This is a genomic window from Lentzea sp. NPDC058450, from assembly GCF_042721395.1.
Lineage (GTDB): Bacteria > Actinomycetota > Actinomycetes > Mycobacteriales > Pseudonocardiaceae > Lentzea.
Window position 1 is genome coordinate 227,572 of the sequence record NZ_JBHXLO010000002.1, and the last position, 115,343, is coordinate 342,914.

Sequence of the window (115,343 nt, forward strand, 5' to 3'; positions counted from 1 at the left end):
CACCCAGGTCCGGCAGTCGAAGTGGGTGGACTGGAACCGCTACACCGGTGAGCTGCCCTACGCGCAGGCGTTCCGGCAGCGGGCCGTGCAGGCGGGCTTCGACGCGAACGTCGGCATGCTGATCGACACCAGCCGCAACGGCTGGGGCGGCTCCGCGCGTCCGACGGGCCCCGGCCCGCGCACGTCGGTGGACGCCTACGTCGACGGCGGCAGGCTCGACCGGCGAATCCACCTCGGCAACTGGTGCAACCAGGCAGGTGCCGGCATCGGCGAACGCCCGAAGGCCGCACCCGCTGCGGGCATCGACGCCTACGTGTGGATCAAGCCGCCGGGCGAGTCCGACGGTGCCAGCGAGGACATCCCGAACAACGAGGGCAAGGGCTTCGACCGGATGTGCGACCCCACGTACACCGGCAACGCCCGGAACAACAACAACATGTCCGGTTCGCTGGGCAACGCGCCGTTGTCAGGACACTGGTTCTCGGCGCAGTTCCAGGAGCTCATGCGGAACGCCTACCCGGCGCTCTGAGCTGCGGGATGTGAGCGTGCCCATCCGACCGGCCTCGTGGCGGGTGGGCACGCTCTTCCGGCTTGCCCGCAGTCTTTTGTCGGGCAAGTTCCCAGACGGTGCGCAATTCGTCTGGACCACCCGAATTGCGCAATGTTAACGCACACATAACTCTTGATGTCATCAGAAGGTGCTCCCTATGGTGTCGGCACGCTCACTGAGCGCAAGCGCGAGAGGAGGCTGTGTGGTCACCATCGCGGACGTCGCAAGACACGCCGGGGTCGCCCCGAGCACGGTCTCCTACGTCCTCACGGGCAAGCGGTCGATCTCCGCGGACACGAAGTCGAGAGTCCGCGACAGCATCCGGGCGCTGGGCTACCAGCCCCACGCCTCCGACCGCACGACGTCGGCCGGCCGGACCGGCGTGCTCGGCCTGGTCCTCCCGTTGCGCGCGGGCACCCACCTGCCCGCCGTGATGCGCTTCGTCACGGCGGCGGTGACGACAGCGCGGCGCTTCGAGATGGACCTGCTGCTCATGACCGCGGACGACGGCGCTGCCGGTCTGCGCCGGGCGGCGACCAGCGCGCAGGTCGACGGCTTCCTCGTGATGGACGTGGAGATGGACGACGAGCGCGTCCCCCTGCTCAGACAACTGTCCAAACCGTCCGTCCTCATCGGACATCCGGCCGCCGCGCGCGGGCTCACCTGCGTGGACCTCGACTTCGAGGCGGCGGGCGCGAAGTGCGTGGACCACCTGGCGGACCTGGGCCACCGCTTCATCGGCTTCCTCGGCGCCCCCAGTGCCGTGTACCGGCGCAGCGGAGGGTTCGCCCACCGCACCATGAACGGCTTCAGCGCGGCGGCGATGCGCAGGGGAGTGGCCGCGACGGCGTTGTCCGTCGAAGGCGACCACGACTCGGTGCTCAGAGCGACCAAGGCGCTGGTCAGGGCGCACCCGTCGATGACGGCGCTGGTCGTGCACAACGAGGCCGCGCTCGGTTGGGTCACCCCGTGCCTGCGCGCGGCCGGCCGCCAGGTGCCAGGAGACGTCGCCGTGGTCGCGATCTGTCCCGACGAGCTGGCCGAGCAGACGTCACCCCTGCTCACCTCGGTGCGCCTGCCCGCGGAGGAGCTCGGCCGGCACGCCGTGGACCTGCTGGTGGCGAAGCTGGAGGGCAAGCAGCCACCGCCGTTGGTGCTGCTGCCGCCGAGGTTGTCGCGCCGGGCGAGCACACCGGACCCGGTGCCCCACCGCGGGACGGCCTGACGGGCGTCGTCCTGGGCGACCCAGCGGCGGCGCAGGACGACGAACCCGCAGAGACCGTCCGGGAGGAGTGCGCGGCCACAACGGCGGAGCGACCGTCGCGCACTCCTCCACCTCTACGCGCACGTAGGCTGGCCGGGTGGAACTGGCGGAAGCGGTGGCCCGCGGTGTGGTCGTGCTCGACGGCGGCATGTCAACGGCGCTGGAGATCGCCGGGCACGACCTGTCCGACGAGCTGTGGTCGGCGCGGTTGCTGCTGACCGACCCGGACGCGGTGCGCGCCGCCCACCTCGCCTACTACCAGGCGGGCGCCCAGGTCGCCATCACCGCGAGCTACCAGGCGAGCTTCTCCGGGTTCGCGCGCCGGGGCATCGGTGAGGACGAGACCGCCCGCCTGCTGCGGTCCAGCGTGGCGCTCGCCCGCTCGGCCGCGTCCGATGTGGACGGACAGCGCTGGGTGGCCGCGTCGGTCGGGCCGTACGGGGCGGTGCTCGCGGACGGCTCGGAGTACCGCGGCCGGTACGGGCTCTCCCGGCGGGAACTGGTGGCGTTCCACCGGCCGCGGGTGGAGACGCTCTGGTCTGCTGCACCGGACGTGCTCGCCGTCGAGACGATCCCGGACGCGGACGAGGCCGAGGCGGTGCTGGACGTCGTGCGCGGCAGCGGTGTGCCGATGTGGCTCTCCTACAGCGTTCGCGGTGACCGGACGTGCGCCGGGCAACCGCTGGAGGACGTGTTCGCGGTGGTGTCCGATGTGGACGAGGTGATTGCCGTGGGCGTGAACTGCTGTGCTCCTGAGGACGTGGCCGAGGCGGTCGCCGTGGCGCGCCGGGTGACCGGGCTGCCGGTCGTCGCGTACCCGAACAGCGGGGAGACCTGGGACGCCCGGGGCCGGTCGTGGACCGGCGACGGGACCGGGTTCGCGGCGTCGGCCGGACGGTGGGCCGAAGGTGCCGGGCTGGTGGGCGGGTGCTGCCGCACCGGCCCCGGGATGATCGCGGAACTGGTGCGGGAGCTCGAGTCCTGAGAGGCCGGGGCGAGGAGGCCGCGCTGCGCTCCTCGCCCCGGCGGGTCAGGCGGTCGTGCAGGTGTTCCCGTTGAGGCTGAACGAAGACGGCGCCCCCGCGTTGCCGGTGTGGGTCGCCTGGAACCCGATGGTGATCGAGGCTCCGGGCGCGATGTCGGCGTTGTAGGAGACGTTCCTCGCCGTCACCTGGCCCGACGCGGGGGAGTAGGTGGCGCTCCACCCGGACGTGATCGTCTGGCCGGCGGGCAGCGTGAAGCCCAGCGTCCACCCGCGCACCTGGGCCGCGCTGGTGATGGTGAGGTTCGTCGTCAGCCCGGTGTTCCACGCGTTGACCGAGGCCTTGACCGAGCAGCCCGAGGACGGCGGCGGGGTCGTGGTGGTCGTCGTGGTGGTGGGACCGGTGGTGCTGTCCAGGCCGAGGAACGTGATGGCGCGGCTCACCATGCCGGCGGTCGGCACGTCGTGGCCGGTGCCCTGGGCGCTGATGCCCTCGACGACACCGCTTGCGCCGTAACGCGTCCGGGTCCAGTTGGACTGCGGTTGGTCGGTGGACACCGGTGTCCTGCTCACGCCGTGCACGTTCGTCCACTGGTCGAGCGCCTCACCGAAGTTCGGGTAGGCCAGGGTGGTGTCGTTCGTGCCGTGCCACAGCTGGATGCGCGGGTAGGCGCCGGTGTAGCCGGGGAACATCGCCCTGGCCTGGTCACCCCACTGCTGCGGGGTCTTGTTCAGGGTGCCGCCCGAGCACTGGCTGTTCCACAACGAGCCGTCGGTCGTCGCGAAGCAGCCCGCAGGGACGCCGGCGAACGCCGACGCGGCGCTGAACACGTCCGGGTACTCGGCGGCCAGCACGTTGGTCATCATCGCTCCGGACGAGATGCCGGAGACGACGATGCGCGCCGGGTCCACGTTGTAGCGCTGGCGGGCGTGGGCCACCATCGACATGATGCCGGTGGAGTCGCTGCCTCCGTTGCGCCGCAACGCGTTCTGGGTGGAGACGTCGAAGCAACGCCCGTCCCTGGTCGCCTCCGGGTAGACGATGACGAAGCCGTACCGGTCGGCCGCGGTGACGTAGTCGCGGCCGCCGCCGTTGTGCACCGCGCTCGCCGTCCCGGTGCAGTAGTGGATCATCAGCAGCAGGGCCGGCCGGGTGGCGAGCCGGTCCGGTGCGTAGACGTACATGTTGAGGTTGGTCGGGTTGGTGCCGAAGCCGGTCACCTGGGTCAGGGACGCGGCGTGTGCTTGTTGTGGCATGGCGGAGAACCCGATGGCGGCGATGAGGGACAGTGCGGCGGCGAGGAACGCGCCGAGTCGTGCGCGAGTGGTCATGGCCGGCCTCAACGCGCCGTGCAGGACGGGTTCAGGCCCGCACCGCTGCCGCTGCCCTGGAAGCCGAACTCGGTGGAGCCGCCGGCGGGCACGTTGGCGTTGTAGTCCACGTTGGTCCAGTTCACGGTTCCGCTGTTACCGCTGCGGGTCGCGCTCCACGCGCTGGTGACCGTGCCGTTCGACAGCGTGGTCCCGACGGTCCAGCCACGCAACGCGCTGGAGCCCGCGGTGACCTTGATCGTCGCGACGAAGCCCTCGCCCCACTGGTTCAGCGAGACCGTGGCGGTGCAGCCGCCGGTGCCGGGGTTGCCGCTCGTCGTCGTGGTGGTTGTGGTCGTCGTCGGGCCGGGGCCACCGCCCGCGTTCAGCGCGTCCAGCGTCGAGTTGTAGGCGGCCTTCTTGTTACCGCTGCCGTCGAAGAGCAACGGGGTGCCGGAGGCGCGCCACGAGTCGGTGTCGCGGATGCCCCACACGGTGATGCCGGTGCAGCGGGAGACGGCGAGGCAGGCCTGGGTGACCCGCTGGAAGTTCTGGGCCTGGGTGCTGCCGGAGCCCTCGATGTCGAGCTCGGTGATCTGCACGTCCACGCCGAGGTTCGCGAAGTTCTGCAGGGTGGTCTGGTAGTTGGACGGCACCGGGCTCGCGCTGTTGAAGTGCGACTGGAGGCCGACGCAGTCGATGGGGACGCCGCGCGACTTGAAGTCCTGCACCATCCGGTACACGGCCTGGGTCTTCGCGTGCGACCAGTCGTCGGTGTTGTAGTCGTTGTAGCAGAGCTTCGCGCCGGAGTCGGCCGCCCGTGCCGCGCGGAAGGCGGCTTCGATCCAGTCGTTGCCGGTGCGCTGGAGGTTGGAGTCGCGCCGCGCGCCGCTGCTGCCGTCGGCGAAGGCCTCGTTGACGACGTCCCAGGCGTAGATCTTGCCGCGGTAGTAGGTCGCGACCTGCGTGACGTGGTTGAGCATGGCGTTGCGCAGTGCCGTGCCGGACATGTTCTGCATCCAGCCGGGCTGCTGCGAGTGCCACGCCAGGGCGTGCCCGCGCACCCGCTTCCCTAGACCACGGGCCTGGTTCACGATCCGGTCGCCGTTGGTGTAGCTGAACTGGTTCTGGTTCGGCTCGGTCGCGTCCATCTTCATCTCGTTCTCGGCCGTGACCATGTCGAACTCGCGGTTCAGGATGCCGACGTACGTGGAGTCGCTCAGCTTGTTGGCGGCGACGGCGGTGCCGAAGTACCGGCCGCTCTGCTGCGCGGCCGCCGCGAGGGTGGTCGCCGCGTTCGCGACGGGTGGGGCGATCAGGGTGGCGCCGATCGCGGCGGTCGCGACCGTGGCGATGATCGGGATCAGGGCCACTGACTTCGATGTCAGTTTCATCTTCCACACTTCCCGGGGTCGACCCGAATTCGGGTGACGGACAGGACGGAAGGCCGGATCCGGTGCGCCATTGCCGGAACCAGCCGGTGCCGTTCCGGAGTGTCGCAGCCGCCGGTGCACGCCAACAAGAAGTGGCCGTCGAATTCGACAGCAGGTTGCCCCGATCGGCCCAATATCTTGCGGGAGCGCTCCCAACTACCACGTCACAGCGTTGTCCGCACTCCGTGAAAGCGTTTCGAAAACACTTTCAAAACCCCGCTTCCGCCGTTGACGATTCAGTGCACCGTGGTTACGTTGACCCGAACTCGCATTCGCTTCTCGACGTCACGAGAGCGCTCTCGCCTCACTCCTCAAAAGGCAGGCGACGTCGCGCGAATCCCTGCAACAGAGCAAACCTGGAGATCCGATGACACAGTGGAAGCGGGGCGCGTGCGCACTCGCGGGCGCGGTTCTGGCGGGAGCCACCGCCCTGGTCGTCAGCAGCGCCACGACCGTCAACGCCGCCGAGTCGGCCTTCTACGTGGACCCGTCGACCTCCGCCGCCCGCTGGGTGGCGGCCAACCCCGGTGACTCGCGCGCCGCGGTGATCCGCGACCGGATCGCCGCCGTGCCGCAGGCCCGTTGGTACACCACGACGAACACCTCGGCGGTCCGGTCGGAGGTCAGCTCCTTCGTGGGAGCGGCCGCCGCGGCGGGCAAGATCCCGATCCTCGTCGTCTACAACATCCCCAACCGGGACTGCGGCGGCGCGAGCGGCGGCGGAGCCCCGTCCCACCAGGCCTACCGCGCCTGGGTGGACGAGGTCGCGGCGGGCCTCGGTGGCCGTCCGGCGACGATCGTGCTGGAACCGGACGTCCTCCCGCTGATGACCAACTGCCAGACCGCCGACCAGCAAGCCCAGACCAGGGCCTCGATGGCCTACGCGGGCAAGAAGCTCAAGTCCGGCTCCTCCCAGGCCAAGGTCTACTTCGACATCGGCCACTCCGCCTGGCTCACCCCGGCCGAGGCGGCGAACCGCCTGCGCGGCGCGGAGATCTCCTCCAGCGCGGACGGCATCGCCACCAACGTGTCCAACTACCGCTCCACCTCGGACGAGGTGAACTTCGCCAAGAACGTCCTGTCCTCCCTGGGAGACAGCCGGCTCAAGGCCGTGGTGGACACCAGCCGCAACGGCAACGGACCGGCGGGCAGCGAGTGGTGCGACCCGGCGGGCCGGGCGATCGGCATCCCCAGCACGACCGGCACCAACGACTCGGCCATCGCCGCCTACCTCTGGGTGAAGCTCCCGGGCGAGTCCGACGGCTGCATCGCCCCGGCGGGCCAGTTCGTCCCCCAACGCGCCTACGACCTGGCCGTCGCGGCAGGCCCGGTTCCCACGACAACGACGACCACCACCACGACCACCACGACGAGCAGCAACCCCGGTACGGGTGGCTGCACCGCGACCCACCGCGTGACGAGCCAGTGGCAGGGCGGTTACTCGGCGGAGGTCGTGATCGTGAACCGGGGCCAGGCCGTCACCGGCTGGACGTTCACCTTTTCGGCTCCTGGTGTGGCGGTGACCCAGGGCTGGAACGGCACCTGGACCGACCAGGGCGACCAGGTCCGGGTGACGAACGCGGCGTGGAACGGTTCGCTGGGAGCCGGCGCCCAGGTGAGCATCGGCTACAACGCGAACTACAACGGCACACCGCCGTTCTCGTCACCGGCGCTGAACGGCGTCGCCTGCTCCTGAGCCGAACCCCGGGGTCATCGAGCTACGGCTCGATGACCCCGTTCCGCTGCAACGCGTTCCGCAACGCGTGCAGCCCGCGGCTCAGCCGCACCTTCACGACCTCCTGCGGAACGCCCAGCTCGTCGGCGACCTCGGCGACGGACCGCCCGCGACAACAGGCCCGCACGACCACCACCCGGTGCTCGGGCTCCAACGCCGCCAAGGCGTCGACGAGGTCGTTCACCGCGACGCCGCGGCACGGCGCCCGTCCAGCCGGGCGAGCAGCGCGTGCCGGTCGACCCGGCCGCGCTCCGTCGTCGGCAGCGAGTCGACCGGCACGATCAACGTGGGCACGCAGTAGTGCGGCAGCCGCTGCGACACCGCCCGCTTCGCCACCTCCGGCACCGCGGTACCGGGGCTGATGAACCCGACCAGCCGCCCGTCGTGCACCAGCGTTGCGGCGCGCTCGCAGTCGTCCGCGTGCTCCAGCGCCACGGTCACCGACTCCAGCTCGAACCGGTACCCGAGCACCTCGACCTGGTCACCCGCCCGGCCGCGGCGCTCCAGTTCGCCCTCGTCCGTCCACCGCGCGAGGTCGCCGGTCCGGAACATCAGCCCACCCGCGAACGGGTCGGGCAGGTACCGCCGCGCGGTCAGGTCGAGGTCGCCCGCGTACCCGGCCGTCACCCCGGCGCCACCGATCCACAACTCGCCGACCTCGCCGATCGGCCGCGGCTCCAGGTCGGCCCCGAGCACGTACGCGGTCGCGTTGGGCACGGGACGCCCGAGGGTGTCGCCGTTCCCCGTGGTGGCGGCGACCGTCACCTCGACGGGCCCGTACGCGTGCACCAGGTCCGCGTGCCCGGTCCAGGCCTCGGCGAGCGCCGCCGGGCACCGCTCACCGGCCACCACGACCGTGCGCACGCGCTGACACGCCTCAGGATCCAGCGAGGCGAGCACCGCGGGGGTGGCGATGACGACGTCCACGTGCCGCGCCTCGCCGAGCACGAGGGTGCCGCCGTTCGCCAGCGTGCCGAGCACCTCCCACAACGCGAGGTCGCAGGCGATGTTCAGCAGCTGCGCCACCCTGGTCCCCGGCCTGATCCCCACCGACCCGGGCGAGGTGAGCAGGACGTTGCACAGGTTGGCGTGCGTGATCCGCACCCCGGACGCACCGGAGAACACGACGGCGGCGACGTCCGGTTCGGCGATCGTGGTGCGCCGGAAGGCCCGCACCTCGGGCACCGTGTCGATCTCGACCACGTCGGCCAGATGGGCGGGCAACGCGCACGAGCTGGTCGTGAGCACGACGTCGATGCGCGCGGCACGCACGACGTGCCGCAACTGGGCCTCCGACGCGGTGCCGACGTCCTGCGGCACGCAGGCCGCCCCGGCCTTGAGCACCGCGAGCATCCCCACCACCAGGGAGATCGACCTAGTGAGGAACACCCCCACGTGATCGCCGGGCCGCACACCCCGCCGAATCAGGACCTCGGCCAGAAACCCCGCCCTGGCGTCCAGCTCCCCGTACGTGAGCGACGTCCCAAGGTGCTCCACAGCCCGTGCGAGCGGCCGGCGCGCCGCATGCGTCTCGAACGCGCGGTGCACCTGGTCGAACGGCGGAGTGCGCATCACCCCGGCGCCATAGGTGCGGAAGAGCACCTGATCGGCGGGAGACAGCGCCCGCAGGGCGGACTCGTCGAACTCGACTGACATGGCGGACCCCTTCCCACGCGCGGCGTCCCTCCATCTTGAACGACACAGAGCGCGAGGGTCGGCGAGCTGTCGATTCACCGTTCGAATCGACAGGTTCGTTGCGCCGCAGCGGTGAGAGCGGTAAGCGAGGACCAGTCGGCCGAGCGAAACGAGACGCTTCAGTCCTCAGTGGACAGTTGGAACACCGTCTCCTGCCGATAGACGTCACCGGGCCGCAACACCGCGGTAGGAAAGTCAGGGCGGTTGGGCGAGTCGGGGAAACGCTGCGCCTCCAACGCGAAGCCCGCGCCACGTCCGTACGGCCGGCCGCTCGGCCCTGCCAGGTCCTCGCTCAGGAAGTTCCCGGAGTAGAACTGCACCGCGGGCTCCGTGGTCCACATGGTCAGCACCCGCCCGGAGTCCGGATCGACCGCCTGGGCCGCGATCTCCTCGGCCGAGTCCAGCGCCCAGCTGTGGTCGTACCCGCCCGCGATCTCCAGCTGCGGATGCGTCCCGCCGATCCGGGCCCCGATCGCGGTGGGCGTCAGGAAGTCGAACGGACCACCCTCGACCGGCACCGGATCGCCCACGGGGATCAGGTCGGCATCAACCGGGCAGTACCGGCGGGCGTTGAGCATCAGCGACTGCGAGTGCACGTCGCCGCTTCCCTCGCCGGCCAGGTTCCAGTAGCTGTGGTTGGTCAGACTGACCACAGTGGGCGCGTCGGTGGTGGCGCGGTAGGTGATGCGCAGCCGGTTCTGGCCGTCCAGCCGGTAGGTCACCTCGGCCGACACCGCACCGGGGAAGCCCTCGTCGCCGTCCGGGCTCTCCAGCGTCAGCCGCACCCCCACGCTGTCCGGTTCGCGTAGTTCGGTGGCGGCCCACACCCGTGTGTCGAACCCCTCGGGCCCACCGTGCAGGGTGTTCGGGCCGTTGTTCAACGGCAGCCGGTGCGTGACGCCGTCGAGCGAGAACGTGCCGCCGGCGATGCGGTTGGCGTACCGGCCGACCAGCGCGCCGAAGAACACCCGGTTCTCGCCGGGCTGGTTGTTCTTGACGTACTCGTCGAGCGTGCCGAACCCGAGCACCACGTTGGCGGGGACGCCGTCGCGGTCCGGCGCCTCCAGCGACTGGATGACGCCGCCGAGGTCCAGCACCCGCACGGTGAGCCCGCCTGGCCAGGACAGCACGTACCGGTGGACGTCGGCGTCACCGGCCCGGCCGAACAGTTCCCGCTGGATCTCGGGCTCGTGCTGCGCCATCGAACTCCTCTTGTCCGGTCGACCGGAGAGACACGTGATCCCTGGGTCTCAGGAGATCATGTCATCGTTGACCATCCCGGCGCAGGGCCTCACCGCAGCGCCGCCACCTCGGCGGCCGTCAGCACCCTGTTGTACAGCCGCACGTTCTTCATCCTGCCCAGAAACGGCCTGTCGGACGCGTAGACCGAACGACCCAGGTAGTTGGCGGTGGTGATCCCGCCGCCGAGATCGCCGGGCCGGACGGTGACGCCGCTGGTCCGCGCCACCTCGGCGCCGTTCAGGTAGAGCGCTCCCACACCGCCGCCCACGGTCAGCGCGATCTTCTGCCACACGCCGCGCGCCAGTGGCCGTCCGGAGTTCACGCCCTGCTCGGTCGACCAGTTCCCGGCGCCGATCGCGCCGCGGTAGTTGTCTCCGGTGCTGAACAGGTAGCCGTCCCCGGCGCCGGAAGACGCGGTGTTGCCGAAGCCGTAGAGGAAGTACGGCGTCTGCTGCCCCGGATCGACCAGCACCTCGGCGGAGATCGTGACGGCCTGCACCCCGGTCAGCAGGTTGTCGGGCAGTTGGACGTGCCCGCCCGTCAGCGACAACGAGCCACCGGAGAAGGCCGCGCTGCCCGCGAGGACGCCGTGGTGGCCGTGGCCGGTGGCGTCCGCACCGGACGAGGTCAGCGGCCAGTGCGCGACGAGGCCGCCGGCAGTCGCCTGCACCGGCGGCGGGGGAGCGTTGAGGCGGTCCAGTTCGGCCTGGGTCACCGGCAGCACCGTGCCGTGCCGGGGAGACGCGGGCAGTTTCGCGCCGGTGGACATCGTCCACTTCCCGGACGCCAGGTCGGTCGTCTCGAACGGCACGTAGCCGCGGCCGCCGTACTCGTCGATGAACAGGTACCACTTGTTCTCGGTGTTGGACTTGAACCCGGTCGGGCCCTCGCCGGCGGAGAGCCCGGGGCTGGTCGGGGTGGCCTTGCCGATGCACTCGGCGACGAAGTCGTAGGCCGGGTCCAGCAGGTCCGCGGACTTCTCGGCGGTGATGTACTTGCTGCACGGCGAGGACGACGAGTTGTTCCGCTCGTCCTTCGTGTAGCGGTAGTAGGTGCCGTCGTGCTCGATGACGGTCGAGTCGATCACCGAGTAGCCGGGGTCGATCCACACCTGCGCCGGGCTGAACGTCACGAAGTCGCGCGTGGTCGCGTACATCATCCGGTTGTAGCTGCTGCCGGTGTGCCCCGGATCGTTCGCCGCGTACAGCTTCGACGCCCAGTAGACGACGTAGCTGCCGCGTTTCGCGTCCCAGAACGCTTCCGGCGCCCACGTGTTGCCCGCGGTGGGCGGCGAGACCTGGACGCTGCGCTGCCGCGACCACGTCCGCAGGTCGGCCGACTCCCACACCATGATCGACCGGCTGCCGGTGCGCTGCGCCGCGTCCCAGCCGCGGCCTCCGTTGATCTTCAGGTCCGTGGCCAGCAGGTAGAACTTCCTGCCGTCGGGGGAGCGCAGGATGAACGGGTCCCGCACGCCCAGTTCGCCGAGGCTCGACTCCAGGATCGGCCTGCCGCCGTTGGCCTCGGAGAAGTCCAGCGGGTTGTTGCCGTTGCTGGTGGCGACGTAGATCTGCTCGCCGACGGGACTGCTCTCGCCGGTGAAGTAGAAGAAGGCGTAGCCCGCGAAGGGTTCCTGGGCGGAGCCGGGGGTGTGGGCGGCCGTGACCAGGGCAGCGGTCACGGCCACGACGGTGACGATGGTGCGCAGGGAGGACAGCATCGTTTCGCCTTCCGGGGGTCAGGCGCGTCGCTTGGTCCAGACGTCGTAGGCGACGGCCGCGAGCAGGACGAGGCCCTTCACGAGCATCACGCGTTCGCTGGGCGCGCCGATCAGCGACATGCCGTTGTTGATCACGCCCATGATCAGGCCGCCGGTGATGGCGCCGACGACCTTGCCGACGCCGCCCTGCACCGCCGCGCCGCCGATGAACGCGGCCGCGATGGCGTCGAGCTCGAAGGCCGTGCCGGCGGTGGGACCGGCCTGGTTGAGCCGGCCCGCGAAGATCACACCGGCGAGCGCGGCCAGCGCGCCCATGTTGACGAACACCCAGAACGTGACGGCCTTGACCTTCACACCGGACAGCGTGGCGGCCTGCAGGTTGCCGCCGATCGAGTAGATGTGCCGCCCGAACACGGAGTTGTTGGCCATCAACGAGTAACCGAGCGCGAGTGCCGCCAGCAGCACCAGCACCCACGGCAGGTTGCGGAACCGGGCGAGCTGCACGACGACCGCCATCACGACGACGGCGACGCCCGCGATCTTGAGCACGAACACCGGCATCGGGTCGACGGTCTGGCCGTAGCCGAGCCGGGCCGCGCGCTTGCGCCACTGCGACAGCGCGAACCCGGCCACGAACAGGAGCCCGGCCAGCAGGCTCACGAGGTCGGCGCCGCCGAGCGGGCCGAGGCCGACGTTGCCGAGATAGCCGCCGGTGAACCCGTTCGCGAGCGACCGGATCTCGTCCGGGAACGGCCCGATGCCCTGGTTGCCCAGCGTGGTCAGGGTGAGCGCGCGGAACACCAGCATGCCCGCCAGCGTGACGATGAACGCCGGGATGCCGAAGTACGCGATCCAATAGCCTTGTGCCGCACCGATGAGCGCGCCCGACAGCAACGTCAGCAACACCGCCACCGGCCACGGGAGTCCCCATTGGACGGTCAGCACCGCGCAGATCGCACCCGTCAGCGCCACCGTCGAGCCGACCGACAGGTCGATGTGCCCGCCGATGATCACCAGGATCATGCCGATCGCGAGGATCAGCACGTACGAGTTCTGCACGATGATGTTCGAGATGTTCTGCGGCTGCACCAGAGCGCCGTCGGTCAGCACGGTGAACAGCACGACGATCAACGCGAACGCGACGTAGATGCCGGACTGCCGCAGGTTGATCGAGAACCGGCGGGACGGCGCGGGCGGCGCGGTGGCGGGAGCGGGCGCGGTCTTGGTGGTCATGAGCTCTGTCCTCGTGTCATGTACTGCATCAGCCGTTCCTGCGTGGCCTCATCCCTGCCGACCTCGCCGGTGACGCGGCCTTCGGAGAGCGCGTACACGCGGTCGCACAGGCCGAGGAGCTCCGGCAGCTCCGAGGAGATCACCAGCACCGCGCGGCCCTGGGCGGCGAGGTCGTTGATGATCGAGTAGATCTCGTACTTCGCGCCGACGTCGATGCCGCGCGTCGGTTCGTCGAGGATCAGCACGTCCGGGTCGGTGAACATCCACTTGGCCAGCACGACCTTCTGCTGGTTGCCACCGGAGAGCGTGCCGGTCGGCGTCGACACCGCGGGCGTGCGGATGCCCATCGAGCGCCGGAACCGTTCCGCGACCGTGTACTCCTCGTTCTCGTCGACCCAGCCGCGGGTGGCGAGCTTCTGGAGCGCGGCGGCGGAGACGTTGCGCTGCACGCCCTCGATGAGGTTGAGCCCGTAGCGCTTGCGGTCCTCGCTCACGTACGCGAGACCGTGCCGGATCGCGGCCTGGACCGTGCGGGTGTCGATCTCCTGGCCGTCCTTGACCACGCGCCCGGAGATGTTCACGCCGTAGGAGCGGCCGAACACGCTCATCGCGAGCTCCGTGCGGCCCGCGCCCATCAGGCCGGCGAGACCGACGATCTCCCCGCGCCTGAGCGACAGCGTGGCGTTGTCGACGACGACGCGGTCCGGCTGCGCGGGGCTGTGCACGGTCCAGTCCTCGATGCGCAGCACCTCCTCGCCGATGTCCGGGGTGCGCGGCGGGAACCGGTGTTCCAGGTCGCGGCCGACCATCCCGGCGATGATGCGTTCCTCGCTGAGGCCTTTCGCGGGCAACGTCTCGATGGTCCTGCCGTCGCGCAGCACCGTGACGGTGTCGGCGATCCTGGTGACCTCGCCGAGCTTGTGGGAGATGATCACCGACGTGATGCCCTGCTCCCGCAGGCCTTCCAGCAGGTCGAGCAGGTGCTGCGAGTCGTCGTCGTTGAGCGCGGCGGTCGGCTCGTCCAGGATGAGGAGCCTGACCTCCTTCGAGAGCGCCTTGGCGATCTCGACGAGCTGCTGCTTGCCGACGCCGAGGTCGTCGACCTGGGTGGTCGGGTTCTCGTGGAGGCCGACGCGGTCGAGCAACGCCTGGGCCTCGTGGTTCGTGCGGTTCCAGTCGATGAACCCGCGCCGCGCCCTTTCGTTGCCCAGGAACAGGTTCTCCGCGACCGAGAGCCGGCCGCACAGGGCCAGCTCCTGGTGGATGATCACGATGCCGCGGCGCTCGCTGTCCCGCACGCCGTGGAACGCGCACGGCTCGCCCTCGAAGAGGATGTCCCCTTCGTACGTGCCGTGCGGGTGCACCCCGGACAGCACCTTCATCAGCGTGGACTTGCCCGCGCCGTTCTCGCCGCAGATCGCGTGGATCTCACCGCGCCGCACGGTCAGCGAGACCTCGTGCAGCGCGGTGACCCCCGCGAACCTCTTGGTGATGCCGCGCATGGTGAGGATGTCTTCGGGCACGGCGTGTTACCTGAGCTGGTCGGCGGTGTAGTAGCCGGAGTCGATCAGTTCCTTCTGGTAGTTGGCCTTGTCCACCGGCACCGGCTGGAGGAGGAACGACGGCACGACCTTGACGCCGTTGTCGTAGTCCTTGGTGTTGTTGACCTCCGGCTTGCCGCCCTTGAGCACCGCGTCGGCCATCTTCACCGTGACGTCGGCGAGCTGACGGGTGTCCTTGTGGATCGTGGAGTACTGCTCGCCCGCGATGATCGACTTCACCGACGCGACCTCGGCGTCCTGCCCGGTGACGATCGGGTAGGCCTGACCGGCCGTGCCGTAGCCGCCGCTCTTGAGGGCGGAGAGGATGCCGATCGAGATGCCGTCGTACGGCGACAGCACGCCGTCGACCTTGGCGCCACCGTAGGTCGAGGTGAGCAGGTCCTCCATGCGCTTCTGCGCGGTCGCGGGGTCCCAGCGCAGGATCGCGACGGTCTTGAAGTCCTTCTGCCCGGACTTGACGGTCAGCTTGCCCTGGTCGATGAGCGGCTGGAGCACGGACATGGCCCCGTTGAAGAAGAACGTGGCGTTGTTGTCGTCGGGCGAGCCGGCGAAGAGCTCGATGTTGAACGGGCCGTCGCCTTTGGTCTTGAGCCCGGCGAGCAGCGAGTTCGCCTGCTCGACGCCGACCTTGGCGTTGTCGAACGTGGCGTAGTAGTCGACGTTCGGGCTCTTGCGGATGAGCCGGTCGTAGGCGATCACGGGGATCTTCGCGTCCGCGGCCTGCTGCAGCTGCGACGTGATGGCCGTGCCGTCGATCGAGGCGACGATCAACAGCTTGGCACCCTTGGTGATCTGGTTCTCGATCTGGTTGGCCTGGGTGGGGATGTCGTTCTCCGCGTACTGGAGGTCGACCTTGTACCCCTTGGCCTCCAGGGCCTTCTTGATGTTGTCGCCGTCGTGGATCCAGCGCTCGGACGACCGAGTCGGCATGGTGACGCCCACCAGCGCGCCCTCGGCGGAGCCGCTCTGCTGGTCGATGGTCTTCTCCGCCGAACCGCAGGCGGCGAGCGTGACGGCGAGTGCGGTGGTGGCCGCGATTCGGGCAAGCCTCATTGCTTCTCCTCGATGGCACCGACAGGCAACAGTGCTGTAGCCGGGGAGTGTTATCGCTAACAACTGGCCCGTCAAGTTCCATCTGGATAACGCCAGGTCGTTCCTGTTAGCGCTCACAGGGAGCGTTCCCGCATCGGGGCTCGGGTTCTGTCACCAGTGCGGTGGTTGGGTTTGGGTGCAGAGACCTTTGACGAGCGTGGTCGAGCCATCGCCGCTGGCGCGTCGATAGAGATTGGGGCTTGACTTCGGGGCCCTTGCGAGGCGCTCATCGGCCGGAAAAGGCCGGGCTGAAAAGCGCCCGGCCGAGCTCGAGAAGCTAGCACCTCGCACCCAAAGTCAAGCCCCAATCTCGTTTGTGCGTGGCTGAGTTGGGTGGGTACGTCACCGGTACCGCTTGACCGGAGCCAAGAGGGAGGGACGCCTCGCCTTCGGCATTGCGTTGGGTCTTGCCTTGAGCTGCCTCGCCTTGTCCCTCGCGAGTCCCGCAAACACCGCGCGCCCGCCGTCGAGGAGGTGACGGCGGGCGCGCATCCCTGGTGCGGTCAGACGGTTCTGCAGGTCTTCCCGTTGATCGTGAAGGCGGTCGGATCGGCCCCGGATCCCGACCCGTTGAATCCGATGTGGACGGACTTGCCGGGCTCCACCCGGCCGTTCCACGACATGCTGGTCGCCGTCACGTCCCGCCCGGTCTGGCTCCACGTGGCAGACCACCCCGAGGTGACCTTCTGCGTGCCGGGCAACGCGAACCCGAGCTTCCAGGACGTCCACGCGGCGGCGCCGGTGTTGGTGATCTTCACCTGCGCGGACAGGCCGTCGGGCCAGCGGCCCGCGCTGAAGCTCACCTCGCAGCCGCCAGAGGGGGTGGGCGTGCCGGACTTCTCCGCCGCCCAGCCGGAGACCCAGGCGAGGGCGGAGTTCCAGTTGATCGCCACCTCGTTGACCGAGTAGGCGCCGATGTCGTCGACCCAGCACTTCTGCTGCGGGCAGCCTGCGAGCAGGCGTTGGGCCACCGGGTCCTGCAGGGCGCTGTTCGGGCCGCCGGACAGGGAGCCGGGCGGGGCGATCGGCAGGGTCGGGTCGTTCTGGTGTGCCCAGAAGCGGTGGTGGGCGTTGGTCATGGCCTGGTCGCCGTAGCCCGCCACGTACGACGTGCTGAGCGGGTTGCGGCCGAGGACGTAGTGCAGGGCCTCGAAGACGCCCTCGCGGTACTTCGCGGTGCCGGTGAAGTCGTGGGCGAGCGCCAGCACCTGGGCGTTGTTCAGGACCGTGGAGTTCGAGCCCCAGACGTAGCCGGCGGTGCTGTTGTCGTACGGCGCCGCGTAGCCCATGCCCGCCATCGCGGCGAGGTGTTCGTCTGCCACGGCCGTGAACTTCGACTTGATCGCGGCGACGTCGGCGGCGGGGAGCGCGGACGGAACCAGGGCCAGGGTGATGTCGCCCAGCGGGGCCGTGCCGCCCCAGTGGAAGCCGCCGCGGTTCAGGCTTGCCGCCTTGTAGTGCGGGGAGCCGGTGACGTCGGTGCGGTAGGCGGCCTCGCCCGTGGTCGCGTACAGCTCGGACGCGGCCCAGTAGAACTCGTCGCTGACCGTGTCGTCGCTGTAGGCGCCGCCGCCGGTGCCGTCGTTCGGGTCGGCGAGCTTGGCCGGGTTCGCCTTGGCAGCGGTGTAGGCCTTGCGGGCCGCCGCGAGCAACGTCGCCGAGTAGGCCGGGTCGGCACCGCGCCACAGGCGGGACGCCTGGGCGGCTACGGCGGCCAGGTTCAGGGTGGCGGCGGTGCTGGTCGCGGAGAGGCGGCGCGGCTGGTCGTCCAGTTCGGGACGGGTGGGCAGCGCGGTCCAGTTCGCGTCGTGGATCTTGTGGTGCGCCATGCCGTCGGGCGCCTGCATCTTCAGCAGGAAGTCCACCTCCCAGCGCGCCTCGTCGAGCAGGTCCGGCACGCCGTTGGCCTTCTCCGGGATGTTCATCGAGCCGTCGCGGTACGCGGAGGCGTCGCCGAGCCGTGACGCGCGTTCGTAGGCGTTCAGCAGTTGCCAGGTCGCGATGCCGCCGTTGACCACGTACTTGCCGTGGTCGCCCGCGTCGTACCAGCCGCCGCGCACGTCGAGCGTGTAGCCGCAGGCGAGGTCGGCGCGGCACGGCACGTTGTTGTCACCCTGGTTCGGCGCGACGTTCAGGTGCCCGGCCGGGCGCGCGTACTCGTCGCCGACGTGCTGCGCCTCGATCGGCGTTCCGCTGCGCTGGTGGTAGAAGAACGCGAGCGAGTCGTAGCGCAGCCGCTTGACCGGGTCGGCGGAGATGTCGAACGGGAAGCTGGTGTCCTCGCCGACGGACAGCGTGTAGCCGGTGCCGGCCGTGTCGAACGACGAGAAGTCGATGAGGTGCACCGAGTCGCCGGAGGTCGCGTCCGCGCCCTTGGGAGTGCTCTGACCCGACGCCACGGCAGTACCTGCGGAGTTCTTCAAGGTCCACGTCTGCGGTGTGGTCGCGGACGACACGAGCGTCGCGCGCTTGGGCAGGCCCGGCACGTACGCCACGAGGTCGACCTGGACCTTGCGGGCGGGGTTGGGGTTCACGCCGCCGGGCGGCTTGACGCCCCCGACCAGCGAGACGTTGTCGACGCAGATCGTGTTGTCCGCGGGCTGGCCGCCGAGCTGGAACGCGACCTGGCCGTTCCCGGCATCCGGGAAGTCCAGAGTGGACGTGAACGTGAAGGAGAACCGCTGCGAGACCGTGGAAAGCGCGAACTGCTGACTCGCGATCCCACGATACGGGCTGACGCTCTCACCCGCCGCGGCCGTGATCGGCTGTGCGACGGCCGCGTGGGCGTCGAACGAGAAGGTGTAGGACTGCCCGGTCTCGAACGGCACGCCGTTCTGGCCGATCAGCGCGTCCCAGGGGTTCGTGGTGCCACCGGTGACGGCCGCGCACAGCTCACCGCCGGTGACCCGGTTCGTCACGCCCGCGCCCGCCCACCAGGGATCGGCGCCGGTGTCGAACGTTCCGTTGAGCACGCGCTCGTAGTCCGCCGCCGCGGCCGAGGAGTGGAGCGAGGCCGCCGCGAGCGTCGCGAGCAGGGTCGCGGCGAGCAGGCGAGAGGGTTGCGATCTCATGGTGGTGAAGGTCTCCGTCCACGTCGACAGGGCTTCTGGGAGCGCTCCCAGGGCGACCGTAGGACGATTGGGCCGAAGGCGGCAAGGCCTGTGCGTCGTTCGACGGAGGATTCGACGCGGGAGTCAGTCGAGGAGGCGGTCCACGAGGTCGTGCCACCCCGCCTCGATCCGCTCCAGCGTCATGCCGTGCGTGCGGACGAGGTGGTCGGCCAGCACGACCTGGACCGACGACAGCAGCGTGTGGGCGAGCAGGTCGGCGTCCGCGCCAGGCGCGACCTCGTGCAGCAGCATGGCGACGTGCCGGTGCCGCAACTGGTCGGCGGGGACCGCGTACCGGCGCTCGGGCGGTGGCTCGGCCGCCAGGTAGAGGTCGAGGTGCGCGTGCTCGTGGCGCAGCAGGGCCGGGCCGAACGCCCTGAGCCTCGACGCCGCGTCCGCGCCGGGGCCGAGCGGAGGCGGCCCGCTCAGGAACGTCTGCTGGAACTGGATCTCGGCGTGGTCGAGCAACGCCCGGAGCAGCCCGTTGCGGTCGCCGAAGCGCCGCGACACCGTGCCCTTGCCGACGCCGGCCTCGGCCGCCACGGACTCCATCGTGATCGCCGCCGCGCCGCGGTCCGCCGCGATCCTGGCGGCCGCGTCCAGCAGCAACGCGCGGTTGCGCACCGCGTCGGCGCGCAGGCGTCCCTCGGGGCCGGCGAGGGGGAGCGGTGTGCTGTCGATCACCTCCGCAGCCTAGCCGGAAGATAAACGGGCCGCGTCCCGTTTAGGGTGTAGTCGTTCCACCACCGTCTGCACCTGGGAGTCACGTCATGGCCGTCCGCATCCTCACCCTCGTCGGCAGCCTCCGGTCGGGTTCGCACAACCGCAGGCTCGCCGAGGCCGCCGTCCAGATCTCCCCTGACCACGTCGAGATCGGGTTGTTCGAGGACCTGGGCGTCATCCCGTTCTACAACGAGGACATCGACGCCGAGGGCACCGTCCCGGCCGCCGCCACGAAGCTGCGCGAGGCCGCCGCCGACGCCGACGCGCTGCTGCTCGTGTCGCCCGAGTACAACGGCACCATCCCCGCGGTGCTGAAGAACGCCATCGACTGGCTGTCGCGCCCCCACGGCGCGGGCGCCCTGTCCGGCAAGCCGGTCGCCGTCGTCGGCACCGCCTACGGCCAGTACGGCGGCGTGTGGGCGCAGGACGAGGCCCGCAAGGCAGTCCGGATCGCCGGTGGCGTGCCCGCCGAGGACCTGACCCTGTCGATCCCCGGGTCGGTCGTGCGCTTCGCCGAGCTGCACCCGGTCGACGACCCCGAGGTCACCGAGAAGCTGTCGGGCGTCATCGAGGGGCTCGCCGCCCGCGCGACCGCCGCGGTCTGACCGAACGGCCAGGAATTGTTGCCCTAGGCGCTCGCCCGGCGCACCAGAGAGGTCGGCAGCAGCACGGACTGCGGCAGCTTCTCCTCGCCGGCGAGCTCCGCGAGCAGGCGCCAGGTGAGCGTCCGGCCGAAGCCCTCCACGTCCTGCCGCACGGTGGTGAGCGGCGGCACGGCCGTGGAGGCGAGCACGGAGTCGTCGAACCCCACCACGGCTACGTCGGCAGGCACCCGGTAGCCGCGCTCCTGGAGCACCCGCAACGCCCCGAGCGCCATGATGTCCGCCGCCACGAACACCGCGTCGAGGTCGGGGGCGCGGCGCAGCAGCTGGAGCATCGCCAGCGCGCCGCTCTCGGGCGTGAAGTCGCCGCTGTGCGCCACGAGGTCGACGGGCATGCCGTGCTCGGCGAGCCCGCAGCGCCAGCCGCTCAGCCGGTCCATGCCGACCGCCATGTCGTGCGGCCCGGCGATGGTGGCGATCTTCTGGCGTCCCAACGAGATCAGGTACCGGACGGCCTCCAGCGCGCCGGTGAAGTTGTCCGCGTCGACGAACGGGACAGAGCCGCCCGCGAGCGGACGGCCGCCCACCACGATGGGCAGCCCCGTCTCGTGCAACGTCCTCGGCAGCGGGTCCTCGCCGTGCAGGCTCACGACGAGGGCGCCGTCGACGTGCCCGCCGGTGAGGTAGGCGATCTGGTCCTCACCGTCGAGCGGCTGGTTCATCATCACCAGGAGCTGCGTGTGGTGCCCCGCCAGTTCGGCGTGCACCCCGCGCAGCACCCCGGCGAAGAACGGGTCGGCGAGCACCCTGCTGCCCAGCTCCGAGATCACCAGCGCGATCGCGTTCGCCTTGCTGCCCGCGAGGGTCCGGGCAGCGTGGTTGGGGGAGTACCCGAGCAGGGCGATCGCGCGGTGCACCGCCTGGCGCGACCGCTCGCTCACGTACTTCTCCCCGTTGATCACCCGGGAGACGGTGGACTTCGACACCCCGGCCACGCGCGCGACCTCCTCGATGCGCGGGCCGGGGCGCCGACTCCTGCCCTCCGTCATGAGACGGCGACCAGCGCGTTGTCCCTGGCCACCCTGCTGTACCACCTCGCACTCATCTTCGGCGTGCGGATCTGGGTGTCGTAGTCGACGTGGACGATGCCGAACCGCTTCGCGTACCCCTCTGCCCACTCGAAGTTGTCCAGCAGCGACCAGCAGAAGTAGCCGCGCAGGTCGACGCCCGCCTCGATCGCCGCGTGGGCGGCACGGAGGTGGGAGGCGATGTAGCCGGTGCGGTCGACGTCGTCGATGGCGCCGGTGCCGGAGAAGTCGTCGCGGAACGCGGCGCCGTTCTCCGTGATGTAGAGCGGGAGCTTCGGGTAGTCGTTGTGCACCCGCAGCAACACGGTGGTGAGCCCGTCCGGCCTGACCTCCCAGCCCATGTCGGTGATGGGGGCGTCGCGGGGCGGGAACGAGGCGTGCTGGACGCCGACCCACGGCGACGGACCGGCGTCCGCGTCGGGGGTCGAGCTGACGTAGTGCTCGGTGTAGTAGTTCACGCCGAGCATGTCCAGCGGCGCCGAGATGACGTCGAGGTCACCGCTGAGGACGTTGGCGCTGAACCCGTACGGCTCCAGGTCCTCCACGATGTCGGCCGGGTACTCCCCGCGCAGCAACGGGTCCAGGAAGATCCGCTGCTGGAGCCCGTCGAGCCGGCGCGCGACATCGATGTCGCCGGGGTTCGAGGGGTCCACCGGGATGATCGGGTACATGTTCAGCGTGATGCCGACCTTGGCTTCCGGCTGGGCGGCGCGGATCGTGTCGGCCGCGAGCCCGTGCGCGAGCAGCAGGTGGTGCACGGCGGCGACGGCGGCCTCCGGCTCGGTGCGGCCCGGCGCGTGGATTCCCCCGGCGTAGCCGAGGAAGGCCGAGCACCACGGTTCGTTCATCGTCGTCCAGGTGGACACCCGGTCACCGAGCGCCTCGACGGTGGCGGCCGCGTAGTCGGCGAAGCGGAACGCGGTGTCGCGGTTCGCCCAGCCGCCGGCCTCCTCCAGCTTCTGCGGCAGGTCCCAGTGGTAGAGCGTCGGCCACGGCGCGATGTCGTGCGCCAGCAACGAGTCGATGAGCCTCTGGTAGAAGTCGAGGCCCGCGTCGTTGACCTTGCCGCCGTCCGGCCGCACACGCGGCCAGGCGATCGAGAAGCGGTAGGCCTTCAGACCCAGGTCCGCCATCATGGCGACGTCCTGCTCGAAGCGCCGGTAGTGGTCGGCGGCCGGTTCTCCGGAGTCGCCGCCCACCACCTTGCCGGGCTGCCGGCAGAACTCGTCCCAGATGGAGTCGGTGCGACCGTCCACGCCGGTCGCCCCTTCCACCTGGAACGCGGCGGTCGCGGCTCCCCACAGAAAACCCTGCGGGAAAACAATGTTCTCCATTTTCACCCCTTGACGGCGCCCTGCATGACACCGGCGACGATCTGCCGCCCGAGAACCAGGAACACGATGAGCACCGGAACCGTCGCGAGCGTGGTTCCGGCGAGGACGAGCGAGTAGTCGACGTAGTAACCGCTCTGGAGCTTCTCCAGCGCGACCTGCAGCGTCGGGTTGTCGGCGTTGAGCACCACCAACGGCCACAGGAAGTCGTTCCAGGACTGCATGAACGTGAACACGCCCAGCATCGCGGCGGCCGGCCGGGCGGCGGGCAGGGCCACGTGCCAGAACGCGCGCCACAGGCTGCAGCCGTCCATCCGCGCCGCCTCGACCAGTTCGTCGGGGATGGCGTCGAGGAGGTACTGCCGCATCCAGAACACGCCGAACGCGGTGACGAGGTTCGGCACGATCACGGCTTCGAGCTCGCCGGCCCAGCCGAACTCGGCCATCGCCATGTACAGCGGGATGATGCCGAGCTGCGTCGGTACCGCCAGCGTCGCCACCACGAACAGGAACAGCACGCCCCGGCCGCGGAACTTCAGCTTGGCGAACGCGAACCCGGCGAGCGTCGAGAGCAGCACCACCGAGAACGTCACCGTGCCGGACACGATGAAGCTGTTGCCCAGCGCCTTCCAGAACGGGACCGTGTCGAACACCCTGGTCGCGTTGGTCCAGAAGTTGCCGCCGGGGACCAGCGTGAAGTCGCCCGTCAGCACCGAGTTGTCGCGGCTCGCCACCAGGAACGACCAGTAGAACGGGAACGCGGAGCCCAGCACGAACGCGGCGAGGAAGCCGTAGATCGCGAAGGACGGTCGTCGCATCACTTGACGGCCCTCCTGGTGAGGAAGAAGTTGAGGCCTGCCACGGCGATGACGACCAGGAACAGCACCCAGGCGATCGCGGAGGCGTAGCCGAGGTCGTAGCCCTGGAAGGCGGACTGGTACAGGTAGAGCACGACGGTCTGGTACTGGTGTTCCGCGCCGCCGCCGCTGCCGCCACTCGGTTCGAAGAGCTTCGGCTCGGTGAAGATCTGGAGCCCGCCGATCGTCGACGTGACGATCACGAAGATCAGCGTCGGCTTCAGCATCGGGAGCGTGATGCTGAAGAACCTCCTGAGCGCGCTCGCGCCGTCCACCAGCGCGGCCTCGTAGACGTCGCGCGGGATGGCCTGCATCGCGGCGAGGATGATCAGCGCGTTGTAGCCGGTCCAGCGCCAGTTGACCATCGACGCGATGGCGACGTGGCTGCCGAACGTGCTGGCCTGCCAGTCGATCGGGTCGATGCCCAGGACCCCGAGCACGTCGTTCACCAGACCGTACTGCGGGCCGAACAGGTTGCCGAAGATGATCGTCAGCGCCACGAGGCTCGCCACGTAGGGGAGCAGCACGCCCATCCGCCAGCCGGTGCGGGCGCGCAGGTTGGCGTTCAGCAGCGCCGCGATCACCACCGCGACGACGATCTGCGGGGCGCTCGACAGCAGGAAGATGCTGAAGGTGTTGAAGAGCGCGTTCCAGAACTGGTCGTCCTGGAACAGCGTTTTGTAGTTCTCCAGCCCGACGAACGCCGGGTTGTCGTCGCCGATCTCCCAGTCGAACAGGGAGACGTACGCCGTGTACAGCAACGGGAACAGGCCGATGGTCCCGAACAGCACGAAGAACGGTGCGACGAACAGGTAGGGCGAGTACTTGGCGTCGGCGTTGGAGAGCCGGTAGCGCCGCGGAGGCCGCGGGTGAGCCTCGTCGGCTCGCCCGCGGTCAACCTTGGAGAGAGTGGCCGTCACTACTTGGCCGCCTTCTGAGCACCTTCGACGGCGGCCTTCCACGCCTCGTCGGCGCTCTTGCCCTGCTCGACCGACAGCAGCGCCGGGCTGAAGACCGTCTCCTGGATCTGGCCGTCGGCCGGGCCCTTGTACTGCGCGGCCTTGATCTTCTTGGCCTGCGTGGCGAACAGCGCGCCGGCCTTGACGTCACCGAAGTAGGCGTTGGTCTGGTCGAGCAGCTCGGGCGCGTCGAGGGCCTTGACCTGGCTCGGGAACGTGCCCTTCGCCTTGAACGCCTTGATCTGCTGCTCCGGCGCGGTCAGCCACGCGGCGAGCTCGGCGGCCTTCTGCGCGTTCTTGCTCTGCTTCGGCACGGTCAGGTACGAACCGCCCCAGTTGCCGCCGCCGTTCGGGAACGCGTCGGTGACCGCCCACAGCCCCTTGTTCTCGGGCCCCGCCTGCGACTCCACCACGCCGAGCATCCACGACGGGCAGGTCTTGGTGGCGAACTTGCCGAGCTTGAAGCCGGTGTTCCACTCGTTGCTGAACGCGCCGAGCCGCGCCGACTGTCCCTTCGCGACAGCCGCGGTCACGGTGGTCCAGTTGGCCTTGATCGCGGTGTTGGTGTCGACCACCAGCTTGTCCGACTTGTCGTAGTAGCCGGTCTCGAGCTGGTTGTGCATGGCGTTGTAGACCTGCGCGGCGCTGTCGAACCACGCGACGCCGGGCACCTTGGCGATGAACTGGTCACCGGCGGCGAAGTAGCTGTCCCAGCTGGCGAAGAGCGCCTTGACGCCCTCGGGGTCGGACGGCAGGCCGGCCTTGTCGAACAGGTCCTTGCGGTAGCACATGGCCAGCGGACCGATGTCGGTCCCGTAGCCCATGAGCTTGCCGTCCTTGGTCGTGACCGCCTGGGTCTTCCACTGCAGCCAGCGGTCGTCCTCGACCTTCGGGCCGATCTCCTTGAGATCGTTGAACTGCCCGGCCTTCGACATGAACTGGCTGAGGTAGCCCTCCTCGACGCCCTCGATGTCCGCGAGACCGGAGCCCGCGCCGAGCTTGGTGAAGAGGTTCTGGTGGTGAGGCTGGCCCTGGCCGGTCTTGCGCTGCGTGATCTTGATGTCGGGGTGAGCGGCCTCGTACTCCTTGAACAGCTCCTCGTACCCGAACTCGTTGAACGTCGCGATCGTCAGCTCGGTCTTTCCGTCCGCGGTCTGGTTGGCCGCCCCGCCTGAACCGCACGCTGTGGTGACGGCGGCTGTGGTGGCGGCACAGATCAGCACGCTGATCCAACGGTGTCGCACGGGAGAACTCCTCTGGTCTCGGCGGCGGGTTCTGGGAGCGCTCCCAGACGTTGGGGAGTTTCGTCCCGGCTTCTTGTGTGTGTCAAGCCACACTTCGTGGCTTAGCGTGGGGTTTTGGGGTGGTGGAGGGTGGTGCGGGGTTTGTGACCTCGGGGTTCATGGGCTAGGTCACAGTTTTGAAACCTGGGAGCGTTCCCGGAAAGGTTGCTTGTGCGTTAACAGTGTGTGCTGGGGTGGGTACTGAGCGTCTGTGGGTGGGGTGTGGGTGCGGGTGGGCTTGCGGTGACTGGTTCCGGTTCCAGCGGGGTGGCCAGGCTGCGTGCGTTCGTCGCCTTGGGTGGGTGGTCGCTCAGGCAGTGACGAGCGTGGTCGAGTCATCGCCGCTGCGCGACGATAGAGATCGGGGCTTGACTTCGGGGCCCTTGCGAGGCGCTCATCGGCCGGAAAAGGCCGGGCTGAAAAGCGCCCGGCCGAGCTCGAGAAGCTAGCACCTCGCACCCAAAGTCAAGCCCCAATCTCCTTGCAGCGTGGGCACGTTGGGCGGGCACGTCACCACACCGCTTGGACCGAGCCAAGAGGGAAGGACGCCTCGCCTTCGGCATTGCGTTGGGTCTTGGCCGGACGCTCGGCTACGCCATCGCGATGCTTACGCTCAGACGGGCTCGCCTCCGGCATCGCGAGCCCTAAAGCCATCCTTGGCCCGTCTTGCCTCACCGCGAACCCACGCGCTCCGCCGGACTGTCAGACCCTCTGAGTACGTTGGGTCGCGGGGGAGCCAACTGCCAGGGGGACCCTTGCGTCAGCCTGCCTTGCCGCGGTCGCTGTGTTCGGCCAGCGGTGGGTTGTCAGGCGCTTGCCCGGCGCACCAGTGACGTTGGCAGCAGGAGCGAAGGTGGCAGGCCGGAGTCGCCTGCCAGTTCGCCCAGCAGGCGCCACGTCATGGTGCGGCCCAGCTGTTCCACGTCCTGGCGGACCGTGGTGAGGGGTGGGGTGGCGGTGGAGGCGAGCAGGGAGTCGTCGAAGCCCACCACGGCCACGTCTTCTGGGACTCGGCGGCCTCGTGCTTGGAGCACTTGGAGGGCTCCCAGGGCGATGATGTCGGCTGCGGCGAAGACCGCGTCGATGTCCGGGGTGCGGTCGAGGAGGGTGGACATCGCCTGGGCGCCGCTTTCGGGGGTGAAGTCGGCTTCTGCTACCAGGTTGGCTGGGAGTCTGGCTTCGCTCAGGCCTCTGCGCCAGCCGCTCAGGCGGTCTTGGCCCGCTGCCATGTCCCGGGGGCCCGCGACTGTTGCGATTTTGGTGCGGCCCAGGGAGACGAGGTGGCGGACTGCGTCCAGGCCGCCGGTGAAGTTGTCCGAGTCCACGTAGGGGATCGGTGCTGTGCTCAGGGGGCGGCCGCCTGCTACCACCGGCAGGCCTATTTGTTGCAGGCGGTTGGGGAGGGGGTCTTCGCCGTGGAGGCTCACCAGAAGGGCGCCGTCCACGTGGCCGCCCGCCAGGTAGGCGAGCAGGTCGTCGTGGTCTTCTGGGCGGCTGAGCATCAGGAGGAGTTGGATGTGGCGGCCGCTCAGTTCGGCGTGGACGCCTCGGAGGATGCCGGAGAAGAACGGGTCGCTCAGGACTCGGCTGCCTTGTTCGGAGACGATCAGGGCTACCGCGTTCGCCTTGCTGCCGGCGAGGGAGCGGGCTGCCTGGTTCGGGCTGTAGCGGAGGTGGGTGATGGCCGCGGCCACGGCTGCTCGGGCTTTGGCGCTCACGTACTGTTCGCCGTTCACCACTCTGGAGACCGTCGACTTGGACACGCCGGCTAGCCGCGCCACCTCCTCGATGCGCGGGCCGGGGCGTCGATGCGTCTCCGTCATGAGTTCCATCGTAGGGCCGTGAGAGCGCGTTCATGGTGTGGGAACGGGGCGGGACGCCTGTGCCGCGCAGAACGTCCCGCCCCGAGGTCTACGGTTCGGTGCCCCACGCGAGGGTGGTGCCTGTGTGGGCGGTCACCCGGTCGAAGTCGTTGAGGGTGTTGCTGGTTCGGTAGCTGTGGTCGTTGGACTGGTCGAAAGTGGACCAATCGGACTTCGCGACGCGCAGCTGGATCTCGCCCGTGCTCGATCCGGCGGCGACGGTGCCTGAGGTGAAAGAGATCTCCAGGTACGCGTCGGCCCCAGGGCGAGAAGCGACTGCGACCACGCGTGTGCGGATGTTCGCGCAACCCAGCTGGGCCCAGTCGCACCACACCTGGTAGCCGGAGGCGTTGTCGCCGGTGAACCAGTAGCGGAGGGACGTGGTGGTCAGGGGCACGGGAGTGGTGCCTCGGTTGGTCAGCTGGAGGGTGGCGGTGATTTGGTTCGACGTGGCCGCGCCGGAACCCCTGTGCTGCACGGACAAAGCAGAGGTGACGCCCGGAAGTGTGCGAATCTGGACAGACGTGCTGGAAGCGGACACGTTGCCCGCGGCGTCGCGGGCGCGGACCGCGAGGGAGTACGGGGTGTCCGGGGTCAGGCCGGTGAGCTGCAGGCCCGTGGTCGTCGACGAACCCAGGACGGTGGTGCCGCTCAGCACGTCGTAGCCGGTGACGCCCACGTTGTCGGTCGACGCCGTCCAGGTCAGCGACGTGCTGGTCGAGCCGGTGCCGGAGGCGGTCAGTCCACTGGGGACGGACGGGGGCTGGGAGTCCTCGGGGACGGCGACGGGCTCGGTGCCCCAGACGACGCCGTTCTGGCGCAGGACCAGGCGGTCGGTGCGCAGGACGGTGTTGCCGGTGCCCAGGCCGGTGTAGGACCAGTCGTTCGCCGGGTCCCAGGTGCCGGTGCTGGTGATGCGGAACTGGACCTCCTTGCGGTACGCGGACTGGCCCGCCGGCGCCACGCCGGGGCACGGGATCTCGACGTAGTAGATCGAGCCGCGGAGTTGCTGAGGGGCACTGGCCGCGCCGCACTGGTTGTAGTTCGTGGTCACGGCGATCTGCTGCGGGGTCGTGGCGCCGTCGAGGGTGAAGTAGTAGCGCAGGGTGCCGTTGAACGTCCGGGCGGGCCACGCGCTCCTGTTCAGGACGAAGGCCTTGACCTCGGTGAACTGGGCGGCGCTCTGGTTCACCGACGCCTCGACGGTGAGCTCCGGGCCGTCCGGGGTCTCGGGGATCGGGAACGACGTGAGCGGGGTGCCGCCGTACTCGCCGTAGAGGCGGGCCAGGGCGCCGGTGAAGCCCGCGTTGTAGTCGAGGGCCACCTCGTTCATCACGTAGTCGGAGCGGCTGTCGGTGTAGGCGTCGTTGTTGGTGCTGGGGCCACCGACCAGGGCGCCGTAGAGCGCGTGACGGCTCACCGTCGGTTCCTGGATGCTGTCGGCCCACGAGCCGTGCGCGCCTCGGTGGTGGGGGTTGCGCGGTGGGTTCGTGCCGAAGCCGACCACGTAGCTCGCGCCGCGCGGGTTGTCGCCGAGGGCGTAGTTGATCTGGCGGACGCCGAAGTCGTGGTAGGTGCGGGCGCGGGCACTGTCGCGTGTGGACAGCCAGTCGGAGTAGGTCAGTGCGGCGAACGCGGTGTTGGCGGCGTAACGGAGTGAGCCCCAGCTGTCGAGCACCGCCTGGCCGCCGGGGGAGTAGCGGACGCGGTTGCCGTTGTAGCCGGTGGTCCAGAAGTCCAGCCAGCGGTTCGCGTCGGTGACGTAGGTCTGCTCGCCGGTCAGCTTCGCCATCAGGACGTAGGCGCCGTAGGACTTGTCGTCCCACGCGATGGTCCACTTGTAGGAACGTTCCGAGCTCTGCGGTTCCGTGCCGAGCTTCGTGTACTCGGTCTTCGCCTTCGTCAGGTACGCCGCGTCACCGGTCGCGCGGTGCAGCCAGATCGCACCCCACACCAGTTCGTCCTGGTAGCCGCTCCACGAGTTGTAGAAGTTCGCGGCATCGGTGATGCACGAGCTGTACTTGCCGCGGTAGGTGTCCGCGAACGTGTAGAGCTGCTTGGCGTGCGTCAGCAAGGTCGCCGCGTACGTGGGATCGGTGTCCTTGAAGACCATCGAGGCCGACGCCATCGCCGCCGCGTACTCGCCCGCGAGGTCGGAGCCGGGGCAGGAACTGTCCACTTTGTACGACGGGCGCGCCATCGGCATCACCTCCGCCGAGCCCCACCAGGCGTGGTCGGGGTTGCCGGCGCCGACCTGTCCGTAGACGACGTTCGGCGACGGGTGTGCCTTGATGATCCAGTCGGTGCCGTGCCGCAGGTTCGCCAGCAGGTGCGGGAACTGGCCCGAGCTCACGTAAGCGGCCCGGTTCTCCACGGCGCCCCAGGCGAGCATCGACACGCTGAACGCGAACGGCAGCCCGAACTTCACGTGGTCCCCGGCGTCGTAGAACCCGCCGGACAGGTCGAGCCCGACGTCGGACCCGTCGCGCACCGCCGAGTCGCCGCGCCAGCCGACGCGGTTGTTCGCGGGCAACACCCCCGAGCGCTGGGCGTCGTAGAACCAGACCGACTTCTGCAGCGCCTCCCCGTAGTTGAACGCGGGCGCGGCGGTGGCGGGTGGCGCCAGTGGGACGGCGCTGGTGAGCACCGCGAGGAGGACGGCTGTCAGGACTCTGACCATGCGGCGGACTGTAACGGTCATGAAAGCGTTGCGGCGGAACGAGTTCGCGTTCGACGTCGAATCGACGGCGCGGCTTCCCCGGTCCGGGAGAGCTGGCTACAGTGCGGCCATCTGGGAGCGTTCCCAGGTCAGGGGAGGTGTGCTGTGCCCGGAGGACGTTTCGCCGTGCTCGCAACGGCTTTCGCCGTCGCGATGGCAGGTCTGGTGAGCGGAGCGCCGGCCGCGGCGGCACCCGGTTGCAAGGTCGACTACGCGGTGCCCAGTCAGTGGCAGGGCGGGTTCACCGCGAACGTCACGGTCACGAACCTCGGCGACCGCGTCGACGGCTGGCGGCTCACCTGGTCCTGGCCGTCGGGCCAGCGGGTGACCCACGCCTGGAACGCCACCGTCACCTCATCAGGAGCCGACGCCACCGCCGTGAACGCCGGGTACAACGCCGTGATCGAACCGAACGCGTCCGCGTCCTTCGGCTTCAACGGCAGCTGGTCGGACGCGAACACGGCGCCCCAGTCGTTCTCCCTCAACGGGGTCGCGTGCACCGGCAACCCCGGCACCCCGCCGCCGAGCGACGCGATGGCCCAGGTCGCGGCCATGCAACCGGGCTGGAACCTCGGCAACACCCTCGACTCGACCGGAAGCGACGAGACCTCGTGGGGCAACCCGCGCGTCACGGAGGCGTTGCTGGACAACGTGAAGGCGCAGGGCTTCAAGAGCATCCGCATCCCCGTCACCTGGGGACAGCACCAGCAGGGAACCACCATCGAGGCCGCCTACCTCGCCCGCGTCAAGGAGGTCGTCGGCTGGGCCCTCGCGGACGGCTTCCAGGTGATGATCAACATCCACCACGACTCGTGGCAGTGGATCTCGGCCATGCCGTCCGACCGGACCGGCGTCCTCACCCGCTACAACGCGATCTGGACCCAGCTCGCCACGGCGTTCAGGGACTCCCCGAAGCAGCTGGTGTTCGAGAGCGTCAACGAACCGCAGTTCACCGGCAGCTCCGGCGACGCCCATAACGCCCAGCTGCTGCACGAGCTGAACGCGTCGTTCCGCGACATCGTGCGCAGGTCCGGCGGCACCAACGCGACCCGCCTGCTGGTCCTGCCGACCCTGCACACCTCGTCGGACCAGGCGAGGCTCGACGAGCTCGCGACGTCGATCAGCGGGTTCGGCGACCCGAACGTGGCCGCGACCGTGCACTACTACGGCTACTGGCCGTTCAGCGTGAACGTCGCCGGCGGCACCCGCTACGACGCCACCGCCCAGAAGGACCTGACCGACTCGTTCGACCGCGTGCACACCACCTTCGTCGCGCGCGGCGTGCCGGTGATCCTCGGCGAGTACGGCCTGCTCGGGTTCGACCGGCACACCGGCACGATCGAGCAGGGCGAGAAGCTGAAGTTCTTCGAGCACCTCGGCTTCTACGCCAGGACCAAGAAGATCACGACGATGCTCTGGGACAACGGCCAGCACCTCGGCCGCACGTCCTTCCAGTGGAGCGACCCCGAGCTCGCCGCCCAGTTCAAGTCCAGCTGGACCACCCGCTCCGGCACCGCGTCGACCGACCAGGTGTTCAGCGCGAGGTCGAGCGCTGTCACGGCCAAGACGATCACGTTGAACCCCAACGGGACCACGTTCAGCGGCCTGCGCCAGGGCACGACGGAACTCACCCGCGGCACCGACTACACCGTCTCGGGCGACCAGCTCACCCTGACGACGTCAGCGATGACCAGGCTGAGCGGAGCGCGCAACTACGGCACGAACGCCGTGCTGAGCGCCCACTTCTCCGCCGGCGTGCCGTGGCGGATCAACCTGGTCACCTACGACACGCCGATCCTGGCGAACGCCACCGGCACCACGGCGGCGTTCTCGATCCCGACGACCTTCCGCGGCGACCTGCTCGCCACGATGGAGGCGAGGTACGCCGACGGGTCGAACGCCGGGCCGCACAACTGGACGTCCTTCAAGGAGTTCGACCGGGCGTTCGCACCGAACTACGCGACCGGCGCCACGACCCTGACCCCGGAGTTCTTCGCCGAGGTCAACGACAACGCGCGGGTGACGCTGACGTTCCACTACTGGAGCGGCGCCACCGTCACCTACAGCGTCATCAGGTCGGGCAGTGCGGTCACGGGGACTCCGTGACCTTCAGGCCGCGCCGCAACGCCTCGACCTCGTCGTCGAACATCCGCACCGAGATCGCCGCGCTCGCCACCAGAGACGAGCCGTGGAAAGTGCCGGGGTAGAGGCGCAGCTCGGTCGGCACACCGGCGTGCGACAGCCGGCGGGCGTACTCGACGCCCTCGTCGCGCAGCGGGTCGAACTGGCACGTCGACACGAACGTCGGCGGCAGGCCGCTCAGGTCGGTCGCGCGGGCCGGGGCGGCGTACGGCGAGACGTCGTCCCCGCCCGGCTCGGCGCCGAGGTAGGCGGTCCAGCTGTAGATCGCGTTGGGGCGGTTCCAGATCGGCGTGTCGACGTAGTCCGTCATCGACTCGGTGGCGAGCCGGTCGTCGAGCTCGGGGATGCCGAGGAACTGGAAGCACAGCTCGGGGCCGCCGCGGTCGCGCGCCATCAGCACGGTGCCCGCGGTGAGCCCGCCGCCCGCGCTCTCGCCGCCGATGCCGAGCCGCGCCGGGTCGATGCTCAGCTCGTCGGCCTTCTCTGCGGTCCACTTCAGCGCCGCGTAGCAGTCCTCGACGGGCGCGGGGAACGGGTGCTCGGGCGCGAGCCGGTAGTCCACCGACACGACGACGATGCCCAGCTCGTCGGCGATGCGCAGGACGTGCGCGTGGAACGTGTCGAGGTCGCCGAGGATGAAGCCACCGCCGTGGATGTAGACGAGCCCGGGCACGAGTCCCTGGCGGTTCGCCGGGCTGTAGATCCGCACCGGCACGTCGGGGGAGTCCGACGGGCCGGGCACCGTGACGTCCCGGACGTCGACGGGGTTCGCCGGCTCGTAAGCGGGCATCATGTCGGCGAGCTGGGACTGCTCGGTGCGCGCGGCCTGCAGCGCCTCGTAGTCGGGCAGGGCCACCTTCGGCAGCATGTCGAGCCAAGGCAGCAGTTCGGGATCGACGTTGTAGCTCATGCACTGATCCTCGCGTCGGAACGGTGGTGCGGGCAGCCGACACGTGGCGGGCGTTCGAGCCCTCCGCCCAGCCACCTGTCGGGGCTATGGTGACGGGATGAGAGGCCTGCTGCTGAGGTTGTCCGGGCTGGACGCCGACGCCGAGAGCGCGGTGCGGGTGATCGGGTTCTTCGACCGCCTGATCACCGAGCGGGCGAGCCTGGACGCGTTGGTGCGCAGCACGTCCGAGCTCGCCGGGTGCGGCGCGGGCCTGCACGCGCCCGGCCAGGGTCTCTCGCTGCGCGCCGAGCGCGGCGGGCCCGTCACGGCGGGGCCGGTGCCCGTGGGTGCGGGCGTGCGCGCACTCGAAGGGGGAGTGCGGGTCTGGGTCTGCCGGCCCGGCCCTCCCGCGCCGCTGGACGACATGCTGCTCGAACGGTTCGCGATCGCCGCCGCCGTGCTGCTGGAGCACTCCAGCGTCCCGTTGCCCGAGCTGGGCGATCCGGCGCTGATCGAGCTGGTGCTGTCGGAAAGCGTTGGCACGGCGGAACGTTCGCGCGCGTTGCACCTGCTGGGCATCGACGCCACGGCGCCCTTGCGGGTGCTGGCGGCTCAAGGCGACGTGCCCGGACGGTCGGCGCTCGTCGGCGAGGTGCGCGCGGTGCTGAGCGTCGAGGTGCCCGAGGTCGTAGGACGGCTGGGCGTCGGGCCGTTGTTGCCGGCGATCGACGCGGCGAAGTCCTGGCAGGCCGCGCGGACCGCGCTGAGGTACGCGTCGGACGGCGAACCGGTGGTGTGGTGGGAGAAGCTCGGCAGCCTCGGGCCGCTCGCCGACAAGCTCTCGACCGAGGACGTCGAGGCGCTGCCCGACGTGCGGGCACTGGACCGGCTCGCCACCGAACCGGGGATGATCACCATGCTGGACGCGTTGTGCGCCACGGGTTCGGTGCGCAAGGCGGCGGCGGTGCTGCACCGGCACCACAGCACGATGACCGCACGGCTGGCGCGCGCCGAGGCCGCGCTCGGGTTCGGGCTCGACGAAGCCTCCGGACGCTTTCGGCTACACCTCGCGCTGATGCTGCGGCGGTTGCGCGACAACGCCTAGGCTTCAAGCTCATGATCAACCTGACGGCGGAGTCCGTCGAACAGCTGACGGCCGGCTGGCGCGCGATGGTGCTGGACCGCGACCCCGACGGCGACGTGCGGGACCTGCCCGGCGTCGCGGTGCGCTGGGCCGACTGCCTCTTCCCGTTCTGGAACTGCGTCACGCTCACCGAGACCGACGCGGACCTGCTTCCGCACCGCTTCGCCGAGGCCGCGGACGTCATGCGCGCCAAGCAGAACACCGGGTTCCTGTGGGTGTTCGAGGACCTGGTTCCCGGCCTCGACCTGGACGCGCTGGCGGACCGCGCGGGCCTCGCCTACGCGTTCCCCGGCGTCGGCATGGCGGGCGACCTGCTGCCGATCCCGGAGCCGTCGCACGACGAGCTGACGTTCGAGCGCGTGACGACCGACGAGCAGCTGCTGGCGTACGCGGACATCAACTCCCGCGCGTACGGGTTCCCGCTGGAGGCCGGCCGGGACGGCATCGGCGGGTCGGCGTTGTGGAAGAAGGGCGTGCACGCCTACCTGGGCCTGAAGGACGGCGTGCCGGTGACGTGCGCGGGCGCGGTCGAGACGGCCGGGCGGCTGTTCGTCGTGCTGGTCGCGACCGAACCCGGCCAGGAACGCCGGGGCTACGGCGAGGCGGTGACGCGCAAGGCCTTGTTCGAGGCGGGACGCGCCACCGGCATCACCCGGGCCACGCTGCACGCCACGGCGGCGGGTGCGCCGGTCTACCCGAGGATCGGGTTCGAGCCGAACTCGCCGCTGCGGTTCTACGCGCTCAAGGGCTGACCGGGGCACGCCACATGCCGAGAAGCGCGTCCACCAGCCCGGTCGCGGCGTCACCCCAGGTCGCGCGCGGGGTCGGCGTTCCGTCGGCGAGGGCGCGCTCCCGTTCGGCGATCATGTGCACCAGCAGCTGACGGGCCATGTCGTGCCGTTCGGCGCGCACCTCGTCGGGCAGGTGGGTGAGGCAGGCGTTCAGGCCCACGATGATCCGCACCTGCGACGGGGACGAGCGGGTCTCCTCGACGATGATCGAGCGCAGGGTCGGGTCGGTCATCACCTGCGCGCCGAAGCGGGCGAACCAGGTGGGGCTGCCGACCGTGTCGAGGTGCACGGTGACCGGCCTGACCAGGCAGTCGAGCCAGTCGCGCAGGTCGGGGGACGGCCCGAGGTCCGACACCATCCGCTGCCGGATCTCCTCGACGTGCGCGAGGTGCTTGCGCGCGATGGCCCGCACGAGGTCGGCCTTCGTGCCGAAGTGGTAGCCGACGGCGGTGTTGTTGCCCTGCCCCGCCGCCTCGCTGACCTGGCGGTTCGACACCGCCACCACGCCGTGCTCGGCGAAGAGCCGTTCGGCCGCGGTGAGGATCAGCTCACGGGTGGCGTGCGCGCGCTCCGCCCTGGACTGGCAGTCCACCTTGTTCATCGTCACTCCCGCATCGGACATCCGGGACATCCTTGCACCGCTCGATATTAAGTCAAGTGACTGACTTACGATGGGTCACGTGCTCCTCGAAGAAACGCGTCCGGTGACGCGCCCGAACGTCGTCGTGGCCGTCCTGGCGCTCGGCGGCATCACGGTGTCGCTGATGCAGACCCTGGTCATCCCACTCCTGCCGAGGTTCCCCGCACTGCTCAACTCGTCACCCGGCGACACGGCCTGGGTGATCACGTCGACCCTGCTCGCGAGCGCCGTCGCCACGCCGGTGATCGGCCGGCTCGGCGACATGTTCGGCAAGCGCCGCATGCTGATCCTCAGCCTGCTCATGGTGGTCGTGGGCTCGGTGATCGCCGCGCTGAGCTACTCGCTGGTGCCGTTGATCGTCGGCCGCGTGGTGCAGGGCATGGCCGTCGGCGTCATCCCGCTCGGCATCAGCATCATGCGCGACGAGCTGCCGGTCGAACGGCTGGCCGGCGCGACGGCGCTGATGAGCGCCTCGCTCGGCGTCGGCGGTGCGCTGGGCCTGCCCGCCGCCGCGATCCTGGTCGAGCAGAGCGACTGGCACATGCTGTTCTGGACGTCGGCGGGCGTCGGTGTCCTGGTGCTGGCCGCGGTGCTCGTCTACGTGCCGGAGTCGCCCGTGCGCGGCGGCGGCCGGTTCGACCTGCTCGGCGCGATCGGGCTCTCGGTCGCGTTGATCTGCCTGCTGCTCGGGGTGTCGAAGGCGTCGCAGTGGAGCGGCGGGTCGGTGACCGGCCTGTTCGTCGCGGCGGCGGTCGTGCTCGGGGTGTGGGGCTGGTGGGAGCTGCGGACGCGCGAGCCGCTGGTCGACCTGCGCACCACGGTCCGCCGTCAGGTGCTGCTGACCAACATCTCGTCGCTGGTGTTCGCGTTCGCCATGTTCGCGCAGTCGCTGGTGCTGCCGCAGGTGCTCCAGCTGCCCGTCGCGACCGGCCACGGGCTCGGGCAGTCGTTGCTGGTCACCGGCCTGGTGCTGGTGCCGTCCGGCCTGGTGATGATGGCGACGGCACCGGTGGCCGCGCGGATCTCGAACGCCCGCGGCCCGCGCGCGACGCTGATCCTCGGCGCCCTGGTCGTCGCCTTCGGGTACGGCATCGGGATCTTCATGCTGACCGCGGTGTGGCAGCTGGTCGTGATCTCGGCCGTGATCGGCGCCGGCATCGGCCTCGGCTACGGCGCGATGCCCGCGCTGATCATGGGTGCCGTGCCGGCGTCGGAGACGGCGGCGGCCAACAGCCTCAACTCGCTGATGCGCGCGATCGGCACGTCGGTGTCGAGCGCGGTGGCGGGCGTGGTGCTCACGCAGGTGGGCGTGCCGTTCAGCTTCCAGCTGATCATGGGCCTGGGCGCCGCGACCGCGCTGCTGGCAGTCGTGGTCGCGGCGTTCATCCCCTCGGCACAACCCGTGCGCACGGTCAGCTGAAGAACCGCATGATCTCGCCGGTGACGAAGTCCGGCTGCTCCTCGCAGAGCCAGTGGCCGGACCCGTCGACCCGGACGACCTCGAACTGGTTCGCGAGGTTCGGCAGCGCGCCCAGGAACAGGTCGTAGGACGAGATCGACGCGAGCCCCAGCACCGGCGGGGTCAGCTTCGCGTACGTCTTGCCGTCCGCGATGTCCTGGTGGAACGCCTGGTACCAGCCGTTGCTCGCGCGGATGGCCTCGGCGGAGTTGTAGTGCTGCGCGTAGATCCGCCGCGAGCGCTCGTCGATGGCGGACGGCGTGAACGCGGTGTTGGCGAACAGCCAGTCGACCATGTACCGGAACCGCCCGGCGAGCAGCTGTTCGGGCAGGCCCATGACCTGGTTGAACGCGAACCACCACACGCTGAAGCCGCCGGGCGGGGGCAGCAGCGGGATCTGGTAGAAGCTCTCGTCGGGGTGCAGGACGTCCATGAACGCGACCTTCTTGGTGGCGTTCGGGAAGTTCGCGGCGAACGAGAACGCGACCATGCTGCCCAGGTCGTGGCCGACGACGTTGACCTTGTCGTAGCCGAGCTTCTTGACGAGCTCGTGCAGGTCCGTCGCCATGGTCTTCTTGTCGAACCCGCCGGCGGGCTTGTCCGACGAGCCCTGGCCGCGCATGTCGACCGCGATCACCCGGAACTTCGTGGCGAGCGCGGGCAGGATCTTGTTGTACAGCCACCAGGTCTGCGGCCAGCCCGGCAGCAGCAGGAGCGGCTCGCCCCGGCCGCCCGTGACGTAGTGCAGGCGCACCCCGTTGACGGTGGCGTAGTTGTGCTTGAAGCCGGGGAGGTTCGGCTCGGGCGCCGTCCTCTCCGCGTCGGCAGCGGCGGTTCCGGTGCTCGCGGCGAGCGCGGCGCCCGCCCCCAGCGCGAACACCTTGCGCCTGTTCAGCTCCATCGTCGGCTTCCCCCTCCGTTTGCTCGGCGCGGACATCCGAACAAGCGGGGCTTGAGCACGGCTGGAGGGGTCAGGCGAGCTCGGCCGAGTCGCTGAGGTTCAGCTTGCGCCGGGCCCGCTGGTAGAAGGTCGTCATCCCGAGCCGCACCACGCGCGCGGCGGCCGCCCTGCCCCGCAACGACACCCGCTGGCCCGGTTCGACGTACCCCGCGACCATGCCGTCGACCTCGACGGCGAGACGGCCGCTGGACGGCAGCAGGTCGAGCTCCACCTCGTCGTGGACCGACAGCACGACGCCCCGGCTGTACGCGGAGTGCGGCGCGGCGGGCGTGACGAGGATGGCCTCGACGGACGGGCTGGTGATCGGGCCGCCCGCCGAGAAGCTGTAGGCGGTCGACCCGGTCGGGGTGGCGACGATGACCGCGTCCGAGGCGTAGCTGACGAACGGCTGACCCGCCACGTGCACGGCCACCCGCGCGCTGCCCTCGCCGGGGATGCGGACGACCGCCACGTCGTTGAACGCGGTGACCTTCCGGTCGTTGAACGTCGCGTCCACGGCCAGGCGGGGTTCGACGGAGAAGTCGTGGGCGTCGATCGCGGAGAGGGCCGCGGGCAGGTCCGGGACGTCGACCTCGGCCAGGAAGCCGAGTTTGCCCAGGTTGACGCCCAGCACGGGGGCCTTCTCGCCGTCGGCGAGGCGCATGGCGCGCAGCATCGTGCCGTCGCCGCCGAGGCTCACCACCAGGTCGGCCCGGCGGCCCAGGTCCTCGGCGGTGACGGGGGTGGCCTCGCAGCGCAGGCGCTGGATCTCGTCCTTGATGCCGAGGATCTCGACACCGCGGTTGGTCGCCCAGCCGAGGATCGCCTCGACGGCGGGGGCGGAGTCGCGTTGCGGGTGCAGCACAATGCCGGCGGCGTGCACGTCAGATCGTCCTCAGTCGGGTCACGACTACAGTCTGCCGAATTTTCCGGCGCCGTGGGACCTCGTCCGAACGGCTGATGGGCGCGTGTGCGAACCGGCCGTTCGGCGGGCGGGGGTGGCCTCCAGGAGGAGTCCGCAGTGGACGCGCGTTCCTAGGTTGGCGGCATGACCATCCTGCTAGCCGATCCGATCGTGCGTGCCGTCCGGGTCCTCGACAACGGGGACCCGTTGGTACCACTGGACTTCGCGCCTGGCGTGCTGGTGCGGGAAGGGCTCGCGCGACGGCTCGACGTCGCCCGCGCGCTGCTTCCGTCCGGTGTGGACCTGCGGGTGATCGAGGGGCACCGCACCACCGCCGACCAGAACGCGATCATCGAGCGGTACACGGACGAGCTGCGCGCTCTGCACCCGGCGGCCGACGAGGTCGAGATCAGCCGGTTGTCCAGCCGGTTCGTGGCGCCGCTGGACGTCGCGCCGCACGTCGCGGGCGCCGCGGTCGACCTCACGCTGGTCACGTCGTCCGGCGCCGAGCTGTGGATGGGCACGGCCGTCGACGCGACCCCCGAGGAGAGCGACGGCCGGTGCTTCTTCGCCGCCGAGGTCGACGACGAGGCCCAGTACAACCGCGCGGTGCTGGCCACCGTGCTCGGTGACGCGGGCCTGGTCAACTACCCGACCGAGTGGTGGCACTGGTCCTACGGCGACCGCTACTGGGCTCTGCTGTCCGGCGCCGACCACGCGCTCTACGGACCGGTGGAGGTGCCCGAATGGGCGCGCGTGTGACCACTCTGCGGCAGGCGGCCGTCGCGCCGACGCTGCACGTCGACCTCGCCGCGGTGGCCGAGAACGCGAGGCGGTTCGTCTCGTGGGCCCGCGGTGACGTCATGGCGGTCGTGAAGGCGGACGGGTTCGGGCACGGGCTCGGCGACGTCGCCAGGACGGCCGTGGCGGCGGGGGCGCGCTGGATCGGGGTCACGTCGCTCGCCGAGGCGGTGGCGGTGCGGGAGTCCGGTGTGGACGTTCCGGTGCTGAGCTGGCTCAACCCGGTCGATGTGAACGCGAACATCGCGGTGCGGCACGGGATCGACCTCAGCGTGCCGAGCCTCGCGCACCTGGCGGCACTGGACGGCGGGGTGCGCGTGCACCTCCAGCTCGACACCGGGATGGCGCGGGACGGGGCCGCGTCGGAGACCTGGCTCGCGCTGATGTCCGCGGCCCGGCGGGCGGAACTGGCCGGACGGGTCAGGGTCGTCGGGGTGATGGGGCACCTGCCGTGCGCGGACGTGCCGGGAGCGAACGAGCCGGGCCGCCGGGCGTTGCTGCGCGGGGTCGAGATGGCGCGCCAGGCCGGGTTGCGGCCGTCAGTGCGGCACCTCGCGGCGACCAGCGCGGCGCTCACGGACCCGAGCGCGCACCTCGACGTCGTCCGGATCGGGGCCGGGCTCGTCGGGATCGACCCGTCCGGGACCACCCGCCTGCGCTGCGCGCTGCGGCTGACGGCGCCGGTGGTCCAGGTGCGGCGGGTCGCGGCGGGCACCGGGGTCGGCTACGGGCACTCGTGGCTGGCGGACCGGGCGACGACGCTCGCGTTGCTGCCGGTCGGCTACGCGGACGGCTTGCCGCGCATCGCGTCCGGACGGGCGGAGGTGCTGGTGAACGGACGGCGGCGGCCGGTCGCCGGCGTGATCTCGATGGACCAGGTCGTGGTCGACGTGGGGGATGACGCGGTGGAACCGGGGGAGGAAGCGGTGGTCTTCGGACCGGGGGACGGCGGTGAGCCGACGGTCGCGGACTGGGCTCACTGGGCGGGCACGATCCCGCACGAGATCGTGACGGGCATCGGGGCGAGGGTGCGGAGGAACGTGCGATGAGGGGCATCCGCGTCGCCGTGATCGGCGGCGGGCAGAACTGCGAACACGACGTCTCGGTCGCGTCGGCGGCGTCCGTGCGGGCGGCGCTCGACCCGGCGAAGTACGAGGTGGTGGCGCTCACCATCGGCCGCGACGGCCGGTGGCACGGGCCGGACGGCCAGGTGCTGGACACGCTCACCTCGGGCAGCCTGGCCGCCGCGCTCGACGTGCTGGCGACGTGCGACGTGGTGGTGCCGCTGGTCCACGGGCCGCTGGGGGAGGACGGCACGCTGGCGGGCCTTTGCGAACTCGCGGGCGTGCCGTACGTGGGCTCGCCGCTGCGGGCCGGCGCGCTCGCGATGGACAAGTGGGCCACCAAGCTGGTCGCCGAGGCCGTCGGAGTGCGCACGGCCAAGGGCGTTCTCGTCACCGACGCGTCCACTGTGGACTTCCGCGGCCCGGTCGTGGTGAAGCCGGTGGCGGCGGGGTCGAGCTTCGGGGTGGCCCTGGTCGAGCGCGAGGAGGACCTCGAACCCGCGGTGCGCAGGGCGTTGGAACTCGACGACCGGGTGCTGGTCGAGGAGGTCCTGACCGGGCGGGAGATCGACGTCGCCGTGCTGGACGACCCGGACGAGGGCCGCCGGACCGGGCCACCGCTGGAGATCCACGTGCCCGGGTTCTTCGACACGACCGTGAAGTACGACGGCAGCGCGCGGTTCGTGATTCCGGCGCCGCTGGAGGACGCGGAGCTCAAGGCGCTGGAGGACGCGGCACTGCGGGTCTACGAGGCGCTGGGCTGCCGCGGCCTGGCCCGCGTCGACTTCTTCCTGACCGCGGACGGGTTCGTGCTCAACGAGGTCAACACGATGCCGGGCATGACGGCGGAGTCGCAGGTGCCCAAGATGTTCGCGGCCGCCGGACTGTCCTATCCGGACCTGCTGGACAAGCTGATCAGGGGAGCGATGTGAGGCGCGTCGCCGGACTGGACGTGCTGCGCGGCATCGCGATCCTGCTGGTGATGCTGCGGCACGCGTTCCCCGACGTGTTCCCCGGTGCCGGGGTGGTCGGCGTGGTCGTGTTCTTCACGCTCAGCGGCTACCTGATCACCGGCGTCCTGCAGCGCGAGCTGGAGACGCGGGGGCGCGTCGACTTCAAGCGGTTCTACCTGCGCCGGGCACGCAGGCTGTTGCCCGCGTTGATAGCGCTCACACTCGTGTTCGCGCTGGTCACGCTGGTGTTCGATCCGCTGGGGGAGCGGGACAGGTTGCTCAGGACCGTGCTCGTGCTGGTCACGTTCACCGGCAACCTGCCGATCGGCGGGGTGAGCCCGGCGGCGTTCCACGGCTGGACGCTCGCCACCGAGGAGCAGTTCTACCTGCTGTGGCCGGCGTTGCTCGCGTTCGCCTGGGTGCGCGGCCGGACCGGCGCGGTGCTGGCCGTCGTCGCTGTCGCGTCCCTGGCGGCCTGCACGGCCACGTTGGTCTGGCTCTGGCCGAACGCCGACAACGCCTACGCGCTGCCCACGTCGTGGTTCGTGTGCTTCGTGATCGGCGCGGCGACCCGGCTCAAGCTGACCAGCGCCCCGGTGTGGGGTGTGCCGGTCGCGCTGACCGGGCTGGCGGTGCTGTCGGTCGTGCCGTTGCGCGGCCACGCGCTGACCTACCTCGGCGCGGGTCCGGCGATCGCGGCCTGCACGGCGGTGCTGCTGCTCGTGTGGTCGCAGTGGGAGCAGGTGGCGACGCCGATCAAGCCGCTGGTCGCGCTCGGCACCCTGTCCTACGGCGCCTACCTCTGGAACTACCCGCTGACGCTGTGGCTGCGCCCGGACCTCGGCGCGGCCGCCGGACCGGTCGCCGCCGTGCTCACGGTCGTGGCGGCGGCGCTGTCCTGGAAGTACGTCGAGGAACCCGTCATGCGCTGGGCAGGTCGTGCGAAGGAACCCGCCGCACCGGCCTGACCTGGTTGTTCATCGTTGATTCTTCAGTGCGCGGGCCTCGACCGTGAAGAACCCCTTCTCGCTAGGAAGTGAGGAACGAGAAGGGGGATCTTCCGATGAGTGAGGAAGTGGGTCTGCCGCGATCGTCGGCCTGACGATCACGGACAGGGCGGGGCGGGGTCGACGTCCGGGAAGTGGCGGTTCCAGTCGGGGGCGGACAGGAGCGGCGACACCGCGGCGCAGACGCGTTCGGCGGCGTGCTCGACGTCGGCCTCCCACGCTCGCACGGTCCGGTCGCCACCCGCGCTGAGCAGCGTGTGGCCGTCGGGGAAGAACGTCAGCGCGTACACCCGTTCGGTGTGGCCGGACAGGGTGGCGAACGGCGTGCGGCCGGCCACGTGCCACAGCCGGACGTCGTGGTCGGCGCTCGCGCTGGCCAGCGTGGTGCCGTCGGGGGAGAACGCGACGGCGTGCACGGTGTCGGTGTGTCCGGTGAGCTCGGCGACCGGGGTGCCGGTGCCCGCGTCCCACAGGCGGACGGCGAAGTCGGTGCCGCCGGTGGCGAGGAGCCTGCCGTCCGGGCTGAACGCGACGGACTTCACGGCGTGCGACCCGCCGGTGAGGTGAACGCTCACCCGGCGCGTGGCGACGTCCCAGATCCGGGCGCTGAAGTCGGACGAACCGCTGGCCAGACGGCGGCCGTCGGGGCTGAACGCGAGCGCCTCGACCGACTCGGAGTGGCCGAGGAGCGTGCCGATCGACGTGCCGGTGCGCGCGTCCCACAGCACGATGGTGCGGTCGGTGCCACCGGTGGCGATCGTGCTGCCGTCCTGGCTGAGCGCGAGGGCGTTGACGGCGTCGGAGTGCCCGGCGAGGTCGGGGAGCTTCGCCGGCGTGCCGCTGATGTTCCACCGGTGCACGCGGTGGTCGGCGCTCGCGGCGTACAGGGTCTTGCCGTCGGGCGAGAACCTCACCGCGTTCACCGGGCCGTCCGGTCCGGTCAGGGTGTGCAGCAGGCGGCCGTCCTGCCACAGCTTCACGATGCGGTCGTAGCCGCCGGTCGCGATCATCGTGCCGTGGGTGGCGACGGAGTAGACGGAGTCGCTGTGCGCCTGGAGGAGCTCGCCGGGCAGGTCCCACAGCCGGACGGTGTGGTCGTCGCTCGCCGTGGCCAGCACCGATCCGGCGAACGCGGCCCCGACGACGCCCGCGGTGTGGCCGGTGAGCACGAGCGGGTCGGCCTGGGTGAGGTCCCAGACGCGGGCCGAGCGGTCGACGGACGTGCTGGCGAGCCGGCCGTCAGGGCTGAACGCCAGGCCGCGCACCACGTCGGTGTGCCCGGTCAGCGTGCGCGGCTCCCCGGTCCTCGGCCAGAGCTTGACGTCCCGGTCGTGGCTGGTGGCGATCGTGGTGCCGTCGGGGCTGACGGCGACGGCGTGCACCGGGCCCTTGCCGGGCAGCACCCGGCTGGTGGGCGTGCCGGTCAGGTCCCAGACGAGCGTGCTGCCGTCCCACGTGCCCGCGACGAGCTCGTCGGTGCCGAACGCGAGCGAGATGACCGAGTCGGGGTGCGGCAGCACGGCGGTCTGGCGGGCGGCGCGGAGATCGGTGAGGTCCCACAGCCGCACGGTCTTGTCGGTGCTCGCCGTCGCGAGGACGTTGCCGTGGAACGCCACCGCGTTGACCTGGTCGTCGTGCGGGATGGTGGTGAGCAACGCGCCGGTGCTCGAATCCCACAAACGGGCCGTGCGGTCCCATCCGGCCGTGGCGATGATCGTGCCGTCGGCGTTGAACGCGACCTTCACGACGTTGTCGGTGTGGCCGCTGAGCGTCGCCATCTCACGCGGGTGGTGCGGGTCGGCGACGTCGGTGACGCGCACCGTGTGGTCCCGTCCGGCGCTGGCGAGCAGCTTGCGTTGCGGCGTGTACGCGACGGAGTTGACGTTGTCGGTGTGGCTGGTCAGGCGGGTCGAGTAGAACGGCGTGAACGAGCTGAGCACCGCGCTGCGGGCGTCGGGCGTGGGGGAGAGCCGGTAGGCGGCGAGCGCGAGCTGGGCGGCCAGTGCCGGATCGGTGCCGCGCAGCCGTTTCGCGTCCTGCGCGACCTTCTGGGAGAGCGCGGTGTTGCGCTGGCGGGTCGCTTCGGAGGTGGCCTGCATCGCCGTCACGCTGATGCCGGTCACGATGATCAGCAACAGGGTCAGCAGGCCGACGAGGACCTGGAGGCGGCGTCGTGCCCGCCGGGTGCCGGCCAGCTCCGCGGACTCGGCGGTGACGCTGGTGGTGAGGAACTCGCGTTCGCGCGCGGTCAGCGGGTGCGGTGGGGCGAGCAGCCACGGCCGGAACGCGCCGAGCCGCGCGCCCCGGACCAGCGCGCCGGGGTCGCGGTGCAACGACTCCCACACGGCCGCCGACTCGGCGAGGTCGCGGTGGGCGCGCAGTCCGTCGCGGTCGGCCGTGAGCCACTCGCGCAGCCGTGGCCAGCAGCGCAGCAACGCCTCGTGGGTGATCTCGACGCGGTCGCGGTCGACGGTGATCAGCCGGTGGGTGGTCAGCGCCTCCAGGGTCGTCGCGGTGTCCGGGTCGTCGTCCAGCTCGCGGCGGCTGATCCGGCGTTTGGTGTCCTCGGTGCCGTCGCCGATCGCGGTGAGCCTGAGGAACAACGACCGCGCGAGCTCCTGCTGCCGTTCGGTGAGGCCCGCGAACACCGACTCGGCCGTGCGGGTCAGCGCGCCCTCGAACCCACCGGCGGCGCGGAAACCCTGCAACGTCAGGGTGTTGCCCTTGCGGCGGTGCCAGGTCTCCAGCAGTGCGTGCGAGAGCAACGGCAGCGCGCCCGCCTGGTCGGCGCAGTGCGCGACGAGCTCGGCGACCAGCGCGGTCTCGACGGTGTGGCCGGTCCGGCGCGCCGGCTGGACGATCGCGGCGCGCAGCTCGTCGGTGCTCATCGGGCCGACCGCGACCTGGCCGCTGCCCATCGCCTCGACCAGCACCGGGAAGTCCGTGCAGTGACCGAAGAAGTCGGCGCGCACGCCCAGCACGACGCGGTGGGTGGTCACCGCGTCGACGAACCTGCGGCGGGTGTCGCGGTCCTCGCAGAGGGTGAAGATCTCCTCGAACTGGTCGACGACGAGCACGGTGTCCGCGGTCCTGGCCGCCTTGGCGTACTCGTCGAGCGGGTGCTGGCCCGGCGTGAACAGGACGGCTTCGGGGAGCCTGGGCATGAGGCCGGCTCGCAGCAGCGACGACTTGCCCGCGCCCGACGCGCCGACGACCACCACGACCCGCTGGGACCCGACCCGGTCGGCGAGCTGGTCGATCAGCCGGTCGCGGCCGAAGAACCGTTCCGCGTCGTCCTGCCCGAACGGCGCCAGGCCCGCGTAGGGCGAGCTGACGTCGTGCTCCGGCCGCGGCTCGTCGGCCGCCGTCGCGTGCCAGCGGCGTTCCCACTCCTCCTCCGACCCGCCGCACGCCCGGACGTAGGCCAGCGTGACCTGCAACGTCGGCAGCTTGCGCCCGGCGGCGGCCTGCGACAGCGCCGCCTCCGAGTAGTGCGTCAGCGAGCTGAGCCGGCGGTAGGTCGGGCTCCCCGCCCGTTCCCGCAACGACCTGAGCTCCCGCGCGAACGTGAGCACAGCTGAATCGCCCGCGTCGAGCGGTCTTTCCTTGCGTGGCATCCCCGGTTCCCCCTGTCCCCGGGGCAAGAACCTAGTCGCAGAAGGCCTTGATCGTGCTGGTGAGCACCTCGGTCAGCCGGTCGAGCGAGGCCAGGTCGACGTACTCGGTCGCCGCGTGGGCGCCCGCGCCGTCGACGCCGAACAGCAGGCAGGGGATGCCCGCCTGGTCGAGCAGCGCGCAGTCGGTCCAGAACGGCTCGGCGCGGATGATCGGGGGTGCGCCGAGGTGGGCGACGAGGGTGCGGACGATCTCGGCTTCCGGGTCGGCCTCGAACGGGTCCCTGGCGAGGCCTCGGGTGAGGGTGGCCGTGAAGTCGGGGACGGTCTTCGCGAGATGGTCGAGGATGGTCTGCAGCTCCTGGTGGGTCTGCTGCGGTGACTCGCCGGGGACCGTGCGGCGTTCGAGGGTGATCCTGCAGGTCGCCGGGTAGGTGGACGCCTCCTCGCCGCCGCTGATCAGGGAGGCGTGGACGGTGCCGGTGCCGAGCAGGTGGTGTCGTGGACCGTTCGCGAGGTCTTCTTGGAGCTGCTCCAAGGCGACCAGGAAGTGGCCTGCCTTGGCGATCGCGTCGATGCCGAGCTCCGGGCGCGACCCGTGGGCAGCCCGGCCCGCGATCTCGACGTCGAACCACACGAAACCCTTGTGCGCCAGGGTGACTTCGAGGTGGCTGGGTTCGGTGACGATGGCGGCGTCGGCCGTGAACGACTCCAGCACCTCCGCTGTGCCCGTGCTGCCGTGTTCCTCGTCGGCAACGCACGCGACGATGACGTCACCTTTGAGCGGGCGTTCGGTGGCTCGGGCGGCGGCGACCATCATGGCCGCGATGCCGCCCTTCATGTCGAACGTGCCCCGCCCGTACATCCGGCCGTCCTCGGTCCTGGGGGCGAGCGGGTCGCCGTCGTAGCCCGCCAGCCCGACGGTGTCGAGGTGGCCGTTGAGCATCAACGACTTCCCGCCGCCGCTGCCCTTCCTGACGGCGACGATCGACGGCCTGCCCGGTCGACGTTCGAGGCGGTGGACCTCGAAACCGTTGGTGCGGAACCAGGTGGCGCAGAAGTCGGCGATCTCGCCTTCGCCGCGGCCGCCGGGGACGAGGTCGGGGTTGACCGAGTCGATCGCGATCAGGTCCGCGAGGAGGTCACGAGGGTTCACGGGCGTCCTTCCGTGCTGATGAGAACGACGGTGTCGAGATCGCCGAGGTCCGCGCGGACGGCGCGGAGCCCGGCGAGGGAGGCGGCGCCGCAGGGTCCTGAGTGGACGCCGAGCGCGTGGAGGTCCTCCACGGCTTTGGTGCAGTCGTCGTCGGAGATCGCGACGGCGCCGTCGAGACCGTTGCTCAGGTACGGCCACGAGGTGGCGGACGGCGTGCCGCAGTTGAGCCCGGCCATGATCGTGTCGCCGGTCGGCACGGTCGTGAGCTCTCCTGCTTGGAGGCTCTGCAAGACGCAGGCGGCGGTGTCGGGTTCGACCGCGAGCAGCCGGGTGCCGCTGTAGCTGCGGTAGTGCGTGATCACGGCCTGGGCGAACGAGCCGACGCCGACCGGGATGACGACGAGGTCGGGTTCTGACGGCAGTTGCTCGTCGATCTCGTGGCAGAGCGTGCCGTAGCCCTCGACGATCCACGCCGGCACCTGCTCGTAGCCCGGCCACCCCATGTCCTGCACGAGGACACCGCCGGCCCGCGCGGCCTGTGCCACCGCGTCGTCGTACGTGCCGTCGACCACCGTGACCTGGGCGTTCTCCCGGCGGATGGCGTCAATAGCCAGTGCGGGAACCGTGTCGGGGACGAAGACGTGGGCCCGGTGGCCGTTCAGGCGGGCCAGCCTGGCGACCGCGCGGCCGTGGTTGCCGTCCGTCGCGGTGGTGAACGTGACCTGGCCGTTCGCGTCCTTGAGAAGCCGGTGGATCGCCCACGAAGCGCCGAGAGCCTTGAAAGCGGGCAGGCCGAGCCGGGAAGATTCGTCCTTGACGAACAGTCGGCCGATTCCGAGCTCAGCGGCGAGACTCGGGAGCTCGGTCAGCGGAGTGGGCGCGTAGTCGGGCAGCCCCGCGTGGAAGTCCCGCACCTCGGCGGGAGCGGGCGGGCATCTCCAGCTGCGGGCTGCTGGCCGCGAGAACTTCATGCTCGACAGCGTGCGGGTGGCGTGGATCATCGGTCCAGCGCATGTTTTCGACGTGTATCGGTGGGAGAAACTGAAGGGTTGGGGTGCCGTGAGTGACGAGGAGCTGATCGTCGAGTTCGCGCTGACCCGCCTCGACAACCCTCGGCTCGAGCTGGAGGAGGTCGCCGCGCTGGTGGTGCGGCGGGTCGGGCCGGAGCGCATGGTCGAGTTCGCCGGGCAGACCCTGGTGCACCGCGACGAGTTGCGCGGCGCCGTGTTCCCGGCCGCGGTCGAGCACGTGCTGCGGGTGGTGCTGACGTTGCGCGGGCCGCGCGACTAGAGGGTTTTCGCGGTCTGCCTGGTCAGCTCGACGACCTTGGCGGCGAGCGGGGACAGGGTGCGGTTCGCCTGCCAGGCGAGGTAGATCTCGCGCGGCGCGAGCGCAGGGGCCAGGTCGTGGGTGGCGAGGCCTCTGGTGTCGTCGAGCGCGAGTTTCGGCATGACGGCGATGCCCATGCCGGCGCGGACCATCGAGAGCACGCCGCGGTTGTCGGCGGTGCGGAACACGATCAGGGGTGCGACGCCGTGCTCCGCGTAGACGCGTTCGACCCTGGCCTGGTCGCAGATCGGGGGCTGGGCGACCATGGCCGCGCCGTGCAGGACTTCCAGCGGGACCGGGCCCGCTGCGAACTGGCCCGGGCGGGTGACCAGCACGTACGGGTCGTCGAGGATCTTGGTCTGCTCGACGTCGCCGGTGAGTCTGCCGTCGAAGAAGACCAGGTCGAGGCCGTCGGCGGTGGGCTGGTCGGTCTCCTCCTCGAACAGCCGGATGTCGGCGTTCGGGTGGTCGTCGAGGAGCCTGCGCACCACTGCGGGGAGCAGGACGTTGGTGATGCTCTGGAACGTGCCGATGTCGACGCGGCCCTCGCCCGCCTTGAAGCGTTCGACGGCGTCCTCGGTGGCCTGGGCGCGGGCCAGCAGGTCGCGTCCGTGGCGCAGGACCACCTCGCCGAGCGGCGTGAGGCGGACCGGTTTCGGGCCTCCCGGGCGGTCGAACACCGTGCCGCCCACGGCCTTTTCGAGGGCCGCCACCTGCTGGCTCACGGCCGACTGGGTGTAGCCGAGGCGGTCGGCGGCGCGGCCGAAGGTGCCCTCGGTGGCGACTGCGTCGAGGGTGGCGAGGTGGCGGAGGTCGAGCATTCGATAAGCGTAGCTTGTTGCCTTGAACAGAATCTATCGCTTTTGTTTATGGTCGTGCGTTCCTAGCGTTGGTCGCATGAACCCACGATGTGCGCTTTGGTTGCCGTTGTTCGACGTCCTCGCTGATCCGGGGCTGGTGGCTCGCCTCGCGGGGGAGGCGGAGGAGGCCGGCTGGGACGGGCTGTTCGTGTGGGACCACGTGCGGTGGCGCGAGCCCGTGACGCACGTGGCCGATCCGTGGATCACGCTGACCGCGATCGCCTGCGCGACCTCCACGTTGCGGTTCGGGCCGATGGTCTCGGCCATCACCCGCCGCCGCCCGGTCAAGCTGGCCCGCGAGACCGCCTCGTTGGACGTGCTCAGCGGCGGCCGGCTCGTGCTCGGGGTCGGGCTCGGCAGCGACCGGTTCGCCGGGGAGTTCTCCCGGACCGGCGAGGAGTGCGACGACCGGGTGCGCGGGCGGATGCTGGACGAGTCGCTGGCCGTGCTGCGCGCCGCGTGGAGCGGTGAGGTCGTGCGGCACCGCGGCGAGCACTACACAGTGGACGGTGTGTCGTTCCTTCCGCGTCCGGTGCAACGGCCTGGCGTGCCGGTGTGGGCGGCGGGTTTTCCGGGGAACGCGCGGCCGATGCGGCGGGCGGCCGGGCTGGACGGCTTCTTCCCGGTGAACCTGTCGTCGGCCGCGGAGTTCGCGGACGCCGTCGGTCAGGTGGAGGCGTTGCGGACCTCTTCGGGGCCGTTCGACTACGTCTGCGAGGTCGAGCCTGGGGCTGATGTCTCGGCTTATGCGGCGGCTGGCGCTACCTGGTGCCTCACGGCGTTCGACCCCGCCTCTCTCTCGTTGGATCACGTTCGGGGCGTTCTGCGCGATGGACCGGCGGTGCGGTGATGCTCGTCAACGGCGTGGAGTTGTGTGTGGAGACGTTCGGGTCTTCTGCTGATCCGGCGGTGTTGCTGATTCATGGTGCGTGCGCGTCCATGTTGTGGTGGGAGACGGAGTTGTGCGCCTCTCTCGCGGCGCGCGGTCGGTACGTGATCCGCTACGACAACCGCGACACCGGGTTGTCCGTGAGCTATCCGCCTGGGTCGCCCGGGTACGCGCTGTCCGATCTCGTGCTGGACGCCGTGGGGATCTTGGACGCACTCGGGGTCGAGCGTGCGCACGTGGTCGGGCGGTCGATGAGCGGGGCGATCGCGCTGGCGTTGGGCGTCGAGCACGCTGCGCGGGTGGCGTCGCTGACGTTCGTGGCGACCACGACCGGCGATCCTGGGCTGCCGGAGATGACCCCGGAGTTCTTGGAGGCGTCGTCTGCTGAGGCGTCGTCTGACGTGGAGAACATCGTGTCGGCGCTACGGGCCTATGCGGGCGCGTCGCCGTACTTCGACGAGGCCGCCGTGCGCGCGTTGGCCGTGGAAGACGTCGCACGGACCGTGAACATCCAGTCGGCCATGACCAACCACTTCTGCATGGAATTCGACGCTCCGCGTGGTGGTGGGTTCGGAGACGTGGTCGCACCGACGTTGGTGGTGCACGGTGCGATAGATCCCGTCTATCCGTTGGCGCACGGGGAGGCGTTGCGCGATGCGGTGCCTGGTGCGTCGTTGCTGGTGCTGGACTCGGTGGGGCATGACCTGCCACGAGCCGTGTGGCCGTTGTTCGTGGACGCGCTTGTAGTGCACACGAGTACATGACTTCGTCGCGGCTGGTCCGTTCGGCCGATCGCCGGTTGCCGTTCAACGGTCCCAAACGACCTGTCGTCGTGCGCGGGCGGCGCGCGGAGCGGATCGCTGGTCGACTCGGAGGGGTGGGGAACCTTCGCGAGCTCGACCGGCCGATCATCGACCTGGGGGAGGTGCCGGAGGGGCTGGAGATCCCGCTGGTCGCCCAGGCGCACGTCGATCCGGCGTTCTACGAGCGGATCGTGGCGCATCTGAGGTCACCGGTGGCCGCGCTCCGCCCGCTGGCTCTCGTGGGTGGGCGGGGTTCGGGCAAGTCGGTGCTGGTCGAAGTGCTGGCGGCGAGGTTGCCCGCGAGCGGGTTCACCGTCGTCAGGGACCCCGCGGCCGTGCCGGACGGGGCCGCCGTCGTGCTGGCCGACGGGATCAGGCCCGAGCTGCTGGAGCTCCAGCGCGCTCGGGGCGTCGCCGTCGTGGTGACGAGCAGGGAGGGACTCGACGGGGCCGAGGTGCTGCACGTGCCGCCGCTCTCCGACGACGACATCGCGGAGTGGCTGGAGGTGTGGGGCTCCGCGAACGTCTGCTACTTCGCCGAGCGCGGGCTGTCGCCGTTGCCGTTGTCCGTCGCTCTCGCTCATCGGCCGTTCGCGGAACAGCCGTTGCTGTTGTTGATGCTGGCGCTCTACGACGCCGTCGACAACGCGTTGCAGCGGGGGTCGGCGCTCGGGCCGCTGTCGGGCAGGTACGAGTTCCTCCAGGCCGCGTTCGGCGAGCACCTGCTGGCCAGGCGGATCTGGACCGCGCTGGGCGCGCGGGGCCGGATGTGGGACCTGCTGTCGCCGAAGCCGCTGACGTCGCGGGTGGTCTCGTTGCTGGCCGAGCTGGCGGACGCGGCCGCCGACCGCGCCGAGCTGGCGGGGGTGGTGCGGCGGTTGTTCGCGTTCTCGCAACGGAACGCGGTCTACTCGCTCAACCTCGTGCTGCTGCACGTGGCGCTCGCCCCGTTGTGCTCCGCGCGCGAGATCGGCGTGGACGACTGGCCCCGGCTGGCGGCGTTCTGGCGGTCGCAACTGTCCGATGCGGACTGGCGGGAACTCGTGGGGCTGCTGTACGTGAGCTGGGACGAGCCGTCGTCGCCGGTGCTCGGCATCGGGACCACTGTGGACGCCGACGGGTTGCGCGAGGCGGTCCTGGAGGCGCGTTTCGTCGGTGACGCCGCCGGCAAGGCGTTGAGCTACATGGCCGAAGCCCTCCCCGCGGCGCGTTATGACGTGCACTACGCACGGGCCGTCTTGGAGCTCGCGGCGTCGCCCGTGGAGCCGTGGGAACGGGCCGCGCACTACCTGTGGTGGGCCGACCGGTTCCCCGATCTGGTGCTGGAGTGCCTGCGGCGGGACGTCACCGTGGGCGCGGAGACGTTGCGGGAGCTGGCGAAGACGTCACTGGCGGAGAGCAGCGCGTTCGTCGTGCAACTGTGCGACCGGATCGGCCGGGGAGGGGCTGACGAGGAGCTGCTCGACGTCTTCGACGGGCTCGGGGCGCCGCGGATCGACCAGTGGTGCGAGATCGCGATGCTCGACGCGTGGCTGCGGCTGCACGAGCAGGGGTACCGGCACGCGCCGGACCGGCGGACCGATCTGGTGCGGGTGCTGCGGTCGGCCGACTTCGAGATGATCAGCCAGGTGCGACCCGATCTGGTGTACCGGTGCGGGATCGTGGCGCACGAGATCGGCCTGTTCGGGTGAGTTCGAGCGGGACTTGAGCGGGCCTCCAGGCTCGACCGGCCGTTTTTGTCGGTGGTGCCGGGTAACGTCCCGCCCATGAGTGCTGCTGGGGATCGGATTCAGGAGCTCGCCGCCCGGATCGTCGAGCTGCGGGACGCGTACTACCAGGGTGAGCCGCTGGTGGCCGACGCGGAGTACGACGTGATCGAGGACGAGTTCCGTTCTCTGGTCGCCGAGCACCCTGAGCTGGCGCCGGAGGACAACCCGCTCGACCACGTGGGCGCGCCTTCGGTGCTGCACGCGCCCGTGCGGCACTCGCGGCCGATGCTGTCGCTGGAGAAGGCGAACAAGCCGGAGCAGGTCGAGTCGTTCTTCGCGCGGTTCCCCGGCCAGCCGGTCGTCGTGATGCCGAAGCTCGACGGGCTGTCTCTCGCGCTCGTGTACGAGAACGGGCGTCTCGCGCGGGCGGTGACGCGGGGCGACGGCACGACGGGGGACGACGTCACGTTCCTCACGCGCGCTCTGTGCGACGGCGTGCCGGACAAGGTGGAGGCGCCGGGCCGCGTGGAGGTGCGCGGTGAGTGCGTGATGCTGCGGTCCACGTTCGACACGTACAACGCGGCGCACCCGGACAAGCCGTTGATCAACCCGCGCAACGCGGCCGCGGGCACGTTGCGCGCGAAGGACCCCAAGGCCGTCGAGGGGCGGCGGATGCAGTTCTTCGCGTTCGACCTGACGACCGAGCCGGAGAGCGCCGACTCCGACCTCGACGCGGGCCTGCGCAAGCTGGGCTTCAGCGTGGCGGAGATGAAGCACTGCTCGTCCGCCGCCGAGGCGCAGGAGCTGATCGGCGGCATCGAGCAGGCCCGCAACAAGCTCGACTACGACCTCGACGGCGCCGTGCTGCGCCTGGCGAACCGTGACGCGTTCGCCGCCGCAGGCACCCGTTCGTCGTCGCCGCGCGGTGCGATCGCGTACAAGTTCGCGGCGGAGGAGAAGACGACGGTGCTGGTCGACGTCGTCTGGGACGTGGGCAAGACGGGCAAGATCGCGCCGGTCGCGTGGCTGGAGCCGGTGTTCGTCGGCGGCACCACGGTCACCCGCGCCACCCTGGCCAACCAGGAGGTCATCCGGTCGCGCGGCATCAAGATCGGCGACACGGTCCTGGTGCGCCGCGCGGGCGACGTGATCCCGTTCGTCGCGGGCGTCCTCGACGAGTCGAAGCGCACCGGCACCGAACGCGAGATCGTGCCGCCGTCCGACTGCCCGTCGTGCGCGCAACCGCTGACCGAACAGGGCAACAGCCGGGAGCTGTTCTGCACCAACGCGGTCTGCCCCGCCCAGACCGTCCGCCGCCTGATCCACTGGTCCTCCCGCGCGGCGGCCGACATCGACGCCATCGGCCAGGTGTGGATCGAACGCCTCGCCGAGACCGGCGACCTGGTGAACCCGTCCGACTTCTACACCCTGACCAAGGAACGCCTGCTGGAGTTCGACCGCGTGGGCGAGATCTCCGCGACGCGCATGATCGAGTCGATCGACCGCAGCCGCTCCGTCGGCCTGCGCCGGGCCCTGATCGGCCTCTCGATCCCGATGGCCTCCGAAGGCACCGCGGCCCGCCTGTGCCGAGCGGGCTTCGGCTCCCTGGAAGAGGTGGCCGACGCGGGCGTGGAGAAGCTGGTGTCCGTGGAGGACATCGGCCAGAAGGTGGCCGAGTCCCTGACCCAGCACCTGGCCCGCCTGCGCCCGGAGATCGAACGCCTGCGCGACCGAGGCGTCTCCCTCGAAGTCCGCGAGGAGGACCTCCCCCCGGTGGTGGTCGCCGGCGCACCGCTGGAGGGCAAGTCGGTCGTCATCACCGGCTCGATCAGCGACCCGCGCTCCGGCGAGAAGGTGACCCGCCCGACGTTCCAGAAGATGTGCGAACGCGCGGGCGCCACCGCCGCCTCCTCCGTCTCGGCCACCACCGACCTGCTCATCACGGGCGAGGGCGTGGGCGCCGGCAAGCTGACGAAGGCGGAGAAGCTCGGCGTCGAGGTGGTCGACCAGGGCGAGATCTGGGAGAAGCTGATCGCCGCCGGCGTCGCCTGACGGCCTGCCGCGAACCCGGCCGCACCGCCAGGGCCGCGACCGCTCGGCCGCCGACCTGGCGGTCGATCGGTTGCGGTGCAACGGTAGTGGCACGCGATCCGCCGCCGGGGTTGCATGGCGGGCAGCGATTCACCGTCGCGGCCAAACGGTGGTGGCACCTGCACCGGGCCGGGCGTTCGCCTCGGCTGGCGCACACCGTGTCACCACCTGATCTGCGGCCCAGAGCCGCACCTGGACTGCGGGACGGGCGTTCGCCCGACTGGCGCACCGCATCGGTACGTCTCGCGGCGGGACGCGTCTCCGTCCGCACCTCCACCCGCGGACGGTCCTCGCGCCACCTCCTGCCCGTCTTCCCCCAACACCTGAGCGTTCGCCCCGGCCGGCGCACACCGCGCCGGTGCTTCCTGCGGCGGAATGCGTTTCCGCCCGCCCCGTCTCCAGCGGGCAGTTCTCGCGCCACCTCCTGCCCGAGCCCTCGACCGTTCGCGGGCATGAGAAAGCCCCCATGCTGCCTGGGGGAGGCCGGCAGCCTGGGGGCGGCAGGCCACCGAGCCGTTGGGGGGTGGGCGGCTCGGCGGCGAAGCGTGAGGTGGTCGGTGCGGCGGTCGCCTCTCGGCGAGTGGCTCGACGCGGCTCCGGACGTACCGGTCTTCCGCGAAGGCTGTTGTGTGTGGGGCCCGGGGACTCGTTCCGCGCCGACCGTCTCGTACAACGGCTTGGGGTTCCGTTGTGTTTCCCGGTGATCTGTGTGCTCGCTCACCAGGAGTCTTGGTGGTGCAGGGAAATGCGGGTGGGAAGGCCCTCAAGCCGCCTGGGGGTGTACGGCTCGAGGGCGAAGCTTGCTGGTCGGCGCGGCGGTCGCCTCGCGGCGGTGGGCACAACGCGGTTCCAGCCGAACGGTATTCCGCGAAGGCGTTTCTAGTTGGGGCCCGGGGACTCGTTCCGCACTGACCAACCTGCACAACGGCGCGGGGTTCTGTTGTGTTCCAACGTGAACTGTGTGGCCGGTCACCCCGCCGAAGGCGAAAGACCTTCTCGTGCAAGAAGAAGTGGCCGGCGCGGCAGGAGAGCTCCGCGCCGGCCACGATCGCCCTCAAGCCGCCTGTCGGGGAGGCTGACGGCTTGCGGGCGAGCTGGTGAGGCCGGTGCGATCGGTCGCCTCTCGGCGAAAAGCACTGCGCGGCACCACTTTCGTGGTCTTCCGCGGAGGCGTTGAGGTGAGGCCCGGGGGACACGGACCGCACCGACCAACCTGTACAACGGTTCTGGTGCCCCGAGTGTTTCCTCGGCGGCCTGTGTGGTCGCTCACCGTGAGTAGAACTACCGAAGTGCCATAGGGGTGCTGGCAGACGCGTCAAGCCGGCTCGGATGACGTCTTGCACTCGCCCAAGTGGTTTGGCTGGAGCTCGCACAGGGTGGGTGGCCCGTCATGCCACCAAGACCTGGACTCTACGTGCACGATTCCCAAGACGCCGCCGAGGAACTCAGTGTCGTCGAACTCGGCGGTGCTCATCTTCGTTCTCCTATGGGGACCGTCGCCGTGGTAGTGGATGCCGAAGGTGACGGCCCCGGAGAACCTCGCAGAGGTGAAGTTGCAGTTGCCCAAGGCCGTGAAGCCACTGAACCACGAGAACTCGGTGAACTGAGCCTTGACGAACGATGCGTCCGCCACCTCGCAGTAGCCTAGGTTGAAGCTGATCAGTTCGGCGCCATTGAGGTTGATGGACATGCCACGCCAGAACGTTTCCGGCATGGTCCTGCGCAGGTGCGTCTGGAGCAGCTGCTGGGCGGTCGACCGGACTTCGAGTTCCTGGACGCGCTCGTTGGCCTCGTAGGTGTTGGGCATCCGCAGGTAGGCGCAGAACACGTTCACGATGGTCTGGCGTTGTGGCTCGTTGTTCTGTGCGACCCGTTCCAACGCGTACAGGCCACCCAGTCGCACGGCGGCCTTGTCGGACCCGAGCTGTTCGACCGCCTTCGTGTACAGCTCGGTGATCCGCTTCTCGGACGCGTCGAGGTTGGTGTCCACGGCGGTGATCTCCTGGTGCCACTGCCGCCGCACCGCCAGCAACAGCGCGAGGACACCACCCGCCCCGGCCGCCGTGCCCAGGCCTGTCTTGATCGCCTCGACCCGCGCCTGCGGCCGTGCGGCGGCGGGAGCCTGGTTCGCTTCCGACAACAGCCAACTCGTCGCGCCCCAGCCGATGAGCGCGACCGCGACAGCCGCTCCGGCGATCAAGGCTGGGTTGAGCACGAGCGACGCCGGCCGCCGGGGTCGGCGGCGGAGCGCGAGGCCGAGGAGTGCGAAGCCGCCGCCGAACAGCGCGATCTGCAGCGCGTGCCGCTGGAGGAAGCCCGCTGCGGCCGTCCAGTCGATCGGCCCGATCGAAATGATCGCGCCGAACAGGAGCAGCGCGGTACCTCCGGCGATCGCGAGCCGGAACCGGAAGCGGGGTGCGTGCCACACCGGGCGGGCCTCCGATCAGACGAGCGAGAACGTCACTCACCTGGATCGGAGGCCCGCTGGCGTCGTTACGGGGACTCAGTAGAAGCAACCCGTGCGGGGCAGTGAGGACGGGGCCGGCGGGGTGCGGCCGTCGTAGATGGCGAGCAGGAAGTTCTGCGGGCAGTAGGAGGTTCCGCTGATCTTGATGGCCACGTGCAGGTGCGGGCCCGTCGAGTTGCCCGTGTTGCCGGTGGTGCCGACGCGGTCGCCTGCCTTGACCGACGCGCCGTTGGCCACGGACCACGACGAGAAGTGGCAGTAGATGTAGTCGACGCCGCTCTTGACGATGCGGAGGCCGTTGCCGCAGCCGCTCGGCTCGTTGATGCGGTAGGCGGTGCCGGTGACCATGGCGTACGCGGGGACGCTGTTCACCGGGAGGTCGATGGCCGGGTAGTCGTGGTGCGGGTCGTCGTACTCGCTGCGCGGCAGGGCGCTCTTCGCGAGCGGCAGGCTGTAGGTGCCGCCTCCGCCGCCGGAACCGGAGCCGCCGACGAGGGTCTGCCAGGTGTTGGGGCCGACGATGCCGTCGGCGGTGAGGCTCTTGGAACGCTGGAACGCCACGGCGGCGTTGTGGGTGCCGCCGCCGAAGTCGCCGTCCTCGGCGAGGTTGTAGCCGTAGCGGTTGAGCTGGACCTGGGCCGCCCGCACCGCGTTGCTGTTGTTGCCCTGTTGAACGCTCACAATCAGCTTCGGCCAGGTGTTCGGGCCGATCTGACCGTCGGCGGACAGGCCGTTGGCGCTCTGGAACTGCTTCACCGCGGCCTCGGTGGCCGGGCCGAACTCGCCGTCGGCGCCGATGTTGTAGCCGCGGTGGCGCAGCAGGTGTTGCGCGGTCAGGACGTTCGCGCCGGTCTGGCCGGTCTTCACGTTCGGCCACGCGGGGAGCGCGGCCTGCGCCGGGGTGACGACCCCCAGCAGGACCCCTAACGAGATCAGGGCGGCAACGAGGATTCTCATGGGCTGCACGCTAGGAACGCACGGCCAGCGGACGCCCTAGTCGCGAGACCAGTTGTGTGCGGTCCCGGCAGCCGAACTTCCTCAGCAGGTTGGAGACGTGGTACTTCACCGCGCTCACGGTGATGAACATGGCCTCGGCGATCTCCGCGTTCTCGCGGCCCTCGGCGACCAGCCGCAACGTCTCGCGTTCACGCGAGGTCAGCGACGCCGGCGGGGGACCGGGCAGCAACGCGGGCACCAGCCTCGGCGACACCCAGCCACCGAAGCGGGCGACGTCGTGGATCGCCCGCACGACGTCCTCCAGCGGGTCGTCGGCGAGCACGAGCCCGGTGACCCCGAGCCGCACCAGCCCTTCCACCGCGTCGGACGACGGCAGCACCGCGACGGTCCCCGGACCGGACGCGCACGAGGCGTCGAGAACGTTCACATCGGCGGGCGTGCCCAGCACGGCCCACGGCACGGCGTCGAGCAGGGACGCGATCTTGTCGGCCAGCAGGACGTTGCGCAGCGACAGCGAGACATGGATGGTTCGCACGTTCCGGAACGCTCGGCACAGGACCGTATTTCCGCGTATCGGCTGCGTATAACGCCAGGTCGTTGTTAACGTTCGCGCCGATCATCGGGGGAGGGTGCGTGCGGTTCCGGGTGCTCGGTCCGATCGCCGTGGCGGTGGGCGAGGAGGACGTCGCGCTGCGGTCGGCGAAGCAACGCACCCTGCTCTCGGTGCTGCTGCGGCACGCGAACACGCCCGTCTCGTCGCGGCAGCTGATCGAGACGCTCTGGGAGGTCCCGCCCGCCTCGGCGCGGGAGAACGTCCGCCTCTACGTCCACCAGCTCAAGCGCACCCTCGACCTCGGCGACCGGATCACCCGCGAACCGTCCGGCTACCGGCTCCGGATCGAACCCGGCGAGCTCGACGCCGACCGCTTCGAGCAGCTGACCGAGGACGCCGGCCGGACGGCGGATCCGCGGCAGGCGGCCGACCTGCTCACCGAGGCGCTCGCGCTGTGGCGGGGACCGGCGTACCCGGACCTGCCCGACCAGTTCGCCGCCCGCCTGCACGAGGCACGGCTGCGCGCCGCCGAGGCCCGCGCCACCGCCGAGCTCGCGCTGGGCAGGCACGCCGAGGTGATCGGCGGCCTGACCGAGCTGGTGGAGGCGAACCCGTACCGGGAACCGTTGCACGCCAGGCTGATGACCGCCCTCTACGGCGCGTCCCGGCAGGCGGAGGCGCTGGAGGTGTTCCGCAGGGCCCGCGAACGACTGGTCGAGGACCTGGGCATCGAACCCGGCCCCGAACTGCGCGCCCTGCACGAGACGATGCTGCACGGCACGCCGATCGCCGAGCCCGCACCGGCCAGGACCACCCGCGCCGACTGCCCCTACCGCGGCCTGATGGCGTACCAGCCCGAGCACCACCCGTGGTTCTTCGGCCGCGGCCACCTCGTGGAGCTCGTCCACCGCCGCATCGACCGCCATCCCGTGGTCGGGGTGTTCGGCGCGTCCGGCAGCGGCAAGTCGTCGTTGCTGCGGGCGGGCGTCGTGGGCGGGCTGGACGACCGGTGGCGGCCCGTCGTGATCACCCCGACCGCACACCCGATGGCAGCGCTCACATCGGCACTGGCCGCGCTGACCGGCAAACGGCCCGACCTCGCCGCGGACCCGGCGGCGTTCGACGTCGAGGTCCGCACCGCGCTCGCAGGCGGTCCGGACGACGTGCGCGTGCTGCTCGTGGTCGATCAGCTGGAAGAGCTGTTCACGTTGTGCGCCAGTGAAAGTGAACGCTCACAGTTCCTCGCCGTGCTCCTCGACGCCGCCCAGGGACCCCACCGGCGCACACGGGTCGTGCTCGGCGTCCGCGCCGACTTCCTCGCCCACGTCACGCAGCACCCCGGGCTGGTCCAGGCGCTGGCGGACGAGGCCACCGTGCTGGTCGGGCCGCCGTCCACCGCCGACCTGCGGGACATCGTGCTGCGCCCGGCCGCCATGAGCGGGCTGTCCGTCTCCGCCGACCTGCTCGCGACCGTCCTCGCCGACGTCGACGCGGAGCCGGGCGCGCTGCCGTTGCTGTCGCATGCGCTCGTGGAGACGTGGCAGCGGTCGGGCACCGAACTCACCCTCGCCGCGTACCGGGCGGGCGGCGGGGTCCGGGGCGCGATCGCCCAGACCGCCGAACGCGCCTACGACGAGCTGGACGACGCACACCAGCAGGCCATGCGCCGGATGCTGGTGCGGCTCACCGCGTTCGGCGACGGCACCGAGGACACCCGCAGGCCGATCCGCCGCGCCGAGCTCGACGGCGTCGCCGGGCCCGAGGTGATCGACGCCGTGCTCGCCCGGCTGGTCGCCGAACGGCTGGTGGTGCTCGACGAGGACACCGCCGAGATCGCGCACGAGGCCCTGATCCGCGCCTGGCCCCGGTTGCAGCGTTGGTTGTCCGACGACCGGTCGACGTTGCTGGTCCACCGCAGGCTCACCGCCGCCACCCACACCTGGACCGAGCTCGCGCACGACGAGGGCGCGCTCTACCGGGGCGCGCAGCTGCTCACCGCCTCGGCCTGGGCGCAGGACCACTCCGGCGAGCTGAACGCGGCCGAGGAGGCGTTCCTCGCAGCCAGCCGCGGGCGTGACGAGGCCGAACAGGTGACGGTGAAGCGCCGCAACCGCTTGCTGACCAGGCTCGTCGCGATCATGGGCGTCCTGCTGCTGCTGGCCGCGGGCGGCGGGGGCGTCGCCTGGTGGCAGACGCGGGAAGCCCAGCTGCGCCAACGGATCGAGCAGGCGCACCAGATCGCGTTGTCCGCGCGGGGGCTCGTCGACACCGCCCCCGACCTCGCCGGGCAGCAGGCCATGGCGGCGTACCGGCTGCATCCCGACGACGACACCCGAGGCGCGTTGCTGAGCACCGCGTCCGCGCCCCGCCGCCGCATCGAGCTCAACGCCGACGGCCCACCCGTGCTCGATGTGAGCGTGTCCAACCAGGGTGACGTGATCGCGACCGCTGACCGGGACGGCCACGTCACGGTGTGGGATCTGGAGACGAGGTCGCGCAAGCTGCTGCTGGCGGACCACAACACGTTCACCGACGGCGGCTACGCCCGGCAGGCCGAGTTCAGCGCGGACGACAGGTTCCTGGCCTCGAACGCGTCGCTGCCCGCACTGGGCGGTAGTCGCGGCGATGTCGTGGTCTGGGACCTCACGACGGGCAAGGCCGTGTTCTCGCACCAGTTCGGCACGATCACCGCCGGGCTCGCGTTCCACCCGTCCGGCACGTCGTTCGCGGTCGGCGTCGAGGGCGGCGCGGTCGAGGTGTGGGACGTCGCCACCAGGACCAAGCGCACGTTCACAACGCACTCCCACGAGGTCAACGCGCTGGCGTTCAGCCCGGACGGCAGGCTGCTGGTCACCGCGAACGGCCAGGAACACCCGGCGGTGTGGGACGCCGCGACCGGCACGCAGGTCGGCAGGATCCCGTCGCTGGAGGTCAACAACGTCGGGTTCCACGGCGACCAGATCGTCACCGCGACCCTGCGCGAGGGCGTGAAGTTCTGGGACGCCAACGGAAAGCTGCTGTCCGAGCTGCCGAAGCAGGGCGCCTACGCGTGGGAGGCGTCCGGGCCGGTGGGCGGGCGGATGGCGGTGGCCGACGAGGACGGGCTCGTCACGATCTGGGACCTCCGCACCGCGCGTCCCATCACGACCTACCGCGACCGCGGCCGCACCGAGTCCAGGGCGATCGCGCTCGGCCGGGACGGCACGCTGCTGGTCTCCGGCGGCTACGGGCGGATCGTGGCGGTGCGCGAGGACGCCGTGCCGCCGTTCACCGGGCACGCCGGTGGCATCAACGACATCGACGTCGCTCAAGGCGCCGTCGCTTCGGCAGGAGACGACGGAACCGTGCGGCTGTGGGACCTCGACGGAACCGGTCTGGCCACTTTGGACGGTCACGCGGACCGCGTCGAGTCGGTGGCGTTCAGCCCGGACGGCTCCCGGCTGGCCGCGCTCACCCGCGACCACACGATCTCGCTCTGGGACGTCGCCCGGCGCGAACGGCTGTCGTCGTTGTCCTACAGCGGTCTGGGCGCGTCGACCGACATCGCGTACCAGCCGGACGGGCGCGGCCTCGTCACGGCGTCGCTCGGCCGGTTCCGCTGGAGCCTGCCCGGCCTCGTGCGGGGAACGTTCTCAGGCGGCCCGTACATCGCGAGCGCGCTGGAGTTCACGCCCGACGGCCGCCTGCTGATCTCCACCGACCCGGCGGGCGGCGCGATGCTGTGGAACGTGGCGGAGGACAGGCTGGAACGGCGCGTCAGCACCGGTCAGGGCGACGTGCGCGACGTCGCTGTCAGCCCGGACGGCACGCGCTTCGCCACGGCGGGCGCCAACCGGACGGTGAAGGTCTGGGACGTGGCCACCGGCGCCGAGCTGTTCACGCTCACCGGCCACTCGGCACCGGTGGTGGCGCTGGCGTTCAGCCCGTCCGGCGCGGCGCTGGCGTCCGGGGGAGAGGACGACGCCGTGGTGGTGTGGGACCTCGGCACCCGCACCGGCACGACCCTGACCGGGCACGCCGGGCCGGTGCAGGCGGTGGCGTTCACGCGGGAGGACGAGGTGGTGTCGGGGGCGAACGACGCGCGGATCATCAGGTGGTCGCTGTCGGTCGCGGCGGCCGAGGCGAGGATCTGCGCGGAGGGCTATCCGCGACCGGAGGCGTGCGGGGCGGGGCCCTGAGGGGCGTGGTCGGGGGCTTGGGGGATGGAGCTGTGAGAGGCCGAGCGGTTGGGGGCTGGCGGGACGAAGCCGCGAAGGGTGGGCGGTCGGCGGCGTGCGGGACGGAGCCGTGCGAGCTGTCGGAGGCGTGTGGGGACGGACGCTTGAGCGGCGAACCGTTCGGAGGCTTTTGCGAGCTGCGCGAGGCGTCGTTCGGAGGCTTGCGGGGTGTGGGCTAGGCGAGGAGTCGTTCGGGCTGGTGGACGGCGCGCCTCGTGATCAGGCCCGCCGCGCCCCGCACCACCGCGAACTCGCCGAGCGGGGAGGCGAGCAGGCGCGTGTGCCGTTCGCCGCCCGCGAGCACCCGGCTGTCCATTTCGGACCGCACGGCGTCCCGGAGGTGGTCGTACAGCACGGCGTAGCTGCCGCCGAGCACGACCGTGGGCACGTCGAAGAGGTTCGTCAGCGTCGCGATGCCGACGCCGAGCGCCTCACCGGCCATCCGCACGGCCGCGAGTGCCTTCGGATCCTGAGCTTCGAGCGCCTTGCGCAACGAGTCGAGCCGCCGCCGTCCCGCCTCGCGCAGGATGACGTCGAGGCCCGCGTACCGCTCGACGCACCCGCGGCTCCCGCAGGTGCAGGGGATGCCGTCGCGCTCGATCACGACGTGCCCGAGCTCGCCCGCGAACCCGCTGACCCCGCGGTAGACCTCGCCGCCCAGCACCACCCCGGCACCGATGCCGACGTCCGCCGTCACGTGCACGAAGTCCTCACCGGCGAGGTGCCGGGGCCACAGGTGGGCGAGCGCGGCGAGGTTCGCCTCGTTGTCGAGCGAGACGTCGAGGCCGAGCCGCCGGCCCAGGTCGGCGGCGAGGGGCACGCCGACCAGTTCGGGCAGGTTGGGGGCCCTGACCACCACGCCGTCGTGCACCACGCCGGGGATCGCCAGCCCGGCTCCCAGCACCGGGCGCGGGCCGGTGACCTCCCTGACCAGCGCGGCGACCCGGTCCAGCACCTCGCCCGCGGAGACCTTGCGCAGGTCGGCGGGCACGAGGCGGCGTTCGAGGGTCTCGCCGTCGAGGCCGAGCGTCTCGACGGCCAGGTGGCTGACGTTGATCTCGGCGCCCACCGCCACCGGGCCGTCGGGGTGGAAGCGCAACGGCTTGGATGGCCTGCCCATGCCGGCGAGCGTGGCCGGTTCCTCGACGAGGATGCCGTTCGCCAGCAGGGGTTCGGTGAGGTTCGAGAGGGTCGCTTTGGTGAGGCCGGTGCGGGCCGCGAGGTCGGCGCGCGAGCCGGGGCGGTCGACGAGTGCGAGCAGCACCGTCCGCAGGTTGCCGAGGCGGACCTGCCTCAGGTGGTCGACGGTGGTCATCGCGGCCAGTATCGCGGTGCGCCGGCCCGCACTCGGAGGCCGGGTGCGGGCCGGGCGCTCATCGGCTGAGGTACTTCGTCGAGGCGTCGGCGTACCGCTCGCGGATCAACGGGACCGCGTCCGCCTCGAACCGCGTGCTGTCGGCACCCGCCCACTTCGGCGGGGTCTCGCCGCCCGCCAACGTCCACGCCGCCTGCCGGGCCGCACCGTCGGCCACGTACTCGCCGGGCGCGGGCACGGTCACGGGCACACCGAACACGGTCGGAGCGATCTCCCGCACCGCACGAGAGGCTGCCGCTCCTCCGACCAGCCGCACGCTCGTGACGTCAGCACCTTGCGAAGCCAACGCATCAAGCCCCACGGCCAGACCGCACAACATGCCCTCCACCGCCGCACGCGCGATGTTCGCCGGTGTGGCGTTGGTGAGGGTCAGGCCGTGCAACGCGCCCGTGGCGTCGGGCAGGTTCGGCGTCCGCTCGCCCTCCAGGTACGGAACGAGCACGAGCCCTTCCGCGCCGGGACGAGCCGACAGGGCCAGGTCGCTCAACGTCGCGAGGTCCACGCCCAGCATGCGGGCGGTCGCGTCCAGCACGCGGGCGGCGTTCAGCGTGCACGCCAACGGCAGGTAGCGGCCCGTCGCGTCGGCGAACCCCGCCACGATGCCGGACGGGTCCGAGGCCCTGACGTCGGCCGTCGCCGTGACCACGCCGGACGTGCCCAGCGAGACCACCACGCCGCCGCCCACGCCCAGCATGGCCGCCGCGTTGTCACCGGCACCCGCGCCGAGCCGCACCGGCCCGTCCACGTGCTCGGCGGGGCCGAGCACGCGGGGCAGCACCACGTCGGACGTGCCCAGCGCCAGTTCCACCAGGTCGGGGACGTAGGTGTTCGTCACCGAGTCGAAGTAGCCGGTGCCGGAGGCGTCGGAACGGTCGGTGACCAGGTCGGCCAGGTCACCGGTGCCGCGCAGCCGCCACGTCAGCCAGTCGTGCGGCAGGCAGACGGCGGCGGTGCGCTTGGCGTTGGCCGGTTCGTGCTCGGCGAGCCAGCGGAGCTTGGTGATCGTGAACGACGCCACCGGCACGAGGCCGATCCGCCCGGCCCACTCGGAAGCACCCAGTTCGGAGGTCAACGCCGACGCGGCCGCCGCTGAACGGGTGTCGTTCCACAGCAACGCATCGCGCACCACGACGCCATCGGAGTCGAGGCAGACCATGCCGTGCTGTTGCCCGGCGACGCTCAGGGCGGAGACGTCGGACAGGCCGCCGGCGTCGGCGAGAGCGGACTCCAGGGCCGACCACCAGTGCGACGGGTGCACCTCGGTGCCGTCCGGGTGGGCGGCGCGGCCCTCCCGGACGAGCGCGCCCGTCTCGGCGTCGCGGACCACGACCTTGCACGACTGCGTCGAGGAGTCGACGCCGGCGACCAGCGTCATGTCAGCGCGCTCCGGTGAGGTGCTCGAGCGCGAGCTGGTTCAGGCGCACGAAGCCGTAGCCGCGCTCGGCCCCGGCGGTCGGGTCGACGGGGTCGGCCAGCAGGTCGTCGTACGACTCACCGGCGTTCAGCGTCGGCTCGGACAGCTCCGCGACGCCCGCCGTCTGCAACGCCTCCTGCACCTCAGGGTCGGCCCGGAACGCGGCGGCCCGGTCGCGCAGCAGCAGGTAGGTGGCCATGTTGGCGCGCGCGGAGTCCCACACGCCGGAGATGTCCTCGGTGCGCGACGGCTTGTAGTCGAAGTGCCGCGGGCCGTCGTAGCCGGCCGTCTCCAGCAGGTCGACCAGCGCGAACGCGTTCATCAGGTCGCCGTGCCCGAACACCAGGTCCTGGTCGTACTTGATGCTGCGCTGGCCGTTGAGGTCGATGTGGAACAGCTTGCCGTGCCACAACGCCTGCGCGATGCCGTGCACGAAGTTCAGGCCCGCCATCTGCTCGTGCCCGACCTCGGGGTTCAGGCCGACCAGCTCGGGCTTGTCCAGCGACGAGATGAACGCGAGCGCGTGCCCGACGGTCGGCAGCAGGATGTCGCCGCGCGGCTCGTTCGGCTTCGGCTCCAGCGCGAACCGGATGTCGTAGCCGCGGTCCGTGACGAACTGGGTCAGCAGGTTCATGCCCTCGCGGTACCGGTCGAGCGCCGCCCGCACGTCCTTCGCCACGTCGTACTCGGAGCCCTCGCGGCCACCCCAGAGCACGAACGTCTGGGCGCCGAGTTCGGCGGCCAGCTCGATGTTGCGCAGCACCTTCTGCAGCGCGAACCGGCGCACGCCGCGGTCGTTGCTGGTGAAGCCGCCGTCCTTGAACACGGGGTGGCTGAACAGGTTCGTCGTCACCATCGGGATGACGAGCCCGGTCTCCTTCAGCGCGCCCTGCAGGCGGCTGATCTGGTTCTCGCGGTCGGTCGCCTCGAACCCGAACAGGTCGTCGTCGTGGAACGTCAGCCCGTACGCGCCGAGCTCGGCGAGCCGGTGCACCGCCTCGACCACGTCCAGCTCGGGGCGCGTGGCCTCGCCGAACGGGTCGCGACCCTGCCAGCCCACGGTCCACAGACCGAAGGAGAACTTGTCCGCCGGAGTGGGCGTGCTCATCATCCACCTCATTCGTTCAATGCTTGAACTTAGTCTGGACAGTACGACGCCACGGCGGTGATCGCAATCGGTCGCGTGTGGTCAGATCCGGGCGGCCACGACCTCGACGGCGGGGGCGAGGGCGGCGGCGATCGCCCGGTAGCCCGCCGCGGACGGGTGGAAGCGGTCCCCGGCGAACAGCGACGGGTCGGCGGCGAACTGCGGCGTGACGGCGCGTTCGACGTGCGCGACCACACCGCCGGCGCGGATCACCGCCCGTTGCTGGGCCTCGGCGTACTGACGGCTGGCGGCCGAGACGATGTCCCGCAGCGCGGGCGGCACGTGCGCGACGACGCTCAGGTCCGGCGCCGTCGCGACGACGACCTCCGCGCCCGCCGCACGCAGGTCCGCGACCGCGTCGTGCAGCTGCTGCGCGCCCACGTCCGGCGGAACGAACCTGGTCAGGTCGTTCGCGCCGATCACCACCACGGCGACGTCCACCGCGCCCGCCGCCCTCACCTGGGCGCGCAGGTCCGCGGACCGGGCGCCGGGGAAGGCGCGCACCTGAAGATCGATCCGGTGACCGGCGGCCCGCAGGTGCTGGGCGAGCAACGGGCCGAGAGTGTCCTCGCGGCGAGTGCTGCCCACTCCGGCGGCGATCGAGTCGCCGAGCAGACACAAACGCATGGTCTTTGAACGAAGACAGGCGCGGCGGTGTTCCGGGGAACAAACCGCGCAGGCCCGTGGTTGTAAGAATTGACTTCCCGTGGATGTGTTGGTCTGTCTACACTCCACGATCATCATCACCGAGACGAGAGGAGACCGGCCGTGCGTACCGCCGTCGTTCTCTCGTCCCGCTTCGACGTGATCCTCGTGTCCCCGTACCCCGGTCGCCTGCTGCGCGCCGGGCGCCGGAGTGTCTGACGTACGCCTGAAAGCGTTCGTCGGGTCATCGCGCTGACCCCGTAAGTCCTTGAGAACTAAGGCAGAGCCATGCGCACCACCACGTTGAACGCTGTCCGCAACCTCGGCATCCTCGCTCACGTCGACGCGGGCAAGACCACCCTCACCGAACGCTTCCTGTTCGCCACCGGCAGCACCCACAAGCGCGGCGAGGTCCACGACGGCACCACCGTCACCGACTTCGACCCGCAGGAACGCGACCGCGGCATCACGATCTTCGCCGCCGCCGTGACCTGCACGTGGGACGGCCACCGCATCAACCTCATCGACACGCCGGGCCACGTCGACTTCGCCGACGAGGTCGAACGGTCCCTGCGCGTGCTCGACGGGGCGGTCGCGGTGTTCGACGGCGTCGCCGGCGTGGAACCGCAGAGCGAGTCGGTGTGGCGCCAGGCCGACCGGCACGGCGTGCCGCGGATCGCGTTCGTCAACAAGCTCGACCGGGCGGGCGCGGACCTCGACGCCGTCGTGGAGTCGATCCGCACGCGCCTGCACACCGTGCCGCTCGTCGTGCAACTGCCGATCGGCGCGGAGGACGGGTTCCTCGGCGTCGTCGACCTGGTGCGCATGCGTGCGCTGACCTGGGACGACGCGCTGGAGGAGGGGCCTGTCCCGGAAACGTTGCTGGCAGAGGCACAACGGCGTCGTCGCCTCCTGGAGGAGACGGTGGCCGAACTGCACCCCGACGCGTTGGAGGAGTTCTTCGCCCAAGGCCTGACCGACGAGACGCTCCGCGAGGCCCTGCGCGAGATCACGAGCCAGGGCACCGGAACGGTCGTGCTGTGCGGCAGCGCGTACCGCAACCGGGGCGTGGAACCGTTGCTGGACGCGGTGATCGCGTACCTGCCGTCCCCTGTGGACGTTCCGCCGGTGCGCGGCGTCGACGGCCAGGAACGGCAGCCCGACCCGGACGAAGAGTTCTCGGCGTTGGTGTTCAAGGTGAACGCCACCGCCACCGGACGCCTCGCGTACGTCCGCGTCTACTCCGGCACCCTCCACAAGGGAGACTCGGTGCTGGTGGCGGGCCGCGCCGAACGCGTCGGGCGGATCCTGCGCGTCCAGGCCGACCGGCACACGCCGGTCGACGAGGCCGTCGCGGGCGACATCGTGGCGCTGATCGGGCTGAAGTCGGCCCGCATCGGGGCGACGCTGTGCGCTCCGGACGCGCCGTTGCTGCTCGAACCCCCGGTGTCGGCCGAACCGGTCGTCTCGGTGGCGGTGGAGGCGCGCACCAGCGCTGACAACGCCAGGCTCGTCGAGGCGCTCGCGCACCTCGTCGACGAGGACCCGTCCCTGCGCTTCGGGACGGACCCCGAGACCGGCCAGACCGTGCTGTCCGGCCAGGGCGAGCTGCAGCTGGAGGTGGCGGTGCAGAAGGCGCGAACGCTGCACCGCGTGGAGATCACGATGGGCCGTCCGCGCGTCTCGTACCGGGAGACGGTGAGCACCGGGGTGACCGGTTTCGTCCACCGGCACGTGAAGCAGGACGGAGGGCAAGGTCAGTTCGCCCACATCGTGATCGACACCGAACCGCTGGACGAAGGGTTCGAGTTCCGCTCGGCCGTCACCGGCGGCCGGGTGCCGCAGGAGTTCGTCCGCGCGGTCGAACAGGGCTGCCGGGACGCGCTCGCCGAAGGCCCGCTCGGCCACCAGGTGGTCGGGCTGCGGGTGACGCTGACCGACGGGTCCACGCACGTCAAGGACTCGTCGGAGATGGCGTTCCGCACGGCCGGGCGGCTCGGGCTGCGCGAGGCGCTGAAGGCCGGCGCCATGCAGTTGCTCGAACCGATCGCCGAGGTCACGGTGACCGTGCCGGACGAGTACCTCGGCGGGGTGCTCGGTGACCTGGCGACGCGCCGGGGCCGGATCCTCGGCTCGGTGGCCAGGGCCGGCGCCACGGTGGTGACGGCGAGCGTGCCGATCGCCGAGATGTTCGGCTACGTGACGAGGTTGCGCAGCCGGACGCAGGGCCGCGGCAGCTTCACCAGCACGCCGACCGGCTACGCGACCGCGTAGATGAGGTGGAAGGGCTCGGCCTCGTCGGGGGTCGAGCCCGCGTGCAGGGCACGTGCGGGACCACAGGCCCGGCTTCGCTGAAGCCGGGCCTGTGCCATGATCGGCGAAATGGAGCCGTTGCGCGTCATGTCGTTCAACCTCAAGTTCGCCTCCACGGCCGAGCCGAACTCGTGGCCGACGAGGCGCCCGGTCATGGCCCAGCTCCTGCTGAATGAGCTCCCGCACGTCCTCGGCACCCAGGAAGGCCTCTACGGGCAGCTGCGCGACATCGCGCACGACCTGCCCGGCCACTACGACTGGATCGGCCAGGGCCGGGCGGGCGGCAGCCACGACGAGTTCATGGCGATCTTCTTCGACACGCTCCGCCTGGAACCGCTGGAGTTCGACCACCACTGGCTCTCCGACACCCCGAACCTCGTCGGCTCGCGGTCGTGGGGCAACAACGTGATCCGGATGGTCACCTGGGTCAGGTTCGCGGATCGCCTGTCCGGCAAGCAGTTCGTCGTCGTCAACACGCACTTCGACCACGAGTCGCCGAACGCCCGCGTGCGCGGCGCCGAGTTCGTCCGCGACCGGCTCCAGGGCCTGACGCTGCCGGTGATCGTCACCGGCGACTTCAACGACGTCCCCGGCTCACCGGCCTACGCCACGCTGACGTCGTTCCTCGTCGACACCTGGCTGACCGGCCGCCAGACCACGCCGGCGCACGGGACGTTCCACGGCTACGGCCCGTTGGTCCCGAACGGCCCCCGCATCGACTGGATCCTCACCCGCGGCCTCATCGTCGAGGAGGCCGCGATCAACACCTACCAGCGAGATGGCCAGTACCCGTCCGACCACCTCGCCGTCCAGGCATCCGTCAGGATCTAGGCGCCCACTCGGGCGGCAGGTCGTGCGAGCACGTCGGCGCACCGGCCGCCCGCGCCTGCCGTTGAGCCAGGTACGGCCCGGCGATCTCGGCACGCGGCACCGGTGCCAGCGCCGTGATCGCGTCACCGGCGGCGAGCACCTGGCGGCGCATGCGTTCGTGGTCCACGGCCTCCGCGCCGAACGCCGGTGCCCAGAGCGTCCACGGCCCGGAGATCATCGCCATCGTCGGGACCAGGTGCGAGTGGAAGTGCGTGCCGATCCCGCCGAACGAGCACTGCGGCGGCACCCGGCCCGGCACCGGCAGGTCGCTGCCGGGCAGGACGAACGTGCGATCCACCGCCCGTCCGGCCAACGCTGACGCGGCACTCCCGGCCAGCACAGGACTGCCCGCGAACCACCCGGAGAACTCGGCCAGACCCGAGGCTCGCAGCGACCCGTCGACGGGCAGGAACTCCCGCGTTCCGAGGTGCTCCAGCACGAACGCGAACGCCACCGACCCCGAGTCGTAGTCGCGGTCCAGGGCGCGCGCCCGGAACTCGCTGCCCTCGGCGGGCCGGTGCAGGTGCCCGGTCGCGAAGACGAACTCGATCGTGCGCGGACGGCACCGCAGCGGCAGCCGGGCGAAGTGCTCGGCCAGCGCCAGCAACGCGACGGTGCCGTTCTCCTGCACCCAGCCCACGCCGTCGGTGTTGGTGTCGAGCACGATCCGTTCGCTGCTCACGCCCGGCAGCGTGGCGACCAGCGACCTCGTCACCGCCGGCACCCGCGCCGCCAGCACACCGATCGTCGTGTGCGTGCCCGGCTTGAGCCGCAGCGCCGCGTCCGCGCCGACGAACACGCCCGGCACGCGGTAGTGGGTGCCGAGGTGCGGGTCCCAGTAGCCCTTCACCTGCTCGTGCGGGAACGGGAACGCGATCACCACCCCGGCGGCACCGGCCTTGCCCGCGTCGACCATGTCCTGGTCCAGCAACGGTTCGGCGAGGTAGCCGCGGTCGAGGGCGGGGAAGGCGCGCAGCACGACCTTGCCGCGGGCGTTCCCGGGCGTGATCGGGGTGCCGGCCGGGAGCCGCACGAGCTCGCCGGAACGCAGCCCGGGCTCGGAGTAGGGGATCGCGCCCGCGACCGGCATGGCCCCGCCCGACAGCAGGAAGCCGGGGCCGGGCTGCCAGCGGGTGATCGCGAACGGCTCGGACCGCACGGACACGCCGGGCAGCCGGTCGACGCGGTGGTCGAGCCACGAGATCAGGCGGTTGTGGTTCGGGCTGCCGGTGGCGCGGACGCCGAACCCGGCGACGGTCGCGTTCAGGGCGCGCAGCTGGGCGGCCGAGGCGAACGTCCGCTCGTCGATCGTGGGGCCGCAGTCCGTCGCGGCGACGGCGGGCGTGGTCAGTTGGAGGGCGAAGACCGTTACGACACCTATGAATGCAACGCATCTGGCGGGGCGCACGCGGCACACTGTGGCCGCCGTGAGGAGCGCTCACAATCCGCTGACCGGGTAACCAAACGAGACCCTGTCAACCGTCAACGGAAATGGTTTATACCAATTTCCGCTACGGTCCGCGAGATGCGCCTGAAATCGACGTTCGGCCGCGTCGCGGTGATCGCGTACGCGCTGTTGTTCACCCTCGGCTCGACAGCCGTTGCGAGCGCCTCGCACGGCAACGAGTGCAGAACCCCGTCCATCGACCGGTTGCAGCAGTGGATCGCCAGCGGTGAGGGCGCCACCGAACCCGCGACCGGCAGCATCCTCGTGCCGAAGGGCCGGCACGACCACACCGCGAAGATCAAGTTCCTGGCCGACGACTGGGCGGTCATGGTCGTGTGGCTGGGCAACAAGTTCGAGGCCCAGGCCGATCTGTCCACATCGCACGGTTTCTGGATGACCTACCGCGCCACGAACGACCTCTACGTCCAGCTGCGGCCGGCGGAGTTCTGGAGCGGTGGCGACAAGTGGGTCACCAGGATTCCGTCCACCGGCGGCAAGCTGGTGAAGCGGTTCTTCAGTTTCAAGACAAAGGACTGGACATATCTGCCGGCCCTCGGCAAGCCGTCCTACCCGCTCGCGGACGCCCTCGACGACGCCCGTGGCCTGGTGTTCGTCGGCAACACGAAGAACGACCTGGAGTTCCAGAGCCTGAAGATCGACGGTTACCGGCCACCCTGCGTTTACTGATTTCCGGTTACTGTCCCGGGACGTGAGAGCGCTCCCGGTCTTCCTGGTCACTGTCCTCACCGCCGCACTGGCGACACCCGCGAGCGCGGCGGTGAGAGACGACACCCGGTTCGTCGACCCGCTGATCGGCTCGGCGGGCGGCGGCAACACCTACCCCGGCGCCGTGCGGCCGTTCGGGATGATCTCGTGGAGTCCCACGTCGACCCGCGGCGACCAGACGAACACCGGCGCCGCCAACGGCTACGCCTACGACGCGACGCGCGTGCGCGGGTTCAGCCTCACGCACGTCAACGGCGCGGGCTGCCACCCCGGCGCGGCCGGTGACGTGCCGATCATGCCGCACGTCGGGGAGATCACCTCGTCGCCGACCGCGGACACCAAGGACCAGACCTTCGCGAGCGACTTCTCGCACGCCGACGAGAAGGCCGAGGCCGGCCGGTACCGGGTGGGCCTCAAGTCCGGCGCCACGGCGGACCTCTCCGTCACGACCCGCGCGGGCATCGGAGAGTTCACCTTCCCCGTCAACGGCTCGCTGCTGTTCCGCACGTCGAACTCGTTGAACGGCAGCGAGGACGCCGACATCACGATCGACCCGGCGACGAACACGGTCTCGGGTTCGGTGCTGACCGGCGCGTTCTGCGGCCGCCGGGCCAACGGCGGCACGAACAACCAGAAGACCTACTACCGCCTGCACTTCACGGCGTCGTTCGACCGCCCGATCAGCGCTTACGGCACGTGGGTCAACAGCGAGCTCCGGCCGGGGACCACGTCGGCGTCCGGTGGCGAGGGCTACCTGACCGGGAACGCGCGTGCGGGCAAGGGTTCCGGCGGGTACGTGTCCTTTGCGGACAACTCGGTGCGGATGCGCGTCGGCATCTCCTACACCAGCCTGGACGCGGCGAAGCGCAACCTCGCGGCCGAGATCCCGAAGCGCGCCACGGTCGACGACGTCGCTCGCGAGGCGCGCAAGGAGTGGGCGAAGCGTTTGCGCGCAGTGGAGATCGACGGCGGCACCGCGGACGAGCGCACAGTCTTCTACACCGCGCTGTACCACAGCTTCCTGCAGCCCAACGTGATCACCGACGCCGGTCAGCAGACCCGGTACGGCAACTTCTCCGGCTGGGACCAGTACCGCGCGCACACCCAGCTGCTGGCGTTGCTGGCACCGGACGTCGCGAGCGCGTTCGCCCAGTCGTTGCTGGAGATCTCGCGCCGCAACGGCGACGTCTGGGACCGCTGGGTGCACATCACCGGCCCGACACACGTCATGACCGGCGACCCTTCCGCCCCGGCCATTGCGGGCATGTACGCCATGGGAGCGCGGAACTTCGACGTGCGCGCGGCCTACGACTCGTTGCTGCGCCAGGCGACCGTTCCGCACCCGGACGGCCTGTCCGACAAGGGCTGCCCCGGCCAGTGCGAGGGCCAGCGCCCGAACCTCGCGGAGTACATGAGGCTCGGCTACGCGCCGCACGACACGTGCCACTGCTGGGGCGGCGCCGCCGAGACCCTCGAGGACGCCGTCGCCGACCAGGCGCTGGCCGACCTTGGCCGCCGCCTCGGCCGCCCGAACGCGGACATGGAACAGCGCGCGGGCTGGTGGCGCAACACGTTCAACCCGGCCACCGGTCACCAGCAGGCCCGGCGCGCGGACGGCACCTGGGTGACGCCGTTCAACCCGGCCTCCGACCAGGGCTTCGCGCAGGGCAGCAGCGCCACCTACACGTGGATGGTCCCGCACGACGCCGCCGGCCTGGCGTCGGTGATGGGCGGCAACGACACCGCCGTCGCGCGGCTCGACGGGTTCTTCAAGCGCGCCGACGGCTCGTGGGCCACCGGCGGCGACGCGTTGCGCTACGACCCGACCAACGAGCCCGGCATCCACACCCCGTGGCTGTACAACGAGTTCGGCCAGCCGAGGAAGACCCAGGAGACCGTGCGGGCGATGGCGCGCCTGGTCTACAAGACCGGTCCTTCGGGCCTGCCCGGCAACGACGACCTCGGCACGATGTCCGCCTGGTACGTGTTCGCCGCGCTGGGCCTCTACCCGCGCACGCCGAGCAGCGCCGAACTGCACCTCTCCAGCCCGATGTTCCCGAAGGCGCGGATTCCCGGCAAGAACATCACGATCATCGCCACCGGTGCGCCGGGCATCTACCTGAAGGAGACGCGCTGGAACGGCCGCGTGGTCGACCGGCCGTGGCTGCCGGAGTCGTTCGTGCAACGCGGGGGAGTGCTGGTCTCACGCCTGGAAGGGTGATCCCGGCTTGGTTCGCATGGCCAGCGCCATGGTCACCTGGCGCTGGTCGAGCCGGGTCGCGCCGTCCTCCACGTCCCACAGGCAGTTCTGCAGCACCCGCCCGAGCGTCCACGCGGCGGCCCGTTCGCGGTCGAGGTCCAGCACGTCTGTGAACAGGTCGAACCGCCGGTGCAGCACGCGGAGCGGGTCGTCGGCCGCGATCACCGCGTCCCACTTGCTGTTGAGCGCGGGCCACAGGTCGAAGCCGGGATCTCCGGCCAGGGGTTCGGGGTCGATCGCGAGCCACGGTTCGCGCTCGGCCGCGAGCACGTTCCCGCAGTGCAGGTCCCAGTGCAGCAAGCGGTCTCCCGGCTCGCCGGCCACCTCGCGCACCGCCGCGGCACAGGAGATCAGCAGGTCGCGGTCCTCCGCGTCGGTCAGCGCGGTCAGCGCCTCAGGTGTCTGCGCCAGCATCCCGGAGGCGATATCACCGAGCCGGGGCACGTCGGCGGGCGCGGTCCTCGACGTCAGCCGCCGCACCAGGCCGGCGAGCACGGTCATCGCCTCGTCCTCGTCGACGTCCTCCAACGACCGCGAGCCGTCGAGTCGTTCGAGCAGCGTCGTGCCACTCGCCGGATCGCTGTCGAGCAGCCGCACGGTCCCGGCGCCGTCCCAGGCCCGCAGCCCGACCACGGCGGCCCGGGTCTCGACCTTGGGAAACTGGAACCGCAGCACCGCCGGTCCGTGCCCGGCGTGCCGGACCGGCAGCACCAGGGCCGACTCGCCTGACCGCGGAGCGCCGTCCGGGGTGAGCGCCCACTTCTCGAAGAACACCTCGACGAGCTCCGGCAGCGCGGCGATCCACTCCCGTTCGGCGTCTCCTGCTCGCTGGTAGGAGGCGATCAGGTCGTCAGGGACAGCGGTCATGCGGTGATCTTGTCAGGCGGCCGTTCCGAAGAGCGCCGCCAGGCGTTCCAGCGACCGCCGCATCGAAGCCTTGTTGCGGCGGGGGATCGGGGACAGGTCGAGCAACAGCGGCACGCGCGCCGTAGACCAGTCGAACGTCTCGGTCACCTCGGTGCCACCGGGCGCCGGCGTGAGCTGCCAGCGCCAGCGGTGCCCGTTGAAGTGCCGCCACGCGATCAGCCGGTCCTCCTCGAACTCCACCACGGTGTTCTCGATCCGGTAGCCGACCCCGATCTTCATGTCCATGCCGAACGTGCTGCCGAGCGCGAGCCGTTCGGGAGCACCGGCCCGTGGCGCGAGGACGGTGCCGGACCCGTCGATGAGCGGGTGTTTCGCCGGGTCGGCGAGCAGGTCGAAGATGCCGGCGGCGGGCGCGGGCACGACAGCGGAGACGGAGACGCTTCTGCGGGGCACGGTCCCCAGCCAACCATCGGCCACACCGCCGTGCACAACGGCCCGCCTTCGCGGGTCAGTGCAGGACGGCCCACGTGCGCGTGTGCGGATCGACCAGCACGGGGAGCCGGGCGCCGGCGCTCAGTTCGGCGCACTCGGGCCGGCCGCACCGGTGCCCGACCTCGAAACCGCCGTCCGGCACGGGGAGCCAGAGCGTCAGGTCGTAGTACTTCTCGTCGCTGTCGTCGTACAACGACTTGTCCGTGACCTCGCCGAGCACCCGCGTCCCGGATGCGACCAGCGCGGTGGTCTCCTTCGCGGAGTCGGCCGCCGAGAACCAGATCGCCAGCATGAGGAACGCGGTCACCAGCAACCCCAGCTCTCCCAGCAGGATGGCCCACCAGGCCCCGCCGGAGAGACCGACCAGCACCATGCCCACGGCGACGCCGGCCAGGGACAGCCCCGCGAGGACGCGCTGGACGACGGCCGATCCGCGGCTCGTCAGGGTGACTTCGGCAGGTGAGGTGGTCACCGAACCACCCTAGAGCGCGGCGACCAGGCACGTCTCAGGTCTTGAAGGGTGACCCGGCGCCCTCGGCGCGGGTGTGGCTGCGGCGCGCGGTCGCCGACAGCGGTAGCGCGATGTCCTCCAGCGACTTGTTCTCCGCGTCCACCGCGAGGAACCGCGCCACCAGCCCGCCGCCGATCATGATCACCGCGCCGACCAGGTACCCGATGAACAGCCGCACGGGCTGGTCGCCGGTGCCGATCAACGCGCCGTAGATCACCGGGCCGAGCGCGCCGAAGCACTGCGCGATGGCGAAGAAGACGCCGATCGCCTTCGCACGGACCTCCAGCGGGAAGATCTCGCTGACCGTCAGGTAAGCGGCGCTGGCACCGGCCGAGGCGAAGAAGAAGATCACGCACCACGCGATGGTCTGCGTGACCGCGTTCAGCACACCGCTGTAGAAGAGAACCGCGGTCACTGCCAGCAGGGCGCCGGAAACCGAGTACGTCAGGAACAGCATGCGGCGGCGGCCGATGGTGTCGAAGAAGTGCCCGATCGTGAACGGCCCCACGAGGTTGCCTACCGCGAACGCGATCAGGTACAGCGGCGTCACCTCGGACGGCACGCCGTAGAACTTGCCCAGCACCAACGTGTACGTGAAGAAGATGGCGTTGTAGAGGAACGACTGGGTGATCATCAACGTCGCGCCGAGCACCGCGCGGCTGGGGTACTCGCGGAACAGCACGCGGGCCAGCGCCAGATAGCCGATCTGTTCGGCGGGCTTGACCTCGATGGCCTTCTTCTCGTCGACGGGCGGCAGGGCCGATCCGGACTCCTTCTCGACCTCCTGCTCGATGCCCGCGATCGTCTGCTCGGCCTCGTCGGTGCGGCCGTGCATGATCTGCCAGCGCGGGCTCTCCGGCAGGTGCCTGCGCACCACCAGGATCACCAGACCGAGCACCGGTCCGATGAGGAACCCGAGCCGCCAGCCGAGCGAGAGTTCGACGTGGTTCAGCAGGATGTAGGAACCGAGCGTGCCGAGCACCGCGCCCGCCCAGTAGGTGCCGTTGACGGCGATGTCGACGCGGCCCCGGTAGCGCGCGGGGATGAGCTCGTCGATCGCGGAGTTGATCGCCGCGTACTCGCCGCCGATGCCCATGCCGGCGACGAACCTGGTGAGGTACAGGAAGACCAGCCAGCCCTCGCCGTTGCCGAGGGTGAACGCGGTGAGGCCCGAGCCGACCAGGTAGACGCCGAGCGTGATCATGAACAGCTTGCGGCGGCCGAGCCGGTCGGACAGATGCCCGAACCACAGCGCCCCGACGACCTCGCCGATCAGGTAGACCGTGGCGAGCAGGCCGACCGCGGTGGAGGAGAGGGCGAGAGCCTCCGGTTTGGTCAGCGTGTCGGCGATCGCGCTGGCGACCGTGATCTCCAGGCCGTCGAGGATCCACGCCACGCCCAGCGCGATGACCATCCGCGTGTGGAACGGCGACCACGGCAACCGGTCGATTCTCGCGGGGATGAGCGTGCGCACACCATCAGCCATGAATCAGCGATACCCGGCCGTTTGCCGACGAAACAAAGGTACTTTGTCCGTTATGGCGGCAATTGTTCGGGAGATTACCTAGGCCGGAATCGGACGTTCGGTCAACGCGGTGGCCGCGGCGTGCAGGTTCGCCGCCTTCGTGCGGCCGGTGCTCTCCGCCCAGTCGTGGCGCTCGTCGGTGTCGGCACAGCTCGGGCCGGGGCCGCGGTTCCAGTAGGTCCGGGCCTGGCCGGGAATCGTGCAGCCGATGTCGCCGAGCCCGCTGCAGATCTCGCTGATGACGTGGTGCGCGCCGTCCTCGCTGCCGGTCACCACGACCCCCGCGACCCGGTTGTAGGCCAGCGGGCGGACGGCGCGCATCGGGTTCTCCGTTCGGTCAGGACACGCGGGTGCCCGTGGGAGTGGCGGGCAGGCTCAGGGCGAAGTGGTTGAGCGTGCCCGGCAGCGGTTCGGTGAGCGCCGGGAACGACAGGTGCTCGCTCAGCGCGTCCAGCATCGTGGCGGCGGCGAGCAGCACGGCGTCCGGTTCGGTGCGGAACGGCACGATCGCCGGGTCCCGCGGGCCGTCCCAGAACTCCGGTGCGCAGCGGTCGGCGAACGGCAGTCGGTCGGGGTCTCGGTGGAAGAACGGCGTGAACACGATGAACTCGGTGTTCTCCGGCAACCCCGTGCCGTGCCAGCGGGTCGCGATCGTGCTGCGCCGCCGGAGCAACGGCGTGGCAGGCCACAGGCGGGCGGACTCGAGGATGCCGTTCACCCCGCGTGCCCCGATGGCGAGTGCGCGCATCGTGATGATTCCGGCCTCGTCGAACGCGGCCGGCGTGCGGCGCTCGTCGTCGCGGGCGTCGTCACCGAAGACGATCCGGCGCGTGGCGCGTCCCCACGCCTGTTCGAACGCGGTCCAGGTCAGTTCGCCGGTGCTCATAGCGTGCCGGGTGAGCAGATCGGCCTCGTCCCGCACGACCGCCTCGACCTGGTCGTTCGCCGGCGGCAGCGGTTCGTCCGGTGCCGCGGCCACGGGCGCGAACGGTTCGGGCGTCGCGGCGAGGAGCCTGCCGACATCGGTCGGGTCGACCAGCACGGCGACGCTGCGGCCGGTGACGCGCAGCCGCACCGGTTCGGGCCCGTACCGGTCGCGCAGCCTGCGCATCGCGTCGATGGCGCGCGTGCCGGACTGGACCTTCTCTGCCACCGCCAGGGCGCCCGGCCCGCGGAACCGGCCCTGGGCGAGGGTGGGCAGCACGACCGTCGCGAGCACGCGCGTGGTGTCGAGTCTCGAGGAGATCGCCATGCCCCCGGCTACCCGGTCACCCAGGTGTGAACCGTTCCGGCTGGGGTAATCGCTCCCCAGGAGGTCGTCATGCCAGCGGGATCGAACGCGAAGAGGGAACGTCAGTACGAACACATCAAGGACTCCGCGCAGGAGCGGGGCGCCTCACCGAAGCGCGCGAAGGAGATCGCGGCGCGCACGGTGAACAAGAACCGCGCCCAGGCCGGTGAGTCCAGGACGGCGAGCAAGTCGTCCACACAGGACATGTCGCCGCAACGACGTGGCGGGCTGCGGTCGGGCACCGACCGCCCCAAGGGCCTCACCAAGGAACAGCTCTACAACGAGGCCAAGCAGAAGAACATCAAGGGCCGCTCCACGATGACGAAGAAGGAACTCGCTTCCGCGCTCGGACGCTGACGTGCCCGAGCAACAGTCCGAAGTGGACAAGGTGGCGGCGCTCTCGATCCTCACCATGGAGCACAACACGCTGCAGATGATCCGCACGGCGACCATCACCGACGCGAGCGGCCGGGCGGGTCATCTGCTGACGACGATCTCCGCGTCCATGATCGCACTCGGGTTCGTCGCGCAGGTCGTGCCGTTGCCGGTGTTGCTGACGCTGATGCTCGTCATCTTCAGCGCGTTGTTCCTGATCGGCCTCGCCACGCTCTTCCGCACGGTCGAGCTGACCATCGAGGACGTGCAGGCGGGCCTGGGCATCAACCGCATCCGAGCCGTGTACGCGGAGCTCGAACCGTCCACCAGGCACGTCTTCGTGCGGCAGCTGCACGACGACACCCTCGGCGTCGAGGCCGACGGCGGTCAGACCGGCTGGCGCAAAGCCCGCCGGCCGCGGCTGATCGGCACGGCACTCGGCGTCGCCGGGCTCGTCAACCTCGTCAACGGCCTCGTCGCCGGGGTGATCGCCGGCGCCGCGGCAGGACTGCTGAACGCGGGCCTGACGTGGTCGATCGTGCTCAGCGCGGTCGTGGCGCTCGCCGTGTTCAGCGGCTTCGGCATCGCGCTCGGCCGCATCGGACGGCGTGGCATCGCGCCCATCGTCACGCGCTATCCGAGGAACCACCCGAACTGAAGGAGAACCACCATGCAGTACGACGTCGTCGACCTCATCATGCAGGACCACCGCGAGGTCGAGCGCCTGTTCGACGAGCTGAGGAACCACCCGGAGAAACGGCCACTGCTCACCCCGGTGCTCTGCGGCCTGCTCGTCGCGCACAGCCGCGCGGAGGAGTCCGAGGTGTACCCGGCGGCGAGGGACGCGGGTGGCGAGGACGAGGTCGAGCACAGCCAGGAGGAGCACGCCGAGGCCGAGCAGCTGCTCGCCAAGCTCCTCGACACGGACTACGACTCGCCCGCGTACGAGAAGGCGCTCAAGGACGTGGTCGACTCCATCACCCACCACGTGGAGGAAGAGGAGAAGACCGTGCTGCCGGGCATGCGCCGGCGGCTGAGCGCGACGCGCCGGTACGAGCTCGGCGAGCTGTTCGCGCGCAGCCGGGCCGACCACCTCGGCGAGCTGCCCGGTCAGGCGACGCGCGAGGAGCTCCTCGTGCAGGCCAGGAACATCGGGCTGGAGGGTGCCTCCTCGATGAGCAAGGCCCAGTTGCGGCGCGAGCTGCACAAGGCGGCTTCGCGCTAGGCGTCGTCGGTCCGCACGGTCTGGATGTGCACGGTCCGCGAGCCGGTGTGCGCGTCCCTGCCGTGCCAGCAGCGGTAGTTGTCGAGGACCAGGATCTCGCCCTCGTCCAGCCTGATCCTCGGCAACGTCCGCTGCACCCGGTCCACCTCCGCGTCGAACCTCGCGAGCATCGAGAGGACGTGGTCCGCGTCCGGATCCCGGTGCAGGGGAACGACTCCGTCCGTGCGGCGGGTGATCCGCCTGCCCGTGCGCGTGTACTCGACGTGGCGGCCCACCCGTGGCGTCGCGGGCAGGCCGCGCGTCGGTGCCCAGCGGCCGTAGAGGTCGACGTCCGCGCCGGTGAGGAAGTCCTTCAGCTCCGCGTCGAGCGAGTCGGTGAACTCGTGCGCGTCGAGCACGAAGGACTGGCCTCCTTGCGGTGCCTGGGAATTGAGCAGCACGAGCACGTGGTCCTCGTCGGGATGCCGGCGCCGCACGGGTTTCCCGGCGATGTCGACGACGACGTCGAAGCTGTCCGCGTGCAGGCCGACGACTCCGCCGTCGACCGACTTCCGGGTCCGGTGCGGGTAGAGCTCGCGCAACGACGTGCCGAACAGCAGGGCCGAGGCCATCGGCAACGAGTCCGGGACGTTCGGCAGGCCGGTCAGGATCACCGCGCCGGTGGCGGTCAACGCCGTGCGGGCGGCCGGGTCCAAGGCCTGGAGGCGCTCTATCTTCACCGGCGCGGCCCGAAGTCGCGGGACGACGGCACCAGCGCGGCCAGGGCGGGGGCCGCGAAGCAGATCACCGCGCAGGCCGCGAGCACGGCCGGGGCGCCGAAGGCCGAGATCGCGGGGGCGATCAGGGCGAGGCCGACGGGTGCGAGGCCGTAGGACATCAGGAAGTCCAAAGAGGACACACGGGCGAGCTTCGACGGCTCCACCTCGCGCTGGGTCGCGGTGAACCACGGCACGTTGAACAGCTCGATCCCCAGGCCTGCCAGGGCGTAGGCGGCGATCACGACGAACGGGTGCACCGGCAGCAGCAGGCTCAGCGGTGCGAAGCCGTACAGGGCTAGGCCGAACAGCGCGGTCCAGCCCGCGTGCCGCGGCCGCCAGCGGGCGATCAGGACGGCGCCGGCCAGCGCGCCGAGGGTGTAGGCGGTCAACGCTCCGGCGAGCACGGCCTCGGTGCCGTAGCGGTCGCGGCTGACCAGGGGGAGCACCACGCCCGTCGCCGAGTAGCCGGTGGCGATCACGGCCGTCAGCGCGCCCAGGCCCGCCAGGAACCACGGGTGCCTGCGGGCTTCGCGCACGCCCTCCCAGAAGTCGGCGACGAAACCGGAGCCGGTGTGCGGGGCGGTCTGGCCGGTGCCGGCGGGCGGGACGAGGGCGGCGGCGAGCCACAGCGCGCCGATGCCCAGCAGGAGCACCTGCGTGGTCGCCACCAGTGCCAGCACCGCGGTCAGGCCCGGTGCGACGAGGGTCGTGACGCGGACGGACAACGTCATCGCGGCATTCGCCTGCTGGCGCTGGTCTTCGGCGACCACCTCGGCTGTGAGCGCCTGGAAGGCCGGGCGGCACGCGCCCTGGCCCGCGCCCATCGCGGCGGCGGCGAGAGCGGCGATCACCAGTGAGTCGCCCACGAACGCGGCGAGCACCGGGGCCGCGAGCGCCGAGGTCAGGCCGGAGATCAGCACGACCCGGCGGCGGGCGTAGCGGTCCGCGAGCACGCCGCTGACGGGGACGGCGGCGAGGAAGCCCGCGGTGCGCGCGGCGAGCAGGACTCCCAGTTCCACGGCCGTGATCGAGCGGGAGAGTACGGCGAGACCCAGCACGAACGGCAGCGCCCAGGTCGCGATGCCCGACGCCGTGGTGGCGGTCCAGAGACGGAGAAAAGTCGGGCTGCGCAGCACCGAGGGCGTGCGGCGCGCTGTGTCGTGGACCACTCGTTCGACCTTCCGGCAGGGTTGCAATGAAAATGATTGTCGTTACAGTAGCGCACACCGATCGAGTGAACTTCTCTGGAGGATCCGATGTCTCACCCCGCCCGGCTCGGCCTGGCGCTGGTCGCGGTTCTCGCCGCCGGCTGCGCCACACCGGGAGGCGCCCAACCGCCGGCGGCCCAGTCGGTGGTGGTGGACAGCTGCGGCAAGCAGCTCACGTTCGCCGGCACGCCGCAACGGGTGGTCACGCTCGACCAGAACTCCACGGAGACGTTGCTGGCGCTGGGAGTCCAGGACCGGATGGCCGGCACCGCGAACGTCAAGACCAAGGTCGCGCCGCGGTTCGCCGACGCCTACGCGAAGATCCCCGTGCTGTCGCCGAAGCTGCTCACCTCGGAACCGTTGCGCGCGGCCAACCCCGACCTGGTCGTGGCGTCGTTCAAGGAGCTCTTCACCGCCGACCGCGCCGGGACGCGCGACGAGCTGGCATCCCTGGACGTGCCGACGTTCGTGAGCGCGGTGAACTGCCCGGACGGCACGACCGCGCCGTTCGACCGGCTGTTCCGCGACTACGAGAACTTCGGGAAGATCTTCGGCATCCCCGAGAAGGCGAACCAACTGGCCGCCGAGCAACGCGCCGCCGTCGCGGAAGTCCAAGCTGTCAAACGGGATCCGGTCAAGGTCGTCTGGGTCTACTCGGTGTTCAAAGGCGTCCCGTACGTCGCCGGGCGGGACGGCATGCCGAGCCAGATGAGCAAGATCGCCGGTGCGGTCAACGTGTTCGACGACGTGAACCAGGAGTGGCCGGAGGCGTCCTGGGAGGAGATCGCGCGGCGCGACCCGGACGTGATCGTCGTCGGTGACCTGTCCGAACGCGGCAACCCCGAGGACACGGCGGCCGAGAAGATCGCGATGATGCGCGAGCACCCGGCGGTGTCGCAGCTCAAGGCGTTGCGGGAGAACAAGGTCATCGAACTGCCCGGCATCGAGATGGACCCGTCCGTGCGCACGGTCGACGCGTTGAAGGCGTTCGCCGCGGGCTTGGACAAGATCCGTGGCTGAGGCCGCCGTCCTCGACCCTGTTGTTGTTAAAGACCCGAAACCGTTGCGGCGCAACCGGAACACGGCTGTCGTCGTGCTGAGCCTCGTCGTGCTCGTGGTGTCGATGGTGGTCGCGGTGCGGATCGGGGTGGGTGCGGGCTGGGCCGAGATCGGCCGGGCCGCGGGCTCCCGTCTCGGGTTGCCGGTGCTGCCGTTGCCGCGCCTGCTGGACTCGTTGATCTGGGACCTGCGGTTGCCTCGGGTGCTGCTCGCGGCGCTGGTCGGGGCGGCGCTGGCGGTGTGCGGCGCGGTGCTGCAGAGCGTCACGCGGAACTCGCTGGCCGACCCGTACCTGCTCGGGGTGTCGTCCGGCGCCTCCACGGGTGCCGTGGTCGTGGTGGTGCTGGGGTTCGCCGGATCGCAGCTCGGCGTGACTGGCGGGGCGTTGATCGGCGCGCTGGTGGCGTTCGGGTTGCTGATGCTGTTGTTGCGGCGCACCGGGCTGGACTCGTCGCGGATCGTGCTGACCGGAGTGGTGGTGGGGCAGCTGTTCGCGGCGCTGACCTCGTTGATCCTGTTGTCGTCCGGGGACGCCGACAGCATCCGGGCCGTGACGAACTGGCTGCTGGGCTCGCTCGCGTCGGCCCGCTGGACGTCGGTCGTGGTGTGCGCGGTGGTGCTCGGGGCCGGGCTGCTGGTGGTGTGGCTGTGCTCGGCGGCGCTGGACGGGTTCGCGTTCGGCGCCGACACGGCGTCCTCGCTGGGGGTCGACGTGCGGACCACCCGGATCGTGTTGCTGGTGACGACTTCCGTGCTGACGGCCGTGGCCGTGGCGGCGGTCGGAGCGGTCGGGTTCGTCGGGTTGATCGTGCCGCACGGCGTTCGCTTCCTGGTGGGGCCGTTGCACCGGCGGCTGCTGCCGTTGTCGGCGGTGGTCGGGGCGGTGTTCCTGGTCTGGACGGACGCGCTGACCCGCGTGGTGTTCGCACCGCTGGAGGTGCCGGTGGGCGTGTTCACCGCGCTGCTCGGCGTGCCGCTGTTCCTGCTGGTGCTGCGCAGGCGGGGTGAGCTGTGAAGATCGAGGTGGACTCGCTGAGCTGGGGTGTTCCCGGCAGGACGATCGTGCGGGACGTGTCGCTGGTCGTGTCGCCCGGCGAGACGGTCGGGCTGATCGGGCCGAACGGGTCCGGCAAGTCGTCGCTGTTGCGGTGCGTGGCGGGACTTCGGGCTCCGACGGCCGGGGTCGTGCGGTACGACGGCGTGGAGATCGGGGCGTGGTCCGCCCGCGACCGGGCGCGCAAGCTCGCGTTCGTCGAGCAGACCGCCGACACCGACAGCGACCTGCGCGTGGCCGAGGTCGCGATGCTCGGCCGGACCGCGCACCGGTCGCGGTGGCGCGGACCGTCCGCCGCCGATCACGCGATCGTGGCTCTGGAGCTCGCGAAGCTGGATCTGGTCGGGCTGGCTCAGCGGCCCTGGAAGCAGCTGTCCGGTGGTGAACGCCAACGCACGCACCTGGCGCGGGCGTTGGCGCAGCGGACGTCGGCGTTGTTGCTGGACGAGCCCACGAACCACCTGGACGTGCGGCACCAGCTCGAGCTCATGGAGCTGTCGAGCCGGACGCCGCAGACGGTGGTCGTGGCGCTGCACGACCTCGCGCTGGCCGCCCGGTACTGCGACCGGCTGGTCCTGATGCACGGCGGCGCGGTCGTCGCGTCCGGTACCGCCGAAGAGGTGTTGACCGCGCCGTTGTTGCGCGAGGTGTTCGACGTGGAAGCGGAGATCGGCCGCGACGGCCTGGGCCACCTGGCCGTGGGTTATCGCTCGCCGGTCCGGACTGGAGGGGGAACCGATGTCCACAGTGGATGATCTGATAGCCGAGGTGCTGGCGGGACGGCACGGGCCCGATCCCGCGTCCCTGCCGGCGACCAGCGTGTTCTGGGTGCATCACGGCACCCGCCTGGCCGGCGGGGACACGACCTATCGCAACCAGTACGTGCTGGCCCGGGTCGGGACCGCGTTCGGTGCCTGCGCGTTCGCGGAGGGCGAGGCCGACCCGGCGGTGTGTGCGGGTTTTTCGGGTGCGCCGGTGGCCTCGCTGCTGACCGAGGCGCCGGTGGCGGTCCGGGTGGCGGCGCTGGACGCGTACCTGTCGAGCGTCAGTCCACATCGGACCTCCGGCGCCGAACGGGTGGTGCTTCCCGTTGGCACGCCTGAGGAACGGGCTCGGGCCCGTGACGCGGCCGTCGCCGGGTTGCTGGACGTTCCGGCGGGCGCCAAGGTCGCGTTGATCGGGGTGGTCAACCCGTTGGTGGCAGCGATTCGCGAGCGCGGTGCGGAGTGCCTGCCGTGCGACCTGTCGTTGCGCACGACCCAATGGGGCGACGCCGTCACCCCGGACATGCGCGACGTGCTCGGTGTCGCGGACGCCGTGGTGGCCACCGGGATGACGATCGGCAACGGCACGTTCGACGAGATCGTGCGGGTGTGCCGGTCGCGGTCGGTGCCGCTGGTCGTCTACGCGCAGACCGCCAGTGCCGTCGCGCGGCACTTCCTCGGTTCCGGAGTCACCGCCCTGTCCGCGGAGCCGTTCCCGTTCTCCCAGTTCAGCGCCGACGAGACAGCGCTGTACCGCTACCGGACATGAGAGAAGACGTGGACCACCACATCGCAGACGCCCTCAGCCGCCCCGCCGTCGTCCGCCTCGACTCCCACACCCTGTGCCTGCGCTTCGAGACCATGAAGGTGGCGTCGGCGCTCGAAGCCGTCCGGTACCTGCTGGAGCGCGGGACGATCGAGCACGGGGACACGCTGGTCGACAGCTCCAGCGGGATCTACGCGCACGCGCTGGCGTTGGCCTGTCATCGGTACGGGCTGCACTGCCACATCGTCGCCTCCACGACAGTCGACCTGACGTTGCGCACTCAGCTGGAGATCCTCGGCGCCACCGTCGAGCCGATGCCGCCGTCGGCGAGCCTGAAGCTCGACCAGAGCCGGCGGGTGGCGAGGGTGCAGGAGATCCTGCGGGACCGGCCCCGGTACCACTGGATGCGGCAGTACCACGACGAGGTCCACTACCGCGGCTACCGGGCGATCGCCGACCTGGTCCGGGCGCACGTCGACTGCTCGCGGCTGTCGGTGGTGGGCGGGGTCGGGACCGGGGCCTCCACCGGGGCGGTGGCGTCGTTCCTGAGGGAGACGTCGCCCGGCGTGGAGCTGGTGGGGGTGCAGCCGTTCGACAGCGTGACGTTCGGCAGCGAGCACGTGCACGATCCGGAGATCATCATCGCCGGGATCGGGAGCTCGATCCCGTTCGACAACGTTGACCACACGTTGTACGACACCGTGCACTGGTTCGGCTTCGACGCGGCGCTGAGTGGTGGGGTCGCGTTGTTGCGGGAGCACGCGATCTTCGCTGGGCTGTCGGCTGGGGCCGCGTATTTGGCGGCTCGGTGGGAGCAGCGGGTCGATCCCGGGCGGGTTTGTGTGGTGCTGGCGCCTGATACGGGGCATCGATACGTGGAGGCTGCCTACTCGCGGCACGCTTCCGCGGCTCGGCCGGAGGAGTTGGAGCCACGGCAGATCGGGGCGTTGAGCGAGATGGACCTGCCGTGGTCCCGGATGAGGTGGGGGCGGGCCGAGGCTCCGCCCGGGGCCGTCGGGCCGGGTGTCAGCCGGAGTGCGGCGGGCGGCCAGAGTGTGGCGGTCGCTTCCTGAAGGTGAGGGTGGCGAGGATGGCGATCGCCCGTTGGCGGGCGGTCGCCCTGGCCAGTGGGCCTTGGCTGAGTTCCTTGGCCAGGTCCGGGTCTGAGGCGCGGAGACGCCGTTCTATGTCGATTAGCCGTTGCTGGTCCTGACCACTGAGCATGTCACGCTCCCCAGGTCGGTTCGGCCGGTTCTGGGGTGGGTACCCAGGAGTTTTGCGGTCAAACCCACTTGTACGTCCCGTTTGGGCGGGTGGCTGGGTTTGGGTGCAAAGACAACTGCGGACGAGCGTGGTCGAGTCATCGCCGCTGGCGCGTCGATAGAGATTGGGGCTTGACTTCGGGGCCCTTGCGAGGTGCTGGTCGGCCGGAAAGGCCGGGCTGAAAAGCGCCCGGCCGAGCTCGAGAAGCTAGCACCTCGCACCCAAAGTCAAGCCCCAATCTCAAGCGTGCGTGGCTGAGTTGGGTCTGTACGTCACCACACCGCTGTTTCGATGTGCGGCGCTCGTTCGGGCTCGCCTTCGGCTTCGCGTTTCGGGTGCTGAGTGCCGGGTGCCTCAGGGCTGGAAGGTCTTGGGGTCCGGGGGCAGCGGATCCGGTCCCGGTGGCCGTGGCGGTGCCGTCGGGTCCGGGTTGGGCGTCAGCGGATCAGGCGGCGGGCCCGGTTTCGGGGGAGTCGGGCTCGGCGGGTGCGGCGGCTGGAACGGGTCCGGTGGTCCCGGTCGGTCCGGGGTCGGGGCTGGTGGCTGGTCCGGGCCCGGGGTGGGTGGCACCGGGTTCGGCGGTGGTACCGGCTGGTTCATGCGGTCTGGGTACCCGGTGGGTAAACCCTGGTGGTGAGGGCATTCGCGGCCGGTTCGAATACGGTCGAAACGGCTAATGGAACGTGCCTCGTGGCCGACAATCCGTCCAGATTCTGTTTGGGACCGGCAGAACGGGGCGAGGGTGGCGCTGTCCAGGGTGGGGTCGCAGGGGTGGTTCGTCGGTTCTGAGCAGACGCGCGGGCTGCGGTTCAGCGGTGCGGTCGAGTTGTTGAGGTTGCTGGACCGGTTGTCGTCGCGGCCTCGGTGGCCTGGGCGGGACCTGCCGTTGCCGATCGTGTGGTTGCGGCGGCCCGCCGGGGTGGAGAGTCCCCTGGAGGCCTTGGTCAACCGGCCGATGGCGGCGCGGGGGCGGCGGGTGCCGTACGCGCACGTCGACGCGGCTCAGGGGGATCGGCGGAGGTTGCTCGACGACGTGGTCGGGCAGCTCGCCGGTGAGGTGCGCGGGGTGGCGCGGCTGCGGTTTCCGCACTACGCGCTGGCCGCGTGGTTGCTGGACCTGTCGTTGCCCGCCGGGGTGGAGGCGGACGAGGAGGAACGGGAGATCGCCCGCGAGTTCCGGCAGCACCTGCGCGGGCGGGTCCGGGTCACCGCGGACGGGGCGCAGGACCTCGCCCAGGACTTTCCGTGGTGGATTCGGCTGATCATCGGGGTGATGCCGCGCATCGGGCTCGCGGTGATGGCCCTGCTGTGGCGGCCTGCCACCTGGGTGGGGGAGCAGGCGTTCGGTGGGCGGTCCCGGCACGGGCTGTACCGGCTGGCCCGGGCCGTGGTGAAGGAGCGGTTGGCGGAGCGGCACGAGGAGGAGGTCGGGGACCTCCTGGTGCGGGCGCTGCTGGAGGACCTGCGGCGGTCGCATCGGCGGTGGACCGCCTGGGGGACCGGACGGCGGCGGACCGGGAACCCCTGGTTGCTGGTGGACAACGCCGAGGGGCAGTGGTTGATCGGGGCCGTCGCCAAGGCGCGCGGCGGTGTCCGGAGTGGACAGTCGTGGCGGGCCAATCCGTTGAGCAAGCCGGATCCGTTGCTGGTGATCGCCGCCGGGGAGTCGGCGGAGGCGCCGCGGACGCACGCGGCCGACGCGTTGGCCGGGTATCACGACTGGTTGCGGCAGTTGTCGCGGTCGGACAACTGGGTGCTGCGGCTGGACACGGACGCCTCCGAGCCGGCGCGCGGGGTGGTCGGGGCGCTGTCGGAGTTCCCGTCGATGAGGCTTCGGCACGCGCTGGCGGCGCCGGTCGTGTTGCTGGTGCTGGCCGGATCGCTGGTGGCGGTGCCGTTCCTGAACCACGGGCGCTGCGAGGAGTGGTGGTCGCCCTCGTTCCGGTCGCCGCTCGAACGGGTCGGGGCGGAGTGCATCGGGGTGTCGGCGGATCCGTTGCGGCACTTCGTGCCGGACACGGTGCCGGTGGAGGTCCGTCCCGACCTGGAGGACGTGTACGGGCGGATCGTGGCCGAGAACCGGAAGGCGGAGGCTCGGCCGGACGCGATCACCATCGTGTTCCTGAGCGTGCTGACTCCCAGCACCTCCAACAGCTTTCAGGCGCTGGTCGAGGAGCTGCGGGGCGTCTGGGTGGCGCAGAAGACGAGTGACGTGCCCATCCGGATGTTGCTCGCCAACGGGGGTGAGGGGCCGGGCGGGCGCGGGCTGGCGTCCGGGGACCTCGCGGTGGACAAGATCGTCGAACTGGCCGCGCGGGACCGGAGCGTGGTGGCGGTGACCGGGTTGTCGATCAGCACGGACACGGCCCGGTCGGTGGTGAAGCAGTTGGGCAGCAACGCCTTGCCCATCATCGGCACGCTCACGTCGTCGGACGACATGGCGCTGATCAACGAGTACTACTACCAGATCGCGCCGAACAACCTGCGTGAAGCGCGCGTCGCCGCCTACTACGCGAAGACGCGGCTGAACGTCACCGACGTGGCGATCTTCTACTCCGGCGACCACACCGACCGGTACAGCCAGAACCTCGCCGAAGGCGCGAAGGCCTCGTTCGCCGAGCGCGGGATCACGGTCAGCCAGTACAAGTCGTACCGGGTCGCGAACGACGACGAGGGGCTGGCGCCCGCGAGTCTCGGGCAGGGCGCCTGCCCCGCCGAGGCGAAGCCGGGGTACGCGATCTTCTACGTCGGGCGCTCGCAGAACCTCGCCGAGTTCCTGCGCGGCATGAACAGCAAGTGCCAGGGGCGCACGCCGCCGGTGATCGCGAGCGACTCGTCGACGCGGTTCATCCTGGAGGGGACCATGACGCAGTTCCCCAACGTGCGGCTGGACTACGTGTCGTTCGCGAGTCCCGCCGCGTGGCGGGACTGCGCGAAGGTGCCGTTCTACAAGAACTACCTCGACGCGTTCCGCAAGACCTGCCAGTCGATCGGGGACGGCCGGTCGGCCAGCGCCTACGACGCCATGCAGGTGCTCGCGGAGGGCGTGCGGCAGGTGCGCAGGACCGACCCCGGCGCACGTGTGCGGGAAGGGCTGCTCGCGGGCATCGGCAGCATCCGGCCGGACAACGCCATCCAGGGCGCGACCGGCACCATCGGGTTCGGTGCCAGCACGCGGTTGCCGTCCAACAAGGCCGTGCTGATCCTGCAGGGCAACACGGACACGACCTCGACGCCGTTGCTGCTGTGCGGGGAGCTGCCGTTCCGCGAGGACCTGGTCGTGCCGCCGGACAACGAGGGCTGCCCGCGCGACCTGCAGCCTTAGCGTTCGGGGCCGAGCACCGGCTTCACGTCGACGATCGGCGTGCCGTCGATCGCCTCCAGGTGCGCGACCCGCACGCTCAGCCCGTCCACGGCGGTGATCCGCACGTGGTGCAGGCCGATCGGGTTCGGGCGGTCCGGCGACCGGGTGGAGAACACCCCGGTCTCCGGGCGGTCCGGGTCGCTGCGCGGGTGCACGGCCAGCACCGAGCGGTCGGCGCGGTCGAGCCACGTGAGCACCAGGACGTCCTGGCCGGCGGACAGCTCGCGCATCGCCCGCGCGTACTCGGGCGCGAACACCAGCGCCGCCTCCGGTGCGCCCTCGTCGGGTTGCTTGGGCGCGGCCGAGCGGTCGAGGAGGGGTGATTCGACGTGGCCGATGGGCTGCAGTTTCATCAAGTCCCGCAGAAGGTCCGGTAGGTGGCGCTGAAATCCCGCGGCGCGGAAGCCGAGAAGTATTCCAGGCCGGGTCGTTCGCCGAACGGGGAGGTAACCGCTTTCAGCAACCGGCCGAACGGGCCCATGTCGCCGTCGGCACCGGCCGCCAGCGCCTCCTCCACGAGGTGGTTGCGCGGGACGTAGACGGGGTTCACGCGCTCCATGACCGACGCGTCCGGGTCCCGCTCCCGCCAGCGCGCGATCCAGGCGTCGATGGATGCCAGGTCCAGGAACAGCGACCGCGCGGGTTCCGCGTCGCCCCTGGCCGCCCGCGCCAGCAGGTGGAAGAACGACGTGAAGTCGACGTGGTTCTCCTGCATCAACGCCAGCAGGTCCGTCAGCAACGGCTTGATGTCGCCGGAGATCCCGAGCTTCGCCGCCATCCCGCCGATCCACGCCTCCTCGAAGTGCGCGTCGAACGTCCGCAGCGTCGCGAGGGCCAGCTGCACGGCCTCGTCCTCGTCGTCGGCGAACAACGGCAGCAGCGCCTCGGCGAGCCGCGCCAGGTTCCACTCGGCGATGATCGGCTGGTTCCCGTACGCGTATCGGCCGCGGTGGTCGATCGAGCTGTACTTCGTCGTGGGGTCGTAGGCCTCCATGAACGCGCACGGGCCGTAGTCGATCGTCTCGCCGGAGATCGTCATGTTGTCCGTGTTCATCACGCCGTGGATGAACCCGACGAGCATCCACCGCGCCACCAACGAAGCCTGCGCGGCCACCACGTGTGCGAACAGCTCCAGGTAGGTGCTGCCGGGGTGGTGGCGGGCGATCGCGTGGTCGGCGAGGCGGCGCAACAGGTCGAGATCGCCGGTGTTGCGCGCGTACTGGAAGCTGCCGACGCGCAGGTGCGACGCGGCCACGCGGGCCAGCACGGCACCGGCGAGCGGCTCCTCGCGCTGCACCACGTGCCCGGTGGAGACGACGGCCAGCGCTCGGGTCGTGGGGACGCCCAGCGCGTGCATGGCCTCGCTGACGACGTACTCGCGCAACATCGGGCCGACGGCCGCGAGCCCGTCGCCGCCGCGGGCGAACGGCGTGCGCCCGGACCCCTTCAGGTGGAGGTCGCGCAACCGGCCCTCGGTGTCGGTCAGCTCGCCCAGGAGCAACGCGCGGCCGTCACCGAGCCGAGGGCTGTATCCGCCGAACTGGTGACCCGCGTACGCCTGCGCGACGCCGGGGGCATGGTTGCCCGTGAGAAAGGGCAGACCTCCCGTGCGCAGCCACCCCGGATCGAGCCCCAGATCGGTCGCGAGCTGCTCGTTGAGGACCAGCAGTTCCGGTTCGGCGACCGGTTCGGCCTTCCACGAGACCGCCATCTCGGGGACCGCGGTCGCGAAATCGCTGCTCAGGCTGATGTTCACGGCTCCAACGGTACCGGCTGCGTTCCGGAACGCGTGTGATCGCGGTCTCAACTTGAACTTCGCTGAACCGTTCTGGGAGCGTGCCCGTGACAGTGGTGAACAGGTTGATGAGTCCACTCAGGAATGAGAAGAAACCAATGCGTCGCAAGCAAGTTGGGATCGTTGCTGCCCTTTTGGCGATCGGTGTCGTCACGCTGACCGCGTGCGGTCAGGGCGCCACGCAGTCCGGCTCGGCCGCTCCCGCCCAGGAGCAGGCGCAGGTCGAGAACGCGGCCGACAACGCGGTCGAGACCGACGCGACGTCCGGTGTGGACCTGTTGCGCGGCACCGCTAATTCCAACAAGGCGGACCAGAACACCGGTGACCGCGCCCCCGAGAACGCGCCGGTCGAGACCAGGCAGAAGTGGGTCGAACTGCGCGCCGGCAACGCCGGTGGCCTCGAGCCCGCCGTCGTGAACGGCAAGGGACTCTCCGTTTACTGGTTCAGCGACGACCCGGTCGGCGGCGGCGTCTCGAACTGCAACGGGGAATGCGCGAAGACCTGGCCCGCAATCACCGTCACCAAGGGAACCCGGCTGTTCTTCCCCGGCATCCGCAAGGAGAACATCAGCTTCATCAAGCGCCAGGACGGCCAGTTCCAGGTCGCCATCGGCGGTCGCCCCGCCTACCTCTTCAACAAGGACAAGAAGGCCGGCGACATCCTCGGCCAGAACGTCGGCAACAAGTGGTTCGTGATGAACCCCGAGGGCAAGCGCGCCGTGCCGAAGGCCGAGGCGCCGGGCCAGAACAACGGTCAGCAGGGCCAGCCGGCGCCGGGCGCCAAGCCCGCGAACTCCGTGACCTTCTTCAGCGGCAAGAACCAGAAGGACTTCGACGACAGCTTCGCGGTCGGCGTCAAGGTCGAGTCGAAGTGCGCCGACCTCCGCGGTGGCTTCCTGTCGCTGAACCCGGACGGCGCCGTGAAGATCTGGTCGGAGCCGGGCTGCAAGGGCAAGTCCGCCGTCGTGAGCACCGCGGTGAACGACGCGTCCGCCGCCCCGATCGGTTTCCCCGAAGGCGTGAAGTCCTACATCGCCGCCTGACCCTGATCGGGTGAACGACCTGGGCCGCCGGAGCACCCCCGCTCTGGCGGCCCTTCCGTCTCGCTACGCTCCTGGCATGCGCTACTCCGCCATCGCGCTGGCTTTGCTGCTGCTCGGGTGCGGTACCGGGACCTCGTCCCTGCCCACGATCACCCCGGCCTCCACCACCGCCACCGGCTCCCCGCTGCCCGACCTGCAGCCCCGGCTCGACGCCATCGGTGTCCTGCTCACCGACTGCGCCGCCCGGCTGCGCGGTGAGCCCGTCGCCGCCTCCGACAACTGCGTCCACGTCATGCCCGACGTGACCGGCGTGATCGACGAGGTCGAGAAGCAGTCCGCCAAGCTGCCGCCCGCGGGCCAGACCGCCCTCGCGGACGTGCGCCGCCAGCTCTCCGAGATCTCCTCGTGCGAACCGTGGTTCGCGGCCGGTGGGCAGAGCGCGGACGCCGGGCTGAACGCGCAGTGCGCGAAGGCCTGGGACGCGCTGTACCAGAGCTACAACGCGGTCCGGAACAGCGCCTAGTCCACAGTGGACACCGGGAAGCGGGCGGTGAGCTCGGCCGAGATCTCGTAGTGGCGCACCAGGAACGTGCGTTCGTCGAGCTTCTTGCGCCGCAGCCAGCCCGTCACCTCGGCGTTGCACTTGCTGGCGTTGCACGATCCGCACGCGGGCACGACGTTGCCGAGCGTGTACCTGCCGCCGCGGGAGAGGGCCTGCACGCAGTCCTTCTGCAACGCGGCGGCGGGCGCCGTGCAGTACGCGCAGCCGCCCCACGCCGTCTTGAGGGCGTCCCACTGCGCGTCGGTGAGGTCGTTGACGACGCGGGCCATGCGCTTCTTTCGCTTGCGCGCGGCCCGAACCTGCTTGCTACCGCCGGTCGGCACGAGGGCTGAGACTACGCGTCGCGATGGTCAACAGGTCGGAGGCGGGCCCGCGCGGTGTCGTGCCGGACGGCCAGACCGCTCGCAGCGCGCGGTGCAGGTCCACGTCGCCGACCTCGACCCGGACGAGCGTGCGGGCCGCGATGTCGGCCGCCACGGTGTGGATGCTGAGCACGGCGGGGCCGATGCCGCCGATCGCGGCCGCCTTGATCGCCGTGGTCGACGACATCTCCAGCAGCGGGTCCGCCGACTCGGTGACGTCCGCCGCCCTCAGCGCGTGCTCCCAGGCCTGCCGCGTGCCCGATCCCGGCTCCCGGCTGGCCAGCGGGGTCGCGGCGGCCTTCGCGGCGGTGACCCGGCGGCGCCGTGCCCACGGGTGGCCGGGAGCGACGACGAGCACCAGCTCGTCGCGGGCGACCACGCGCGTGGCGAGGCCCGCCGGCACGTCGGTGCTCTCGATGAACCCCAGGTCGGCGCGGTCGGCGAGGACCTGCTCGGCGACGTGCACCGAGTTGCCCGCGGACAGCACGGTCGCGGTGTCCGGGCTCACCTGGCGCAGCGCGATCAGCCACGCCGGCAGCAGGTACTCGGCGACGGTGAGGCTCGCGGCGATCCGGAGGTGGCTCTGCCGGTCGGCGCGCAGGCTCGTGATGCCGGCGTCGAGGTCGGCCGCGCGGGCGATCACCTGCGCCGCCCAGCCCGCCACGAGCTGACCGGCCGTGGTGAGCCTCGCGCCGCGCGGGGTGCGTTCGAGCAACGTCAGGCCGACGCGGGCCTCCAGGGTCCTGAGACGCTCGCTGGCGCTCGGCTGGGACATGCCGTGGGCCTGCGCCGCCCGGCCGATGCTGCCCAGCTCGGCGACGCTCAGCAACAGGTCGAAGCTGGTGAGGTCGGTGACCCTTGGCGGCAGAGGCATAGGGACAGCCTATGTGCACATCGGTGCCGGGTGCCTACCGAGAGGCGACGGGAACGACGATCGTCATGTCGTGACCGCTCTCGCACCTCGACCACACCGTGCCCCAGAGGTGCGACGAGCGGCGCCTTTCGGCCCGAACCTCTTCGCGTCCGTGATGGGGACGGGGATCGTCGCCACGGCCGGAGCCTCGATGCCCGGCCTGCACGCCGTCGCCCGGTACGTGTGGGCCACGGCCGCCCTGGTGCTGGTGTGCCTGGTGATCGCGGCCGCCCGGCGGTGGACGTGGCGGACCGTGCGGGCTCAGCTCGCGGACCCGGTGATGGCGCAGTTCTGGGGCGCGCCGCCGATGGCGTTGATGACGGTCGGCACCGGTGCCCTGCTGCTCGGGTCCGACTGGATCGGGTTGCCCGCCGCGCTGGCCGTCGACTGGACACTGTGGACCGCCGGCACGCTGCTCGGGCTCGTGACCTCCGTCGTGGTGCCGGTGCGGATGATCGGCAGCGGGGAGCTCGCGTTCGCCGGGTGGCTGATGCCCGTCGTGCCGCCGATGGTCTCTGCCGCTTCCGGTGCGTTGCTGGCTCAGCACATGGCGGACGGCGCCGGGCGGCAGGCGATGGTGCTCGGGTGTTACGCGCTGTTCGGGGTGAGCCTGTTCGCGACCCTGGTGATCGTGCCGCAGGTCTGGCAACGGCTGGTGGCGCACGGGGTGGGGGCGGCCTCCGCCGTGCCGACGGTGTGGATCGTGCTCGGGCCGCTGGGACAGTCGATCACCGCCGCCAACCTGCTGGCCGGGGTTCCGGTGTTGCCCGGCCAGGTCGCTTTCGGGGTGCTGTACGGGACTGTCGCGTGGGGGTTCGCGCTGCTGTGGGTGGCGCTGGCGGCGGCTGTCACCGTGAGGGCGGCTCGGCGCGGGCTGCCGTTCGCGTTGACGTGGTGGAGTTTCGTCTTCCCGGTGGGGACGCTGGTGACCGGGACGCACGCTCTGGCCGTGCGGGTGCCGTCGGCGCTGTTCTCCGGGGTGGCCGTGGCGCTGTACGGCGCGCTGGTGGCCGCGTGGGTCACCGTGGCAGCCCGGACGTTGTTCCGCCGGTGAGTTCCCGGCGCTGAATTCCAGTTCGTCACGACCATTCGGTGCAGTGCATTGCGCCTGGTGACGTGACCGTTCGCGCCACCCGTTCAGCCGACGCAACCGTGATCGGCGCGTGGTTAGAATCGTCCGCCGGATTGCTGCGGGAGCAGGTCGGGACATTTCGGCGTATCCATTCTTCCGTGTGCAATCGGGGGTATTTCGTGCGCCGCGACAAATTCCTGCCGACATATGAGCAGCTCTTCGGTGAGCTCGACTTCCGCACCGTCGACGAGGCGCGCTCGGTGTACTCGCCCGCCGCCTACCTCGTCGACCTGCTGCAGTTGATCGACGACAACTTCGACGGCGCCCCGCTCACCGGAACCGGCCGCCGGGCCGATCTCGTCGGCATCCCGCTCGACCACGAGGCCACCTACGCCGAGGTGCCGTACCTCGACGTGGTCAACCGGGTGCTCGCGACGCTCGTCGGACCCGATGCCGGACGGCTGCACGAGCTGAGCGAGTCGTACGCGCTGCCGTTCGACCTCGATCGGTTCAAGGTGCGCCGGTACCTGCACCACCTCGGCGTCGATCCCGTGCTGCTGCACGGGTTGTTCGACGAGAGACCGAACCGCGACGCCGTCGTGCGCGAACGGCTCGGCCTCTCCGCCTCCGAGGCCGACCTGCTCACCACCGCCGTCGCGGGCCAGGCCGGACCGTCGGACGTCGAGGAGTTCCGCCGCGCCACGCGGATCACCGAGGCCGAGCTCGACGACCTGGTGCGGCTCGAGCCCGACCTCTCCCAGGTCGACGGCCGGCTCGTCTGGAGCACCGGGGCCGTGCCGCCGGCGTGGTTCGACCTCACCGGACGGCTGGTGCGCCTCACCCGCCGGCTCGGCCTGACGCTCGACGACAGCCACCTCGTGCTGCGCCGCTGCTGCGCGGGAACACTCGATGCCAAGGCGTTGAGAATAGTCGCCGCCGTACTTCGCGTCCGGCAGGACCTGGATTTGCCGATCGACGTCGTGGTGAATCTCGTCGCGCCGCTGGAATTGCCCGTTCCGGCAGTTTCCGGCGACATTCTGGCCCTTCAGAACAGGGCTGCCAGAAAACAGATCACCGAACTCACCGGCCTTTCCGAAACCGGTATCGGCGCGGTCGTCCGGCGGGTGCGGGGACACCATCCCGGAACGGTCGCGCGCCCCGGGCCGTTCGACGCGTTCGGCCTCCCCGCGTTGTCGTTGCTCTACCGCGCCGGACGCCTCACCGCCGCGCTCGACGTCTCGGCCGACGAGCTGTTCGGCCTGCTCGACGCGCTCGCCCAGGACGCCGCGGTGCTCAGGACCACGGCGTTCGGCGTCCGCGAGGTCGATCCCGCGACCCCCGACCTGCACGCGTTGCTCGAGGCGCCGGACGTCGAGTCGGCGCTGTGCCTGGTGCGGCTGCTCACCGGCGTCGTCCGCTGGCTGCGCACGGTCGGCATGGACGTCGGCGAGCTCGGTGTCGTTCTCGGTGCCGTGCAAGGCGAGTGGGACGACCTCCCGCTGGAGGAGACGCTCGACGCCGCCGCGTTCACGCCCGACGTGTTCGCCTCACGGCGGTTCAGCGAGCGCGCCGCTCAGGTCATCTACGACGTGCTGGTCAGCTCCGACGGTGTCACGGCACGCGACCCGCGCCTGCTGCGGCCCGACCCCGAGGCCCTCGCGACGGCCGCGTTCGACGCGCTGAGCGACCTCGACGTGATCACCGCCGCCGACTTCCGCGGCCTCGGGCTCGCCGGCCTGCTCGCCGCCAAGATCCGCACGAACCTCGTGCTGGGCGGGTACGTCGACGCCGACGGCCTGCTCGTGCCCGGCTCGCTGACCGGCGACTTCGTGCTGTGGCACGACTTCGGCGACGTCCTCGCACCCGTCCGCGAGCTGATGGCCGGGACGGACGCGCTGTACCCGTCCGACCTCGCGCGGTTCGAGCACGCCGACGAGCTGTACGACAACCTCCTCGTGCTCGGCCACGTCGACCCCGACGGCACGATCATCTCCCGGCCGGACGACGTCACGGTGCCGCTCGACCACGTGGCGGCCGCGGTCTTGGAACAGCTCCAAGCACTCGCCGACGAGGCCCGCGACCACGAGCTCGCGCTCGACCCGGCGATCTTCGCGGACCTGCCGATCTCCGTCGGCGACCTGCTGGAGAGCTTGCGGTTCAACGGGTACGTCGACGCCGGCGACCACTACACCGACATCGCCGCGCTCGCCGGGCTCACCTCCCGCGAGCTCGCCGTCGACATCTCGTTCCACCCGCACCGCGCGGCGATCCTCCAGGCGATGCAGGCCCAGCTCGCCGCCACCCGCGCCGAGCTGCTGACCGTGGACGACGACACGTTCGCCGGCCTCGCCGACGAGGCCGCCGCCCAGGCGATGGCCGAGGCCCTCGACGGCACCTACCTCGTTGACGACCGCGTCCCCGACGACCTCAGGGCGTTCTTCGCGGACCACGCGAACGTCGTGACCGCGACCGGCCTGTTCACCAGCGCCGACCTCGCCACCGTCACCGGCCGGATCCGGGACGTCCTCGCCGAGCTGAAGCCCTACCGGTTCGACGTGGACGCCCTGGCGGAACTGGGTTTCGACGCCGAGGAGAGGCGCAACCTCCTCGCCCTGCTCGTCGCGCGCGGCGACCTCGACGACGACCTCGTGGTGCCCGCCGACCGGCTCGGCCTGAGCGAACCGGCCGCGTTCACGTTGCCGGGCCTGGAGGACTACGCCACCGACGTCTTCTACCTGCTGCACGTCCTGGCGCGCGAGCTGAACGCCGGCATCGCCGAGATCACCGCGGCCGTCACGGACCTCGCCGACCGGCAACGGCGGCTGCTCGTCGCCACGCTGTCCGACGGCATCGGCCTGCCCACCGAGGTCACCGAGGCGATCTGCGCGGGCGTCGCCGGCAGCGTGCCCGAGGCGGTGGAAGGACTGCTGGGCGGCAGCGTCCGCGTGCACGACCGCGTCCGCCGGTTCGCCCTGCTGGCCGGACGCCTCGGCCTCGACGCCACCGGGGTCGCCGTCGCGTTCCACGACCAGGACCTCGCGAGCGGCTTCAGCGAACCCCTGCTGCTGCCCGAAGGCGTGCGCCGGGTGGACGCGCTCCTCGAAGCCGACGGCGCGTACCTCTTCCACGGCCAGACGTACTGGTTCTACCCGCCAGGCGCCGAAACGGCCGAGGGACCGCACCCGCTCACCGCCCTGTCACCCCGGTTCGCGGGCCTCACCGCCGTGGACGCGGCCTTCACCGACGGCGCCGGCACGGCGTGGCTCGTCAGCGGCCTCAAGACGTTCGCGCGGGAGGCCGGCGCGACCCACTGGGACCAGCGCGACCAGGTCTGGGGCCAGGTCCACAGCAACTTCGCCGCACCACACCGCGTCGACAGCGCGTTCGTGGACGACGAGGGCAGGACGTACCTGTTCCGCGGCGACCAGTACGTCCGCTACTCGGGCCCGCAGTACGACTTCGCGGACGAGGGCTACCCGCGCGACATCGGCGAGTGGTGGGAGGGCGAGGGCCGCACCGTGCCGCTGCCCGACCGCTTCCGGTCCACAGTGGACGCCTCGTTCCAGGACCGCGACGGCGTCACGCACCTGTTCTCCGGCGACCACACCCTGGCGCTGGGCAACGGCGGCACCGAACGCCCGGCAGCCGAGGTCTGGGGCCGCGTCCGCAACACCCTCGCCGAGACCGGCAGGGTCGACGCGGCGCTGACCGACGGCGCCGCGACCGTGCTGTTCTCCGGCAACCAGGTCGTGAGCTACACCGACTGCGTCGAGAACGCCGGCGTGACCGTGGACGAGGGCTTCCCGTTGTCGCTGACGAGCTACCTGCCGAAGGTGCCGGTCGGGTTCGACGGGACCCTCGACGCGGCGATGCGCGACTCCTCGGGGGCGGTGCACCTGTTCAAGGACGGGCGCACGGTCGAGGTGGGCAAGGCGCCCGGCGCCACCGCCGAACGGTGGGGGAGGCTCGCGCCGGTGTTCGCCGACGGCGTGGTGGACTCGGGCTTCGTCGGCCGCGACGGGATGACGTACCTGTTCAGCGGCGACCGGTACGTGCGGTACTCGGGCGCCGACTACTCGGTGGTGGACGCCGGGTACCCGCGGCTGGTCGCGGGGGACTGGGGAGGGCTGACCCGGGTCGGGGCGTCGTTCGTGCTGGACGGGGTGACGCACCTGTTCGGCGCCGGCGGGTTGCTGTTCGCGCTGGGGGCCGAGCACACGGCCGACGTCGAGGCCGGAGCGGTGTCACGGACGCTGCGGGAGAGGTTGCAGGACCACGGGATTTCGGTTGCCGCCGGTGCCGAGCTCGTTGCTGCCGACGGTGGGTGGCGGCTGGCGGCCGAGCGCGGCATCTCCCTCACCCTGCGCAGGGTGGGCGCCGTCATCGAGGTGCACGCGAACGCCGGTCCGCAGTTCCACGTCCGCTACTCCACCCACGACCACACCACCCCGGACGCCGGCTACCCGCGCCCGCTCGCCGACAACTGGTGGAACCTCCCCGAGGCCGGGTTCGCGACCGTCGACGCCGTCCTCACCGCCCGCGACGGCCGCACGTTCCTGTTCTCCGGCACCGAGTTCGTGGTGTCGGACGCCCGCCGCCGCTGGTGGTCCGAGCCCCGCGAGATCCAGCGGCACTTCGAGGGCCTGCCGTTCCGCGGGGTCGACGCGGCGTTCGTCGGCAAGGACGGCCGGACCTACCTCTTCGAGCGCACCCGGTACGCCCGGTACTCCGGTGGCGACTTCACGAAGCTCGACGACAGGTACCCGGCGCCGATCAGCTCGTTGTGGGGCAACGTCGTCAACGGCATCGCCCGGCTCGGCAAGGTCGACGCCGCGCTGCGGACGGCCGACGCGACGTTCCTGTTCTCCGGCAACCAGTACGTCCGCCACGACGGCACGCGCATCGCCGACGGCTATCCGCGCAACCTCGACAGCCTGAAGCGCGAGCCCGGTTTCGCGAACGTCCCGGCGCTGACGAGCGTCGACGCGGCGTTCGCGGACCGCCGCACCACGTACCTGGTGTCGGACGGCCGGTGCCACGCCGCGTCGAGCACTCTGCACGCCCGCTACGAGACGCAGCCGGTGCGCGCGGCGTTCATCGAGAACGGCTCGGTGGTCGCGGAAACCCAGGAGGGCTGGCAGAAGATCAGCTCGTTGGAGGGCCTGACCGTCACGCGGACCCCGACGAGACCGAGGACGTTGCGCGCGGTGCCGGCCAAGTTCCGCACCGGCCTCGACTCCGTGCTGCACGGCACGGACGGCAACACCTACCTGTTCCAGGGCCTGGCCTGCTACGACGTGGCGCTGAAGCGGGAGTACCCGCTGGCCGAGGACTGGGGCCGCGCGCGCAACACCATCGCCGACGACAACCGGATCGACACGGCGTTCGCCGGCAAGGACGGCCGGACGTACGTCTTCAGCGGCGACCAGTACGTCGTCTACGCGGGCGAACGGCTCGACCGCATCGACGGCGAGCCCCGGCTGATCGCCGACGGCTGGGGGCTGACCAGCGTCGGCCTCGCGTACGTCACGAACGGCACGACGTACGTCTTCGAGCGCCCCGCCGAGGACGGCTCGATCCGGTACCTCACGTTCTCCGGCGCCGACTACGGCAAGCCCGACGACGAACCGCAGACCACCGACGCGAGCTTCTGGGGCCTGCCGGACGACGTGGTCCCGGACGCCGTGCTGGTCGACGGCGACACCTCCGTCTTCGTGACCGGCGAGGTCTACCTGACCCGCCGCCACGACACCTGGACCGCGCCGCGACCGGTCAGCAGGCTCTGGCCCGGCACCCTGCCCGGCCCGCTGAACGCGGTGTTCGCCGGCCGCGACGGCGGGACGTACCTGTTCTCCGGCACCAGGTTCACCCGCGTGCTCGACGGCGCGGTCGCGCCCTACCGCGAGATCAGGGAGGCGTGGGGCCGGTCGCGCAACAACTTCGCCGACAGCGGCCGGGTCGACGCGGCCTTCGTGGACGGCGACGGTCGCACGTTCCTGTTCTCCGGCGACCAGTACGCCCGCTACTCGACCGGCGACTACCGCCACACCGATCCCGGCTACCCGCGGCTCATCGCCGACGATTTGCGCACCGAACGGGCGTTCGCGAACCTGCCCGAGACGTTCGAGGACGTCGTCGCCGACCGGGTCGAGAAGGGCCTGCCGGTGGTCGACGCGGTCGTCGCGAACCCGCGCACCGCCTACCTGTTCATCGGCGAGAGCCTGCACGTCGTCTCGCGCACGGCCACCGCGGTCGTCGAGCTCAAGGCAGACGTGCGCAACCTGATCGCCGACACCGGCAAGGTCGACGCCGCGCTCGTCACCGACGGAAAGACGCTGCTGTTCTCCGGCGACCAGTACGTCCGGTACAGCGGGCACGACAGCCACGCCGACGAGGGCTATCCGCGCACGATCGAGGCGAAGCTGGCCGACGACCTCGGCGTGCGCAGGCTTCCGGCAGAGCTGTTCGACGGCGTGGACGCGGCGTTCCGCGGTGCCGACGGCGCGACGCACCTGTTCGCCGGTCCGCACTGGTTCCGCTCGGACGCCTTCGCCCCGCAGCCGATCGCCGAGCGCTGGGGCAAGGTCCGCAACGAGTTCGCCGACCACCCCGGTCTCGACTCGGCGTTCGTCGCCCCGACCGGTGAGCTGTACGTGTTCCGCGGTCAGCAGTACGCGCGGTACAGCGGTCACGACCGCACGTTCGTCGACGCCGGATTCCCGCGCACGATCGACAACGACTGGGGTGACCTGCCGTTCGACCGCGGCATCGACGCCGCCTTCGTCCTGAACGGACGGACGTACCTGGCGAGGGGTGAGGAGTACGCCCGGTACTCGGGACGCGGGTACCGCACGATCGACCGCGGCCACCCGAGGTCGTTCCCGCAGGCCTGGTCCGGCGGCGCCGACTACCGCTTCGAGGACGTCCACACCATCGCGCGGTTCGCCGAGCTGGCCCGCAGGCACACCGGGCTGGCCGAGTTCGTGGCCGCGCAACGCACCTTCGAGGACCCGTTCGCCACGCTGGCGGGCATCTTCGGCTGGGACGCCGGCGAACTGCGGTGGCTGATCCGGCGGCGGGGGATGCTGGTCCCGGGCCCGCAGGACGACCGGGTCGAGCTGGAGCTGCTGCACCGCCTGGTCGACGTGTTCGCCGTGGCCAAGGCGTTCGGCACCGGCCCGTCCGAGGTGCACGAGGTCTGGACGGCCCTGCGCGGCGGTACGTCCGCGTCGGCGCACGTCTACTCCCTGCTGGCCACCAGGTTCGGCCCGCAGGAGTGGCCGGCGCTGGAACGGCAGGTCCACGACGAGCTCGCGGTCGCGCTGCGAGACGCCCTGCTGTCGCTGGCGCTGGTGAGAACCGGGGCGACCACCTCCCGGGAGTTGTTCGAGCTGTTGCTGATCGACGTCGACATGGGCGCTCGGGGGAGGACGTCCCAGGTGCGCGAGGCGATCGCGGCCACGCAGTTGTTCCTGCACCGGTACTTCCTCGACCTGGAGGACCTCACCGAACGCAAGCCGGGCACCAAGGCCGAACTGCGGGCGAGGTGGGCGTGGATGCGCAACTACCGGACGTGGGAGGCGAACCGGAAGGTCTTCCTGTACCCCGAGAACTACCTGCGGCCGGAGTTGCGCGACAGCCGCACGCCTGCGTTCGAGGCGCTGGAAGCCGACCTGCTGCAGGGTGAGATCACGCCGGCGGCCGTCGAGAAGGCCTACAAGCGCTACCTCGACGAGTACACCGAGGTGTCGCGGCTCGCGATCGCGGGCGGGCACGTGTTCGCGCCGGACAGCGGCAACGGCCGTGACCTCGTGCTGTTCGGCCGCACCCGCACCCAGCCGCGCCGCTACTACTACCGCCGCGCGCGGTTCAGCGGCGCCGACAAGCTCACCGCCGCGTGGGACGCGTGGCTCAAGGTTGACGTGCAGATCGACGCCGACGAGGTGCACCCGGTGCACGCGTTCAACCGCGTCTTCGTGTTCTGGACGACCAAGGAGACCGTCACCGCCGCCACCACCTCGACCACGCTGACCACCAAGGAGGAGGGCAAGAAGCAGGAGGTCTCCGCGCCGCCGCAGACCGAACGCGTCCGCATCCACTACTCGTTCCAGAATCTCAACCGCGAGTGGGTGCCCGCGCAGACGCTCGCGATGGATACCCGCCGCGACGGTTCGCTCTTCGACATCAAGCTCGCGGTCGAGGCCACCGGCGAGTCGATCGTCGTCAGCTGCACGTACTCCGCGCTGAACACCGAGCTCACCAAGGAGACGTTCTCGCAGTCGGCGGCGCTGTCGCCGGAACTGGTCGAGGTGCCGCTCACCGCGATCACCAGTGGCAGCACGGTCGCCGCCACCGACCCGATGCTCGACGTGCTGGCGCAGACCGAGTTCACCCAGGGCGTCGAACGGCCGAAGGTCGTGCGGTTCACCAGCACCAAGGGCACCGACTACGGGCCGTGGTTCAGCATCGACCACAAGGGCGGCAGCTTCCTGTGCCGGCCGTCGGTCGTGGCGCCCGGCGACCCGGTAGAGCCGAAACCGTTGAGCGAACTGGGACTCAGCGGCTGGGAGCAGGTCAACGCGGCGGTCGCCGTGGTGGGCAAGCAGATCTACTTCAACAACCCGCTGTCCGGGTTCATCGAGGTCACGAACGGCACGGCTGCGAAGATCCGCCCGATCGCCGAGCGCTGGGGCCGCACCCAGACCAACCTGAGCCGTACCGGCGTGGTGGACGCCGTGATCCGCAGGGGTGAGCAGACGTTCCTGTTCTCCGGCCCCGAGTACACGCTCTACAGCGGCGTGGGCGGCACGCCGAACCCGAACTACCCGAAGCCCGTCGTGTCCAACGTGGACGGTTTCCCGAAGTGGGAGAAGGTCACCTCCGCGTTCACCGACCTCAACGGCGTCGAGTGGTTCTACTCGGCGGAGCTCGACAAGGTCGAACGCCGGGACGGCAGGTCCGCCGCGGGAGGGGTGTTCGGCAGGCACCCGAGGTTCGACGCGGCGATCGTCGACGCGGAGGAGCGCCAGACGTTCCTGATCCTCGGCGACGACTACGTCCGCTACACCGGCGACACCTACGAGAAGATCGACAACGGCTACCCGAGACGGCTCACCGACAACCCCGACGACCTGCCGCAACGACGGCTGGGCGCGGCGCTGCGGGTGCAGAACACCAGCTACTACTTCGACGACGCCGCGAAGACGTGCACCGAGGTGGTGGTGGAACGGCGGCGGCCGCGCAAGGCGACCGAGACCACCCGGCCGAACCGCGACCTCAACCGCGGCGCGACCGTCGGAGGCATGTCCGCGGTGGACGCCGCGTGGGTGCAGGGGGAGCACCTGTACCTGACGCGCGACCTCCAGTACTACCGCTACACGATCACGCACAACGGCGTACCGGACGCCGTGGACGAGGGCTATCCCAAGCCGTTGCGGCAGAAGATCACGGCGGTGTTCCTGCGCGGGACGCAGCGGTACGCGTTCAGCGGGGGTGCGTACGCGAAGATGGGCGCGCATCCCGGTGACCTGGGGGCGTTCGCTCCGATCGACGGCAACTGGGGCGACCTGCCGGAGCAGTTCACCGGCGTGCTGGACAACGACTTCCTGTACTTCTTCGACGGCGCGACCTACCTGCGCTACCCGAAGACCGGCTCGATCCTGCGGCCGTTCGAACGGATCTCGATGCCGATCGAGGTGGTCCGGCTGACCACGAGCACGGCCGCGCAGCTCAACCAGCGGCTGCTGGCCGGGGGAGTGGCGGCGCTGCTCGACCCGGCGAGCCAGGAGATCGACGAGCGGCCCGAGTTCCGCACGGACAGATCCGGCGGCAACACCATCCAGGTCTCGAACCGGGTGGCCGCGACCCGGCTGCCCGCGAGCGCGCACCTCGACTTCCAGAGCGCCAACGGCATCTACTACTGGGAGATCTTCTGCCACGCTCCCGTGCTGATCGCGCAGGCGCTCAACAGCGCGCAGCGGTTCGCCGACGCCCGGCAGTGGTACGAGCACGTCTTCGACCCGACCGAGACCGACAGGTACTGGAAGTTCCTGCCGTTCCTGGCGGTCGACCTGGCCGCGCTGGCCCAGCGCTGTCTCGACGACATGCGGGACCTGGCCGCGTCGCTGACCGCTGCGGGCTTCGGCGAACCCGCCGGGCTCGGCGCCGAACTGGCGAAGGTGCTGGCGGACCTCGCCGTGCTGGCACCGGCGTTCCGGGAGAACCGGACGCTGACGCCGGCGGAGATCGTCGTGCTCGACCGGGTGTCGGCCTCGCAGCTGCACCTCCTGCTCGCGGATGCCATCACCGCGGTCCAGGCGCAGATCAAACCGAGGACGCGGGAACCGAAGAAGTCCCAGCTGCTGGGGCTGGTGCGGGCGCTGGAGCAGTTGCGGGAACGTACCGCGCTGGTCGCCGAGCTGCGCCGCCAGTACGACCTGGTGGGGGACAAGGACGCGCAGATCGCGGCGTACCGGCGGGATCCGTTCGACCCGCACGCCATCGCCGACCTGCGTCCGGTCGCGCACCGGCGGTCGGTCGTGATGGCGTACGTCGACAACCTGCTGGACTGGGGCGACCTGCTGTTCCAGCAGTACACGATGGAGAGCATCGACGAGGCCCGGATGCTCTACGTCTTCGCGTGGGACCTGCTCGGGTCGCGGCCCGAACGTCCTGGCGTCACACCGCTTTCGGACCCGCTGACGTACACCGGGCTGACCGGGACCGCCCCGTCCCCGGCCGTGGCGGAGCTGACCGGCGGCGGCGCGTTGCTGGAGGGGCCGGGCCGCGTGCACGCCGGGCTCGCCAACGGCTACTTCCGGATTCCCGACAACAGCCTGTTCACCGAGTACTGGGACCGCGTCGAGGACCGGCTGCGCAAGATCAGGGCGTCGCTGGACTTCTTCGGGGTCGCGCGGCCGTTGCCGTTGTTCGAGCCGCCGATCGACCCGATGGACCTGGTGCGCGCCGTGGCCGGTGGGTCCTCTGTGGACGCTGCGGTGACGGCCTCCTCGTCCGTCGCCGTGCCGCACCACCGGTTCGAGACGACGTTCCGGCGGGCGCAGGAGCTGCTGGACCGGGTGCGGCAGTTCGGCAACGACCTGCTGTCAGTGCTCGACCGCCGCGACGGCGAGGAGCTCGCGCTGCTGCAGCACCGGCAGGAGGGCGTGCTGCTGGAGCTGACCACCGCGGTCAAGGACGCGCAGGTCCGCGCCGCCGAGGCGAACCTGGCCGAGCTGCAGGCCGGCCGGGACGCCACCGACGCGCGGATGCGGCACTACCAGCGGCTCGTCGACACCGGGCTGAGCGCGTTGGAGGAGGCGCAGATCGGGTTGATGGGCACGGCGTCGGCGCTGCACCTGACGGCGGCGCTCACCAAGATCGGGTCCGCGATCGCCTACGCCTGGCCGCAGCAGAAGATCGGTCCGTTCATCATGGGCATCGAGTGGGGCGGCAAGCAGGTCGGGTCGGTGCTCGACAAGACCTCCGAGATGACCCAGCTGCTCGGCGAGGGCTTCTCGATCACCGGCGAGCTGCTCGGCGTGCGGGCGCAGCAGGAGCGCACCGAGGAGGAGTGGCGGTTCCAGCTCGACACAGCGCGCGCCGACCTCGTGCAGATCGCGCACCAGATCGTGGCGGCCGAGCAGCAGCTCGCGTCGGTGCGCCGCGAGGCCGAGATCCACGCGCAGGAGATCAGGCACCAGAAGGAGATCGGCGCGTTCCTGAAGGACAAGTTCACCGGCGCGCAGCTGTACGGATGGATGGCGGGCCGGTTGGCCGGGCTGTACTTCCAGTCCTACGGCATGGCGTACGAGACGGCGCGGGCCGCTGAACGCGCGTTCCAGTTCGAGCGCGGCGTGACGGACTCGTTCATCAAGCCGCTGTACTGGGAGAGCAGGCGGGGCGGGTTGCTCGCGGGGGAGAGCCTCGGGATCGACCTGGAGCAGCTCGGGCAGGCGTTCCACGCCGCCGCGGCGCGGCCGTTGGAGATCACTCGGCGGGTGTCGCTGCTCGAACTCGACCCGCTGGCGCTGCTCGCGCTGGCCGACGGCGGGGCGTGCGAGTTCGCGCTCACCGAGGACCTGTTCGACCGCGACTTCCCCGGCCACTACCGGCGGCAGATCCGCACGGTGTCGGTGACGTTCGCCGGCGCGGACGGGTCGGTGCAGCCCAACGCCCTGCTGACCCAGCTCACCCACAAGACGGCGCTGGAACCGGACGCCAAGGCCGTGCGGCACCTGCTCGACCCGACCCAGCCACCGCCCGCGTCGTTGCGCACGGACTGGCGCGCGGGCCAGCGGATCGCGTTGTCGCAGGTGGGCGAGATGCAGGAGAACAACGGCCTGTTCGAGCTGCGCTACGACGACCCCCGCTACCTGCCGTTCGAGGGAACCGGCGCGGTGTCGTCGTGGCGGCTGGAACTGGCCGGGCGCAGGCCGCTTGCCCTGCGGGACGTCGTGATCACCTTGCGGTACACGGCGGAGGACGGCGGCGAGATCCTGGCCAACGCGGTGAAGGGCATGATGAAACCCTTCGCCACGGCCCGGTTCTTCGACCTCGAAGCCGACTTCCCGGACGAGTGGCAGGCCTTTGTGGACGGTGAGCCGCTGACGTTGCCGCTGACCCCCGGCCTCTTCCCGGGGATCGTCGGCCCGATCACCGGCGTGTACCCGCGCTACGCCAACGACTCCGCGCGTCTCGTGCTGGCCGCGACCGACCAGCACGTGCACGACGACGGCTCGGGGTGGACGTTCGCCGTGGACGGCGACAAGGACTCGTTGACCGCTGTCGGCCTCGTGCTGACCTACCGCGCCGCTTTGCGCTGAGGAGACGGACATGTCCAAGGCCGTGGGCAAGGACAAGGCCTCACGCGGCACCACGCCGGTCAAGAAGAAGACCGGCGAGAAGCCGAAGGCGAAGAAGAAAAAGGCCTCCACGCCCAAGAAGGACCCCCTGGTCGCGAACCTGGAGAAGATGCGGCTCACCAACCGCGACACCGTCTACTCCGCCGCGCTCAGGGACGCGTTCGGCGTCGACGAGTTCGACAGCGGAGAACCACCCGCCGTGCGCAAGGGCTACGAGTTCGACCGGACCGAGCTCACCCGGCTCGCCGACCGGGTCCAGTTCGAGGCGGACAAGCTCGTCACGAAGAACGACGAGGCGCAGTACAACGTGTTCGCCGGCAAGCTCCTCGACCTCACCCTGCGCACGAGCGACGTGCGGTCGATCGCCGAACGGACCGCCGGGGTCCAGGAGGCGATCGCGGCGATGAAGCTCAAGGTGAAGGCCGACTACCCGGAGATCGAGGCGTCGCTGGACAAGCTCGAGGCCGCCAAGGCCTCGGCCGACCTCGACCAGGCCAAGGGCTGGCTGAGCGATCTGGAGACCCGGCTGACGACGATGCGCGAGATCCTCGACCTGGTCAACGCCAGGACGACGACGCCGGTGACCGAGTTCCCCCTCGGCCTCTACAAGATGACCAGCAGGGACCTGTCGTTGACGAAGCGCGGCATCGCGCTGATCCCCGGCAAGTTCGCCGGCGTGGACGCGCTGAAGATCGCGTTCGCGGTGGCGGAGCCGCCCAGCGCGTTGCCCGACCTGCACCGGCTGGCCGACGACCTGGGCCTCGACCCGAAGGACGTGGAGCGCAAGTTCTCCCGGCCTGGACAGACCGGTCAGGCGGTGCACGCGATGCGGGTGATCAAGGAGTCGGGAAAGGACGCGAACTTCTTCCTCAACGGCCCGGGACGCCAGAACTGGGCGGCCCTCGCGGACATCGGCGCCCGCGGCCTCAAAGCCTGGCCGGGAGGCTCGCGCGAGCCCGTGCCCATCGGTCCGGCGGACGGCCCGGAGATCACCTTCGACGAGCTGCTGCGCCAGGCCGTCCGCCCGAGACCCGGCCGCAAGGACCTCGAGGACGACCAGCAGGGCGAGAACCCCTTGAGACCGCGTTACCTGGGCGGCAAGCACTACATCAACGACGTGCTCAAACGCGGCGTCGTGCTGCCGTCCGTCGACGGCCAGGGCAGGCCCGTCCAGTACACCGAGTACGACATCCGCCCGTACACGAGACCAGCGGACCGCGGCGGCGAACGGCTGGTGGTCGGCGGCGGCCGGAAGTTCTACACCTCTGACCACTACACGACGTTCGTGGAGATCATCGGATGAGCCTCGCGTCCCTCCTCAAGTCCGACCAGGCCTTCCACCTGACCCAGGCCGCCACCGCGGGCCTCGGCGCCGCCGTGGCGGAGCTCGCCGGGGAGCAGCCCACCACGGTCGCCCGGCGGGTGCGCGGATCGCGCTGCCGCACGATCGACGCGTTCTTCTCCGAACTGGGGGCGGCGTTGCAGTTCCCCGCGTACTTCGGGGAGAACTGGGCGGCGTTGAGCGACGTGCTGTCCGATCTGGACTGGATGCCGGGCGACGCCTACCTGTTCGTGGTGGAGGACGCGGAACTGCTGCTCGCCGACGAACCGGAGACGCTCGCGTTGGCGTTGCGGATATTCGCGGAGAGCGCGGCGGAAGCGCCGGTGCCTTATCTGTTCCTGTTGCAGGCGCCCGCACAGGGACGCGTCGTGGAGGCGTTGACGGCCAACGGCACGAGTTTCTCGCCTTTCGTGCTCTGACGGCTTGAGGGCCAGGTGGTCTGTACCAGTTTCGGGCTGGAGTGCAACCCACCGCCTGGCCCATTTCCGCACCGCGTGCCAGAACTGGCCCCCTGGCTCCGGAAAACGCGTCCTGACCAGCAAGATCAGCATCGCGGAAAACCTTAAAAGCATTTAAAACCAAACATGTCCCGGTCCGCGTTGAACCCCGTTCGTGACCTCCCCGTAGTCATCGGTACAACACCGTTCGACCCCCCGAGGAGACACAGAATGGGCGCTCGACACCGCAAGCCCGCCATGATCGGCGCGGGCGCCGTGCTGGCGGTCGCCGCTGTCGCCGGTGGCATCTTCGCCTTCAGCGGCACCAACTCGAACGCGGCTGAGGACTGCGGCGGGCTGGACACCGCCCTGCAGAACAACCTGAACTTCATCGCCGGTCAGCAGGCCAACCCCGACGCCCAGTCCGATGCGCGCATCCAGAACCGCCAGCAGGTCGTGAACCTGATCAACCAGCGGCGCGCCGCGGCGGGCTGTGGCAACAACGTCCAGGCCAAGCCCGAAGCCGGGCAGGCCGCGACGTCCGGTGAGGACTGCGGCGGCCTGGACAAGGCGTTGCAGAACAACCTGAGCTTCATCGCGGGCCAGAAGTCCAACCCGGACTCCCAGTCCGAGGCCCGGATCGCGAACCGGCAGGCCGTGGTCGACCTCATCCAGCAGCGGCGCAAGGCGGCTGGGTGCAAGGGCGACGGCGGCGCGGGCAACGCGAACCAGGGCAACGCCGGCAACGCCGGTAACAACAACGGCAACGCGGGCAACAACGCCGGCAACGGCAACCAGGGTCAGGTCGCGCAGCCGCCTGCCAACCAGGGCAACAACAACGGCGGCGCCACGGGCCAGCAGGTCTGCAACGGCTCCACCGTCACGCTCTCCGGTGAGGGCGGCGAGCCTGCCGCGTCCAGCGGCACGTTCCCGATCGGCACGACGCTGAAGGTCACGAACCTGGACAACAACAAGTCCACGACCGTCAAGGTGGCGTCGGTGTCCGGCAGCTGCGCGCTGCTGAACAACGCGGCCTTCGAACAGGTCCGTGAGCCCGGCAAGTTCCTGATCCGCAACGCGCGGATCGAGAAGATCGGCTGATCTGTCCACAAAGGACCGGGACGGGTGCTCTCCGCAGGCGGCGGGGGAGCACCCGTCCTTCTTTTGCGTGGTGACGCGGAATAGCGGCGGGGTGTGGTCAGAAGCCCGCCGGTGATGGGACCTTGGTCCACGTGACCGAGAAAGCAACGGCGGCACCGTCCGTCTTCCGCAACACCGCGTTCCTGCGGTTGTGGACCGGCACGACCGCGTCCGGGCTAGCGATGTGGGCCCTGCCGTTCGTGCTGGGCCTGGCCGTGCTGGAACGGTCGATCACGGCCGTGGAGCTGGGCGTCGTGCTGGCCACCAGAACGGCCGGGTTCGTCGCCGCGGTGCCGGTGGCCGGAGTGCTGGCGGACCGGCACGCGCGCCGCACCGTGGTCCTCTGGTCCTGCCTGGTCGCCGCCCTGGTCACACCCGTCATCGCGCTCGGCATGGGACGGTCGTTGCTGCTCATGGCCGTGGCGGCGGCGGTCGTCGGTGCCGGTCAGGGTGCCTGCCGGCCCGCGTTCCAGGCGTTGGTGGCCGAGGTGGTGCCGGAGGGGCAACGGCAGCAGGCCAACGCGGCGACCACCCTCGCGATCAGGGTGACGACGCTGGTCGCGCCGAGCCTGACCGCGCTGGCCGCGTTGATCACCAACGCCCAGGTGCTGCTCGCCGTCACGGCCGCGCTGTGGCTGTGCGCGGCGCTCGTACCGCCGAGGGGGCAGGGCAAGCCTGAACAGTCCGAGGCCCGCGCCGGGTTCGTCGCCGACTTCCTCGCGGGCGTGCACGAGGTGCGCCGGCACCCGTGGCTGCCGGCGGGCCTCGGCGCGCTGACCGTGATGATCGCGTTCGGCTACTCCGCGACGGCCGTGCTGCTGCCGGTCGTGAGCCGCGACCGGTACGACACCGAGGCGGTGCTGGCGGGCGCCACGACCGCGTACACCGTGGGGGCGTTGATCGGCGCGGCGGTGATCGGGCGGTGGCGGCCGCGCAACGCGGGCTGGGTCGCGTTGACCGGGCTCGGGCTCTACGGGCTCATCCCGCTCGGCCTGCTGCTGCCGGTGCACGCGGTCGTGCTGATCGCCGTGTACGTGGTCGCGGGCATCGGGATCGAGCTGTTCAACGTGCCGTGGTTCACCGCGATCCAGCGCGAGGTCGAGCCCGGCAAGCTCGCCCGTGTCTCGTCGCTCGACTTCCTGCTCTCCTACGGCCTGGCACCGCTCGGGCTCGCGCTCATCGCGCCGGCGATCGACGCGTTCGGGTCCGGCGTGGTGCTCGGGGCGTGCGCGCTGATCTGCTTCGCCGCTCCCGCCGCGGCCGCGCTGGTGCGGTCGTCGAGGGGGTTCACCAGGTCCAGCTGAAGCCGCGCGTGCCCGGTGGCACGTCCAGGGCGACGTCCAGCAGCGTGCGGCCGGGCTTC

At 70.7% G+C, this 115,343-nt stretch carries 89 protein-coding genes (2 of these 89 only partly in view); 40 read left to right on the top strand and 49 right to left on the bottom strand.

What is annotated here, in order from left to right:
- From ACFWNN_RS05235 to mmuM, 3 genes are all read left to right on the top strand, one after another.
- On the top strand, nt 1-529 hold the end of the coding sequence (locus tag ACFWNN_RS05235) for a glycoside hydrolase family 6 protein (protein ID WP_382438595.1). It extends 1,214 nt beyond the left edge of the window; 529 of the gene's 1,743 nt are visible here — the last part of the coding sequence; its start codon lies beyond the left edge, outside the window; the stop codon is at nt 527-529.
- A gap of 223 nt (nt 530-752) precedes the next feature.
- Complete coding sequence (locus ACFWNN_RS05240; RefSeq protein WP_382438596.1) at nt 753-1,775, top strand: LacI family DNA-binding transcriptional regulator; 1,023 nt, start codon at nt 753-755, stop codon at nt 1,773-1,775.
- 136 nt (nt 1,776-1,911) lie between these two features.
- Nucleotides 1,912-2,799 (top strand): homocysteine S-methyltransferase, encoded by an 888-nt coding sequence (gene mmuM, locus ACFWNN_RS05245; RefSeq protein WP_382438597.1) that lies wholly within the window; start codon nt 1,912-1,914, stop codon nt 2,797-2,799.
- A gap of 45 nt (nt 2,800-2,844) precedes the next feature.
- Here the strand turns inward: mmuM and ACFWNN_RS05250 are convergent, their stop codons facing one another.
- Together ACFWNN_RS05250 and ACFWNN_RS05255 are read right to left on the bottom strand one after the other, a co-directional pair.
- On the bottom strand, nt 2,845-4,128 hold the full coding sequence (locus tag ACFWNN_RS05250; RefSeq protein ID WP_382438598.1) for a PHB depolymerase family esterase: 1,284 nt from the start codon (nt 4,126-4,128) through the stop codon (nt 2,845-2,847).
- An 8-nt stretch (nt 4,129-4,136) separates the two neighbouring features.
- A complete protein-coding gene (locus ACFWNN_RS05255; protein WP_382438599.1) occupies nt 4,137-5,501 on the bottom strand; it encodes an endo-1,4-beta-xylanase in 1,365 nt (454 codons plus the stop codon).
- Nucleotides 5,502-5,907: 406 nt separating this feature from the next.
- Between ACFWNN_RS05255 and ACFWNN_RS05260 the strand changes: the two genes are divergently transcribed.
- Nucleotides 5,908-7,236, top strand: coding sequence for a glycoside hydrolase family 6 protein (locus ACFWNN_RS05260; protein WP_382438600.1), 1,329 nt, complete (start codon nt 5,908-5,910; stop codon nt 7,234-7,236).
- Between the two features lie 22 nt (nt 7,237-7,258).
- On the opposite strand, the gene ACFWNN_RS05265 is transcribed toward ACFWNN_RS05260, so the two are convergent.
- The 9 genes from ACFWNN_RS05265 to ACFWNN_RS05305 form a co-directional block, all read right to left on the bottom strand.
- Nucleotides 7,259-7,459 (bottom strand): sigma factor-like helix-turn-helix DNA-binding protein, encoded by a 201-nt coding sequence (locus ACFWNN_RS05265; RefSeq protein ID WP_382438601.1) that lies wholly within the window; start codon nt 7,457-7,459, stop codon nt 7,259-7,261.
- On the bottom strand, nt 7,456-8,931 hold the full coding sequence (locus ACFWNN_RS05270; protein ID WP_382438602.1) for an AMP-binding protein: 1,476 nt from the start codon (nt 8,929-8,931) through the stop codon (nt 7,456-7,458). The genes ACFWNN_RS05265 and ACFWNN_RS05270 overlap by 4 nt, the downstream gene beginning before the upstream one ends.
- A gap of 158 nt (nt 8,932-9,089) precedes the next feature.
- Nucleotides 9,090-10,172 (bottom strand): aldose epimerase family protein, encoded by a 1,083-nt coding sequence (locus ACFWNN_RS05275; protein WP_382438603.1) that lies wholly within the window; start codon nt 10,170-10,172, stop codon nt 9,090-9,092.
- Nucleotides 10,173-10,261: 89 nt separating this feature from the next.
- Nucleotides 10,262-11,932: a LamG-like jellyroll fold domain-containing protein gene (locus ACFWNN_RS05280; RefSeq protein ID WP_382438604.1), complete on the bottom strand. Its 1,671-nt coding sequence runs from the start codon at nt 11,930-11,932 to the stop codon at nt 10,262-10,264.
- An 18-nt stretch (nt 11,933-11,950) separates the two neighbouring features.
- Nucleotides 11,951-13,165 carry a multiple monosaccharide ABC transporter permease gene (gene mmsB / locus ACFWNN_RS05285; RefSeq protein ID WP_382438605.1) on the bottom strand — a complete coding sequence of 405 codons (1,215 nt, stop codon included), beginning with the start codon at nt 13,163-13,165 and terminating at the stop codon, nt 11,951-11,953.
- Complete coding sequence (gene mmsA, locus ACFWNN_RS05290; protein ID WP_382438795.1) at nt 13,162-14,667, bottom strand: multiple monosaccharide ABC transporter ATP-binding protein; 1,506 nt, start codon at nt 14,665-14,667, stop codon at nt 13,162-13,164. Before mmsA ends, mmsB begins: the two co-directional genes overlap by 4 nt.
- A gap of 27 nt (nt 14,668-14,694) precedes the next feature.
- A complete protein-coding gene (chvE, locus tag ACFWNN_RS05295; RefSeq protein WP_382438606.1) occupies nt 14,695-15,780 on the bottom strand; it encodes a multiple monosaccharide ABC transporter substrate-binding protein in 1,086 nt (361 codons plus the stop codon).
- Nucleotides 15,781-16,322: 542 nt separating this feature from the next.
- On the bottom strand, nt 16,323-18,890 hold the full coding sequence (locus tag ACFWNN_RS05300; RefSeq protein ID WP_382438607.1) for a glycoside hydrolase family 9 protein: 2,568 nt from the start codon (nt 18,888-18,890) through the stop codon (nt 16,323-16,325).
- 123 nt (nt 18,891-19,013) lie between these two features.
- Entirely contained in the window at nt 19,014-19,613 is a 600-nt protein-coding gene (locus ACFWNN_RS05305) for a TetR/AcrR family transcriptional regulator (protein WP_382438608.1), read from the bottom strand.
- Nucleotides 19,614-19,699: 86 nt separating this feature from the next.
- Between ACFWNN_RS05305 and ACFWNN_RS05310 the strand changes: the two genes are divergently transcribed.
- Nucleotides 19,700-20,257, top strand: a complete 558-nt coding sequence (locus ACFWNN_RS05310) for an NAD(P)H-dependent oxidoreductase (RefSeq protein WP_382438609.1) — start codon at nt 19,700-19,702, stop codon at nt 20,255-20,257.
- A gap of 23 nt (nt 20,258-20,280) precedes the next feature.
- Here ACFWNN_RS05310 and ACFWNN_RS05315 read toward each other — a convergent pair whose 3' ends face one another.
- The 7 genes from ACFWNN_RS05315 to ACFWNN_RS05345 form a co-directional block, all read right to left on the bottom strand.
- Entirely contained in the window at nt 20,281-21,303 is a 1,023-nt protein-coding gene (locus ACFWNN_RS05315; protein ID WP_382438610.1) for a LacI family DNA-binding transcriptional regulator, read from the bottom strand.
- Complete coding sequence (locus tag ACFWNN_RS05320; protein WP_382438611.1) at nt 21,300-22,676, bottom strand: GH1 family beta-glucosidase; 1,377 nt, start codon at nt 22,674-22,676, stop codon at nt 21,300-21,302. Before ACFWNN_RS05320 ends, ACFWNN_RS05315 begins: the two co-directional genes overlap by 4 nt.
- A 2-nt stretch (nt 22,677-22,678) precedes the next feature.
- The gene (locus ACFWNN_RS05325; RefSeq protein ID WP_285632633.1) at nt 22,679-23,491 is read right to left on the bottom strand and encodes a carbohydrate ABC transporter permease; all 813 of its coding nucleotides are present in this window, start codon (nt 23,489-23,491) and stop codon (nt 22,679-22,681) included.
- On the bottom strand, nt 23,491-24,450 hold the full coding sequence (locus tag ACFWNN_RS05330; RefSeq protein WP_382438612.1) for a carbohydrate ABC transporter permease: 960 nt from the start codon (nt 24,448-24,450) through the stop codon (nt 23,491-23,493). Before ACFWNN_RS05330 ends, ACFWNN_RS05325 begins: the two co-directional genes overlap by 1 nt.
- Complete coding sequence (locus ACFWNN_RS05335) at nt 24,450-25,733, bottom strand: extracellular solute-binding protein (RefSeq protein WP_382438613.1); 1,284 nt, start codon at nt 25,731-25,733, stop codon at nt 24,450-24,452. The genes ACFWNN_RS05330 and ACFWNN_RS05335 overlap by 1 nt, the downstream gene beginning before the upstream one ends.
- A gap of 845 nt (nt 25,734-26,578) precedes the next feature.
- Entirely contained in the window at nt 26,579-27,595 is a 1,017-nt protein-coding gene (locus ACFWNN_RS05340) for a LacI family DNA-binding transcriptional regulator (RefSeq protein WP_382438614.1), read from the bottom strand.
- Between the two features lie 88 nt (nt 27,596-27,683).
- The gene (locus ACFWNN_RS05345) at nt 27,684-30,314 is read right to left on the bottom strand and encodes a glycoside hydrolase family 9 protein (protein ID WP_382438615.1); all 2,631 of its coding nucleotides are present in this window, start codon (nt 30,312-30,314) and stop codon (nt 27,684-27,686) included.
- Nucleotides 30,315-30,479: 165 nt separating this feature from the next.
- Here ACFWNN_RS05345 and ACFWNN_RS05350 point away from each other — a divergent pair, with 165 nt between their 5' ends.
- Nucleotides 30,480-32,459 carry a cellulase family glycosylhydrolase gene (locus ACFWNN_RS05350; protein ID WP_382438616.1) on the top strand — a complete coding sequence of 660 codons (1,980 nt, stop codon included), beginning with the start codon at nt 30,480-30,482 and terminating at the stop codon, nt 32,457-32,459.
- Here ACFWNN_RS05350 and ACFWNN_RS05355 read toward each other — a convergent pair.
- A complete protein-coding gene (locus ACFWNN_RS05355) occupies nt 32,443-33,405 on the bottom strand; it encodes an alpha/beta hydrolase (protein ID WP_382438617.1) in 963 nt (320 codons plus the stop codon). The genes ACFWNN_RS05350 and ACFWNN_RS05355 overlap by 17 nt on opposite strands.
- A gap of 97 nt (nt 33,406-33,502) precedes the next feature.
- Here ACFWNN_RS05355 and ACFWNN_RS05360 point away from each other — a divergent pair, with 97 nt between their 5' ends.
- Both ACFWNN_RS05360 and ACFWNN_RS05365 read left to right on the top strand, forming a co-directional pair.
- Complete coding sequence (locus ACFWNN_RS05360; protein ID WP_382438618.1) at nt 33,503-34,489, top strand: helix-turn-helix domain-containing protein; 987 nt, start codon at nt 33,503-33,505, stop codon at nt 34,487-34,489.
- A gap of 11 nt (nt 34,490-34,500) precedes the next feature.
- A complete protein-coding gene (locus ACFWNN_RS05365) occupies nt 34,501-35,280 on the top strand; it encodes a GNAT family N-acetyltransferase (RefSeq protein WP_382438619.1) in 780 nt (259 codons plus the stop codon).
- Here ACFWNN_RS05365 and ACFWNN_RS05370 read toward each other — a convergent pair.
- Complete coding sequence (locus tag ACFWNN_RS05370) at nt 35,270-35,941, bottom strand: TetR/AcrR family transcriptional regulator (protein ID WP_382438620.1); 672 nt, start codon at nt 35,939-35,941, stop codon at nt 35,270-35,272. The genes ACFWNN_RS05365 and ACFWNN_RS05370 overlap by 11 nt on opposite strands.
- A gap of 49 nt (nt 35,942-35,990) precedes the next feature.
- Here ACFWNN_RS05370 and ACFWNN_RS05375 point away from each other — a divergent pair, with 49 nt between their 5' ends.
- A complete protein-coding gene (locus ACFWNN_RS05375; RefSeq protein WP_382438621.1) occupies nt 35,991-37,379 on the top strand; it encodes an MFS transporter in 1,389 nt (462 codons plus the stop codon).
- On the opposite strand, the gene ACFWNN_RS05380 is transcribed toward ACFWNN_RS05375, so the two are convergent.
- Complete coding sequence (locus tag ACFWNN_RS05380) at nt 37,372-38,319, bottom strand: alpha/beta fold hydrolase (protein ID WP_382438622.1); 948 nt, start codon at nt 38,317-38,319, stop codon at nt 37,372-37,374. The genes ACFWNN_RS05375 and ACFWNN_RS05380 overlap by 8 nt on opposite strands.
- Nucleotides 38,320-38,389: 70 nt before the next feature.
- Entirely contained in the window at nt 38,390-39,241 is an 852-nt protein-coding gene (locus ACFWNN_RS05385; RefSeq protein ID WP_382438623.1) for an NAD(+)/NADH kinase, read from the bottom strand.
- A gap of 165 nt (nt 39,242-39,406) precedes the next feature.
- Here ACFWNN_RS05385 and ACFWNN_RS05390 point away from each other — a divergent pair, with 165 nt between their 5' ends.
- Genes ACFWNN_RS05390 through ACFWNN_RS05405 form a run of 4 tightly spaced genes read left to right on the top strand, consistent with a single transcriptional unit; the run spans nt 39,407 to nt 43,048 of the window.
- Nucleotides 39,407-40,024, top strand: a complete 618-nt coding sequence (locus tag ACFWNN_RS05390; protein ID WP_382438624.1) for a M15 family metallopeptidase — start codon at nt 39,407-39,409, stop codon at nt 40,022-40,024.
- Nucleotides 40,009-41,112 carry an alanine racemase gene (gene alr / locus ACFWNN_RS05395; protein WP_382438625.1) on the top strand — a complete coding sequence of 368 codons (1,104 nt, stop codon included), beginning with the start codon at nt 40,009-40,011 and terminating at the stop codon, nt 41,110-41,112. Before ACFWNN_RS05390 ends, alr begins: the two co-directional genes overlap by 16 nt.
- On the top strand, nt 41,109-42,059 hold the full coding sequence (locus ACFWNN_RS05400) for a D-alanine--D-alanine ligase (RefSeq protein WP_382438626.1): 951 nt from the start codon (nt 41,109-41,111) through the stop codon (nt 42,057-42,059). Before alr ends, ACFWNN_RS05400 begins: the two co-directional genes overlap by 4 nt.
- The gene (locus ACFWNN_RS05405) at nt 42,056-43,048 is read left to right on the top strand and encodes an acyltransferase family protein (protein WP_382438627.1); all 993 of its coding nucleotides are present in this window, start codon (nt 42,056-42,058) and stop codon (nt 43,046-43,048) included. The genes ACFWNN_RS05400 and ACFWNN_RS05405 overlap by 4 nt, the downstream gene beginning before the upstream one ends.
- Nucleotides 43,049-43,185: 137 nt before the next feature.
- Here the strand turns inward: ACFWNN_RS05405 and ACFWNN_RS05410 are convergent, their stop codons facing one another.
- From ACFWNN_RS05410 to ACFWNN_RS05420, 3 genes are read right to left on the bottom strand one after another with little or no spacing between them, the layout of a single operon-like run.
- Nucleotides 43,186-46,704 carry a helix-turn-helix domain-containing protein gene (locus ACFWNN_RS05410; protein ID WP_382438628.1) on the bottom strand — a complete coding sequence of 1,173 codons (3,519 nt, stop codon included), beginning with the start codon at nt 46,702-46,704 and terminating at the stop codon, nt 43,186-43,188.
- A gap of 31 nt (nt 46,705-46,735) precedes the next feature.
- Nucleotides 46,736-47,857: an ArgE/DapE family deacylase gene (locus ACFWNN_RS05415; protein ID WP_382438629.1), complete on the bottom strand. Its 1,122-nt coding sequence runs from the start codon at nt 47,855-47,857 to the stop codon at nt 46,736-46,738.
- Nucleotides 47,854-48,858, bottom strand: a complete 1,005-nt coding sequence (locus ACFWNN_RS05420; protein WP_382438630.1) for a pyridoxal-phosphate dependent enzyme — start codon at nt 48,856-48,858, stop codon at nt 47,854-47,856. Before ACFWNN_RS05420 ends, ACFWNN_RS05415 begins: the two co-directional genes overlap by 4 nt.
- Before the next feature lie 58 nt (nt 48,859-48,916).
- Between ACFWNN_RS05420 and ACFWNN_RS05425 the strand changes: the two genes are divergently transcribed.
- A complete protein-coding gene (locus ACFWNN_RS05425; protein WP_382438631.1) occupies nt 48,917-49,147 on the top strand; it encodes a hypothetical protein in 231 nt (76 codons plus the stop codon).
- Here the strand turns inward: ACFWNN_RS05425 and ACFWNN_RS05430 are convergent.
- Complete coding sequence (locus ACFWNN_RS05430; RefSeq protein WP_382438632.1) at nt 49,144-50,007, bottom strand: LysR family transcriptional regulator; 864 nt, start codon at nt 50,005-50,007, stop codon at nt 49,144-49,146. The genes ACFWNN_RS05425 and ACFWNN_RS05430 overlap by 4 nt on opposite strands.
- A 76-nt stretch (nt 50,008-50,083) precedes the next feature.
- Here ACFWNN_RS05430 and ACFWNN_RS05435 point away from each other — a divergent pair, with 76 nt between their 5' ends.
- The 4 genes from ACFWNN_RS05435 (at nt 50,084) to ligA (ending at nt 55,499) form a co-directional block, all read left to right on the top strand.
- A complete protein-coding gene (locus ACFWNN_RS05435) occupies nt 50,084-50,896 on the top strand; it encodes an LLM class flavin-dependent oxidoreductase (RefSeq protein ID WP_382438633.1) in 813 nt (270 codons plus the stop codon).
- Nucleotides 50,896-51,699 (top strand): alpha/beta fold hydrolase, encoded by an 804-nt coding sequence (locus ACFWNN_RS05440; RefSeq protein WP_382438634.1) that lies wholly within the window; start codon nt 50,896-50,898, stop codon nt 51,697-51,699. The genes ACFWNN_RS05435 and ACFWNN_RS05440 overlap by 1 nt, the downstream gene beginning before the upstream one ends.
- Before the next feature lie 113 nt (nt 51,700-51,812).
- A complete protein-coding gene (locus ACFWNN_RS05445; protein ID WP_382438635.1) occupies nt 51,813-53,429 on the top strand; it encodes a hypothetical protein in 1,617 nt (538 codons plus the stop codon).
- Nucleotides 53,430-53,504: 75 nt separating this feature from the next.
- Nucleotides 53,505-55,499 (top strand): NAD-dependent DNA ligase LigA, encoded by a 1,995-nt coding sequence (gene ligA, locus ACFWNN_RS05450; protein WP_382438636.1) that lies wholly within the window; start codon nt 53,505-53,507, stop codon nt 55,497-55,499.
- A 1,354-nt stretch (nt 55,500-56,853) separates the two neighbouring features.
- Here ligA and ACFWNN_RS05455 read toward each other — a convergent pair.
- The 3 genes from ACFWNN_RS05455 to ACFWNN_RS05465 all read right to left on the bottom strand — a co-directional run bounded on the left by ACFWNN_RS05455 (nt 56,854) and on the right by ACFWNN_RS05465 (nt 59,497).
- On the bottom strand, nt 56,854-57,966 hold the full coding sequence (locus ACFWNN_RS05455) for a hypothetical protein (protein ID WP_382438637.1): 1,113 nt from the start codon (nt 57,964-57,966) through the stop codon (nt 56,854-56,856).
- A 75-nt stretch (nt 57,967-58,041) separates the two neighbouring features.
- Nucleotides 58,042-58,962 (bottom strand): peptidoglycan-binding protein, encoded by a 921-nt coding sequence (locus ACFWNN_RS05460; RefSeq protein WP_382438638.1) that lies wholly within the window; start codon nt 58,960-58,962, stop codon nt 58,042-58,044.
- Nucleotides 58,963-58,972: 10 nt separating this feature from the next.
- On the bottom strand, nt 58,973-59,497 hold the full coding sequence (locus ACFWNN_RS05465) for a LuxR C-terminal-related transcriptional regulator (protein WP_382438639.1): 525 nt from the start codon (nt 59,495-59,497) through the stop codon (nt 58,973-58,975).
- Nucleotides 59,498-59,595: 98 nt separating this feature from the next.
- Between ACFWNN_RS05465 and ACFWNN_RS05470 the strand changes: the two genes are divergently transcribed.
- Nucleotides 59,596-63,693 carry a BTAD domain-containing putative transcriptional regulator gene (locus ACFWNN_RS05470; RefSeq protein ID WP_382438640.1) on the top strand — a complete coding sequence of 1,366 codons (4,098 nt, stop codon included), beginning with the start codon at nt 59,596-59,598 and terminating at the stop codon, nt 63,691-63,693.
- A 214-nt stretch (nt 63,694-63,907) separates the two neighbouring features.
- Here the strand turns inward: ACFWNN_RS05470 and ACFWNN_RS05475 are convergent, their stop codons facing one another.
- From ACFWNN_RS05475 to ACFWNN_RS05490, 4 genes are all read right to left on the bottom strand, one after another.
- Nucleotides 63,908-65,047 (bottom strand): ROK family protein, encoded by a 1,140-nt coding sequence (locus ACFWNN_RS05475; protein WP_382438641.1) that lies wholly within the window; start codon nt 65,045-65,047, stop codon nt 63,908-63,910.
- 58 nt (nt 65,048-65,105) lie between these two features.
- Nucleotides 65,106-66,482, bottom strand: coding sequence for a xylulokinase (locus ACFWNN_RS05480; protein ID WP_382438642.1), 1,377 nt, complete (start codon nt 66,480-66,482; stop codon nt 65,106-65,108).
- A gap of 1 nt (nt 66,483) precedes the next feature.
- On the bottom strand, nt 66,484-67,632 hold the full coding sequence (gene xylA / locus ACFWNN_RS05485; protein WP_382438796.1) for a xylose isomerase: 1,149 nt from the start codon (nt 67,630-67,632) through the stop codon (nt 66,484-66,486).
- 78 nt (nt 67,633-67,710) lie between these two features.
- Nucleotides 67,711-68,295, bottom strand: coding sequence for a GDSL-type esterase/lipase family protein (locus ACFWNN_RS05490; RefSeq protein ID WP_382438643.1), 585 nt, complete (start codon nt 68,293-68,295; stop codon nt 67,711-67,713).
- Between the two features lie 306 nt (nt 68,296-68,601).
- On the opposite strand from ACFWNN_RS05490, the gene fusA reads away from it, so the two are divergent.
- Nucleotides 68,602-70,587: an elongation factor G gene (fusA, locus tag ACFWNN_RS05495; RefSeq protein WP_382438644.1), complete on the top strand. Its 1,986-nt coding sequence runs from the start codon at nt 68,602-68,604 to the stop codon at nt 70,585-70,587.
- On the opposite strand, the gene ACFWNN_RS05500 is transcribed toward fusA, so the two are convergent.
- A complete protein-coding gene (locus tag ACFWNN_RS05500) occupies nt 70,572-70,781 on the bottom strand; it encodes a hypothetical protein (RefSeq protein WP_382438804.1) in 210 nt (69 codons plus the stop codon). The genes fusA and ACFWNN_RS05500 overlap by 16 nt on opposite strands.
- On the opposite strand from ACFWNN_RS05500, the gene ACFWNN_RS05505 reads away from it, so the two are divergent.
- The gene (locus tag ACFWNN_RS05505; protein WP_382438645.1) at nt 70,684-71,457 is read left to right on the top strand and encodes an endonuclease/exonuclease/phosphatase family protein; all 774 of its coding nucleotides are present in this window, start codon (nt 70,684-70,686) and stop codon (nt 71,455-71,457) included. The genes ACFWNN_RS05500 and ACFWNN_RS05505 overlap by 98 nt on opposite strands.
- Here ACFWNN_RS05505 and ACFWNN_RS05510 read toward each other — a convergent pair.
- Entirely contained in the window at nt 71,447-72,904 is a 1,458-nt protein-coding gene (locus ACFWNN_RS05510) for a hypothetical protein (RefSeq protein ID WP_382438646.1), read from the bottom strand. The genes ACFWNN_RS05505 and ACFWNN_RS05510 overlap by 11 nt on opposite strands.
- A 117-nt stretch (nt 72,905-73,021) precedes the next feature.
- On the opposite strand from ACFWNN_RS05510, the gene ACFWNN_RS05515 reads away from it, so the two are divergent.
- A complete protein-coding gene (locus tag ACFWNN_RS05515; protein WP_382438647.1) occupies nt 73,022-73,630 on the top strand; it encodes a hypothetical protein in 609 nt (202 codons plus the stop codon).
- Between the two features lie 22 nt (nt 73,631-73,652).
- Nucleotides 73,653-75,890, top strand: a complete 2,238-nt coding sequence (locus ACFWNN_RS05520; RefSeq protein ID WP_382438648.1) for a GH92 family glycosyl hydrolase — start codon at nt 73,653-73,655, stop codon at nt 75,888-75,890.
- Here ACFWNN_RS05520 and ACFWNN_RS05525 read toward each other — a convergent pair.
- From ACFWNN_RS05525 to ACFWNN_RS05550, 6 genes are all read right to left on the bottom strand, one after another.
- Entirely contained in the window at nt 75,873-76,796 is a 924-nt protein-coding gene (locus tag ACFWNN_RS05525) for an aminoglycoside phosphotransferase family protein (protein ID WP_382438649.1), read from the bottom strand. The two genes, ACFWNN_RS05520 and ACFWNN_RS05525, sit on opposite strands and share 18 nt — an antisense overlap.
- 12 nt (nt 76,797-76,808) lie before the next feature.
- Nucleotides 76,809-77,249 (bottom strand): SRPBCC family protein, encoded by a 441-nt coding sequence (locus tag ACFWNN_RS05530; protein WP_382438650.1) that lies wholly within the window; start codon nt 77,247-77,249, stop codon nt 76,809-76,811.
- A 55-nt stretch (nt 77,250-77,304) separates the two neighbouring features.
- Nucleotides 77,305-77,760, bottom strand: a complete 456-nt coding sequence (locus tag ACFWNN_RS05535) for a hypothetical protein (protein ID WP_382438651.1) — start codon at nt 77,758-77,760, stop codon at nt 77,305-77,307.
- Nucleotides 77,761-77,794: 34 nt separating this feature from the next.
- The gene (locus ACFWNN_RS05540) at nt 77,795-79,285 is read right to left on the bottom strand and encodes an MFS transporter (RefSeq protein WP_382438652.1); all 1,491 of its coding nucleotides are present in this window, start codon (nt 79,283-79,285) and stop codon (nt 77,795-77,797) included.
- Nucleotides 79,286-79,363: 78 nt separating this feature from the next.
- Nucleotides 79,364-79,645 carry a hypothetical protein gene (locus tag ACFWNN_RS05545; RefSeq protein ID WP_382438653.1) on the bottom strand — a complete coding sequence of 94 codons (282 nt, stop codon included), beginning with the start codon at nt 79,643-79,645 and terminating at the stop codon, nt 79,364-79,366.
- A gap of 16 nt (nt 79,646-79,661) precedes the next feature.
- Nucleotides 79,662-80,576 (bottom strand): cytochrome, encoded by a 915-nt coding sequence (locus ACFWNN_RS05550; protein WP_382438654.1) that lies wholly within the window; start codon nt 80,574-80,576, stop codon nt 79,662-79,664.
- Between the two features lie 69 nt (nt 80,577-80,645).
- Here ACFWNN_RS05550 and ACFWNN_RS05555 point away from each other — a divergent pair, with 69 nt between their 5' ends.
- The 3 genes from ACFWNN_RS05555 to ACFWNN_RS05565 are packed head-to-tail and all read left to right on the top strand — an operon-like array spanning nt 80,646 to nt 82,215.
- Nucleotides 80,646-80,972, top strand: coding sequence for a plasmid stabilization protein (locus tag ACFWNN_RS05555; RefSeq protein WP_382438655.1), 327 nt, complete (start codon nt 80,646-80,648; stop codon nt 80,970-80,972).
- Nucleotide 80,973: 1 nt separating this feature from the next.
- Nucleotides 80,974-81,648 (top strand): hypothetical protein, encoded by a 675-nt coding sequence (locus tag ACFWNN_RS05560; RefSeq protein ID WP_382438656.1) that lies wholly within the window; start codon nt 80,974-80,976, stop codon nt 81,646-81,648.
- Nucleotides 81,649-81,660: 12 nt separating this feature from the next.
- On the top strand, nt 81,661-82,215 hold the full coding sequence (locus tag ACFWNN_RS05565; protein WP_382438657.1) for a hemerythrin domain-containing protein: 555 nt from the start codon (nt 81,661-81,663) through the stop codon (nt 82,213-82,215).
- Here ACFWNN_RS05565 and ACFWNN_RS05570 read toward each other — a convergent pair.
- Both ACFWNN_RS05570 and ACFWNN_RS05575 read right to left on the bottom strand, forming a co-directional pair.
- On the bottom strand, nt 82,212-82,934 hold the full coding sequence (locus ACFWNN_RS05570) for a TauD/TfdA family dioxygenase (protein ID WP_382438658.1): 723 nt from the start codon (nt 82,932-82,934) through the stop codon (nt 82,212-82,214). The genes ACFWNN_RS05565 and ACFWNN_RS05570 overlap by 4 nt on opposite strands.
- A complete protein-coding gene (locus ACFWNN_RS05575; RefSeq protein ID WP_382438659.1) occupies nt 82,931-84,142 on the bottom strand; it encodes an MFS transporter in 1,212 nt (403 codons plus the stop codon). The genes ACFWNN_RS05570 and ACFWNN_RS05575 overlap by 4 nt, the downstream gene beginning before the upstream one ends.
- An 87-nt stretch (nt 84,143-84,229) precedes the next feature.
- Between ACFWNN_RS05575 and ACFWNN_RS05580 the strand changes: the two genes are divergently transcribed.
- From ACFWNN_RS05580 to ACFWNN_RS05600, 5 genes are read left to right on the top strand one after another with little or no spacing between them, the layout of a single operon-like run.
- A complete protein-coding gene (locus ACFWNN_RS05580; RefSeq protein WP_382438660.1) occupies nt 84,230-85,201 on the top strand; it encodes an ABC transporter substrate-binding protein in 972 nt (323 codons plus the stop codon).
- The gene (locus ACFWNN_RS05585; protein WP_382438661.1) at nt 85,194-86,255 is read left to right on the top strand and encodes a FecCD family ABC transporter permease; all 1,062 of its coding nucleotides are present in this window, start codon (nt 85,194-85,196) and stop codon (nt 86,253-86,255) included. The genes ACFWNN_RS05580 and ACFWNN_RS05585 overlap by 8 nt, the downstream gene beginning before the upstream one ends.
- Nucleotides 86,252-87,049: an ABC transporter ATP-binding protein gene (locus ACFWNN_RS05590; protein WP_382438662.1), complete on the top strand. Its 798-nt coding sequence runs from the start codon at nt 86,252-86,254 to the stop codon at nt 87,047-87,049. The genes ACFWNN_RS05585 and ACFWNN_RS05590 overlap by 4 nt, the downstream gene beginning before the upstream one ends.
- The gene (locus ACFWNN_RS05595) at nt 87,033-87,827 is read left to right on the top strand and encodes a Rossmann-like domain-containing protein (protein ID WP_382438663.1); all 795 of its coding nucleotides are present in this window, start codon (nt 87,033-87,035) and stop codon (nt 87,825-87,827) included. Before ACFWNN_RS05590 ends, ACFWNN_RS05595 begins: the two co-directional genes overlap by 17 nt.
- On the top strand, nt 87,824-88,897 hold the full coding sequence (locus ACFWNN_RS05600) for a pyridoxal-phosphate dependent enzyme (protein WP_382438664.1): 1,074 nt from the start codon (nt 87,824-87,826) through the stop codon (nt 88,895-88,897). Before ACFWNN_RS05595 ends, ACFWNN_RS05600 begins: the two co-directional genes overlap by 4 nt.
- Here the strand turns inward: ACFWNN_RS05600 and ACFWNN_RS05605 are convergent.
- Entirely contained in the window at nt 88,851-89,048 is a 198-nt protein-coding gene (locus ACFWNN_RS05605; protein WP_382438665.1) for a DUF3040 domain-containing protein, read from the bottom strand. The genes ACFWNN_RS05600 and ACFWNN_RS05605 overlap by 47 nt on opposite strands.
- A 781-nt stretch (nt 89,049-89,829) precedes the next feature.
- Here ACFWNN_RS05605 and ACFWNN_RS05610 point away from each other — a divergent pair.
- The gene (locus tag ACFWNN_RS05610) at nt 89,830-92,412 is read left to right on the top strand and encodes an ABC transporter substrate-binding protein (protein WP_382438666.1); all 2,583 of its coding nucleotides are present in this window, start codon (nt 89,830-89,832) and stop codon (nt 92,410-92,412) included.
- Here ACFWNN_RS05610 and tsaA read toward each other — a convergent pair.
- Together tsaA and ACFWNN_RS05620 are read right to left on the bottom strand one after the other, a co-directional pair.
- On the bottom strand, nt 92,409-92,804 hold the full coding sequence (gene tsaA, locus ACFWNN_RS05615) for a tRNA (N6-threonylcarbamoyladenosine(37)-N6)-methyltransferase TrmO (RefSeq protein WP_382438667.1): 396 nt from the start codon (nt 92,802-92,804) through the stop codon (nt 92,409-92,411). The genes ACFWNN_RS05610 and tsaA overlap by 4 nt on opposite strands.
- Nucleotides 92,804-94,207, bottom strand: a complete 1,404-nt coding sequence (locus tag ACFWNN_RS05620) for a YdiU family protein (protein WP_382438668.1) — start codon at nt 94,205-94,207, stop codon at nt 92,804-92,806. The genes tsaA and ACFWNN_RS05620 overlap by 1 nt, the downstream gene beginning before the upstream one ends.
- A 137-nt stretch (nt 94,208-94,344) precedes the next feature.
- Between ACFWNN_RS05620 and ACFWNN_RS05625 the strand changes: the two genes are divergently transcribed.
- Nucleotides 94,345-95,289: a hypothetical protein gene (locus tag ACFWNN_RS05625; protein WP_382438669.1), complete on the top strand. Its 945-nt coding sequence runs from the start codon at nt 94,345-94,347 to the stop codon at nt 95,287-95,289.
- A gap of 76 nt (nt 95,290-95,365) precedes the next feature.
- Nucleotides 95,366-95,812 (top strand): hypothetical protein, encoded by a 447-nt coding sequence (locus tag ACFWNN_RS05630; RefSeq protein ID WP_382438670.1) that lies wholly within the window; start codon nt 95,366-95,368, stop codon nt 95,810-95,812.
- Here ACFWNN_RS05630 and ACFWNN_RS05635 read toward each other — a convergent pair.
- Together ACFWNN_RS05635 and ACFWNN_RS05640 are read right to left on the bottom strand one after the other, a co-directional pair.
- Nucleotides 95,809-96,174, bottom strand: coding sequence for an HNH endonuclease (locus ACFWNN_RS05635; RefSeq protein WP_382438671.1), 366 nt, complete (start codon nt 96,172-96,174; stop codon nt 95,809-95,811). The genes ACFWNN_RS05630 and ACFWNN_RS05635 overlap by 4 nt on opposite strands.
- Nucleotides 96,158-97,087 (bottom strand): LysR family transcriptional regulator, encoded by a 930-nt coding sequence (locus ACFWNN_RS05640; RefSeq protein ID WP_382438672.1) that lies wholly within the window; start codon nt 97,085-97,087, stop codon nt 96,158-96,160. The genes ACFWNN_RS05635 and ACFWNN_RS05640 overlap by 17 nt, the downstream gene beginning before the upstream one ends.
- Nucleotides 97,088-97,196: 109 nt before the next feature.
- On the opposite strand from ACFWNN_RS05640, the gene ACFWNN_RS05645 reads away from it, so the two are divergent.
- The 6 genes from ACFWNN_RS05645 to ACFWNN_RS05670 all read left to right on the top strand — a co-directional run bounded on the left by ACFWNN_RS05645 (nt 97,197) and on the right by ACFWNN_RS05670 (nt 115,284).
- Nucleotides 97,197-98,180, top strand: coding sequence for a TDT family transporter (locus tag ACFWNN_RS05645; RefSeq protein ID WP_382438673.1), 984 nt, complete (start codon nt 97,197-97,199; stop codon nt 98,178-98,180).
- 197 nt (nt 98,181-98,377) lie between these two features.
- Nucleotides 98,378-111,022 (top strand): hemopexin repeat-containing protein, encoded by a 12,645-nt coding sequence (locus ACFWNN_RS05650; RefSeq protein ID WP_382438674.1) that lies wholly within the window; start codon nt 98,378-98,380, stop codon nt 111,020-111,022.
- A gap of 10 nt (nt 111,023-111,032) precedes the next feature.
- Nucleotides 111,033-112,364 (top strand): hypothetical protein, encoded by a 1,332-nt coding sequence (locus ACFWNN_RS05655; protein ID WP_382438675.1) that lies wholly within the window; start codon nt 111,033-111,035, stop codon nt 112,362-112,364.
- Nucleotides 112,361-112,822, top strand: coding sequence for a barstar family protein (locus tag ACFWNN_RS05660; RefSeq protein ID WP_382438676.1), 462 nt, complete (start codon nt 112,361-112,363; stop codon nt 112,820-112,822). Before ACFWNN_RS05655 ends, ACFWNN_RS05660 begins: the two co-directional genes overlap by 4 nt.
- A gap of 324 nt (nt 112,823-113,146) precedes the next feature.
- On the top strand, nt 113,147-113,941 hold the full coding sequence (locus ACFWNN_RS05665) for a hypothetical protein (protein WP_382438797.1): 795 nt from the start codon (nt 113,147-113,149) through the stop codon (nt 113,939-113,941).
- Nucleotides 113,942-114,072: 131 nt separating this feature from the next.
- A complete protein-coding gene (locus ACFWNN_RS05670) occupies nt 114,073-115,284 on the top strand; it encodes an MFS transporter (protein WP_382438677.1) in 1,212 nt (403 codons plus the stop codon).
- On the opposite strand, the gene ACFWNN_RS05675 is transcribed toward ACFWNN_RS05670, so the two are convergent.
- Nucleotides 115,268-115,343, bottom strand: the final stretch of a protein-coding gene (locus ACFWNN_RS05675; RefSeq protein WP_382438678.1) for an XRE family transcriptional regulator. It continues 770 nt past the right edge of the window; the window shows 76 of its 846 coding nt (coding positions 771-846); the start codon falls outside the window, past its right edge; the stop codon is at nt 115,268-115,270. The genes ACFWNN_RS05670 and ACFWNN_RS05675 overlap by 17 nt on opposite strands.

What these genes read in the sequence shown, in the direction of transcription:
- ACFWNN_RS05250 (WP_382438598.1), bottom strand. Translation starts at nt 4,128, where the DNA reads ATGACCACTCGCGCACGACTCGGCGCGTTCCTCGCCGCCGCACTGTCC.
- ACFWNN_RS05255 (WP_382438599.1), bottom strand. Translation starts at nt 5,501, where the DNA reads ATGAAACTGACATCGAAGTCAGTGGCCCTGATCCCGATCATCGCCACG.
- ACFWNN_RS05260 (WP_382438600.1), top strand. Translation starts at nt 5,908, where the DNA reads ATGACACAGTGGAAGCGGGGCGCGTGCGCACTCGCGGGCGCGGTTCTG.
- ACFWNN_RS05270 (WP_382438602.1), bottom strand. Translation starts at nt 8,931, where the DNA reads ATGTCAGTCGAGTTCGACGAGTCCGCCCTGCGGGCGCTGTCTCCCGCC.
- ACFWNN_RS05275 (WP_382438603.1), bottom strand. Translation starts at nt 10,172, where the DNA reads ATGGCGCAGCACGAGCCCGAGATCCAGCGGGAACTGTTCGGCCGGGCC.
- ACFWNN_RS05280 (WP_382438604.1), bottom strand. Translation starts at nt 11,932, where the DNA reads ATGCTGTCCTCCCTGCGCACCATCGTCACCGTCGTGGCCGTGACCGCT.
- mmsB (WP_382438605.1), bottom strand. Translation starts at nt 13,165, where the DNA reads ATGACCACCAAGACCGCGCCCGCTCCCGCCACCGCGCCGCCCGCGCCG.
- mmsA (WP_382438795.1), bottom strand. Translation starts at nt 14,667, where the DNA reads ATGCGCGGCATCACCAAGAGGTTCGCGGGGGTCACCGCGCTGCACGAG.
- chvE (WP_382438606.1), bottom strand. Translation starts at nt 15,780, where the DNA reads ATGAGGCTTGCCCGAATCGCGGCCACCACCGCACTCGCCGTCACGCTC.
- ACFWNN_RS05300 (WP_382438607.1), bottom strand. Translation starts at nt 18,890, where the DNA reads ATGAGATCGCAACCCTCTCGCCTGCTCGCCGCGACCCTGCTCGCGACG.
- ACFWNN_RS05310 (WP_382438609.1), top strand. Translation starts at nt 19,700, where the DNA reads ATGGCCGTCCGCATCCTCACCCTCGTCGGCAGCCTCCGGTCGGGTTCG.
- ACFWNN_RS05315 (WP_382438610.1), bottom strand. Translation starts at nt 21,303, where the DNA reads ATGACGGAGGGCAGGAGTCGGCGCCCCGGCCCGCGCATCGAGGAGGTC.
- ACFWNN_RS05320 (WP_382438611.1), bottom strand. Translation starts at nt 22,676, where the DNA reads ATGGAGAACATTGTTTTCCCGCAGGGTTTTCTGTGGGGAGCCGCGACC.
- ACFWNN_RS05325 (WP_285632633.1), bottom strand. Translation starts at nt 23,491, where the DNA reads ATGCGACGACCGTCCTTCGCGATCTACGGCTTCCTCGCCGCGTTCGTG.
- ACFWNN_RS05340 (WP_382438614.1), bottom strand. Translation starts at nt 27,595, where the DNA reads ATGACGGAGACGCATCGACGCCCCGGCCCGCGCATCGAGGAGGTGGCG.
- ACFWNN_RS05345 (WP_382438615.1), bottom strand. Translation starts at nt 30,314, where the DNA reads ATGGTCAGAGTCCTGACAGCCGTCCTCCTCGCGGTGCTCACCAGCGCC.
- ACFWNN_RS05355 (WP_382438617.1), bottom strand. Translation starts at nt 33,405, where the DNA reads ATGAGCTACAACGTCGATCCCGAACTGCTGCCTTGGCTCGACATGCTG.
- ACFWNN_RS05360 (WP_382438618.1), top strand. Translation starts at nt 33,503, where the DNA reads ATGAGAGGCCTGCTGCTGAGGTTGTCCGGGCTGGACGCCGACGCCGAG.
- ACFWNN_RS05365 (WP_382438619.1), top strand. Translation starts at nt 34,501, where the DNA reads ATGATCAACCTGACGGCGGAGTCCGTCGAACAGCTGACGGCCGGCTGG.
- ACFWNN_RS05370 (WP_382438620.1), bottom strand. Translation starts at nt 35,941, where the DNA reads ATGTCCGATGCGGGAGTGACGATGAACAAGGTGGACTGCCAGTCCAGG.
- ACFWNN_RS05375 (WP_382438621.1), top strand. Translation starts at nt 35,991, where the DNA reads ATGGGTCACGTGCTCCTCGAAGAAACGCGTCCGGTGACGCGCCCGAAC.
- ACFWNN_RS05380 (WP_382438622.1), bottom strand. Translation starts at nt 38,319, where the DNA reads ATGGAGCTGAACAGGCGCAAGGTGTTCGCGCTGGGGGCGGGCGCCGCG.
- ACFWNN_RS05390 (WP_382438624.1), top strand. Translation starts at nt 39,407, where the DNA reads ATGACCATCCTGCTAGCCGATCCGATCGTGCGTGCCGTCCGGGTCCTC.
- alr (WP_382438625.1), top strand. Translation starts at nt 40,009, where the DNA reads ATGGGCGCGCGTGTGACCACTCTGCGGCAGGCGGCCGTCGCGCCGACG.
- ACFWNN_RS05400 (WP_382438626.1), top strand. Translation starts at nt 41,109, where the DNA reads ATGAGGGGCATCCGCGTCGCCGTGATCGGCGGCGGGCAGAACTGCGAA.
- ACFWNN_RS05410 (WP_382438628.1), bottom strand. Translation starts at nt 46,704, where the DNA reads ATGCCACGCAAGGAAAGACCGCTCGACGCGGGCGATTCAGCTGTGCTC.
- ACFWNN_RS05420 (WP_382438630.1), bottom strand. Translation starts at nt 48,858, where the DNA reads ATGATCCACGCCACCCGCACGCTGTCGAGCATGAAGTTCTCGCGGCCA.
- ACFWNN_RS05430 (WP_382438632.1), bottom strand. Translation starts at nt 50,007, where the DNA reads ATGCTCGACCTCCGCCACCTCGCCACCCTCGACGCAGTCGCCACCGAG.
- ACFWNN_RS05435 (WP_382438633.1), top strand. Translation starts at nt 50,084, where the DNA reads ATGAACCCACGATGTGCGCTTTGGTTGCCGTTGTTCGACGTCCTCGCT.
- ACFWNN_RS05440 (WP_382438634.1), top strand. Translation starts at nt 50,896, where the DNA reads ATGCTCGTCAACGGCGTGGAGTTGTGTGTGGAGACGTTCGGGTCTTCT.
- ligA (WP_382438636.1), top strand. Translation starts at nt 53,505, where the DNA reads ATGAGTGCTGCTGGGGATCGGATTCAGGAGCTCGCCGCCCGGATCGTC.
- ACFWNN_RS05460 (WP_382438638.1), bottom strand. Translation starts at nt 58,962, where the DNA reads ATGAGAATCCTCGTTGCCGCCCTGATCTCGTTAGGGGTCCTGCTGGGG.
- ACFWNN_RS05475 (WP_382438641.1), bottom strand. Translation starts at nt 65,047, where the DNA reads ATGACCACCGTCGACCACCTGAGGCAGGTCCGCCTCGGCAACCTGCGG.
- ACFWNN_RS05480 (WP_382438642.1), bottom strand. Translation starts at nt 66,482, where the DNA reads ATGACGCTGGTCGCCGGCGTCGACTCCTCGACGCAGTCGTGCAAGGTC.
- xylA (WP_382438796.1), bottom strand. Translation starts at nt 67,632, where the DNA reads ATGATGAGCACGCCCACTCCGGCGGACAAGTTCTCCTTCGGTCTGTGG.
- ACFWNN_RS05490 (WP_382438643.1), bottom strand. Translation starts at nt 68,295, where the DNA reads ATGCGTTTGTGTCTGCTCGGCGACTCGATCGCCGCCGGAGTGGGCAGC.
- fusA (WP_382438644.1), top strand. Translation starts at nt 68,602, where the DNA reads ATGCGCACCACCACGTTGAACGCTGTCCGCAACCTCGGCATCCTCGCT.
- ACFWNN_RS05505 (WP_382438645.1), top strand. Translation starts at nt 70,684, where the DNA reads ATGATCGGCGAAATGGAGCCGTTGCGCGTCATGTCGTTCAACCTCAAG.
- ACFWNN_RS05500 (WP_382438804.1), bottom strand. Translation starts at nt 70,781, where the DNA reads ATGACCGGGCGCCTCGTCGGCCACGAGTTCGGCTCGGCCGTGGAGGCG.
- ACFWNN_RS05515 (WP_382438647.1), top strand. Translation starts at nt 73,022, where the DNA reads ATGCGCCTGAAATCGACGTTCGGCCGCGTCGCGGTGATCGCGTACGCG.
- ACFWNN_RS05525 (WP_382438649.1), bottom strand. Translation starts at nt 76,796, where the DNA reads ATGACCGCTGTCCCTGACGACCTGATCGCCTCCTACCAGCGAGCAGGA.
- ACFWNN_RS05540 (WP_382438652.1), bottom strand. Translation starts at nt 79,285, where the DNA reads ATGGCTGATGGTGTGCGCACGCTCATCCCCGCGAGAATCGACCGGTTG.
- ACFWNN_RS05545 (WP_382438653.1), bottom strand. Translation starts at nt 79,645, where the DNA reads ATGCGCGCCGTCCGCCCGCTGGCCTACAACCGGGTCGCGGGGGTCGTG.
- ACFWNN_RS05550 (WP_382438654.1), bottom strand. Translation starts at nt 80,576, where the DNA reads ATGGCGATCTCCTCGAGACTCGACACCACGCGCGTGCTCGCGACGGTC.
- ACFWNN_RS05555 (WP_382438655.1), top strand. Translation starts at nt 80,646, where the DNA reads ATGCCAGCGGGATCGAACGCGAAGAGGGAACGTCAGTACGAACACATC.
- ACFWNN_RS05565 (WP_382438657.1), top strand. Translation starts at nt 81,661, where the DNA reads ATGCAGTACGACGTCGTCGACCTCATCATGCAGGACCACCGCGAGGTC.
- ACFWNN_RS05580 (WP_382438660.1), top strand. Translation starts at nt 84,230, where the DNA reads ATGTCTCACCCCGCCCGGCTCGGCCTGGCGCTGGTCGCGGTTCTCGCC.
- ACFWNN_RS05595 (WP_382438663.1), top strand. Translation starts at nt 87,033, where the DNA reads ATGTCCACAGTGGATGATCTGATAGCCGAGGTGCTGGCGGGACGGCAC.
- ACFWNN_RS05600 (WP_382438664.1), top strand. Translation starts at nt 87,824, where the DNA reads ATGAGAGAAGACGTGGACCACCACATCGCAGACGCCCTCAGCCGCCCC.
- ACFWNN_RS05605 (WP_382438665.1), bottom strand. Translation starts at nt 89,048, where the DNA reads ATGCTCAGTGGTCAGGACCAGCAACGGCTAATCGACATAGAACGGCGT.
- tsaA (WP_382438667.1), bottom strand. Translation starts at nt 92,804, where the DNA reads ATGAAACTGCAGCCCATCGGCCACGTCGAATCACCCCTCCTCGACCGC.
- ACFWNN_RS05625 (WP_382438669.1), top strand. Translation starts at nt 94,345, where the DNA reads ATGCGTCGCAAGCAAGTTGGGATCGTTGCTGCCCTTTTGGCGATCGGT.
- ACFWNN_RS05630 (WP_382438670.1), top strand. Translation starts at nt 95,366, where the DNA reads ATGCGCTACTCCGCCATCGCGCTGGCTTTGCTGCTGCTCGGGTGCGGT.
- ACFWNN_RS05640 (WP_382438672.1), bottom strand. Translation starts at nt 97,087, where the DNA reads ATGCCTCTGCCGCCAAGGGTCACCGACCTCACCAGCTTCGACCTGTTG.
- ACFWNN_RS05655 (WP_382438675.1), top strand. Translation starts at nt 111,033, where the DNA reads ATGTCCAAGGCCGTGGGCAAGGACAAGGCCTCACGCGGCACCACGCCG.
- ACFWNN_RS05660 (WP_382438676.1), top strand. Translation starts at nt 112,361, where the DNA reads ATGAGCCTCGCGTCCCTCCTCAAGTCCGACCAGGCCTTCCACCTGACC.